This window comes from Brevundimonas diminuta, from assembly GCF_050310045.1.
GTDB classification, from domain to species: Bacteria; Pseudomonadota; Alphaproteobacteria; order Caulobacterales; family Caulobacteraceae; genus Brevundimonas; species Brevundimonas diminuta_F.
Genome location: NZ_CP190005.1, coordinates 2,487,612 through 2,596,280, shown reverse-complemented (window position 1 = coordinate 2,596,280; position 108,669 = coordinate 2,487,612). Strand labels below are relative to the sequence as shown.

The window sequence follows — 108,669 nt, the reverse complement described above, 5'->3', positions numbered from 1 at the left end:
CGGGCACCGTATCCTCGACCGCGCCGGTGGCGACGACCACCTGATCGGCGCTGACCACGCCCGATCCGTCCTGTGGATGCAGGATGACGCCGTGGGCGCGCAGCCAGTCGAACTTGTCGGGCGTGCGGCCCTGATCCAGCGCCCGGTCAGAACCGGCGATGCGGTTCCCCTGCGCCTGAACGATCATGGCCAGCGGCATCATGCCGGAGCCGCCGACGCCGCAGAAGAAATAGTCTTTGTTCATCGGCTTGATTTCAATGCGGGAAAGCGGGGAATGTCCGGCCTGACTAGCACGCGAGACGCTCAAGGCCACCCCGTCCATGCAGACCAGACCCTTCCGAATCGGCGTCGTCAACGCCAGCTCCCGTCTTGATCCGGCGCGGGGCGAGGCGATCCGGGCGTGGGCGGCGGCGAACTGGCCGGACGGGTCGGTCGAACTGGTCCTGCACCCGGCCCTGCATGAGGTCCACGGCCATTTCGGCGGTGACGACGCCACCCGCGCCCGCGCCTTTGTCGAGACGGCCAACGACCCCGACATCGACGCCGTCTGGTTCGCGCGCGGCGGCTACGGCGCCTGTCGCATCGCCGAGGCGGTGGTCCCCGAGCTGACCGCTCACGCCTACGCCAAGCGCTACCTCGGCTATTCCGACGCAGGCAGCCTGCTGGCGGCCCTGTATCGCGCGGGCTTTCCCCATGTGGCGCACGGGCCGATGGCCTCGGACGGATCGCGCAACGACGCCACGGGCCTGCGCGCCGTGAACTGGCTGCGGAGCGGCGACCCGGCCTCGCTGGAGCCGTCCTTGCTGAGCGACCCGCGCCCGGCGGCGGCCTTCAACCTGACCATCCTCAACGAACTGGTCGGCACGGCGATCGAGCCGGATCTGTCGGGCCACGTTCTGATGCTGGAAGAGGTGTCCGAGGCCCTCTATCGCGTCGACCGGATGATGTTCCACCTGACGGGGCAGGCCTCGATCCGCCGTGTCGCGGGCATCCGTCTGGGCCGGGTGTCGGACGTCACCGTCAACGACCCCGACTTCGGCATGACGGGCGAAGAGATCGCGCGCCACTGGTGCGTGCGCTCCGGCATTCCCTATCTGGGATCAGCGGACATCGGCCACGACCCGGCCAATAAGATCGTGCCCTTCGGCCCGCGCGGCTGAGACTCTATCAGCCCTTCAGGATCAGCCCGTCCGGCCGCGCCTCAAAGGCCGACAGCCGCCCCAGATAGCTCATGCCCAGCAGGGCGGCGGGCATATCGCGATCAATGACCAGGGCCTCGACCGAGGTCATCTCCACCCCCGCCACGGACACGGAGGTCAGCAGCACCCGTGCGGCGGGTATCTGGCCCGAGGCGGTGTTCAGCGTCTGGTTGAAGTCGTGCGGTTTCAGCCGCACGCCCAGCCGTTCGGCGTCGGCGCGGCTCAGCGTCACCACGCTGGCGCCGGTGTCGACCAGCATCCGCATCGGCCGCCCCTCGACGGTCGCTTCGGCCCAGTAATGGCCGTCGGCCGCGCGCGTCACCGACGGCGCCTCCTTCAGGGCCACGGCGGCATAGGCCTGCGCCGGGCCTTCCCACCACATCAGGGCGCCGATGCAGGCCGACGCCGACGCCAGGGCGGCGGCGAAAACAACAAGAGAGCGCGGGTCAAAGCGGATCATGCAGCGGACTATGGCGCCCTGATCTTCCCATGCGGTGAAGCGACGTGGCGAACGAAAGGTTGACGAAGCCCGACCTTGGCAAGGCGGCCTTCACTCACCCAGAAGGCGCGGATCGATCCGCCCCTTGCGCCCCGGCAGGTCGGTCATGACGGCGGCGCGGGCCTCGTCGGTCATCCGGCTCCAGGTCGCGATTTCCTGAAGCGTGCGGAAACAGCCCAGGCACAGGCCCGATGCGCCGTCGACGGTGCAGACCATGACGCAGGGACTGGCGACAGGTCTGGGCGGGCGAGGGGCGGGGGTTTCGGTCATGGTTTGTGATGGTATCGCTACATTGAGTCCGGGAACGGACTATAATTCTTGACTTTTTCCACAGGGCGACTATCTTCATCCTCGACGCGAAACGACTGACAGGGTGAGAGTCCCAAAAAGCACGACGTGTCTTCTTTCATCGTTCAGCGAAAGGAGACGCCAAAAATGAACGAAAACAAAGAGCGCAATCTCCAGCACGCCATGATGTCCTTCGCCCTTTTCGGCGGGATGCTGGTGAACACGAAACAGATGAACGGCGCCGGCGACCGCGTGGTCAGCCACCCGTCCAACTTCGTGCCCATAACGATCAAACGGCCGCGCGCGTAGTCGCGAGACTGGATGATCCAGCCAGAAGCCCCGGTCAAAACGACCGGGGTTTTTCAATTCCGCCCTTGCCATCTCGCCGCGCCCTGGCCGACACCCGAGTCTCCATTGGTGAAGAGGAAGCGCGACATGGGTCTGATCGTAGAAGAGCGCAAAGGCGCGGTCATGGTCTGGACCCTGGATCGGCCCGACCGTCTGAACGCCCTGCCGGATCTGGAGGACGGCGAGGCCTTCGCCGCCGCCTGCGCCGCGGTCAACGCCGACCCTTCGATCCGCTGCGTGGTGATGACGGGTGCCGGGCGCGCCTTCTCGGCGGGCGGGGACCTGAAGGCGATGAAGGACCGCCGCGACCTGTTCGAGGGCTCCGGCGCCGCCATCCGCGAACGCTATCGCCGCGTCGTCCATCGCATTGTGCGCGCCCTCTATGGGCTGGAGGTTCCGCTGGTGACGGCGGTCAACGGTCCGGCCATGGGGCTGGGCTGCGACATCGCCGGACTGGGCGACATCCGCATCGCCTCGGATCGCGCCAGCTTCGGCGTGCCCTTCATGAAGCTGGGCATCATTCCCGGCGACGGCGGCTCATGGCTGCTGCCGCGCAACATCGGCTACAACCGCGCCGCCGAACTGCTGTTCACGGCCCGCATCATCGACGCCGCCACGGCCGACCAGTGGGGTCTGGTCAACCGCGTCGTGCCGCATGAGACGCTGATGGACGAGGCGATGCAGACGGCGGACCAGATCGCCGCCCAGCCGCCGCAGGCCCTGCGTATGGCCAAGACCCTGCTGCGTCAGGGCCGCGACATGAACTTCGACCAGATGCTGGAACTGTCCGCCGCCATGCAGGCCCTGGCCCACCTGACCGACGACCACATCGAAGGCGTGACGGCGGTGCTGGAAAAGCGGCCGGGGGAATTTTCGGGACGCTAGGTTTCACAGCCCGCTCACCCCGGCGTCCGCCGGGATGAGCGGAAAAGCATGCGCATAAAAAAAGGGGCCCCTCGCGAGGCCCCTTTTCCATTCTCATCCCGATCCGCCTACGCCCGCGCAGGCGTCTTCATGGCGCGCGAGGCGGGGACGCCGGTGGTGGCGCTTTCACGCTTGGCGCCCGCCGTTTCGCCCGGCTTCATGAACTTGACCAGCACGCGCTGGCCGATCAGCAGGGGGGCGTCGTCGACGGCGACCACCACCTCGACCACGCGCTCGTCGGTGCGTTGCGACGGGTCGTCAGAGGCCAGCTTGCGGGCGCCGAAGACGGCGGCGCGGCGTAGCACCTTGCCGATATAGATCTTGGACGGATCGCCTTCGGGGGTGATCTCCACGGCCTGATCGACGGTGATGTTGGGGATGTCGGCCTCGACGATTTCGGCGCGGGCGATGCGCGGGGCGTCCGGCTCCAGATCGAACATATTCGATACGTTCAGGGTCGAGGCGCCTGCGCCGGGATTGGCGTAGCGGCGCACGATGCGACCGTCGGACGGGGCGCGGATGACCGTCAGCTCGACATTATAGGCGGCCTCGTCGCGACGCGCGCGGGCGCTCTGCACCGCTGACTGCTGCGAGCCGAGGCGGGCCTGGGCCTGGGCGATGGCGTCGCGGGCCTGATCCATGCGCTGGGCGGCGACGAAGTTGGTGGCGACCAGTTTGGCCAGGCGGTCATGCTCGCGCTGGGCCGTGGCGATGTCGACGTTGATCAGGCGCAGCTGGCTCTCGGCCTCGGCCAGATTGGCGGCGGCGGTCTGCAGGGCCAGACGCGGTTCGTCGTCTTCCTGACGGGCCAGAATCTGACCGGCGGTGACGCGGTCGCCTTCCTGCACCAGAACCTCGCGCACCACCCCGCCGCGACGGGCCGCGATCTGGATGATGCCGCCCTCGATGTCGATCTTGCCGTTGGCGATGGCGGCATAGGGGCTTTCGACCTTGTTGGCGGCGGCCTGCGCCAGTTCAGCCTTCTTGGCCGCGCCGGCGCTCTGGAACATGAAGAAGCCGACGATCAGCACGATCAGCAGCATCAGGCCGATCCAGAGCCATTTGTTTTTCAGGAATGCGGGCATGAGAGTCCTCAAAAAGGATCGGTGTCAGTGCGAGGCCAGGATGGCGTCGGGGTCAGGGATGCGGCGCTGGTCGTCGATGATGACGCCGTCTTCGATGTGGATGACCCGGTCGGCCCAGGCCTCGAGGCGCGGGTCGTGGGTCACGCAGATGACGGCGGCGCCGTATTCGGTGGCGGCCCGGCGCAGCAGGCGGATGACGACCTGCCCGTTTTCGCCGTCCAGCGCCGAGGTCGGCTCGTCCGCGAACAGGATCTGCGGGTCCTTGGCCAGGGCGCGGGCGATGGCGACCCGCTGTTTCTCGCCGCCGGACAGGGCCGCCGGGCGCTGGTGCAGGCGATGGCCGAGGCCGACCTCCTCCAGCGCCAGCGTCGCGCGCTTTCTGGCCTGTTCGGGCGTCAGACCCTGAAACTTCAGCACCGTCGTCACCTGTTGCAGAGCGCTGAGGGCCGGGAACAGGTTGAAGCCCTGGAAAATGAAGCCGCAGTGATCCAGCCGGAACCTGTCGATCCGGCCGGGCGACAGCTTCCACAGGTCATCGACGTCCAGCGCGTCGACCCGGCCCTCTTCGGGCTTCAGCAGGCCGGACAGGGCGGCGATCAGCGTCGACTTGCCCGAACCGGACGGCCCCATGACCATGGTCAGGTCGCCGTGGCGCGCGTCGAAATCCACGCCCTTCAGCACCTCGACGAAGTTCTTGCCGGACTTGAACCGCTTGATCAGCCCCCTGGCCTCGATGGCGAACTCGCCATGTTTGCCGTGAACCTTGGTGTGTCCAGAAGCCATGGTGTTCATCGCAGCAGGTCCGCAGGCTGGCTCTTCTTCAGGATGCCCATCGACAGGAAGCCGGACACCATGGCGATGGCGATCAGCCCGCCGCCGACGACCAGCAGCAACAGCGGGGGCAGGGCGATGATGACCGCCTTCGACAGGGCGAACAGCGACAGCAGCCACGTCAGGCCGATGGCGGCGGCCACCCCGACCACCCCGACCCAGAAGCTCAGTTCCATGACGATGCGGCGCAGCGATCCCATGCCGACGCCGAGCGCGCGCAGCGAGGCGAACTCCTTGATGTTGGCCATGATGGCCCCGCGCAGGGTCTGCCAGGTGATGGCCACGCCGATGATGACGCCCAGCACCACGCAGCCGCCGATGATGATGACCAGAATGCCTTCCTCGAACATGGCGCCGGCGTTGGCGTCGGCCAGTTCCTGACGGGTCCAGGCCTTCCACTGGCCGTTGCCCATGGCGTTCAGCTGGGCGGTGACGATTTCGACCCGGGCGGGATCCTTGATCTTGATCATCAGCGGGCCGACGCGCGGCCCGGTGTCGGCCTGACCCAGCATCCGCAGGGTGTCGCGCGACATGACCACGCCGGGCTGCATCATGTTGGGATAGCCGCGGGTGACGCCGACGACGGTGACGGTCTGGCCGTTATAGAGAGCCTTGTCGCCCAGCTTGACGCCCAGCGGCGTCAACGCCGTCTCATCGACCGCGACGGTGAAGGGCTGGCGCAGGGCGTCGACCAGTTCGCGCGAATAGTCGGTGGGAATGGTGACCGAGCCGGGCGTGGTGTCGATGATGCTGGACTGCACATATTTCAGACGCGGGGCGCCCTGTTTGGCGTTGTCGGCCTGACTGCGGGTGGGGTCGACTTCCTTGATCGACTGGAAGCTGCCCCCGGCGCCGTCCAGCGGCTGGACCTCGACCACCTCGGGGTGGTTGTAGGCCAGCGGAATGAAGCGGCGCGGCACGCCGGACGGCCCGCTGATCAGGCTCTTGGCCCCCGGTTGCAGGATCATGATGTCGGCGCTCGAACGCTCGATCTGGGCGGTGAAACCCTTGCCGATGCCGATGAAGACGCCGGTCATGGCCAGCACCAGCAACCCCGAAAGGGCCAGCGCCATGACGGCGGCCATATAGCGGCGCCACTCGAAGAGCAGCGTGGACAGCGCGAGCGACATGACGCGTTCATATTCCCCTGACTTGCAGGGCTATCTGACTGCGCCCCGGCCCGTGGCCAAGTTAAATCGGGGTAAGGCTTGGGCGGCGCGCCCGCCCGCTGAACACGTCCGGGGGTTGTGGCCCCTGTGCTTCCGGCGTTAGTGACCTGTCCAAAGAAAGACGAAGCAGGAGGCTTCGTCGCCGGAGAAAATCATGCTGCCTCGCCATTTTCCGTCCAATAAATTTTCCCGCGCGTTTTCTGAGCGCGTCTCCATGGCCGCTTCGATGGCGGCGATCGGCATGGTTGCAGCGCTCGCCAGCGCCCCGGCCTCCAGCGCCCGCGCCGATGAAGGCATGTGGACCTTCGACAGTTTCCCCATCCAGACGGTGAACCAGAAATACGGCACGCGCATCGACCAGCCGTGGCTGGATCGCGTCCGCAACGCAGCGGTGCGCCTGCAGGGCTGTTCGGCCTCCTTCGTGTCGGGCGAGGGTCTGATCCTGACCAACCACCACTGCGTCATCTCCTGCGTGCAGGACCTGTCGAGCGCTCAGAACGACTACGTCAAGAACGGCTGGATGCCCGCCACGCGCGAGGAAGAGAAGACCTGCCCCGGCCAGACGGCCGAAGTCCTGACCGACATCACCGACGTGACCGAGCGCGTACTGGGCGCCGGCTCCGGTCTTGAAGGCGCGGCCTTCGTCGCCGCCCGCTCGGCCGAGATCGACGCCATCCAGAAGGAAGCCTGCGGCGACGACCGCAAGCTGACCTGCCAGGTCATCAGCTTCTATCGCGGCGGCAAATACGCCCTGTACAAGTTCCGCAAATACGAAGACGTGCGTCTGGCCTTCGCGCCGGAGTTCCAGGCGGCCTTCTTCGGCGGCGACCCGGACAACTTCAACTTCCCGCGCTACGCCCTCGATGCCGCCTTCCTGCGCGCCTATGAGGACGGCAAGCCGGTCGCCTCGCCCAACCACCTGAAGTGGAACCCCAACGCCCCGACCGACGGCGAGCCCACCTTCGTGGCCGGCAACCCCGGCTCGACCTCGCGCCTGCTGACGATGAGCCAGCTGGAGCGGCTGCGCGACCAGCAGATCCCCATCACCCTGATCCAGGGCGCCGAACTGCGCGGCCGTCTGGTCGAATATTCGACCCTGGGCGAAGAAGAGAAGCGCGTCGCCCTCGATCCGATCTTCGGTCTGGAGAACAGCTTCAAGGTCTACTACGGCCAGCAGGGCGCCCTGACCGATCCGGCCTTCATGGCCAAGAAGCGCCAGGAAGAGGCCGAACTGCGCCAGCGCGTCGCCGCCGACCCGGCCGTGGCCGAGCGCATCGGCGACCCGTGGGCCGATCTGGAAAAGGTGCAGGCGACGGCCCGCGACCTTTATCTGCCCTATCGCCAGCTTGAGGCGAATGCGGGCGGCGGCTCGACCCTGTATTCCTACGCCCGCGCCATCGTCCGCGCGTCGAAGGAGCGCGCCAAGCCCGTCGCCGAACGCCGCGCCGGATACGCCGACAGCGACATCGCCGCCCTGGGCCGCCGTCTGGCCTCCGAGGCCCCGATTCCGGTCGGCGTCGAGGAGATCCAGCTGTCGCACTGGATGCTGAAGACCCGCGAATATCTGACGGTCGACAGCGCCGATGTGAAGGCCATGCTGGGTGCTGAAAGCCCCGAGACCATCGCCGCCCGTCTGGTGCAGAGCCGCCTGATCGATCCGGCCTTCCGCGCCCAGGCCCTGGCCATGACGCCGGAACAGCTGGCCGCCTCGGGCGACCCGATGATCGCCTTCGTCCTGGCCAATGACGACGCCGCTCAGGCCATCCGCACCCAGTGGGACGCCGGGGTCAACGCCCCGACTGCCCGCGCCGCCGAAAAGGTCGCCCAGGCCCGCTTCGCCATCTATGGCGAGAACCAGTATCCGGACGCCACCTTCTCGCTTCGCCTGTCCTATGGTCAGGTGAAGGGCTGGACCTATCGCGGCGTGACCGTGCCGTCCTTCACCCACATGGGCGGCCTGTGGGACCGCGCCACCGGCGCCGAGCCGTTCAACGCCGCCGACCGCTTCGTGGCGGCGAAGGAACGGATCAACAAGAACGTCGTCTATGACTTCGTCTCGACCAACGACATCATCGGCGGCAACTCCGGCTCGCCGGTGATCAACGCCAAGGGTGAAGTGATCGGCGCCGCCTTCGACGGTAACATCCACTCGCTGGGCGGCTCGTTCGGCTATGATGGAGAGCTGAACCGCACGGTGTCGGTCTCGACCGCCGCCGTCACCGAGGCCCTGCGCAACGTCTACAACCAGCCGCGCCTGCTGCGCGAACTGGGCGTGACGCGGTAAGGTCTGCGCGCGGCGTCCACGCCAGACGCCGCGCCTCTCCCTCCCCTTCATGGGGAGGGTGGTCGCGCAGCGACCGGGTGGGGTGGGCCAGGCGATCCTGAACTCCATTTCCGGCTTATGCCCTGTGCCCGAACAGTCGCGCTGCCCCCACCCGGTTTCGCCCTGTCGGGCTCAACCACCCTCCCCATGAAGGGGAGGGAGAAAAGATACGCCCCCGTCTGACGCATCGGCCTGCTAGCTTTCTGCCCGCCGATTTCAGACTATTCAGACGAATTGGACTCTGTTTTTCCTCGCCGGAGTCTGAACTCAGGAGCCTTCCATGCGTCACATGCTGTTCGCCTCGGCCGCTGTCCTGGCCTTCGCCGCCGCCTCTTTCGCCAAGGCAGAGGAGGGCATGTGGACCTATGACAACTTCCCCATCGCCCGCGCCAACCAAACGCTGGGCACGAACATCGATCAGGGCTGGCTGGACCGGGTGCGCCTGTCGTCGGTGAAGTTCGGCGGCTGTTCGGCGGGGGTCATCTCGGCCGAGGGGCTGGTGATGACCAACAACCACTGCGTCTCGTCCTGCGTCGCCAACCTGTCGACGCCCCAGCTTCAGTATAATGAGACCGGCTTCACGCCCCGCAGCCGCGAGGAAGAGCTGCAATGCCCCGGCGCCTCGGCGGAAATACTGACCGACATCACCGACGTCACCGAGCGGGTCCAGAAGGCGGGCGCCGGTCTGGACGGCCAGGCCTATACTCAGGCGCGCGAGGCCGAGGCCGGCCGCATCGAAACCGAAGCCTGCGGCGACGACGGCAAGATCCGCTGTCAGGTCGTCAGCCTGTATCGCGGCGGCCAGTTCAAGCTCTACAAGTTCCGCAAATACTCGGACGTGCGTCTGGCCTGGGCGCCGGAAGACCGCGCCGCGACCTTCGGCGGCGATCTGGACAACTTCTCCTTCCCGCGCTTCGCCATCGATGCCGCCTTCATCCGCCTGTATGAAGACGGCAAGCCCGCCGCGACGCCGACCCACTTCACCTGGAATCCGAATAAGCCGACCGAGGGCGAGCCCGTCTTCGTCACCGGCAACCCCGGCTCGACCCAGCGTCTGCTGACGCAGGCCCAGCTGATGACCATCCGCGACGTGGTCCTGCCGCTGGATCAGCTGATCGCGTCCGAGCTGCGCGGCCGTCTGATCCGCTATTCGGAAGAGGGCGAGGATCAGGCCTTCATCGCCATGGACCCGCTGTCGGGCGTCGAAAACACCTATAAGCGCGGGCGCGGCCGGATGGCCGCCCTGATCGACCCGGCCTTCATGGACCAGCTGGCCGGGCAGGAAACCGTCTTCCGTCGCGGCGTGGCCGAGAACGAGGCCCTGTCGGCCGAGGTCGGCGATCCCTGGGCCGTTCTGGCTGAGGTCCAGCCGATCGCGCGCGAGCTCTACGCCCCGATGGCCCTGCTGGAAGGCGGCACCGGCATGGGCACCACCTCGGTGGCGGGCGGCTCGTCCCTGTTCAGCTGGGCGCGGGCCATCGTGCGCGGGGCGCAGGAACGCGCCAAGCCGTCCGACCAGCGCCTGCCCGAGTTCGCCGACAGCCGCCTGTCCGGCGTGCAGGCCAGCCTGTTCGCGGCGCGTCCGACCTATCCGGAGCTGGAGCAGATCCGTCTGGAATGGTGGCTGTCCAAGACGCGCGAATGGCTGACCGTCGACAGCCCTTACGTCCGCACCCTGCTGGGCAAGGAGAGCCCCGAGGGCCTGTCGGCCCGTCTGGTCGAAGGCACCAAACTAGCCGATCCGACCGTGCGTCGCGCCCTGTGGGAAGGCGGTCTGCCCGCTGTTCAGGCCTCGACCGACCCGCTGATCCAGTATGTTCTGGCCATCGACGCCGACGCCCGCGCCGTGCGCGCCGACTGGGAGAACCGGGTGCAGGCGCCGACCGATCGCGCCTCGGAACAACTGGCCGCCGCCCGCTTCGCCGTCTTCGGCGACGCCGTCTATCCGGACGCCACCGGCACCCTGCGTCTGACCTACGGCCGGGTCGAAGGCACCGACGTGCCGGGCCAGCGCATCCCCGCCTTCACCACCTTCGCCGGGCTGTGGGACCGCGCGACCGGCGCCGAGCCGTTCAACGTCGCGCCCAAACTGCTGGCCGCCAAGGACCGAATCGACCCGAACGCGGTGATGAACATGGCCGTCTCGTCCGACACCATCGGCGGCTCGTCGGGCTCGCCTGCGGTGAATGCGAAGGGCGAGATCATCGGCGCCAACTTCGACTCCACCGTCCTGACCCAGCGCAACGCCTATGGCTATGACCGCAACGTCAACCGCAGCGTCATCGTCACCACCCAGGCCGTGACCACGGCCCTGCGCGACGTCTACGGCATGGATCACCTGATCGCCGAACTGGGCGTCAAATGAGCGACACGGCCTTTCGGCCCGCCGCGCCGGATGACATTCCGGCGTTGCACCGCCTGATCGAAAGCGCCTATCGCGGCGACGGCGCCAGGGCAGGCTGGACCCATGAGGCCGACCTGCTGGGCGGCCAGCGCACGGATGAAGCCGAACTGCGCAGCATTCTGACTGATGTCTCGCGGGTCATCCTGCTGGCCGATGTCGAGGGCGTTCTGACAGGCTGCGTGCAGGTGGCGGATCAGGGACAGGGGCTGGCCTATCTGGGCCTGCTGACCGTCGATCCGGCGCGTCAGGCGGGCGGTCTGGGCCGCCTGCTGATCGACGCCGCCGAGGCCGAAGCCGCCGCCCGCTTCGCCGCGTCGCGCATGGAGATGACGGTCATCCGCCAACGCGCCGAACTGATCGCCTGGTACGAACGGCGCGGCTATCGCCTGACCGGCGAGACCCGCCCCTTCCCGCTGGACGACGAACGCTTCGGCCTGCCCCGTACGCGCGAGCTGGAATTCGTTGTGCTGGAAAAAGTCATTGCGTCAAAAAGACAGGAATCTATTTGAACATGAAGTCCGCTGCCGCTTCGACCACGCCGGGCGCCAGCGGCAGGGCGGGGTCCGTATAGGTCGCGATGTTGGCGGCGCGCTCGGTGGGCGCGACCTTCAGGACATGGTTGACCCCGTCCCAGATCACCAGTTCGGCGCGGGGCTGGGCGGCCTTCAGAGCCTCGGCGTCGGCGACCGCCACCTCAATGTCCGTCGTCCCCTGACCGATGAAGATCGGACCGTCATAGGCCGCCGCCAGCTTCGCCGGATCCAGCGCCAGCCAAGAAATCAGATAGGGCTGGACCGACGGCCGGAACAGCGCGGCCAGAGATGCAGGCGGATCGGCGACGGTGCGGCCCGCCTCCAGTTCGTCGACGGCGGCGTAGGCCTCGGTATTCAACGGTTCGGGCAGGCCAGCCAGTTGTTCGCGCAGCACGACGCCCGCCGGACGCCCGGCGCCGGACAGCAGCACCAGACCGCACACCTTGTCTGCGCCTTGCGCCATGGCCGCCAGCGCGACTAGCGCTCCTTCGCTATGGCCGATCAGCCAGGCGCACGGGCGGCCCGTCTTCGCCGCCGCCTCGACCGCCCAGGCGCGGGCGTCGTCGGCATAGGCGGAAAAGCGCAGCTCAGCCTCAGCAGGCCCTGCGGCGGCGCTTGCAGCCACGCCGCGCTTATCGATGCGGATGGTGGCGATACCGCGCTCGGCCAAGCCTTCGGCCAGCAGGCGATAGGTCGCCGCCTGAATGCCGAACTGCGGACTGTTCCCGTCGCGATCAGTCGGCCCAGAGCCCGGCAGGATGACGGCGGCGGCGCGCGCCTGGCTCTCGGGCGTCAGCAATGTTCCGTGGAGCGGTGCAGGGCTGGACGGCAGTTCGACCGGGCTGGAAACGGGTAAGAGGAGCAGGGCGGCGGCGAGGGTCAGCATCGTCATCTCCATCGTCGGGTATTCAGGTTTAGAAGGGCTGGCGGTCGGGGTCGTTCCGCCACACGCGCCAGCTTTCGACCACCGACCAGGCGGTGGCGATCAGCACGCCGATGATCAGGGCGCTGAACCCCAGCGGCTGGGGCGCGAGCGGCGCGACGATCAGGCCGACCAGACCCAGACCGAACATCAGCCGTCCGGCCAGGCGGTTGGAGCGCTCCCACGCCAGTTTGCTCTTGTAGTTCCAGGGCGTGCGCACCCCGACAGCCACATTGGGGCCGACGCGGCCGAGAAAGGCGCCGACCGCCAGAAGCAGCAGGGCGGTTAGAGCCATGTTCGCCCCCTGGCTGGGCGGAGCGGCGCTGAACAGCGGAAAAGCGATCAGGCTGATGCAGCCCGTGAAGGCCAGCAGGCAGACCAGTTGCGCGCTCTTAAGGCTGCGTCGGCGCGCGGGATCCGCCTGCGCTCGCCGCGCGTAAAGGCTGCACCCGCCGACAGTCGCGGCGGCGACGACGCCGAGGCCGCCGATCATCCACGCGACCTGGCCGCGCGGAGCCCAGCCGTCAGCTTCTCCCGCCAGGTTGAAATGTATGGGGATCGGCGTCGTCGGACCTGCGGTTCCAACCCACATGGCCAGTTAGGCGACGGCGACGATCAGAACGATCGAGGCCAGGTCCAGGGCGTCCGGTTTCATTCTAGTCATGATGGTCCTCTTCCTCCTCCTTTTCTGCGCCTGCCCGGCTCAGATCCATCAGGAAGGCCAGAGCCTCCTCGACCGCCGAAATCTCCAGCCGATAGCGGATCGACTGGCCGTCGCGCTCGGGACTGACGAGACCAGCCTCCTTCAGCGCGTTGAGGTGGCCGGTAATGGTCGGCCAACTCATGTCGAAGGCGGCGGCGATATCGCCGGACGCCAGCGGCCCCTTGCGCAGCATGGCGATGATGCGCCGCCGAACCGGGTGGGACAGGGCCTTGAACAGGCTGTTCATGGAAAAAGCGTACTTAGGAAATTTCCTAAATACAACCCGTGTTCGTCGAGGCGTCGCTGGCCTTCACGGCAGGCGCGGCCTATGGCTGAGGCTGGTTTATTCTCTGCGAGTTGTTCTCATGGAAATCCGCGATCAGATCGTTCTCATCACCGGCGGCGCGCGGGGCGTGGGCGCGGCGGCGGCGCGGGCCTTTGCGGGGCAGGGCGCGCGGGTGGCGATCAACTGGCGCAACAGCGGCGAGCGGGCCGAGGCGCTGGCGGCGGAACTGGGCGAGCGCGCGCTGGCGGTTCAGGCCGATGTGACGGACCGCGCGGCCGTGGACGCCATGGTCGCCAAGGTCGAGGCGCATTTTGGCGGCGCGGTCAGCACTGTGGTCAACAATGCACTGGACTACAGCTTCAACGGCGACGCCCGCGCCCCGATGGCTGACATCCCGTGGGCGGACATGGAGCGCCAGTTCGCCACCGTGATCCGCGGCGCCCTGAACGTCATCCAGGCGACGGCGCCGGGCATGACGGCGCAAAAATTCGGCCGGGTGGTCAACATCGGCACCAACCTGTTCCAGAATCCGGTCGTGCCCTATCACGACTATACGGCCGCCAAGGCCGCCCTGCTCAGCCTGACGCGGACGGCGGCGGGCGATCTGGGGCCGTCGGGGATCACCGTCAACATGATCTCGGGCGGCCTGCTGCGCACGACCGACGCCAGCGCTGCGACGCCCGAGGCTGTGTTCGACCTGATCGCCAGCATGACGCCGCTGCGGTCGGTGACGACGCCGGAAGAGTTCGCCGATGCGGCGCTCTTCTTCGCCTCGCCGTGGAGCCGGGCGGTGACGGGGCAGAATCTGGTGGTCGACGGCGGGCTGGTGCGGGATTAAGTCGGCCCGACACTAAAGCCTCAAGGACACACATCATGAGCGGCGTCATTCTGATCACCGGAGCCACCTCGGGCATCGGCCGGGCGGCGGCGCGCCGTTTTGCGGGGGCGGGCTGGAAGGTGATCGCCACCGGCCGCCGTCAGGAGCGTCTGGACGAACTGGTCGCCGAACTGGGCGCGGATCGGGTTCACGCCGCCGCCTTCGACATGCGGGACGAGGCCGCCATCGACGCGGCGCTGGACGCGCTTCCCGAAGGCTTCCGCGACGTTGATGTGCTGATCAACAACGCCGGTCTGGCGCTGGGCACGGCGACGGCGCAGGAGGCTGATCTGGCCCAGTGGCGCCAGATGATCGACACCAACATCACCGGCCTGGTGACGCTGACTCACCGCCTGCTGCCGCGCCTGATCGCCTGCAAGGGGGCGATCCTGAACATCAGTTCGGTGGCCGCGACCTATCCTTACAAGGGCGGCAATGCTTACGGAGGGACCAAGGCCTTCGTGCGCCAGTTCTCGCTGGGGCTGCGGTCGGACCTGCACGGGACGGGGGTGCGCGTCACCTCCATCGAGCCGGGCATGGCCGAGACGGAGTTCACCCTAGTCCGCACCGGCGGCGATCAGGCGGTGTCCGACGCCCTCTATTGCGGCGCGGCCCCGATGACGGGCGAAGACATTGCAGATACTCTGTTCTGGATCGCTACCCTGCCGCCCCACCTGAACATTAACGCGCTGGAGCTGATGCCGGTCAGCCAGTCCTTCGCAGGCTTTCAGGTGGCGCGCGGCTGATCAATAGCGGCGGGCGATGACGACGCCGCGCCGAAGGTTCAACCGCGATGGCAGGTAGCGGATGTCCACCTTCTGGCCGAGCACGGCGTGGCCGCTGATGGTATCGCTGGCGCAGTGCTGACGCCCATCCTGGCCTGTAAAGCGAACGGTGACGCGGCTCATGGGTTCTTCGTTGACGCGAAAGCGGCTGAGCTGGACGATACGACCTTCGGTACGAATGCCGTCACGGATCACCTCATGCAGCATCAGGTCGATTCGCCTTTGCCGTCGGTGCAGCCCTTCGGCGACGAGCAGGCACAGGGCGGCCCCGTATAACGCGATCAGGGATTCGGAGCGGGCAGGGCCGTCATGGATCAGGGCATGAAGCAGGCCTCCCAGCCCCAGGCCAATGAAGAAGGCGGCCAGGGGAACAGGCAGGATACGGATCCTCCACCCACCGCCCGCTCCTGCGCCGCACGCCTGGAACAGGCCGCCGGTCAGGATCAGGCCTGCGCCGATGGTCAGGCTGACAGCCGATATCCATTGCGCTGACTGGCCTGCGATCTCGCCGGAAACGGCGCCATCAGCGCCGGTCCATCCAGACAGGAAGGCTGCCAGCGCCGCGAAACTCCAGCATATCCAGGCGGCCGGACGGCGCATGGCAGGAGGTATCCATCCGTCGGGCGCAGGATCGATCAGGCTCAACGCATTCATCTCCTGCAGCGTCGCGGGACCGTGCGGATCGGAATAGGCGGACGCGCCGGCGCCTCAAGGTTGCTGTCGCCTGAGTAGACTCTTCACGCGACAGTCGCGCGACAGCCGGGTGACGGCGATCGTCATGAAGAGGACGTTCATGGCGTTTGTGTTGGCGTTGGCGGCGACGATGAAGGACCAGGGCGCCGCGAGGTCGGGAGCGAGCCGCAACGGCGGCGGCTCTGGCCGAAGCCGGGGCTGGAGGAACGTCAGGCTCGACGTTTGCTTCCTCTGAACTTGCGGCAGGGTCGTCTTCTCCAAAGGCTCAACGCCCGCGCATGAAGAACTCGATCGGCACGGAGAGGCTGACGGGATCGCCGGCAACTTCGGGCGGCGCCGTGGTCTCGGGCGCGGGAACGGACTGCGACGCGACCACGACCTGCTGATCGGGCGGCGGCGCTGTCAGCGGCTCCACATCGGCGATGGCGCTGGTCTGGATACGCGGCTGAAGGCGCGGCTTCGGCGTCGGTTGGCGTGCAGGCGCCTCGTTCCTGAACGGGACCGGGCGGCTTTTCGGAAGGCGGTCGGGGCGGCGCCTGCAGTCGGACAAGCTCCACCTCGAACACGGTTTCAGGCGGGATGGGCCGCGCCTGCCGCGAGGCGAGAAAGCCGCCCATCATCACCAGAGGGGCGGCGTGCATCAGCACTGACGCCGCCACGCCCATCCCCCATTTCGTCGGCCTGCGCGCTCGCTCTGCGCCGTCCGCAGACGCTAACGCAGAGACAGGCGCGGCCAGAGCCTTATCGCAGGGCGGCATTGGCCAGGGCCTGCACCCGAGCAAAGGCGGCGTCGGCGCCCTCGATGACCCGCACGTCTTCCTCGGGCGTCAGGGCGATGGCGTCCAGAGCGCCCGTGAAGGCCCTCCAGAACGCAGCGGGACCTTCCGGCGGCGGCGCCAGATGGCGCGCGCCGTGATCGTCCGACAACCCCAGACCGGTGGCCTCCTTGCGTAACAAAGCCCCGCCCATGCGCGAGCCTTCCGCTACATAGAGCCAGCCCAGAGCCGTGGCGACGTCCGCCGCCCGACCTTGCGGGAAGACAGGCGGCGTCTCGATCAAGGGCGTCGGCTGGCCCAGATCCGACAGATCCGCCTCGATCAGCGACAGGCGCCGCCGCCCGGACAGCCCCGGCAACAGGGCCTCCAGCGCGGCATCCCCGTAAAGCGCGTCGATATCGCGGTGAAACACTCGCTGCATGGCGACGAAACGCGCATAGCCCTGAAGGCTGTCGAAGGACGACGCCTCCATGATCGACCGGTCCAGTTGATCATGGACGCCATGCGTCATGGTTTTCAGCCGCCGGGAACGCGGCAGATCGGGAACGTGGTCCATTCCTGTTTCTCCTGTGTCGTCTGACGGTTCAGAAACGATAGCTGAGGCCGATGCGGACCATGTGCAGGTCGGCGTCCGAGCGGACCTTGCGGCCCTCGACGATGTTCACCGTGCCCGGCCCCGACGAGGTGACGCGCACCCGTTCGCCGGTGATCGGGTCGCGCACGAAGCCTGAGAAATTATAGGCCAGACCCACGCCGGCGCGTGCGTCTTCATGCTCGAACGTCTCATGGCCGAAGCGGGCGTAGTTGTATTCGGCGCGCAGCGACCAGCGCTCGTCGATGGCGCGCTCTACGCCCGCGCCCAGAACGGCGCCGGTGCGGATATGGCGGTCCTGCTCGGTGAAATAGGGTTCAAGCGGGATGCTGCCCGGCGCATAGGGGCTGATGCCGAAATCGGCCCGGCTTGACGGCGGGACAGAACGGTACTAGCTGCGAGACTGCGTTTCACGCATCCACCCGACGCCCGCCGTACCGTACACCAGCGTGCGTCCCAGCGCATAGCCCAGCTTACCCTGCAGGGTGACGAGACGGTCCCATTTATAGCGCGTGTCCGACTCCAGGATATTGGCCGCGCGCAGGGATTTTATGCTGTTGCTTTCGCCCGAGGTCGACGACACCAGCACGCCCGACCAGGCCGCCAGATCGCCGGTCGTGACATCGCTTCCGACGCCGATGACGACATTGTTGGCGAACTGATAATTATAGCCCGCGCGTACGCCGCCGACGAGGTTGTGCAGGTTCTCGTCGATGCGGCTGCCGTTTTCGATGTCCGCCGCCTTTCCGGCGCTGTCGGTCACATCGCCCTGCGTGTTGCCTGAGCCATAGCCGAAGTCCATGCTGACATAAGGGCCGGTCCAGTCGACGGAGCCCGCGTCGTGATCGCCGCTGAACCAGTCACCCAGCCACATACCGCCGCCCGAGCCGAGCGTCTGGCTCAGACCGATGCGGAAGGTGCGCCCCGGCGCCGGGACGAAGCCCAGGCTCATAGGCTCGGTGTAATAGCGGTCCGTCAGGTTATCGACGCTCCAGTTGAACGACAGCGTGTCGTTCACCTTCACGCTGCCCATCACATCCACCAGCGTATAGGGGCGCCAGTCGATGGCGCTGATCAGCGGCAGGAAGCCGGTCGAGGGCTTTTCGGCGTCGATGGCGCGCTCGCCCATATAGGTCACGCGGGCGCCCAGGGTGGCCCGATCGTTCAGGAACTTCTGGCTGATCGACAGATTGGCCGACCACGTCGGCGGAATATAGTTGGTGGCGTAATCCGACGCGAGCGAGCTGGCGATGCAGTTCTCACTGGAACGGCAGAAGCGGATGCTGTCGTAATAGGTCGCCCCGGCGTCCACGCTCAGCCCGCCGTTGCGATAGCTGATGTTGCCTTCCAGACCGCTGAACTGCGCCCGGTCGATGTTGTACATCTGCATGGCGGCTTCCTTCAGCAGGTAGCGGCGCGAGATGTAGCCGTCGATGTCGTTGTCGAACCAGACCAGTTTCAGGCCCAGTTCGTCCTCGTCCGCCAGCAGGCCGTAGCGGATGTAGTTGGCGCCGACCTCCCAGTTACTGGCGGTTTCCTTGTGCAGGCCGGGATTGGCCACCATGAAGAAGTTGGTGGTCGCCTCCAGCAGCGACGGCAGGCGCGACGCCTTCTTGTAGGTCGCGAACAGCTGCAACCCGTCCAGCGGCATGACCGTCGCGCCCAGCGACCAGTTGAACGCATCCTCGCTGCGCTCAAGCCGTTGTTGGGCGGTCTGGTTCAGGCGCGTCTGCCGGTCCGTCAGGCTATAGTTCTGATAGCGCCCGCCCGCGGTCAGGCGCAGCCAGCCGGTCGGCTCCAGCGCCGTATCGGCGAACAGGCTGTATTCGCTGCGCGATCCCTCACGCCCCGGCGGGTTCGAGACGACGTTCGACCAATCTCCGACCGGCCCGGCCTTTTCGTGCAGGAAGGAGGCGCCATAGTCGGCGGAAAACAGGCCTGCGCCCGTCGACAGCCTTGAGCCGTTGCTGGCGTCGGCGCCCCAACTGTCGACATAACGGCGCGACGGGTCGGAGTTGTAGAAGGACGGCGCGGCTTCTTCGAGCCTGGAAAGCCAGCCGTTGATCTTCAGATCAAGAAGGTCGTTCTCGGGGTTCCAGCGATAGCGGCCCGTGATGCGATCCACAGTGGTCTCTGAAAAGGCGTTGTTCTGGAAGACCGCGCCTGTCGGGCTGACCAGTGTGCCGGGATAGTTCTCGCCGAAGGTGCTCCAATAGCCGCCATAGGCCAGCTCCAGAAGATGGTCGTCGGCCGGACGGATCACTGCCTTCAGCAGGACCGATTCACTCTCGTTGGAGGTGTTGTAGACCTGTTCGCCCGCAACGAAGGGCGTGGGTCCATGCGCGCCATAGAAGGCGACGGCGCGGTCGCACAGCTGCTGCAACACCGCCTCGTTCGAGCCGGCGGCGCAGAACGGCGACGGCGTCCCCGTCGGCTTGGGCGCCTGCTTTCCGCCCGTTCCCGCGAAATAGTTGCCGGTGTTGCGGTAGGAATAGCCCGCCAGCAGATCGATCCGCTCGCCCCGGCGCGCGAACACCACGCTGGCCGAGCCGCCGCCCGGCGTGAAGACGCCGGGCCGGTCGCGCTGGCGCGTCGCCGCCAGCGGATCGCCGTAGAAGCTGAGCGGCTCCAGAATATTGCGGGTCATGTTCGACCCCGGCGTCGTATTGTTGCCGGTCAGCGACGCCATCACCCGAACGGCCATGACATCATCCGCAGGCACGATGTCATCGACGCCGAGCGTCTTCATCGTCACCGAGCCGCCGATCCCGCCTGCAATGGCGTTGCCCATCGACGGGCCCTTCTCGATGGCGACATGGCTGATGAAATCAGGGTCGATGAAGCTGCGGTTGCTGGCACCCTGATAGCCGCGATAGACGGTCGTGCCGTTGATCGCGCCGTCGACCGTGACCGGCACCCGACCCTGGCCCTGCATCCCCCGGATGTTGACGTCCAGGCCGCCGCTGCTGCGCGCCTCGCCCGAGATGATGCCCGTCGTTCCCCGCAGCATGTCGGCGGGCGCCTGCGCCGGATAGGCTTCCAGTTTATCGCGGGTGATCACGCTGACCGAACCCGGTGTCACATAGACCGAGCCGCCCGAGCCGTCCCAGCCCGCGGCGCGTCCGTTGCCCGCGACCACGCCGCCGTTTCCGCCGTCGCCCTCGACCCGCACGGCGCCCAGCTGGATCGTCCCCGGCTGCGTCTCGGGCGCGCGCTCAAGCGTGACGATGTCGCCGCTGAGACGATAGGTCAGGCCCGTGCCCGCCAGCAGTCGACCCAGCGCCTGCCGGGGCGTCATCGTCCCCGACACGGCGGCGGAGGTCTGGCCACGCGCCAGATCGGCGGGCACGCTGACCTGCAGCGACGCCTGACGGCCGAACACGCCCAGCGCCGACGGCAGGGGCTGCGCCGGAATCTCGAAATTCCGCTGCGCATCGCGCGCCTGAGCCAACACGGGCTCAGCCCATACGGCGCCCGTGATCGTCGTCGTCGCCAGCAAGACGCTGACCCACACCGCGCGCCGCTTTGCCCGGTCTGCCCGGCCTCCGTCGCTCAGTCGTCCGACAGGATCAACAGCCAGGGCGTGATGCGGGTCACGCGGCCGCCATGGGCCTTGGTCAGGGCCGTCATGGCTCCCGCCGCATCGTGCAGATCATACAGGCCCGTGACGCGCCGCTGGGCCAACGCACCCGGCTGTACCAGGATCACGCCGCGATGCCAGGGGCGCAACGCCTCGACGACTTCACGCACCGGTTGATCCTGAACAGCAAGCCGGCCGTCGCGCCATACGCCGATCAGTTCGGGCGGAGCGTTCTCGCGCCGGACCTTTCCCGCCGCATCGATGGACGCCTTCTGCCCGGCGACGAGCCGCTCCGAAATGACGCCGCCTGTCCGCGCATCGTCAACGCGGACGACACCGTGCCCGACAGCAACCGTGACGGCGGAGTCGCTCATCCCAACCTCGAAGGCCGTGCCTATATCGGTCGTCTCGACATTGCGCGCCGCAACACGAAAGGGCCGCGCATCGTGCTGAACATCGAACCACGCCTGCCCGTGCAGCAGTTTGATGCGTCGCTCGTTCGCCGAATAGTCGATGCGGATGGCCGATCCGGGCCGAAGGCTGACATGACTGCCGTCCGCCAATGTCATGGCATGCAACTCGCCCGCGCCAGTGATCACATCCGCCTGCCAGCGCAGCGTCGCTTTCGGCACAGTAACAAGGGCGAGGACGACGGCGGCGGCGGCCAGGGCCGCCGTTACCCTCTTCCGGACGGGCCTCGCGCCGCGTGCAGCCCGATTCCTGCGTGCAGCGCACATCGCAACCGAAGGGCTGGATCGGCGGCATTCGTTCTGCCCTCTCCAACGCCTGGCATGAACCGGCGTCGTCTCGCCGATTGCTGCATAGACGCGGGCGCTTTCATCCCACGCCGCTGCGTTCGTCGCCGCGGCGGCGCGCCATCGGCGGAAGCGGCCGTGCAGGGCTTCATCGTCCGGCGCTTCCTGCAGGGCGATGATCCAGTCCAGAGCTTCGGCGTCCGCGCGTTCCCGGTCGGAGTCATAAACTTCGATCATTTCATGCCTCCTCTTTCCCGCGCGGACGGTTGGCGCCCGCTTGGGCGCTGAACAGCACGGTCGTCATGGAATAAAGACGCTCGGGCATGCGTTTTTTTCGGATATTTCCCCTGCGCCGCATGATGGTTCAGCGCAACCGGGACCGGCAATGCGCCACACCGGCCACGACCAGCTCGTGGGCGACCGTGACGGACACCTCCAGTTCTACAGCGATTTCACGCAGTTTCGCTCCCCCGAACCTGTGCATTTCGACGGCGATCCGCATCCGTTCGGGCAATTCGGAAAGGGCGGCTTCCAGCCGGGCGAACTCGTTGCGGGCCAGAACGACCTGCTCCGGCGTCGGCTGCCCAGCCGCCAGATCATCCAGCCGCGCCTGTCCGTCGGAGACGAAAACTTCGCCATCGCGGCGTGAGCGCCACAGCTGATCAATGGCCAGATTGCGGACTATCCGCGCAAGATACCCGCCCGGGCGGACCAGATCCTGCTTCCTGCCCATTTCGCTCAGACGCAGATAGGCTTCCTGCACCACATCTTCGGCATGGTCCCAGTCTCCCGTGATCCGTTTCGCATAGCGGATAAGGCTGCGGCGCTGTTCCGGGGACTGTTCGCATTGCAGTTTGGACTGCCCCACCCGGAGTGCCTTACGCATCAGCGCCCAAGGGCGACATGTGAAATGCTCATTCGACTATAATGCGAATGGCTCGCAACTGATATCTTATCGACCTGCGAGGCGCAATGGCGTTCGCGCCTTGCGCCGCCATCCTGGCTGGCTTGGTTTGGTCATTGCGCTTTTCTCGCGAGATTTTTCGGCCGCGACCCGAATGAATGTTTCATGAGGGACGGTCTGACGAGACTTTAACGAGGGCGCAGAGACCTTGCCGCGCTTGATCCGTCCCTCAGCTTCAGTCGCCCACCGGCGGGCGTCATCGCCTTTGAGGAAGGTCTCGCTTATATAGCGGCCTTTCCGTCTCACCTGGACCCTCCACGTTCATGACGGGAGTTTCGAGTACGTCGCCATTTCGTGTGCGTTCTGTGTGCGCTGAGGTGTCGAAAACCCGGAAAAAACGTCGCAACACGCCGCAATTCGAGTGCACACGCCGCCTTCCAACTTTTCGATCCTGCTGAAATGCCAATAAATCAATCTCATAGGCTGTCCGTGGCCCCGATGATGGACTGGACTGACCGCAATTGTCGGGCGTTTCATCGTGCGCTGAGCATGCGCGCCCTGCTCTATACGGAGATGGTGACGGCCCCGGCGGTGATCCACGGCGACCGGGATCGCCTGCTGGGCTTTGACGCGGTCGAGCATCCGGTGGCGTTGCAGCTGGGCGGGTCGGACCCGGCGCAACTGGCCGAGGCGGCGAAGATCGGCGAGGCCTATGGCTATGACGAGATCAATCTGAACGTCGGCTGCCCCTCGGACCGGGTGCAGTCGGGCCGATTCGGCGCCTGTCTGATGCGCGAGCCGGAACTGGTGGCCGACTGCATGGCGGCGATCAGGGAGGCGGTCAGCGTCCCCGCCACCGTCAAATGCCGCATTGGCGTCGACGATCAGGATCCCGAGGTCAGCCTGTTCGCCACGGTCGACGCCTCGGCGGCGGTAGGGATCGACAGTTTCATCGTCCATGCGCGCAAGGCGTGGCTGAAAGGCTTGTCGCCGAAGGAGAACCGTGACGTGCCGCCGCTGGACTATGCGCTGGTGCGCCGTCTGAAGCGCGAGCGGCCGCATCTCACCATCTGCATCAACGGCGGGATCGGCGATCTGGATCAGGCTGAGGCGCATCTGAGGGCCGATGACGGGGTGCAGTTGGACGGCGTCATGCTGGGCCGCGCCGCCTATCATGAGCCCGCCCTGATGGGGCAGGTGGACCGCCGGATTTTCGGCGAGGCGACGCCGGACGTGGACGTATTCGAGGCGCTGGAGCGTTACCGCCCCTATATGGCTGCGCGGCTGGAGGAAGGGGCCAATCTGGCCGGCATGACCCGGCACATGCTGGGCCTGATGCACGGCCGGGCGGGCGCGCGCGCCTTCCGACGCATCCTGACCGTCGAGGGCGTCAAGCCGGGCGCTGGGCTTGAGGTCGTGGATCGCGCGGTCGAGGCCGTGCGCGAGGCCGAGGCCCGCAAGGCGGCGTAGCGCTTCTCCTGTCCATGTCATGGGAGGAAAGGGCTGACGGAGGGCGGTAGGACGGTTAAGCCTGTGGGCATGACCCTGCCCCTGTCTGAACTCGCCCTGATGCTTGTCGCCCTTGCGGGGGCTGGGGCCATTGCCGGGGTGATCGGCGGCCTGTTCGGCGTCGGCGGCGGGACGGTGCTGGTGCCTGCGCTCTTCTATGCTTTTTCGGTGCTGGGCGTGGGTGGTGAAAGCAATCTGCACGTCGCCATCGGCACCTCTCTGCTGACCATTGTCGCCACTTCGCTCAGGTCGCTGGCCACGCACCGCGCGCATGGGGCGGTGGACGAAACGGTGCTGAAGACCTGGACGCCGTGGGTGGCGTTCGGCGGTGTGGTCGGGGCGGCGGTCGCGGGCTTTACCTCCATGGAGGGGCTGGCTGTGGTCTATGGCTTCTGCCTGTTGCTGGTGGCGGCGCAGATGGGGCTGATGCCTGAGCATTTCACCTTGCGCAAAGACCTGCCGACAGGCTGGGGGCGGCGCGGCGTCGGCACGGGGATCGGTCTGTTATCGGCCATGATGGGCGTGGGCGGCGGCAGTCTGGGCGGCATGACCATGACCCTGTGCGGGCGTCCGATCCATCAGGCGGTGGCGACGGCTTCGGGTTTCGGGCTGGCCATCGGCGCGGCGGCGGCGCTGGGCTTTGCGGTGTTCGGATGGGACGCGCCGGGGCGGCCGCCGCTGTCGCTGGGTTATGTCAATGTGCCGGCGGCGGTGATCATGGGCCTGCTGACGGCGCTGACGGCGCCCTATGGCGCGCGACTGGCGCACCGGCTGGATCGCAAGCTGCTGCGCCGGGCCTTCGCCGTCTATCTGCTGGTCACAGCCATGACGGTGGTGCTGAAGGCGCTGTGATCGCGAATAAATCGGCGCCATTGTTAAGGCGCTAACACTTTGGCGAAGAAGGCCGGCTTAAGAGGAGGTCGGACCCCCTCCCTGAGTCTTGACCATGCTGCAGAACCTGTCTGTCCCGAAGAAGCTGATCCTGTCCTTTCTGGCGGTGATCGCGGCGTGCGGGGCGGCGACGCTGATCGTGCTGTGGTGCGTGGCCTCGCTTCAGCGCGCCGATGCGGCGGACATGACCTCACGCGAAGTGATGAAGGCGTCCGACCGCCTTCTGGCCGCCGCCGTCGAACAGCAGAACGCCATGCGCGGCTATGTCGCCAGCCGCGACCCCGTCTTCATCGAGGCCTTCAATCAGGGCGGCGCCGACGTGAAGGCGCGCCTGGCCGATCTGGCCGCCTCGGACGCCGAGGGCGCCTATGCGGCCGAGCAGAAGGCGCTGATCGCCGCCTCGGCCGCCTATGAAAAGAGCGCCGACGACATCATGGCGCTGGCCCGCGATCCGGCGACGCATGAGGTCGCGCTGGCGCAACTGGCGTCGGCCGCGCGCCTGACGGATATCCGCGCTGCGGTCGGCTCGATCCGCGACAGGGAAGGGGCGCAGGCCTCGGCCCGTGCGGCGGCCAAGGCCTCGGCCTTCACGCAGGCCTATGTCGCCTTCGCCATTGGCGGAGTGCTGGCGCTTGGCATCGCCATGGCGGCGGCCCTGTGGCTGATCGGCGCCCTCAGCCGTCCGGTCGAAGCCATGACCCGCGCCATGGGCCGTCTGGCCGACGGTGATCTGAATATCGCCATCCCTGCGGTCGGCCGTCGCGACGAGATCGGCCGCATGGCCGACGCCGTCCTGACCTTCAAACAGAACGCCGAGGAGAAGGTGCGGCTGGAAGCCGACGCCGAAACCATCCGTCTGGCGGCCGAGGCCGACCGTCAGGCGCAGGCTGAACGCGACGCCGAGGCCGCCCGCCAGCAGGCCCGTGTGGTCGACGGCGTGGCCAAGGGCTTGGAGCGCCTGTCGGGCGGCCAGCTGGCCTTCCGGCTTAACGACCCGTTCGCGCCGGAATATGAAGCCCTGCGCACTGACTTCAACGCGGCGATGGACCGGCTGCAGGGCGTGATGCGGGTCATCGTCGAACGCGCGGCCGCCATCGGAGCCAGCGCGCGCGAGATCAGCCAAGCCTCCGACGACCTGTCGCGTCGCACCGAACAGCAGGCCGCCAGTCTGGAAGAGACGGCGGCGGCGCTGGAGCAGATCACCGCCACCGTGGCGCGTTCGGCAGAGGGCGCCATCGAGGCGGGCGGCGTGGTGCGCGGCGCCCGGTCCGAAGCGGTGGAGGGGCAGGCCGTGGTCGGCCGCGCCATCGCCGCCATGGGCGCCATCGAGCAGTCTTCCAACCAGATCGGCGCCATCATCGGCGTGATCGACGAGATCGCCTTCCAGACCAATCTGCTGGCGTTGAATGCAGGCGTCGAGGCGGCGCGCGCGGGCGACGCCGGGCGCGGCTTCGCCGTGGTGGCGTCCGAGGTGCGGGCGCTGGCCCAGCGCTCGGCCTCTGCGGCCAAGGAGATCAAGACCTTGATTTCGGAGTCTAGTCGTCAGGTCGGGGCGGGCGTGGCTCTGGTCGGGGACACCGGACAGGCGCTGGAGCGGATCGCTGGTCAGATCGAACGCCTGACCCTGATCGCCGAAGAGATCGCCGCGTCGTCGCAGGAGCAGTCAAGCGGCCTGCAACAGGTCAATATCGCCGTGAACCAGATGGATCAGGTCACGCAACAGAATGCGGCCATGGTCGAACAATCGACCGCCGCCAGCCATGCTCTGGCGTCCGATGCGGCGGAGATGGACCGGATGATGGGGCAGTTCGCGCTGGACGATGTGCGGGATCTGGACGCGCGCGGGCGGATGGAGGCCTTGGCGCGGGCGGTGGCCTAAGCGCGCCGACCTTCTCCCTCCCCGTCCCGGGGAGGGTGGTCGCGAAGCGACCGGGTGGGGAGGACGAGGTGATCCTGGGCGCCCTCAGACCGCACACCCGCCGCACCCCCGCCGTCATTCTCGGGCTTGACCCGAGAATCCAGCCCCGCCACGCTTGACCCGTCGTGAGGGCGGATGTGGCCCCGTCGTGTTTGCTGGATTCTCGGGTCAAGCCCGAGAATGACGGCGAGATGGAAGGCGCACGCATCATAGAAGACGCGCGCCATCGCCCAGCCGCCCCCACCCGGCTTCGCCTTGCAGGCTCAGCCACCCTCCCCGGGACGGGGAGGGAGAGGCGCGCGTCTGGATCAGGCCGCGGCCTTCAGCGTCACCGCATCCAGCGCCTGAATCAGTTCGGCCAGAATGTCGTCCTGATGCTCCAGACCGACCGACAGGCGCAGCAGGCCGTCGGTGATGCCTGCCGTCGCGCGGGCTTCGGGCGTCATGGCGGCGTGGGTCATGGTGGCCGGGTGGGCGATCAGGCTTTCGACGCCGCCCAGCGACTCGGCCAGCGTAAACAGCTCCAGACGTTCGATCACCTGACAGACCGCCTCGGTCCCGCCGTCCAGTTCAAAGCTGAGCATGGCGCCCGGACCCGACTGTTGGCGCGACGCCAGCACATGGCCGGGGTGGCTGGTCAGGCCCGGATAGTGAACGGCCTTGACTGCCGGGTGCTGTTCCAGCGCCGCGGCCACGGCGCCCGCCGTCGCCTGCTGCCGCTCGATGCGGGTGAACAGGGTCCGCAGGCCGCGCAGGGTCTGATAGGCGTCGAACGGCGAGCCGGTGACGCCCAGGCAGTTGGCCCACCAGGCCAGCTTTTCATGATCGGCCGGATCGGCCGCGACTACGGCGCCGCCGACCACGTCGGAATGGCCGTTGATGTATTTGGTGGTCGAGTGGACCACGATGTCCGCGCCCAGTTCCAGCGGTCGTTGCAGGGCCGGCGACAGGAAGGTGTTGTCGCACACCACCTTGGCCCCCACGGCATGGGCGCGGCGACAGACATCGGCGATGTCGGTGACGCGCAGCAGGGGGTTGGACGGCGTTTCGACCAGCACCAGCCTGCACCCGTCGGCCAGGGCGACGTCCAGCGCCGCGCTGTCGTTCTGATCGACGAAGGCGACGCGGAAATGGCCCTTTTTCGCGCGGGCGGTCAGCAGGCGATGGGTGCCGCCGTAACAGTCATGCGGCGCGATCAACAGGTCGCCGGGCTCCAGCAGCGACAGGGGCAGGTCGACCGCCGCCATGCCGGTGGCGGTGATGACGGCGCCCGCGCCGCCTTCCAGCTCGGCCAGCGTCTCGGCCAGCACGTCGCGGGTCGGATTGCCCGAGCGCGAATAGTCGTATCTGCGCGGCTGGCCGAAGGCGGCGAAGGAATAGTTGGACGACAGATACAGCGCCGGCATGACCGCGCCGTGAGCCGTATCCGTATCGACGCCCGAGCGGGCGGCGATGGTGCGGGGATCGGCGGGACGGGCGCGGCTCATTGGTCGATGTCCTTCAGTACGGAGGTCAGGATGTCGGCGACCAGTCTGTCTTCCTTCAGGAAGGCGTCGTGGCCGTAGACGGAGGCGTGTTGTTCAAAGCGCCAGAGGTTGGGCAGGCGGTCGGCCAGCTCTCTCATGTCTTCGATCGGGCACAGGCGGTCGGTGGTGAAACCGATCAGGGTGACGGGGGCGCTGATGGCCTCGGGCTCGACGCGGTGGCGGTCGATGGAGTCCGACAGACTGAGCCAGCGCGAAGGGGTGGTGCGGTCGCGATAGGCCCGGCCGCGCGCGGTCAGGTAGTCGCACACCGGATAGGCCTGGCCCGCATGGCTGGGGGCTTCGGAATCGAAGCGGTCGCCGAACTCTTCCTGAGTGCGATAGGTGGTCATGGCCAGCTCGCGCGCCAGACCGACGGCCTGATCGATGCGGCCGGTCTCAAGGCCCAGTTGCAGGATGCGGCGCTGGATGCCGCGCCATGCCGTGGCCAGCGGGTGCGGACGATGGGCGGCGGATACGACCACCAACTGCTCGGCCCAGTCGGGGAAGATCTCGCCGAAGGCCAGGGCGATCATGCCGCCGTAGGAACAGCCGATGAAGGCGGCGACCTTCTCGACGCCCAGATGGTCCAGCAGCAGGGCCAGCAGGCGGGCCTGATCCTGGGTGGTGATGGTCAGCGGGGCCTTGGGTTCGGTGACGCCGTCGCCGAATTCCGGTGCGAAATCAAAGGCCAGAACGCGGAAGCGGGTCAGGTCGATCGGCGCGCGCACGCCCACGGCGCCGGACCACCAGCCCAGCCCCTTCGTCTCGGTGCGGTGGACATAGCGGTCGGCGGAGATGCCGCCTGCGACCACGATCAGCGGGGCGTTGGCCTTGCCGTGCAGGCGGCCGATGACCTGTTTCTGGGTCAGGGTCCCGCCGAAATCCAGCTCGAAGTCGTCGGGGATCAGAACCGCGACGTCATGGGCGCCGTCGCGCTGCAGCAGTTCGGACGGACGGCGCGCCGCCTTGACGCCGCCCTTGGGCGCAGGTGCGGCGGCGGAGGCCTTACAGGAAGGCTCTTCGGGGGTGTCGGTGGGAATCAGGGCCAGGGTCATTCGCTTCACTCAAAGGTTCGGCTCACCGGCGAAACCCATGCAGTGACAGACCTGTGGCGCGTCGCCTTGTCGACGCTCCACCCATCTCTCGCGGTCCATTCAGGCAAGCCCGAAGAACCCCGCAGGAGTTGGCACCGTTTCGGGCGGAACCCGATGGTTGCCCCGGCGTCAAAGGGCCTAATCCCTCAGCCGGTCTTGATGAGTGAGCTTACGGTGCGGTTGCGAAAGGCGCCGGTCAAGCGAAAAATTTTACCCCGTTCGGCCAGGTGTGGCTGAAACGGATGGCTAAAACGGCGCTTCTGGGCGGTCGTGCGAAAAAATCTTTCGACCGGGCTTGACGCGGTGCGGGGCCTTGCCTCACCTTAAGGCACGATTTCAACCGGACGCCGCCTGTGCCTTACCGCCTCGCCAGCACGAAGATGACGACGATCGCCGCCTCGGCGACGGGTCTCTTCGCGTCCGTGATTACCACCACCGGTACCACCACCACCATGCCCTTGCGGGCGGGGACCGGATGATGCGCGCCGTCTAGGCGAGAAAACGCAGAAAACCGATCACCCGCCCGGACCCCCGGGCGGGTTTTTTATTGGCCCGAGCCCGACCGACCTTCTTTCAAATCCTCCCTGATCCCAGCCTTCGGAAAACCGCTCATGTCCGCCTCTCTCGCCCTCGTCGCCGATCAACAGAAACCCGCCGCCGCCGTTGCGCCCGGCGCCGATGTCGTGGTGCTGAAGTTCGGCTCTTCGGTCCTGCGCGACGCAGCCCAGGCGCCGGCGGTGGCCAGCGAAATCTACGGCCACGTCCGCGCCGGCCGTAAGGTTGTGGCGGTAGTTTCGGCCCTGGCCGGACAGACGGATCAACTGCTGGCGGACGCCCGCAGCCTGGGTCTGGATCACGAGAACGAATTGCTGCCCGCCTATGTCGTGCTGGGCGAGGAAAAGGCCGCGGCTCTGGTCGCCGTCGCCTGCGACCGGGTGGGGCTGGACGCCATCGGCCTGTCGGTGCGCGAACTGGGCATTGTGGCGGAAGGTCCGGCCCAGCACGCCCGTCCGGTCGGCGTGAAGGGCGAGCGTCTGCATCAGGCGCTGGCCGAGCATGAGGTGGTGGTGGTGCCGGGCTTCGGCGCTGTGCGCCCGAATGGCCGGGTGGCCCTGCTGGGACGAGGCGGATCGGACCTGACGGCGGTGGTGCTGGCCGCCGAACTGGGCCTGAACCGGGTGCGTCTGGTGAAGGACGTCGACGGCCTCTACGATCGCGATCCGGCCTCGGAAACGGGCACGCCGCTGCGCTATCGCCGCGCCAGCTGGGACACGGCGCGTCAGGTCGGCGGCGCGCTGGTCCAGCATGACGCGATTGATCTGGCCGAGGCGCGCGGCGTCGACATCGAAGTCGCCGCTCTGGGCCGCGCCGAGGGCACGATCGTCGGCGAACGCGGCGCCCCTCCCGGCCCGGTTCAGGCCGAGGCGCCGCTGAAGGTCGTTGTGGCCGGTTGCGGCGTCGTCGGCGGCGGTCTGCTCAGCCGTCTACTGCCGGACGGCCGCTTTGAAGTGGTCGGGGTGCTGGTGCGCAACCCGTTGAAAAAGCGTGATGTCCTGGCGCCTGCGGAACTGTTCACCAATGACGTCGAGGCCCTGCTGGCCAAGAAGCCCGATCTGGTGCTGGAGGCCCTGTCCGAGGGCGAGGCGGGCCATGCCCTGATCCGCCGCGCGCTGGAGACGGGCTGCGACGTGGTCAGCGCCAACAAACAGGCCGTGGCCCGCGATCCCAAGGGGCTGCAGGCCCTGGCCGACGCCAACGGCTGCCGCGTCGCTTGGTCGGCCTCGGTCGGCGGCGGCTCGCCGATGATCGAGACGCTGCGCGCCGCCCGCGCCGCTGGCCCGGTCGCCGGTTTCGAGGCGGTGCTGAACGGCACGGTCAACTTCATGCTGCAGCGTCTGGGCGAGGGGGCGACCTTCTCCGACGCCCTGGCCGACGCCCGCGCCGCAGGCTTCGCCGAGGAAGACCCCTCGTCCGATCTGGAAGGCTTCGACGCCGCCGCCAAGGTCAAGCTGTTGTCTTTCGAGGCGTTCGGCCGTTCGCCCGACGACCTGCCGCGCGATGTTCTGTCGGCGGAAACGGCGCTGGGCGACAAGCCGGTGCGCCAGATCGGCGCCTGTTTCGAGCGCGACGGCGAACTGGACCCTTACGTGCGTCTTGACGGCGAACTGGAAGACGCGCTCTTCCTGTCGCTGAACGGAGAGCGCAACGCCTTGAAGGTCTATGGTCAGGACGGCCGGGTGTGGACGTGCAAGGGGCGCGGCGCCGGGCGCTGGGCCACGACCGAGAGCGTGCTGGCCGATGTCGCCGATGTCATGCGCGCCCGACGCGCCGCTGCGGAGCTTGTCTAGTCTATGGCCGTCTTCACGCCCGTCACGCCGCAACAGGCCGACGATTACCTCATGCGCTACCCTCTCGGCGGGTTGGTCGAACTGACCCCGATAGCCGAGGGGGTCGAGAACACCAACTATCGTCTGGTGACAGAGCAGGGCGCCTATGTCCTGACCCTGTTCGAGGGGCGGACCGAGGCCTCGGCCCTGCCGTTCTGCCTCGGCCTGACCGGGCGGCTGGCGGCGCAGGGCTTTCCGACGCCCGCGCCGGTGGCGGATCGTGAAGGTCAGGTGATCGGTCGTCTGAACGACCGCGCCGCCGCCATCGTCGAGTGGACGCCCGGCGCCTGGAAGCGTCAGCCGACGGACAAGGATCAGTATCGCGCCGGTCAGGTGCTGGCCCTGCTGCATCTGGACGCCGCCGACTATGACGGCGTGCGCGAGAACCCGGTCGGGCCGCGCGCCTGGGCCGATCTGGCAGCGCGCTGCGATACGGTCGCCGCGGGCGAGGATCGCCGGATGCTGGAGCAGATGCAGCGCCTGCTGCCCGACCTGGCCCGGCCGTGGAGCGACCCGTCGTTGCCGCGCGGTCCGATCCACGCCGACTACTTCCCCGACAACGTCCTGTTCGCGACGAACGAGCATGGGGCGACGGATGTGGGCGGGGTGATCGACTTCTACTTCGCCTGCGTCGACGTGCTGGCCTATGATCTGGCCATCGCGCTCAGCGCCTGGGGCTTCGACGCCGAGGGGCGGCCCATGCCCTCGGCCCTGCGCGCCTTCCAGAAGGGCTATGAGTCGGTGCGCCCCCTGTCGGGCGCCGAGCGCAAGGCCCTGCCGGAACTGGGCGCGGCGGCGGCGGTGCGCTTCACCCTGACTCGCCTGCATGACCGGCTGTTCCACGACCCGGCCAATCTGGTCACGCCCAAGGACCCGGCGCCCTTCTTCCGGCGGCTGGACTACTGGAAGGCGGCGGAACCGGCCTGAGCAAGGTTGAACCCGGTTAAGATCAAGGCGGCTTCTTCACGCGAAGGAGCCGCCTTTTCCTTGCCCGGATAGGCGGACACGGCGTCGCAAGCGGGAACAAGCTTGGCGGCTCATGCGCTCCCTTAAGGTGCCAGAATGGAGGATGAGCATGACCGCAGCCGACAAGAACCGCGCTCTGGATCGTAACGAGGCGGAATGGGTCGAGATGAGCCGTTCGGCGTCCCACCTGACCGACGCCCAACTGACCGACCTGCTGCGGCGCCTGCGCGAGCGGCGCGATCGCGCCCAGCGCCTGATCCGCACCCGCACCCGCCAAGCCAATCGCGAGGGGCAGGCGAACGTTGACGCGGGCGCGCGTGAAAAGAAGGCGCAACTGGCCGAGGCGATCGAACGCGCGGTCGAGGAACAGAAGCGTCGTCGTGGATCGACCTCTGCGACCCGCAATCTGAAGGCCGCCGTCGCGCGCAAGGCCGAGGAAACCCACGACGGCATCCCGGAGAACCGGACCGCCAACACCGGCCCGGCGGACACGCCCAATGAAGGGATCGCCCCGTCGGGCGCATTGCACGCCGAGGGGATGCGGGCCGCCATCATGCGCTCGACCGGCGACCGCTGAGTTTAGGCAGGTGAGGGCGGGCGTCAGCCCGCCTTCGCAAACCCCTTCACCGCCGCCAGCGCCGCCTCGGGCGTGTTCTCGATCACCGTCAGTCTCTCGGGGCGGTCGCCCAGAGCGCGGATGACGGGGGCCGGTTCCGGCTCGACGCCGATGACGTCCGAGACGAAGGCGCCGAACTTGGACGGGTGGGCGGTGGACAGGGCGACGATCGGCGCCCCGTTGCGGTCCAGACGACGCGCGGCGGCCAGCGCCACGGCCGTGTGCGGGCAGACGATGCGGCCCCAGGCGGCGTGGGCGTGGGCGATCTCGGCCTTGGTGGTCGCCTCGTCGACCGAGACGGCCGACACCTCGGCGCGCAGGGCCGCCAGCAGGTCGGCAGGCAGGGTAACGGACCCTTCGCGCGCGAAGGTCTCGAAGACGGCGCGGGTCGCCTCGGCGTTGCGGCCGGAGGCCTCGAACACCAGACGTTCAAAGTTGGACGGCGCCTGCACGTCCATCGACACGCTGCCGCTCTCGACCGCCGGGCGACGGGCGTAGACGCCGTCGTTGATGGCGCGCGCCAGGGCGTCGTTCTGGTTGACGGCGGCGACGAAACCGGCGGCGGGCAGGCCCATCCTGCGGGCGGCGATGCCGGCGAAGGCGTCGCCGAAATTGCCGGTCGGCACCACGAAGGTCGCCGCCTGGCCCAACTGGGCCGTGGCCGAGACGTAATAGGGAATCTGGCCCGCCAGACGGCCCCAGTTGATCGAGTTGACCGAGGACAGGCGGCCCTGTTCACGCAGGGATTCTTCGGCCAGCAGCCCCTTCACCAGACGCTGGCAGTCGTCGAAGTCGCCGCGCACGGCCAGGTTCAGGACGTTGTCGGCCTCGACCGTCGTCATCTGCTTGCGCTGCACCGGCGAGACGCGGTCCAGCGGGTGCAGGACGATCAGCCTGATGCGTTCGGCGCCCGCAAAGGCGCGCACGGCGGCGGCGCCGGTGTCGCCGCTGGTGGCGGTCAGCAGAGTCAGGGTCTCGCCCGTCGCGGCCAGCGCCTCGTCCGACAGGGCGGCCACCAGCTGCATGGCCAGATCCTTGAACGCCGCCGTCGGACCGTGGAACAGTTCGAGCACGAACAGGCCCGGCTCCAGCTCGACCAGAGGCGTCACCAGCGGATGGTCGAAGCCCCTGGTCAGACGCTTCAGCGCGCGGTCAAGCGCGCCTGCAGGCAGGGCGTCGCCGATGAAGGGCGCCATCGCCGCCTTGGCCAGTTCGGCGTAGCTGCGGCCGGGGCGTGCGGCGTCGCCCGGCAGAGTCGGCCACGCCTGCGGCATATAGAGGCCGCCGTCGGGCGCAATGCCGCGCAGCAGGGCGTCGCTGAAGCGGGTCGGAGCGGCGTCGCCGCGCGTCGAGAGATATTGATCAGGTGAGGCTGGCATAGCGGGTCGTTTCTAGCCTCTGTCCTGTGTTTCGTCATGATTATTTTGCGTGTGCGAAGTCGAAACCGGCTTTTCACGCAAAAGCCTCGCCCGGATCGGCGACAATCCCGGCGACTGCGATGTCGCGGAGGCTGGCGCATCGTCGCGCGCCGGTTCATGGAGGAGGCGATGAATCGTCGTTCCTTTCTGATACGGGCCGCAGCCGCGGCGGCGGCTGTCGGCGGCGGTCTGTGGCTGAAGGACCATGTGCTGTGGCGCCGCCCGGCGCTGACGTTCGGCGCAGACGGAACCAGCGGCTGGCTGCCTTTTGCGGCGCCGCGCACCCTGTTGCCGACGGCGCAGGTGCGGCTGGCGGGGCGTGAGTTCACCGCCCTGATCGACAGCGGGGCGCAGTATTCGGTAATCGACCGGCGGCTGGTGGCCGAGCTGGGGCTGGACGACCTCTTCGACATGCCGCTGATCGCCTATGGGGTGGACGGCCGGGCGCAGGTCGGGCGCGGCGTGACGCTGGACCTGACTCTGGGCGAGGCGCGCATCGGGCGGCTGCGCGCAGGCATACTGGATCTGGGGCCTCTGTCGGATGACGAAGGTCTGGGCGCGCCGCTGATCCTGGGGCAGGACCTGTTGATGCAGGCGGCGCTGGAGATGGACCTGCGTCGGCGACGGTTGAGGCTGCTGTCAAAGGCGCAGCAGGGCCTTACGCCGGCCTATCGCGCCCTGCCGGTGCGGCGCTCGGGCACGGCCTTGATGGCGGATATGACGGTGGAGGGGACGTCCGTGCGGGCGCTGGTGGACACCGGCTCGTCCAGTCTTCTGGCCTTGAGCGAAGGCGTCGCGGGCGCGACGGGCCTGCTGGACGGGCGGCCTGAACAGGCGGGTTCCAGCATCGTTCTGGGCGGCGTGGCGCGGGCGCGGATGATCCGGGCGCAGAGCGTGGAACTGGGCGGCGAACGCTGGCGCAACGTCGTCACCGCCGTCTATGCCGACCGGACCTTGCCTAACTATCCGGACGCCCTTCTGGGCATGGAGGCTTTCGCGGGACGGGACGTTATTTTGGCCCTGAGCGACGGAGCTCTGCACCTGGCGCCGTTGATGGATGTGACCATTGTTTAGTCTTGATGACCGTTCAATGGGCGAATCCCTCTTGTCTGCGTCCTGAAGGACGATAAGCGGCCGAACATGCCCGTCATGCCACCCGGTAATATGTCCGTGCAGCCCGCCCGCCGTCTGGAGAGCCTTGATCTCCTGCGCGGGTTCGCCCTGTGCGGCATCCTGCTCGTCAACATCATCCTGATGGGCGGTCCGTGGGATCAGTTTCACCCGCAATTGCCGCCGACGACGGCCAACCCGAACTGGGTGGTGTGGATCGTCCAGCACCTGTTCGTGCAGGGGTCGATGCGGGGCATGTTCACCCTGCTGTTCGGGGCGGGGATGCTGTTGATCACCCTGCGCGGCGAGGACGGGCGCGGGACGATTCAGGCGGCGGACGTCTATTTCCGACGCTGTGTGGCCCTTCTGGTCCTGGGGGTGTTCAACGCCACCGTCCTGCTGTTTCCGGGCGACATCCTCTATGTCTACGGCCTGTCAGGTTTTCTGCTGTTCATTTTCCGAATGGCGCGGCCGCGCACCCTGATCGCCATCTCGGCGGCCATGCTGCTGATGCTGACGGCCGAGTCGGCCGTGGTCGGCGCCCATCAGGCGGTCGAGGCGCGTCGCGGCGCCGAACTGGCTGTTCAGGTGCAGGGCGGCGTTGTCCTGTCAGGCGACGACGCCGAGGCGCTCAAGGCCTATACGCGCGCCCGTGAAGCCCAGACCGTGTCGCCTGAGGTTCTGGCCGAGGAAACGGCCGCGCGCACGAACGGCCCGGTCAGCCTGTTGAAGTGGAGCGTGCGGACGTGGCTGGACTATGCCGCCTCAAGCTACACCATCACCCTGGTGATCGAGACGGTGGCCTTCATGCTGCTGGGCATGGCGCTGTTCAAGCTGGGGGTGCTGAGCGGCGCGCGCTCGCTGCGCTTTTATCTGGCGTTGGCGGCGGGCGGTTACGCCGTCGGCCTGGCGGTCAACGGCGCGCAGGCGGTCGTTCTGTGGAGCAGCCAGTTCTCGTCTGAAACCTTTGTGACGCAGGCCAGCTATGAGCTGGGGCGTTGCGCCATGACGCTGGGCCATGTCGGGCTGCTGCTGTCGCTGTGGAAGATGAACGCGCTCGGTTTCGTCGGGCGCGCCTTGCGGAATCTGGGGCGGATGGCCCTGACCAACTATCTGGGCCAGTCGGCGATCGCGGCCCTGCTGTTCTACGGATTCGGCCTGTGGGGCAGGCTGGAGTGGTGGGGCCTGTGGGCCGTGGCGGCGGGCGTCTGGGTGTTCCAGATGATCTTCAGCACCCTGTGGCTGAAGCGGTTCAACATGGGGCCGCTGGAATGGGCGCTGCGCTGGTTCGCCTATGGGCGGCCCTCGCCGCTCAAGCGCGAGAAGGCTGCCTGACGTCTGCGGCTTAAAGCTGGGAGAAGGTGTCGCAGGCGGCCGGATCGCCGGTCTGATAGCCGCGCTGCAGCCATTCGACCCGCTGGGCCGCGGAGCCGTGGGTGAAGCTTTCGGGCGAGACGCGTCCTCCGCCGCGCCGTTGCAGCGTATCGTCGCCGATGGCCTGGGCCGTCTTCATGCCCTCTTCCAGATCGCCCGGCTCCAGCGCCACCTCGCCGTTGGAGACGACGGCGGCGTTGCGCGCCCAGACCCCGGCGTAGCAGTCGGCCTGAAGCTCCAGCGCGACGGAATAGCGGTTGCCCTCGGCCTGTGACCGCGCCGCCTGCTGGGCGCGCTGCACCTGCTGGCTGGCGCCGGTCAGGGTCTGGACGTGGTGGCCGAACTCATGGGCGATGACATAGGCCTTGGCGAAGTCGGCGCCGGATGCGCCCAGCTTGCTCTCCATCTCGCGCCAGAAGCTGAGGTCCAGATAGACCTTCTGATCGGCCGGACAGTAGAACGGCCCCATAGCCGCCTGGCCGTAGCCGCAGCCGGTCTGGGTGCCCTGCGTATAAAGCACGGTGGTCGGCGGGGTGTAGCCCCTCAGCTTGGTCGCCCAGACGTCGTTGATGTTGGAGCCGATGACCTCGACGAACCTGCCGTCCTGATCCTCGGGCGAGGCCATCCGGCCCTGCTGTTCGCCCTGACCGGCGCCGCCGAACTGGCTGGCCAGTTGTTGCGTGGTGTTGGGGTCGATGCCGAAGACGAAATAGCCGATGGCCGCCAGCACCAGCACGCCGATGCCGCCGCCCGCGACCGCGCCGCCGCCCATGCCGCGCCGATCCTCGATCCCGCCGCCGCGCCGTCCGCCCTGCCAACGCATCTATCGTTCTCCGCTGTCGTCGTTCGACCTGAAGCTAGGCTGAAACGCAGGGGCAGGTGAATAGATGCAAATGTAACGCTGTCGCTCAGTGCGGCGCACGGTTCAGCCAGGCGTCGATCTCCGCCACGCCCGGCGCTGTCTGGTCGAGCGGCGGCGTCAGGGGTGCAGGCGTGGACGGGGCGGTCGGGTGCGGCGCCCACGCCGTTGCAGGCGGCGCAGAGGGAGCGGGCGATCGCGCGGCTTCCAACTGGCGCAAGGTCTGTTCGGTCTGAAGCCGCATCCGCGCGGCGTCGGCCTCGCGCTGGTCGGCCTGCAGGCGCAGGCGTTCCATGGCCTGACGATGCTGTTCGGCCTGTGCGACATGGGGATCGTAACCGGGCGGCGGCGGGCCGGGCCAGCCCGGCCATGTCTGGGCGCCCGCCATCAGGGGCGGGGCGCTGAACAGCAGCATCATGGCGGTCAGACGCTTCATGCCCTTACAGATGGGCGTCGCTCGTTTCGTCTCCAAGCGAGGCCGTTCGTAGCAGTCAGATCGAGAAGCTGACTCCGCAGCCGCAGCTGGAGGCGGCGTTGGGGTTGCGGATCACGAACTGGGCGCCGGCCAGTTCGTCCACGAAGGCGATCTCGGAATCCTTCAGGAAGGGGATGGAGACGGGGTCGATCACCACGGCCTGATTGTCGCGGCGCACCACCAGGTCGTCGGCCTCGGGGCCGTCCACCAGCTCGAACCGATACTGGAAGCCCGAGCAGCCGCCGCCGTCGACGGCGACGCGCAGCAGCACCGGCTTGCCCTCGGCCTCGGACAGCCTGGCCAGACGGCGCGCGCCGCTTTCGGCCAGGGTGATGCCCTCGGGCGACCGGGTTGCGACCGACAGCGACAGGTCGTGGACTGATTCTGTAGGTTGGACGGTGCTCACGGCCCTCTATATGAGGGTCTGACAGGCATTCGCAAAGGCCTGTCGCCATCACGAAGTGCTGCCGCCTTGAGCCTGCTCCGCGCCCCCTACGCTGAAAACCACGCCGCCAGCCGCGACCGCCATGTTTTCGAGCCCGCCAGCCGCACCCGCACCGCCTTCGCCCGCGACCGCGACCGCATCATCCACGCCACCGCCTTTCGCCGCCTGAAGGAGAAGACCCAGGTCTTCGTGGCGCATGAGGGCGACCACTATCGCACCCGGCTGACGCACAGCCTTGAGGTGGCGCAGATCGCCCGCTCGCTGGCCCACGCCCTGCGGCTGGACGACGATCTGGCCGAGACGGTGGCCCTGGCCCACGACCTGGGCCATCCGCCGTTCAGCCACGCGGGCGAGGACGAACTGCACGAACAGATGAAGGCCTTCGGCGGCTTTGATCACAACGTCCAGAGCTTCCGCGTCGTGACCGAGCTGGAGACCCGCTATCCCGGCTTCCCCGGCCTGAACCTGAGCTGGGAGACGGTCGAGGGCGTGGTCAAGCACAACGGCCCGGTGGCGCACCTGCTGTCGGACCCGGCGTGGAAGGCGGTCGCCGCCTATGCGCCGGGCGGGGCGGCCGACTGGGACTTGCGTCTGGGCACCTTCGCCTCGCTTGAGGCTCAGTGCGCGGCCATCGCCGACGACATCGCCTATAACAATCACGACGTGGATGACGGGGTGCAGGCGGGGCTGTTCAGCCTGTCCGATCTGGCCGATGTGCCGCTGATCGGGCGCTGTATCGCCAGCGCGCGCGCCGACTGGCCCGAGATCGACGAGCGGATGCTGCGGCTGGAGGCCGTGCGCCGCATGATCGGCGTCATGGTCGATGACGTTCTGGCCGAGACGGAAGCCCGTCTGGCCAAGCACCGCATCGAGACGGTCGAGGATGTCCGCATGGCGCCCGAGACTCTGGTGCAGTTCTCATCCGGCATGATGGCGGAACTGGCCGTTCTGCGCCGCTTCCTGTTCGAGCGGATGTATCGCCATTATCGCGTCAACCGCACCCGCAGTCAGGCGCGTCGAGTGCTGGCCCAGCTGTTCCAGCTGTTCATGGCCGAGCCGGAGGTGATGCCGCCCGAGTGGCAGGCCTCGGCCCTGACCGATGATCCGTATGCGCGGGCGCGGGCGGTGTGCGACTACATCGCCGGTATGACAGATCGTTACGCTATCGAGGTGCATCGCAAGCTGTTCAGCCTCGACCTCGCCCTCGATCTGTGATTCGAGAAGGGCTTCACGGCGCGTTAGACTGAGCGCCGACGCGCGCCGATTCGCGCGCGTGTCCCACGACCATCAAGGCGCGACCCATGTCCTACGACGACGATCACCGAGGCAATCCAAACGCTGGGCCTAACGCGGGCCGCGACCGGGGCGCCTATACGCCGCCGACCGACGACGACCTGCCCTTCACGCGCGGCGGCTATGACCCGCGCCGGGCGCCGTCGGCCAAGTCGCCGCCGATCACCCTGATCGTCAGCGCGGTGGTGCTGCTGCTGCTGATCGTGGCGGTGGTGGTCTTCTATCGCTCGGGCGTGCGGTCCTCGACGGATGCGCCGCCCGCCGTCGGCACGCCGGTCGAGAGCATGAAGGTCGAGGCCCCGCTGGACGCCCAGCCGGTCGACCCGGAAGCCGACATCCGCGTCTATCGCGACGGCGGCGCCCCGACGGACGCCGCCCCGACCTTCACCCCCGGCCCGGAAGAGGTGCTGCCGCGCCCCGCGCCGACGACCCCGGCCGCGCCGGTCGAATCCTCGACCCCGCCGCCCGCCGCGCCGGCTCCCGCGACCAAGGCTCCGGCCGCGCCTGCGCCCGCAACGCCCGCTCCGGCGACGAAGGCCCCAGCGCCTGCCCCAGCGCCTGCGCCCGCTCCGGCTGCAACCGGCGGAACGTCGGGCGTGCAGATCGGCGCCTTCTCTTCGACCGCCATCGCGGATCGTGAATACGCCGCTGTCGCCGCCCGCTTCGGTCAATACGCCTCGGGCGCCGAGAAACGCGTGCAGGAAGTCACCGCCGCCAACGGCTCGACCCTGTATCGCACCACCTTCACCGGCATGAGCCGTGATCGCGCCGTCGCCTTCTGCAATGCGCTGAAGGCTGCGGGCCGCGACTGCATCGTCCGCTAGGGATCGCACCAGCATGACCTCCGCCGCCATCTACGGCTGTTCCGGCCACAGGCTGACGGCGGAGGAGCGCGCCTTCTACGCCGAGGCCAAGCCCTGGGGTTTCATCCTGTTCCGCCGCAATGTGGACAGCCCCGAACAGGTCAAGGCGCTGGTGTCAGAACTGCGCGACAGCGTGGGCCGCGACGACGCCCCTGTCCTGATCGATCAGGAGGGCGGCCGGGTGCAGCGTCTCGGCCCGCCGCACTGGCCGAAATATCCGCCGGGCGCCGCCTATCTGAAGGCGACCAACGACCCGGCGGCGGCGCGCGAACTGGTGCGTCTGGGCGCGCGGCTGATCGCCCATGACCTGCGCGAACTGGGCATCACGGTCGACTGCGTGCCGGTGCTGGACGTGCCGGTGCCGGGCGCCCACGACATCATCGGCGACCGCGCCTACGCCCAGGCTCCGGCGACTGTGACCCAACTGGGCCGCGCCGCCGCGGAAGGGCTGCTGGCGGGCGGCGTCCTGCCGATCATCAAGCATATCCCCGGCCACGGCCGCGCCTTCTCGGATAGCCACCACGACCTGCCGGTGGTCGAGACGGCGATCGAGGAACTGGACGCCTGGGATTTCGCCCCCTTCAAGGCGCTGTCCGACATGCCGATGGCGATGACGGCCCACGTGGTCTTCACCGCTGTCGACGCCAAGCGCCCGGCCACGACGTCCAAGAAGGCCATCCGCCTGATGCGCGAGCGGCTGGGCTTCTCCGGCCTGATCCTGTCCGACGATCTGTCGATGCAGGCCCTGTCGGGCACGCTGACCGAGCGGGCGGAACAGTCGCTGAAAGCGGGCTGCGACGTGGTGCTCCACTGCAACGGCGACCTGAAGGAGATGGCCGAGGTCGCCAAGGCGACGAAGAAGCTGAAGGGCGAGGCCAGGCGCCGCGCGGAGGCTGCGCTGAACCGCATCGTCCGCGCGCCCGAGCCGTTGGACGTCGCCGAGGGCCGCGCCCGGCTGGAGGCGGCGCTGAACGGCCGCTTCGACGCCGCCAAGGGGCCGGACGTGGGCGAGGCGCAAGGGTGATCGCCGGGGAGGGCGCATGAGCGAGGCCTTCCAGCCGAATCTCGACTTCACCGCCGTCGAACAGGTCGAGGCGCAGGAGGCCTTCGTCGTCGATCTGGAGGGCTATGAAGGCCCGCTGCACGTCCTTCTGGCCCTGGCGCGGACGCAGAAGGTGGACCTGCTGAAGCTGTCCATCACCCGTCTGGCCGAACAGTATCTGGCCTTCGTGCATGAGGCGCGGCGGCGCAACTTCGCCCTGGCGGCCGACTATCTCGTGATGGCGTCGTGGCTGGCCTATCTGAAATCGCGCCTGCTGATCCCGCGCAACGAGAAGGACAAGCCGGAGGAGCCTCCGGCCGAAGAGATCGCCGCCGCCCTGGCCTTCCGCCTGCAGAAGCTGGAGGCCATGCGCACGGCGGTGGAGGCCATCACCAGCCGCCCGCAGCTGAAGCGCGACGTCTTTACGCGCGGCGACCCGCAGGCGACGGTCATCATCCCGTCCGACCGGGTGGACGCCAGCCTCTATGAACTGATGAGCGCCTATGTCGCCCAGCGCCGCCGCGAGGAGCGTCGCAAATACGCCCCCGGCCAGCGGGTCGAGGCTTTCCAGCTGGAGGCCGCCCGCGACTGGCTGCGCGAGATCATGCCGCGCCTGGCTGAATGGACGCCGCTGGAGCGCGTGGCGCCCCAGAAGCCCGAGGGGCAGGAAGGCCCCAGTCAGGCCAGCTATACCGCCTCCACCCTGTCGGCCAGTCTGGAGCTGGTGAAGGAGGGGGGCATGGACATTCGTCAGGAGCGGCCATTCGACGCGGTGTGGCTGAAGCGCAGAGGGCTGGGCCAGCCGCTGGAGCTGACGCCGTGACCCTCGACTTCTCCCCCGACCACCTCGAGATCGAACGCCGGGTCGAGGCCCTGCTGTTCGCCGCCGCCGCGCCGCTGTCGCTGGCCGAGATCGCGCGCCGCCTGCCGGAGGGCGCCGACGTCGGCGGGGCGTTGACCGCGCTTCAGAAACGCTATCAGGGGCGCGGGGTCGAACTGGACTGCGTGGCCGAGCGCTGGCGGTTCCGCACCGCGCCCGACCTCGGCTTCCTGATGACCGAGGAGCGCGAGGAGCTGCGCCGCCTGTCCAAGGCTGCGCTCGAGACCCTGGCCATCATCGCCTATCATCAGCCCTGCACCCGCGCTGAAGTCGAGAGTGTGCGCGGCGTCTCCCTGTCCAAGGGGACGCTGGACCTGCTGCTGGAGATGGACTTCGTGCGCCTGCGCGGACGGCGTCGCACGCCGGGACGGCCCGTCACCTACGCCACGACCGACCACTTCCTGGAGCATTTCAGCCTGGCCAGCCTCTATGACCTGCCGGGCGTACAGGAGATGAAGGCGGCAGGCCTGCTGGATCTGTCCATGCCGGTTGGTTTCGAGGTGCCGGACCCGTCGCGTGCAGGCGACGACGAAGGCGAGGATCTGCTGACCGGGCTGGATGACGGCGCGCCGGAATTCGCCCAGGATTTCGTCAGCGAGGACGAAGAGTCGCAACCTTAGCCGGGACGGAACGTCGCGCCTCCAAGAAATGTCGGAAAGTCATGGACTTAAGTCCAGGGCGCGCCGCCTTGACCTGAGGCCGTCTCGCCTATAGGTTCCGCGCCGAAATTCAGACCCGTTTCGGCCCTGTGCCGGACGCTGAGCGAACAGGCCATGTCCCCAACGAAGGAATCGCGCGAAGAGGCGATCAAACGCCTCCACGAAGGCGCATCCGCACTTGAGGCGAAGGTTCAGGCGGACAAGTCCGTCGATGTTGCTGCGCAGAAGGTCGTCGGCCAGGCCTATCGCATCATCGCCGAGCTTCTCGGCGGGGTGCTGATCGGTCTCGCAATCGGGTTTGGCGTCGACCGGCTGTTCGGGACGGCGCCGATGGGCGTTTTGGGCGGGGTCCTGCTGGGCTTCGCCTTATCGGTTTATATGGCGCGTCGCACAGCCCACCGGCTGATGGCGCAGGCCAAGGCGGCGGGTTTGCCTCAACAGGGCGAACCTATCGTCGAGGCTGACGAAGAAAACAGGGAACGATAGGCTTAATGGCCGGTCCGATTGAACAATTTGAGGTCAAGCCGCTCGTAGAGTTCGGCACGGTCAATGTTCCCATCCTGGGCGAACAGGTGATCGCGATCACGAACTCGCACGTGGCCATGACCATCGCCTTCGTCGGCGTGGTGGGCTTCCTGTCGCTGGCGACCTCGGGCGCCAAGGTGGTGCCGGGCCGGATGCAGGCCGCGGGCGAAAGCCTGTTCGGCATGGTCGACAACCTGGCCAACTCCATCATCGGGCATGAGGGCCGGAAGTATTTCCCCTTCGCCTTCACCATGTTTCTGATGGTTCTGTCGATGAACCTGCTGGGCATGTTCCTGACCTTCACCGCCACCTCGCAGCTGGCCGTGACTTTGACCCTTGGCCTGATCTCCTTCCTGACCGTGGTGGTGATCGGCATCGTCAAGAACGGCGTCGGCTTTCTGAGGCTCTTCTGGCCTGCGGGCGCGCCGCTGCTGCTGCGCCCGGTCGTCGGCCTGATCGAGTTCGTGTCCTTCCTGCTGCGTCCGGCCACCCTGGCCCTGCGTCTGTTCGGCAACATGCTGGGCGGTCACGTGGCGCTGAAGATCTTCGCCCAGTTCGTCGTTCAATTGGGTGCGGTGGCCATCGTCACCGGTGGTTTGGCCTATGCCCTTCTTCCCGTCGCGGCGCTGTCGCTGGGAATGGTCGTAGCGATGACGGCGCTCGAGTTCCTGGTGGCCTTCCTTCAGGCCTTCGTTTTCACCGTTCTGACCTGCATCTACCTCAACGATGTGGTCAACCTGGGCGATGGCCACTAAGGCTTGAGTTCAGTTCGTAACCCTACCCTCCAACGCTCCAAGAAATTAGGAAATCATCATGGACGCTGAAGCCGCTAAGTACATCGGCGCTGGTCTGGCCACCCTCGGCATGATCGGCTCGGCCCTGGCCGTCGGCAACATCTTCGGCAACTTCCTGGCCGGCGCCCTGCGCAACCCGGCTGCTGCCGCTTCGCAAGTCGGCAATCTGTTCGTCGGCGCGGCCCTGGCCGAAGCCCTGGGCATCCTGGCCTTCGTGCTGGGCGTCCTGATGATCTTCGGCTGATCCCAGCCCACGATCACTCAGAATTGGCGGCGCGCGGGTCTGTCCTGCGCGCCGCTGTCCTGATCTAGCGAAGACGGTTCATGGCCAGCACACCCACACTTGACGTACAGACCCCGGCGCCCGGCGATCTCCACGCGGAGACGCAGGCGGCGGCCGAGCATGGCTCGGGCGGTCTGCCCCAGTTCGAATTCCAGCACTGGGCGGGCCAGATCGGCTATCTGCTGATCCTGTTCGTCCTTCTGTACGTCCTGGTCGCCAAGGTCTTCACCCCGCGGCTGCGCAAGGTCATGGACGAGCGCGCGGACACGATCGACAGCGCCATCGCCGCCGCCCGTTCGGTCCAGACCGAAGCGGCTGCTCAGGCCGAGGCCGCCCGCGCCGAGGTCGAGAAGGCTCGCGCCGACGCCCGCGCGACCGCCGTAGCCGCCAAGCAGCGCGTCACCGAAGAATTCAACGCCCGCCTGGCTGCCGACGAAGCCGTGGTCAACGCGCGTATCGCCGAGGCCGAAGGCGCCATCGCCAAGACCCGCGACGCCGCCATGGCCAATGTCACGACCATTGCTTCGGACGCAGCGGCCGCCATGCTCGAGCGTCTGACCGGCAAGGCGGCTACCGATGCTGAAATGGCCGCCGCCATCAAGGGAGCCGCCTGATGCCCGCCTTCCTGACCGGTCATTTCTATGATTTCGCCAATCCTGAACTGTGGGTCGCCTTTGGCCTGCTGATCTTCATCGCCATCGTGGTGATGGCGGGCGTGCCCAAGCTGGTCGCCGCCAACCTGGACGCCAAGGCCGCCAAGATTCAGGGGGACCTTGACGAAGCCGCCCGCCTGCGCGCCGAAGCCGAAGCCATGCTGGCCCAGATCCGTCAGGAGAAGGCCGAGGCTGAAGCTCAGGCCGCCGACCTGCTGGCCACGGCCGAAGCGGACGCCAAGCGTCTGGAAGCCGACGCCAAGGCGCGCATCGAGGAATCGACCGCCCGCCGTCAGGCCCTGGCCGAGCGCCGCATCGCCCAGGCCGAGGCCGAGGCCACGCAAGAGGTCAAGGCTGCAGCCGCAGACCTGGCCGCCAAGGCTGCGCAGCAGATCCTGGCCGCCCGCATCGCCGGGGCCAAGACGGACGCCCTGATCGATCAAGCCATCGCCCAGATCGGCGACAAGCTGAACTGATCGTTCAGCAGCGCAAAAACATCAGGCCCCGCCGTCGCCGGCGGGGCCTTTTGTTTGTCCGCGATCCTGTTGTCGGGTTCGCAGAACCTTAGTGAGCCGGGGCGGCCCCGATCGGAGCGACGCCGCGCCGCTCACGCTCGACCAGTCGGGCATAGACATTGCCCATGACCGCGCCGAAGACCATGTGCAGCGCCAGCATCCATCCGAAGGTGCCGAAGCCGGACGAACCAGTGAAGGTCCGGTAATCGCCCGCCATGGTGATATAGAGCATCATCAGCACCCAGGCGCCGACGGCGAAGACGATGCCCTTGGTGACGGGCGTGGCGCTGGGCAGGCGCGGATAAAGCACGCCGAACAGCGACCCCAGGGCGAAGGTGCCGATTACTAGATGCAGACCCCACCCGGCCGCCATATTGCCCGGCATTCCGAACAGTCTGGCCACCACGCCGGGGAAGGGGTCGAACAGGTGATTGAGGAAGAGGTTGGCTACTTCAAGCACGGAAACCGCGACGGTCGCTGCGAAACCGGCGATGATTCCCTTTTTTACGCGTGACATCATGTGAACAGCGCCTCCCAACGCTTTCAACCTCGAGACTACGCAAGGGGGAGCATACGCCGTTCCACGCGAATCCGGTATGAAGGGCGTTCACATTCGTGTGTTGGCCTTAGCTTGGCCTTATTGTCTGGACCTGCGCCACAGCCCGCGCAGGCGGCGACGCAGTCGGGCCAGCGGGCGTCGACGGCGGCGCAGCACCATCTTCTCGGCGCGCAGGGTCTGCTGCCAGAAGACAGGGGCGATCTCGGGCTTTTTCCGCATCAGACGGCGGAAGGGATAGACCCATTTGGGGCGGGCGCGCTGGGCGCGGATGAATTGCCGCTTGGCCCACCATGAGTTGCGCAGGACGATCACCAGCCCCAGGGCGATGACCGGCACGCCGCCGGGGCCGGGCAGGGGGGCGATCACTATGCCCAGCAGGATGATGAAGAAGCCCACCGCCATCAGCGCCAGACGACGCAGACGCCGCGCCACGCCCGGACGGGGCGGCGGAGGCGGGCTCAGCGAAGGCAGGACCAGGGTCACGGGACGGCGTCTCGAGCAGGGGGCGGCCGGGAAGTCTGGCCGATACGCACTGAACGCATCAGACAAGGCTGAAAGGCGGCGCCGTCATGACGCTTTCGTAAGTCACCGCCGAAATGCAGAACGCCGTGTCCCGAAAGACACGGCGTTCGCTGAGGTCAGGCTTGCAGAGCCGATCAACCGGCGCGGTTGGAGCCTTCCGGCGCGGCCCAGCGCAGACGCGGCGAGCGCGCGGCGCGGGTTTCGTCCAGACGACGCAGGGGCGCGTGGAAGGGCGCACCCTTGAAACGTTCGACGTCTCCGGCCCCATTCTTCGTTTCCAGGGCTGCGCCCGCTAGCAGGCGCATGGCCTCGATGAAGCGATCCAGCTCGGCCTTGGATTCCGTCTCGGTCGGCTCGATCAGCATTGCGCCGTGGACGACCAGCGGGAAATACATGGTCATCGGGTGGAAGCCCTCGTCGATCATCGCCTTGGCGAAGTCGAGCGTGGTGACGTCCGTGCCCTTCAGCCACTCGTCGTCGAACAGGGCCTCGTGCATGCAGGGGCCGTCGGGGAAGGCCGGGCTCATCAGGTCTTCGAGGCGGACCTTGATGTAGTTGGCGTTCAGAACGGCGTCCTCGGCCACCTGACGTAGGCCGTCCGAGCCGTGGGACATCATGTAGCTGAGGGCGCGGACATACATGCCCATCTGCCCCTGGAAGGCGCACAGGCGGCCGAAGGCCTGTTCGGCCTCGTCTTCCTCGCGCTCGACCAGTTTGTAGCCGTCGCCGGTGTTCACGACCCACGGGGCAGGGGCGAAGGGGGCCAGGGCCTCGGACAGCACGACCGGACCGGCGCCCGGCCCGCCGCCGCCGTGCGGCGTCGAGAAGGTCTTGTGCAGGTTGATGTGCATGGCGTCGACGCCCAGGTCGCCGGGGCGCACCCGGCCGACGATGGCGTTGAAGTTGGCGCCGTCGCAGTAGAAGTAGGCGCCCGCCTCGTGGGTCAGGCGGCTGATCTCCAGGATGTCGCGCTCGAACAGGCCGCAGGTGTTCGGGTTCGTCACCATGATGGCCGCCACGTCCGGGCCCAGCTTGGACGCCAGATCGGCCACGTCGACGCGGCCATCGTCAGTCTGGGCCACTTCGACCACAGAATAGCCGACGAAGGCGGCGGTGGCCGGGTTGGTGCCGTGGGCCGAGGTCGGGACCAGCACCTTGCGGCGCTGTTCATGCTCGCCCTTGGCTTCATGGGCGGCGCGGATGGCCATCAGGCCGCACAGTTCGCCGTGCGCGCCCGCCTTGGGCGACAGGGCCACCGCAGGCATCCCCGTCAGCGTCGTCAGCCAGTGGGCCAGCTGATCCATCAGCTCCAGCGCGCCCTGCACCGTCGACTGCGGCTGCAGCGGGTGGATGTCCGAGAAGCCCGGCAGGCGCGCCATCTTTTCGTTCAGGCGCGGGTTGTGCTTCATCGTGCACGAGCCCAGCGGATACAGCGCCAGGTCGATGGCGTGGTTCTTCTGGCTCAGGCGCACATAGTGGCGCATGGCCTCGGGCTCGGACAGGCCGGGCAGACCGATCGGATCCTTGCGGACCAGATCGCCCAGGTCAGAACCGTTCGTGGCGGGTTTCGGCAGGTCGACGCCGGTCTTGCCCCAGCCTTCGCCTTCGAAGATCAGCGGCTCGTCCTGCAGCAGGCCGCGCCCGCCGGTCAGGGTGGCGGGCTTGTAGGACGCGTCCGAGGCGGCGTTCGGGGCGGTCGGGCGGCCGACAGTGTTCATCGTGCTCATGGTTCCAATCTCCCCTTAGGCGGCCAGGACCTTGGCGAGCGCACCCGCCAGGATCTTGATGTCGGCGTCCAGCGTCGTCTCGGTGGCGGCGACCAGCAGGACGTCGTCGAGACCTGCATCGGGCGCCAGACGGCTGTAGGGCACGCCGCACAGGACGCCGTTGTCGGCCATGGTCTGAACCACCTCGGCGGCGTTCTTCGGCAGCTTGACCGCGAACTCGTTGAAGAAGCGCGGGGTCAGGATCTCGACGCCCGGAATGGCGGCCAGGGCGTCGCGCGTGGCGACGGCCTTTTCGTGGTTCAGCAGGGCCAGCTGGCGCAGGCCCGTCTCGCCCAGTAGGCTCATGTGGATGCTGAACGCGAGGCAGCACAGCCCCGAGTTGGTGCAGATGTTCGAGGTCGCCTTGTCGCGGCGGATGTGCTGCTCGCGCGTCGACAGGGTCAGGACGAAGCCGCGTTTGCCCTCGGCGTCGACGGTCTCGCCGCAGTAGCGGCCGGGGGTCTGGCGCAGCAGCTTCTCGCGGGTGGCGAACAGGCCGATGTAGGGGCCGCCGAAGTTCAGGGCGTTGCCGATCGACTGACCTTCGGCCGCGACGATGTCGGCGCCCATTTCGCCGGGCGACTTTAGCAGGCCCATCGACACGGCTTCCGTCACCACGACGATCAGCAGGGCGCCGGCGGCGTGGGCGGCCTCGGCGATCCTGGTCACGTCGGTGGCGGTGCCGAAGACGTTGGGGGTCTGGACGACGACGCAGGCCGTGTCCTTGTCGATGGCGGCGATGACGGCGTCTTCGGCGTCGACGGCGGCGGTCAGGGCTTCGGTTTCGACGCCGACGGCGTGGACCACCGTCTCGGTCGCCTTGACGTAGTGGGGGTGGACCCCGCCCGAGATGACGGCCTTGTTGCGGCGGGTCACGCGGGTGGCCATCAGCACGCCCTCGGCCATGGCGGTCGAGCCGTCATAGAGGGAGGCGTTGGCGACTTCCATGCCGGTCAGGTTGGCGACCTGGGTTTGAAACTCATACAGATATTGCAGCGTGCCCTGCGCGATTTCCGGCTGATAGGGGGTGTAGCTGGTCAGAAACTCCGACCGCTGGATCACATGATCGACCGTGGCCGGGATGTGGTGCTTATAGGCCCCCGCGCCGCAGAAGAAGGGGACGGTTCCGGCCGTGGCGTTCTTGCCCGCCATGGCCGAGAGGGCGCGTTCGACCTCCAGTTCGCCCGCCACGCGGGGCAGGTCGACGAAGCCTTCGCGGCGCGCGGCCTGCGGCACGTCGATGAACAGGTCGTCGATGGATTTGGCGCCGATGGCGGCCAGCATGGCCTCACGGTCGTCGGGCGTCAGGGGGAGGTAGCGCATTCTATATTCCGCTCATCCCCGCGGAAGCGGGGACCCAGGTTTAAGCTTCAAACACCGCTGCTTGACCCCAAGGAACTGGGTCCCCGCTTCCGCGGGGATGAGCGGAGAGGGGAGACCTTTAGAGGGTGGTCAGGTAGGCGTCGTAGGCGGCCTGGTCCATCAGACCGTCCAGCACCGAGGCGTCGGACACCTTGATCTTGGCGAACCAGCCTTCGCCTTCCGGATCGGCGTTGACGGTTTCCGGGGCGTCGGCCAGGGCGGCGTTGCCCTCGATCACTTCGCCCGCGATGGGGGCGTAGACGTCCGAGGCGGCCTTGACCGATTCCACGACGGCGAAGCTGTCGCCGACCGAGACGGTCTTGCCCGCTTCCGGCGTTTCGACGAACACCACGTCGCCCAGGGCGTCAGCGGCGTGCTTGGAGATGCCGACCGTGGCGACGTCGCCGTCGAGGCGAACCCACTCGTGATCCTTGGTGAACTTCATCTTGGTCTTCCCTTTTTTCGTCATCCTCGGGCTTGACCCGAGGATCGAGCCCTGGAGCGGGCGGTTGGTCTAGAACTTCCAGCGTCGAGCGGCGGACCGCCCGGCCCTCGGGTCAAGCCCGAGGGTGGCGGTCTTATTTCGGCTTCCGGTAGTAGCGGGTCGCCACGAAAGGCGTGGCGACGACTTCGGCGGCGGCGGGGCGGCCGCGCACCAGAACCTTCAGTTCCGTGCCGACCTCAGCGAAGGCGGGCGGGACATAGCCCATGGCGATGTTGCGCCCCTGCGACGGCGAAGGGCCGCCCGAGGTGATCTTGCCGATCAGATTTCCGTCCATGTCGGCGATCTCGGCGCCTTCGCGGGCGGGGGCGCCTTCCTTGACGTGCAGGCCGATGCGGACGCGCGCCGGGCCGTCGGCCAGTTGTTTCAGGATGACGTCGGCCCCGGCGAAGTCGGCGCGCTCCTTGCGCGACTTGGACAGGGCGAAGGTCAGGGCCGCCTCGACCGGAGTGGTCTCTGCGTCGACGTCGTGGCCGTGCAGCGGCAGACCAGCTTCCAGACGCAAGCTGTCGCGCGCGCCCAGACCGACCGGCTTCACCCGCTCGTCCGACAGCAGCAGGTTCCACACCCGCTCGGCGGCGGCGCTGGGCAGCGAAATCTCATAGCCGTCTTCGCCGGTGTAGCCCGAGCGCGAGACGATGCAGTCTTCATCGAACAGACGGACGGTGCGGCAGTCCATGAAGCCCATGTCGGCCAGCTCAGCCGAATGGGCGGCCATGACGGCGGCCGCTTCCGGTCCCTGAATGGCCAGCAGGGCGCGGTCCAGCACCTCCAGCTTGGCGTCGCCCGACAGATTGGCGTTCAGGAAGGCGAAGTCGGCGTCCTTATTGCCCGCGTTGACGACGATATAGAGGCCGTCCTCGAACGGCTTGCCCGCCATCAGGTCGTCCATCACGCCGCCCTGTTCGTTCAGCAGCAGGGTGTATTTCTGCTTGCCGGGCTTCACGATCTCATAGTCGCCGGGGACGAAACGCTCGAACTGGCCGATGGCGTCGGCGCCGGTGATGCGCGCCTGACCCATGTGGGAGACGTCGAACAGGCCGACGTGCTCGCGGGTCCAGCGGTGCTCGGCCAGCACGCCTTCATACTGAACCGGCATGTCATAGCCGCCGAAGCCGACCATGCGGGCGCCAAGCGCGCGATGCGCGGCGTTGAGAGGGGTAGTCTTAAGGGCCTGATCGCTCATGGCGTCGCCTCCGGGTCGCAGGTTGCGGCGATAGCTTCGCCGTCGTTGCGCCCCCGCTGTCCTGAAGCCTGAGAGATTCCGACCGTTCCCTCGAAAGGGTTCGGCCTTGCTCCGTCGGCGCGCGTCGGGACCCTCCGTCCTTCGGCGACTTTCCAGCGTCCGTGCGCTTTCGCGGTCCTTTTGCCTGAGCGTTTCCGGGGCGGTTGCGCCTTCGGCTCCGGGCGCCGCGAACGGACCCGATCTCTCCCGCGAGAGCGTCCGACGTAAGGCCCCGACTCCGGCGCGAAGTCAAGCGGCGCCGCACTTGCCGCCGTCGATCCGAAGGGCCATGAGGGGGTGGAACCGCGCTTCGCCCACAGGATTTCAAGGACGTCATGACCGCCCGCACCGATCTCGCCGCCCACCTCGCCTCCCTCGACCTGCCGCAGGGACTGGTCGCGACGCTGACCACGGCGGCCGCCGCCTGCGTCGAGATCCGCCAGGTGGTGGCGGGCGGCGCCCTGGTCGGCGCCCTGGGCGCGTCGGGCGCCGTCAATGTGCAGGACGAGGAGCAGAAGAAGCTGGACGTCATCGCCGACGACCTGCTGACCGAGGCCCTGCTGGCCTGTCCGGCTGTGGCGGGCGTGGCGTCTGAGGAAAAGGACACGATGCAGCCGGCGACTAATCCTGCGGGCGAATATCTGGTGCTGTTCGACCCGCTGGACGGCTCGTCCAACATCGACATCAATGCGCCGGTCGGCACCATCGTCTCGGTGCTGAAGGCGCCGTCGGCCCAGCCGAGCGAAGCCGACTTCCTGCAATCGGGGCGTCATCAGGTCGCGGCGCTTTACGCCGTCTACGCCGGTCAAGCCATGCTGGTGCTGACCACGGGCAAGGGGGTGGCGGGCTTCACCCTGGCGCCGGACGGCCGCTGGCTGATGACGCATGAGAACGTGCGCATTCCGGCCGATACGAAGGAGTTCGCCATCAACATGTCGAACCAGCGCCACTGGGCTGAAAGCGTCCAGCGCTATGTCGACGGCTGCCTGAAGGGCGCCGAGGGGCCGCGCGGGAAGAACTTCAACATGCGCTGGGTCGCCGCCATGGTGGCCGACGTGCACCGCATCCTGATGCGCGGCGGCGTCTTCCTCTATCCGTGGGACAAGCGCGAGCCGAACAAGCCGGGCAAGCTGCGCCTGATGTATGAGGGCAACCCCATGTCCTTCCTGGTCGAACAGGCGGGCGGCAAGTCGACCACCGACGGCAAGCAGGCCATCATGGACGTGACTCCGACCGAACTGCACCAGCGGGTGCCGGTTGTCCTGGGTTCGGCCAACGAAGTCGATCAGATCGCGGCGGCCTGACGTCATGGAGATCGCCAGCCCCCAGATTGGATTGGGCGATGCGCTCCTGGTCATCGACGCCCAGAACGACTTCTGCGAGGGCGGCGCTCTGGCGGTTCAGGGCGGGGCGGCGATCATGCCCCTGATCAACCGGCTGGCCGAGCGGTTCGCGACTGTCATCGCCACTCAGGACTGGCACACGCCGGACCAGATCAGCTTCGCCTCCAACCATGCGGGCGCGGCGCCCTTCACGCAGATCGAGGTCGCCTACGGCCCCCAGATGCTGTGGCCGGATCACTGCGTGCAGGGGACGCCGGGGGCGGACTTTCACCCTGACGCGGCGCCTGCCGTGACCAAGGCGCTGGCCGTGGTTCGCAAGGGCTATAATCCCGCGGTCGACAGCTACTCCGGCTTCTATGAGAACGACCACAGGACGGCGACCGGTCTGGCGGGTCTGCTGCGCGATCTGGGCGTGAAGCGGCTGTTTCTGTGCGGTCTGGCCTATGACTACTGCGTCCGCTTCACCGCCGAGGACGCGGTGCGAGAAGGCTTCGAGGCCGTGGTCATCGAGGACGCCTGCCGCGCCATCGCTCCGGACACGGCGGCCGCCGCCAAGGCCAGCTTCAGCGCGCTGAAGATCGCCGAGATCGCGGCCTCAGACCTGATCTCTCACTCATAGAAGTCCGCCTCATCGGGAATGCGGGTGAAGGCGATCTTGGCGCCGATATAGTCGGGCAGGCCCGCCTTGGGGCCGATGCTGACCGTGTCCTTGCCATAGCGTTTGTTCAGCGCATCCAGCGCCTGCGACAGGCGTAAGGACGGCGCGTCGCCGCCCTGATCCGGGCCGATGTCGAACAGATCGGCCTCGAAGGCGTCGCGCGCCTTCAGGCCGTGAACGCCGACGCCGACATAGCTCAACCGCCCGGCCTCCAGTTCCGGCTCGACCCGGCGCCACAGCGCGTCCAGCGCGGCCAGCAGGGCGAAGGTGTCCTGCGTCGGGGCGACGGCGCGGGTCAGGCCCGTGGTGTCCCAGCCGCGCCTGGCGCCCTTCGGCCCCATGTCGAGATGCAGGCTGATCCCGGCGCCGGTCAGCCCCATCCGCCGCAGCCGCGCCCCGCATTTGACCATCAGGCGCCGCGCGACCGCCCGCGCCTTGTCCGGGTTGCGCATGGCCTGCGCCAGCACATGGCTGTGGCTGATGGAGGCAGGCGGCTTTTCCGGCGTCGGCTCGCTGTCGAGGCCGTGCAGGCCGCGCCAGATGCGCTCGCCCTCGATGCTGTTCCAGACCGCCCGCGCCTCCTTGGCGGTCATGTTCCACAGGCCCGCCGTGTCCGTGACGCCCGCCGCCGCCAGCCGCTCGCGCATCCGCGAGCCGACGCCCGGATACTGCGACAGCGGCAGGTGCAGGATGGCGCCGGGCAGTTCGTTGGCGCGCAGTATCGTCAGCCCGGCGGGCTTCTTCATGCCGCAGGCCGTCTTGGCCAGAAACCGCGAGGGCGCCAGTCCGATGGAGGACCGGAGACACCCGCCCACATTCTTCATGATCCCTGCCTGAATGCGCCGGGCCAGGGCGACGGCGTTGGCTTCCTGCCGCTTCGGCCCGATCAACTGGCACGAACATTCGTCGATGGAGCCGACCTTCCACACCGGGACGTGCTGGTCGATCTCGTGCATGATCTGCTTGTGGACCTGAACATAGAGGTCGGGCCGCGCCTCGGCGACGATCAGGTCGGGGCACAGGCGGCGGGCCTCGGCCACCTGCATCCCGGTGCGGACGCCGAAGGCCTTGCTCTCATAGCTGGCGGCGATGGCGCCGGTGTATTCGCTGATCGCCGGGCGGACGATGACGGGCTTGCCGCGCCAGTCAGGGTTCTGCTGCTGCTCGACGCTGGCGAAGAAGGCGTTCAGGTCGATGAACAGCCAGCGCAGCCCGGCGGCGTCTTCATCAGGCTGTCGACCGGGGCGTTCCATGATGTGAACATATCAGGAACGTTGTGCGCGTGGGAGTCGGATGTGGGGAAAGGCCATCCCCCAGTGCCGTCATCCTCGGGCTTGACCCGAGGATCCAGCCACGCCGACAGCCACGGCATGAACCACCGGCGCCTGCACGCATCCGGCCGAAAAGGTTCTGGATCCTCGGGTCAAGCCCGAGGATGACGGCGAAGAGAGGGAGGGCGGCTCAGTTCGCCGCCGCGTAGGCCTCCACCTCGGCGATCCGCTTCGCCTTGTCGGCGTCGTTCAGGAAGCTGCCCTCGAAGCTGTTCTTCGCCAGTTGCGTCACCTGTTCGCGCGTCAGGCCGACCGCCTCGGCCAGTTGGCTATAGTTGGCGTTCACATAGCCGCCGAAATAGGACGGGTCGTCCGAGTTCAGGGTGACGTGCAGGCCGCGGCGCAGCATCTCGGGGACCGGGTGGTCCTTCAGATTCCTGACCACGCACAGCTTCAGGTTCGACAGGGGGCAGACGGTCAGGGTCATCTGTTCGGCGGCCAGACGGGCGATCAGGGCCTCGTCCTCCATCGAGCGGTTGCCGTGGTCCATGCGGTCGATGTGCAGCAGGTCGAGCGCCTCGCGGACGTATTCGGGCGGGCCTTCCTCGCCCGCGTGGGCGCACAGCTTCAGCCCTAAGTCGCGGGCGGCGGCGAAGACGCGTTGGAACTTGGACGGCGGGTGGCCGACCTCGGACGAATCCAGTCCGACGCCGATGAAGTGATGAAGATAGGGCTTGGCGGCCTCCAGCGTGGCGAAGGCTTCGTCTTCGCTGAGGTGGCGCAGGAAGCTGAGGATCAGGCCCGACGTTACGCCCAGCTCCGCCTTGGCCCGGTCCATGCCCGCGATCAGGCCCTCGACCACGACGGCGAAGGGCACGCCCCGATCGGTGTGGGTCTGGGGGTCGAAGAAGATCTCGGCGTGGCGGACATTGTCGGCGGCGGCGCGCTGGAAATAGGCGAAGGCCAGATCCTCGAAGTCCTGACGGGTCAGCAGCACGGCCGCGCCCGCGTAGTAGATGTCGAGGAAGTCCTGCAGGTTCGAGAAGTCATAGGCCGCGCGCACGGCCTCGACGCTGTCATAGGGAATGGCGACGCCGTTGCGCTGCGCCAGCTCGAACATCAGTTCGGGCTCGAGCGAGCCTTCAATGTGCAGGTGTAGTTCGGCCTTGGGCAGGCCGGCGATGAAGGCGTCGAGGGACATGAGGGGCTCCGTAACTTGAGCGCAGCCTAGCACTTTTCCTCCCCATGCAATGGGGAGGGGGACCACGAAGTGGTGGAGGGGCTGGGGCGGAGGAATCCAGCGGCCCCTCCGTCACGTCGCCTGCGGCTCCGCGCCACCTCCCCATCGCGATGCGATAGGGAGGAAAGGCGGAATCCTACATCCGCTCGGGCGTCTCGATGCCCAGCAGGCGCAGGGCCGTCTCCAACTGGTGCAGGGTCGCGGCGGCCAGGGCCAGGCGCGAGCCCTTGGTCGCCTCGTCCGGCGCGACCAGGATCGGGCAGGCGGCGTAGAATTTGGAGAAGCTCTGCGCCAGCCGATAGGCGTGCTCGGCGATCAGATTGGGCGAGCGCTTGTCATAGGCGTCCGCCGTGGCCGCGTCGAAGGCGTCCAGCGTCAGGGCCAGATCGCGTTCGGCGGCTTCCTCGATGACGATGGGGGCCAGGGCCACGCCCTGTTCCGCCGCCTTGCGCAGCAGGGATTTCACCCGCACGGCCTGATACAGCAGATAGGGGCCGGTCTTGCCCTCGAAGCTCATGAAGCGGTCGAGGTCGAAGACGTAAGAGGTCGTGCGGTTGTTCGACAGGTCCGAGAATTTCAGCGCGGCGACCGCCACCTTGTGGGCGATGTCCTCAAACTCTTCGGCGGGCAGGTCGTCGCCCAGCTTGGCCTCGTGCAGACGCTCGCGCGCCTTTTCCGTCGCCATGTCGATCAGGTCGCGCAGCTTCAGGACGCCGCCCGCGCGGGTCTTGAACGGCTTGCCGTCGGCGCCGTTCATGGTGCCGAAGCCCAGATGCTCCAACGACTTCTCGGGCGCGTATCCGGCCAGATAGGCGGCGCGGAAGACCTGTTCGAAATGCTCGGCCTGACGCTCGTCGACGACGTAGAGGATCAGGTCGGGCGCAATCGACTTCTTGCGGTCCAGAATGGTGGCCAGGTCGGTCGTGCCGTACATGGCCGAGCCTTCGGAGCTGATGACCAGCAGGGGCGGGGGCGACGGCGCTTCGATCACCGAGCCGTCGGCCAGCTTCTTCTTGCGGGTTTCGCCTTCGCGGGCGACGTGGACCACCTGGGCGCCGTCGTCCTCGACCAGCAGGCCCTTGGCCTTCAGGTCGGCGATCATCTCGTCCATCAGGGGATCGGCGTCGCTCTCGCCGTTCCACAGGTCGAAGTCGACCGACAAGTCGTCATATTCGCGCTTCAGCGCCTCGCGGCTGACGGCGACGAAGTGTGACCACAGGGCGCGATAGCCGGGGCGGCCGCCCTGCAGTTCGGCGGTCGCCTTGCGGGCGCGATCGCGGAAGGCGGGATCTTCCTTGGCCTTGCCCGCCGCCAGCGGATAGAGGTGGTCGAGGTCGGCCAGCGTCACCGGCGTCTGCGCCGGGAAGGGACCTTCGCCGTCGGCCATGAAGGCGTCGGCCAGACCCTCGTCGCCGCAGGCGGTGATCAGCAGGCCCATCTGGAAGCCCCAGTCGCCGAAGTGGGCGTCGCCGGTGACGTCATCGCCGCGCAGGCGGAACAGCCGCTTCAGGCTCTCGCCGATGATGGCGCTGCGCAGGTGGCCGACGTGCATGGGCTTGGCCACGTTCGGGCCGCCGTAGTCGATCACCACCTTGCGCGGCTCGACGCGCGAGGCGCCGGCCAGTTCATCGTCCGCCGCGACCTCGGCCGCGCGCTGGGCCAGCGCCGCGTTCGACAGCTTCATGTTGATGAAGCCGGGACCGGCGACCTCGACCGAGGACAGGCGCGGATCGGCGGCCAGACGCTCGGCCACCTTTGCGGCCAGTTCGCGCGGGTTGGCCTTCAGCGCCTTGGCGGCGGCCAGGGCGCCGTTTGACTGGAAGTCGGCCAGGTCGGGACGGTCAGAGGCGGTGACGCGGGCCAGGGCCTTGTCCACGCCTTCGGCGGCGAAGGCGGCTCCGACCGCTTCGCTGAGAGAAGTCTTGAGGTCGGTCATGTCTTAGTTGTTCTGTTGGCCCGCAGTCGGGCGGAAACGGCTGCCGGATCGGTTGAACTCGGCCATCTGGGGCGTGACGTCGAAGCCGATCAGGACTTCGAAGTGGCCGCCGCTGGTGGTGGCTTCGGCGCGCGGGATGACGATGGTCTGGCTGGCCTCGGCCTGGGTGCGGTCGGCGCCGCCGAAGGTCACGGGCAGGTCGAAATATTCCTTGGCCAGAACGGCGGAGTTCCGCTCGGTCACGGCGATCCAGTAGCGGTAGGTGCGTGCGTCGCCCTCAGCCTGAGGCCCTTTGCCGAGGCTGAACAGCAGGTTCATGTCCAGACGGATCGGATCGGATTCGCGATAGGTGCAGTCCGAGCTGACGCCCTCGATCTCGCCGGTGTAGCCGATGCCGCTGGTCGAGGGCTGGGCGTAGTCGGCCATCTCGACGTAGCGGGCCGCGTCATAGAGAATCTTCACATAGGGGCAGGGGCCCGCGTTGGCGCGTCGGCTCAGCGGCGCGAACCGCATCGGGCGCGAGGGCGCCTCCTGGGCCTTCTTGCCGCCGCCCTGCGGACGCCCGCTCTGGGCTTCGGCGGCGTTGGGGATCAGCGCGGCCGCGATGGAAAAGGCGGCGAGGGCGGTCAGGACGCGACGCATCAGGAGCTTTCCGGCAGTCGATGAAGGCGGGCCGATCAGACGCCCGAACGGGCCACGCTGGGTGGTGATAGCGGCTAAAGCGAGGCGCGGCAAACGGCGCGCGGACTTCCGGTGGCGATCCGGCGCGCAAAGCCCTAAGTTCAGCGCCATGAACGCGCCTGTATCGCCCTCACAGTTTCAACGTCGCCCCCTGTCCGTCCGCATGGCGACGCCGCGCGGCTTCTGCGCCGGGGTCGACCGCGCCATCCAGATCGTCGAGCGCGCGATCGAGAAATACGGCGCCCCCGTCTATGTGCGCCATGAGATCGTCCACAACCGCCACGTCGTCGATCGGCTGAAGGGTCTGGGCGCCGTCTTCGTCAAGGAACTGGACGAGTGCCCGGACGACCGGCCGGTGGTCTTTTCGGCCCACGGCGTGCCCAAGTCGGTGCCCGCTACGGCCCGCTCGCGCGAGATGCTGTTTCTGGACGCGACCTGCCCGCTGGTGTCCAAGGTCCACGTCGAGGCCGAGCGGAATTTCGCCGCGGGGCGCCACGTCATCCTGATCGGCCATGCGGGCCACCCCGAGGTCGTCGGCACTATGGGCCAGCTGCCGCCTGACGCCATCAGTCTGGTCGAGACGGTCGAGGATGCGGAAGCCTTCCAGCGCCCCGGCGATCAGCCGCTGGCCTACGCCACCCAGACCACGCTGTCGGTGGATGACACGGCCGAAATTCTGGCGGCGCTGAAGCGGCGCTTCCCCGAACTGCCCGACCCGCACAAGGAAGACATCTGCTACGCCACCACCAACCGTCAGGAGGCGGTCAAGCGGCTGGGCGAGGGTTGCGGGCTGGTGCTGGTGGTGGGGTCCAAGAACTCGTCCAACTCGGCGCGACTGGTGGATGTGGCGCTGAAGGCCGGAGCTCTCGATGCGCGCCTGGTCGATGATGCGGGCGATCTGGACTGGGGCTGGTTCGACGGGGTCGAGACGGTCGGCCTGACCGCCGGGGCCTCGGCGCCGGAGCCGCTGGTGCAGGGGGTGATCGAGGCGCTTCGCACCCGCTTCGACGTGACCGTGACCGAGGACGACGGCGCCCGCGAGACCGTGACCTTCAAACTGCCCCGCGCCCTGACGGCCTGAGACGGCGGCGCACACGGCCGGGGAGGGCCGCGACATGAGCGCACTGGACGCCATCGACCGCCGCCTGCTGGCCATACTGCAGGAAGACGCCACCGTGCCTATCGCCGAACTGGCCGAGCGGGTGGGCCTGACGCAGACGCCGTGCTGGAAGCGGGTGAAGCGGCTTCAGGACAGTGGGATCATCGCGGCGCGCGTGGCCCTGCTGGACCGCGAGGCGCTGGACCTGCCGCTGGTGGTCTTCGTCTCGGTGAAGACGCGGCGGCACGACGCCGAATGGCTGGAGGCCTTCCGTCAGGCGGCGGCTCTGCCCGAGGTGGTCGAGTTCTACCGGATGAGCGGCGAGGTCGACTATCTGCTCAAGGTGCTGGTCAAGGACATCGCCGCCTATGACCGCTTCTATCGCCGCCTGATCGCCATCACGCCTCTGGACGACGTGTCGTCGAGCTTTGCGATGGAGCAGATCAAGTTCACCACGGCGTTGCCGCTGTAGGACGCGACTGCGGAGAATAATATTCTCCTCCAGCCTGAGCTTTGAAGGTCGAACAGCAATGATTCTTTCGCGCAATCGGAATATCATCCGCTTCCTGTAGCGGAGGTTTCATGCTCAAGCGTCTGTTTGTCGATCACCCGGCCTCGGTCGGAGAAACCTATACCGAGCACATGGGGGCGGCGGCCTCGTTCGGGGCGGCCATGTTCGTCGGTTCGATGGCCTGCTTCGTCCATGCGGTGTTTCCGGGACTGTGCGTCAAGACGGGCAGCGGCATCATCAACACCCTGCACCGCCGCATGGTGACGCACCGCGTCGATCCCGCCCGTGTTGATTTGGCCCGTGTTCCCGCCCATCCGGCGGTCTGCGATCAGGCCGTCGATCAGGCCTGATCGCGCCCCGTCAGCCTAACAGGTTCAGCCCAACAGGTTCAGGGCCACGGCGCTCTGATACAGCATATAGATCGCCACGACGAAGATCAGGCCCGCGAAGACGGTGTTCAGCAGGCCCTTGCGGCTGGACATCGACTTGGCCAGCCGCGCGCCCGCCAACCCGCCCAGAACGCCGCCGCCGATGAAGACCGCCGCCAGCGGCCAGTCGACCCAACCCGCCAGCGCATAGTTGAAGGCGGTGGTCAGGCCGAAGGCGGTCACGCCGACCAACGACGAGCCGACGGCGTAATAGATGGGCATTCCGGTCGAGCCCATCAGGCTGGGCACGATCAGGAAGCCGCCGCCGATACCGAAGAAGCCCGATAGCATCCCTGTCGCCGCTCCTGTGCCGACCAGCTTGGGCGCATTGCGCGCGGTCAGGGTCACGTCCGGGTCGCCCGCGGCCGAGCGGCCGCGCAGCATCAGGGCGCCGACGACCAACATCAGCACTGCGAACAGGGCCAGCAGTTTCTGGCCGTCCACCGCCTTCCCGAAGCTGGAGCCCAGCGCCGCCCCGACCACGCCCGCCGCCGCGAACAGCAGGGCGATCTTCCACTTCACCGCCCCATGCCGGGCGTGGTTCAGCAGATTGGCGAAGGCGTTGGCGGCCACGGCGAAGGCGCTGGTTCCGATGGCCAGGTGCGGGTCTTTCACCCCCACCAGATAGACGATCAGCGGCACGGCCAGGATCGAGCCGCCCCCGCCCACCAGGCCCAGGGTGAAGCCGACCAGCGACCCCGCCCCGGCGCCCAGTCCGTATTGCAGCAGGCTGAGCGGCTCGCCCATCAGGCGGCGCTCTTTTGTGCGCGGGGGGCGACGCCCGGCTCGACGCAGTCGGGGGCGCACAGCCACTCGCGGCCCTTCAGCATCCCGACCCAGTAGATTTCCGGCAGGGCCTGCGCCTTCAGGTGCCAGGCGCGGCGCGTCGGCTGGCGCCCGTCCAGCATCCATGACGGGAAGCTGGGCAGCAGTTTGCCGCCATAGCCGAACTCGGCCAGCACGATCTTGCCGCGCTCGACCGTCAGGGGGCAGGAGCCATAGCCGTCGTAAACGGCCTTCAGCGCCTTGCCGTCCAGCATGGAGAGGACGTTTTCGGCCACGACCGGCGCCTGTTTGCGGGCGGCGGCGGCGGTCTTGGCGTTGGGCGCCGAGCAGGCGTCGCCCAGGCCGAAGACGTTGTCGAGGCGGGTGTGGTGCAGCGTCGCCTGATCGACGTCGATCCAGCCGCTGTCGGCCGCCAGCGGGCTGTTGCGGATGAAATCGGGCGCGGTCTGCGGCGGGCAGACGTGGATCATGTCGAAGTCGCGGACGATTTCGCTGATGGCCCCATCGGCGTCGGTGACGGCGAAAGTCGCCTTGCGCGCCTCGCCGTCGATGGCGGTCAGGCGCGAGTTGAAACGCAGGTCGACGCCGTAACGCTCAATGTATTTCATCAGGGCGGGGACGTAATCCTTGACCCCGAACAGCACGGCCCCGGCGTTGTGGAACTCGATGTCCACGTTCTTGAGGGCGCCGGTGCGCTGCCAGTGGTCGGCCGACAGATACAGGGCCTTCTGCGGGGCGCCCGCGCATTTGATCGGCATCGGCGGCTGGGTGAACAGGGCGCGGCCGCCCTTCAGCTCCTGCACCAGCTTCCACGTATAGGGCGCCAGATCGAAGCGGTAGTTGGAGGTCACGCCGTTGCGGCCCAGCGTCTGGCTCAGGCCGGGGATGGCGTCCCAGTCCAGCTTGATGCCCGGCGCGGCGACCAGGGCGCGATAGCCGATGCGGCGGCCGTCCGACAGGCGCACCTGATCGGCCTCGGGCGCGAAGTCGACGACGCTGTCCTTGATCCAGCGGGCGCCGGTGGGGATCAGGCGGCAGGTCTCGCGCATGGTGCGCTCGGGCGTAAAGACGCCCGCGCCGACCAGCGTCCAGCCGGGCTGATAATAGTGGCGCTCGGACGGCTCGACGATCACCACGTCAAGGCCGGGGCGGCGGCGCAGCAGGCTGGCCGCCGTGGCGATCCCGGCGGCGCCGCCGCCGACGATCAGGACGTCACAGGTTTCGGATGCTTGCGGATGGGCCATGCCTCAGCCCTCCAGGCGCGGGCCGAGCGGCGAGACGTCGTAACCGGCGGCGGCGGCCAGGGCGACGATCTCTTCGGCCGGGCGCTCGCCCGCCTGCGACAGCGCCCACAGGAAGGTGGTGCGGGTGCCCGAGCGGCAGTAGCCGAGGATGGGCTGGGGCAGTTCTGCCAGCGCGGCCTTGAAGCGGGCGATGTCGTCGGGCGTCATGGCCCCTCCGCGCACCGGAATGTGGACGAAGGGCAGGCCCGCGGCCTCGGCGGCGGCGCGGATGTCCTCGGTCATCGGCTGGCCCGGCTCTTCGGCGTCGGGACGGTTGGAGATGATGGCGCGATAGCCCTGGGCGGCCGCCGTCGGGACCTCCTCGGGCAGGATCTGCGGCGAGACGTGCAGGCGGTCTTCCAGCGGGCGGATATCCATGGTGCGGTTCTCTGGCTTTGAGGAATCTGGCTTGAGGAAAAAGGGCGCGCGTCAGAGCGCGTTGATGGGCACTTTCAGGTAGCGGACGCCGTTGTCTTCCGGCTCGGGCATGCGGCCGCCGTTCATGTTGACCTGAACCGAAGGCAGGATCAGGCGCGGCATGGACAGGGTGGCGTCGCGGGCGGTGCGCATGGCGACGAACTCGTCCTCGCTGACGCCGTCGCGGACGTGGATGTTGCCCTCGCGCTGGGCGCCGATGGTCGTCTCCCACGCGAACTCGGTGCGGTCGGGCGGCGCCTTGTAGTCGTGGCACAGGAAGACGCGCGCCGCCGGGGGCAGGGACAGCAGCCGCTTGATCGAGCGATACAGCGTCCGCGCATCGCCGCCGGGGAAGTCGCAGCGCGCTGTGCCGTAGTCAGGCATGAACAGGGTGTCGCCGGGGAAGACGGCGTCGCCGATCACATAGGCCAGACATGCCGGGGTGTGGCCGGGAACGTGCAGGACGGTGGCCTGAAGCCCGCCGATGGCGAAGCGGTCGCCGTCGTCGAACAACTGGTCGAACTGGCTGCCGTCGCGGCGGAACGCTGTCCCCTCGTTGAAGACTTTGCCGAAGACGTCCTGCACCTTGATGATGTCGCGGCCGATGGCCAGCCGACCGCCGAGGCGCTCCTGCAGATAGGGCGCGGCCGACAGGTGATCGGCGTGGGCGTGCGTCTCCAGCAGCCACTGGACCTCGAGGTTTTCGGCCTCGACGTAGGCGATCAGGGCCTCGGCCGAGACGGTCGAGGTGCGGCCCGCCGCCTGATCGTAATCCAGCACGCTGTCGATGATGGCGCAGGCGTTTGAGCCGGGGTCGCGCACCACATGGCTGACAGTGAAGGTGGCGGGGTCGAAGAAGGATTTGACCACGGGCCGCTGGGCCGCGTTCGTCAGGGCGGCCTCGATCAATTCCCTGGCGTGATCACGGGCATAATCGCGGGCGGGGTCGATGGGGGCGTCGGTCACGGCGTCTCTCCGCATTGATCTGGATCAAGCAATTAGATACTTACATATTATATGCAAGTAATTGTTTTCAAGGTGCGCTGCGCCTCGGCGACGCGTAGCCCTATGGCATGGAAACCGACTCGATGACGGACACGCCTTTGCTGCGGCCTCTGCGGATCAATGAGGCGGCGCCGGATTTCGCCGCCCGCACGACGCGCGGCCAGCGTCGGCTGAGCGACTATCGCGGGCGCTGGCTGGCCTTCTTTTCGCACCCGGCAGACTTCACCCCGGTCTGCACCAGCGAGTTCATCGCCATGGCCCGGCGTCAGGCGGACTTCACGGCGATCGGCTGCGAGCTGCTGGGCCTGTCGGTCGACAGCCTCTATTCCCACCTGGCGTGGTTGAAGGACATCCGCGATCGCTTCGACGTGACGGTGGAGTTTCCCATCATCGAAGACCCCTCCATGGTCATCGCCCAGGCCTATGGGATGATCGACCCGGCGGCGCCCGACAGCGCCTCGGTGCGCGCCACCTTCGTCATCGACCCGAACGGCGTGGTGCGGGCCATCAGCTGGTATCCGATGAACGTCGGCCGTTCGGTCGAGGAACTGCTGCGTCTGATTACGGCCCTGCAGACGGCGGATCGGGAAGGGGCTTCGGCGCCCGAAGGCTGGACGCCGGGCGCGCCCCTGCTTCAAGCGGCGCCGACGGACTTCGGCGATGTGCTGGCGGGCGATGACGCCTGGTATTATCAGCCGGGGCCGCGATGAAACCCGCCGACGCCGATCTGGAGCGGTTGAAGGCCGCCGCGCCCGAGGCGGCCGAACTGCTGCGGCAACTGGCCAACGCCAACCGCCTGCTGATCCTGTGCCATATCGCGCAGCAAGAGCGTTCGGTCGGCCAGCTGGAACAGGAACTGGGTTTGCGCCAGCCGGGCCTGTCGCAACAACTGGCCGAACTGCGCCAGTCGGGGCTGGTGAAGACGCGGCGCGAGTCGCGCTCCATCTATTATTCGCTGGCCGACGCGCGAGCCGAGGCCGTCATGGCTATGCTGCATCGTATCTTCTGCGACGACCCCAGAGTTTTGACCGAGGCCGTGCGTCAGGAACAGACGGCGCCGGACCACGGTCGCCCCGCCGGAGACGCGGCGCGCTTCGCCCGGATCATTCCGTCGCGCTGATGCCGAGGCTTCGCGCCGTGCAGCAAATCAGTGATTGAAGCTGAAACTGATTATCATTAAGCGATGTGGCGAAGCGCCTCTGGCGCTGTTTCGTGAAGAGCGAGAAGCTATTCGATGGTCGAGTTGAAGCTGGGGCGTCGGGCCCTTCTGATGGGCGCTGCGGCCCTGATGGCGGCCGGGGCCGCCGGGTGCGCGCGGCGTGAGGAGGCGGGCGCCGCCTCCGGCCTTATGGACCTGCGCGACCGGCCGCTGGCCATCACCCCGCCGGTGACGAAGCTGTCGATCGACGACAGCCGTTTCCTGATCGCCCTGTCGCTGATCCATCCCGATCCGGTCAGCCTGCTGGCTGCATGGGCGGGGGATGTGAACCGTCTCAGCCCGGAAACCTACGCCGCCTATCTGGAGAAGTCCCCGGCGCTGGCGACCCTGCCCAAGACGCCCAGTTCGGCCGCCGCCTTCAACGTCGAGGCGGTGCTGGGCGCCCAGCCGAACGTGGCGCTGGTGTCGCTGGATTCCGGCCCGACCGACGCCCAGACGGCCCAGCTGGAGCAGGCGGGCGTGCGCGTCGCCTATATCGACTTCTTCCAGCACCCGTTTGAAAACCAGGCTCGCAGCCTGACCCTGCTGGGCGCCATGATCGGGCGGGGCGAACAGGCGGAACGCTACAACGCCTTCCGCGCGGCAAGGCTGAAGACCATCTCCGACCGCGTCGCCGGGCTGAAGGACGAGCAGAAGCCGACGGTCTTCCTGGAGGCCCACGCGGGCAACGGGCCGGACTGCTGCAACTCGGTCGGCGCCGGGAACATCGGCGACTATCTGACCTTCGTTGGCGCCCGCAACATCGGCGCCGAGGTGCTGAAACAGCCGTCGGGCAAGCTGAACCTGGAGTTCGTGGTCGAGCGCGACCCCGACATCTACATCGCCACCGGCGGCCCGCACCTTGAGAAGACCGGCGGCTTCGTCGTCGGCCCGAAATACGACGCTGAGACCTCGCGCGCCTCGCTGCGCCGCGTGGTCGGGCGGCGCGGCCTGTCGACCCTGAAGGCGGTGCGCGAGGGCAAGGTCCACGGCCTGTCGCACCAGCTGATCAACTCGCCCATCGACATTGTCGCCACCGAAGTCCTGGCCAAGTGGATCCAGCCCGAACTGTTCGCCGATCTGGACCCGCGCGCGACGCTGGACACGATCAACAAGGACTTCCTGGCCGTACCCTATCGCGGGGACTACTGGACCGATCTGGTCCCGGCCGCCTGATGTTCCGCCCCCTGATTCATCCCCGGAGAACCGCCATGACCATCCTGCGTAACGGCATTCTGACCGCCGCCGCCTTCGCCGTCCTGGCGATGGCCTCGACCGCCTCGGCCCAGACGATCGAAAAGACCGTCAAGGTCGCTCCCGGCGGCCTGTATGAGATCGTCTTCAACCCGGCTGACAACGACCTCTATGTCGCCGCCGTCGGCCCGCGCGGCGCTAATAATGCTCAGGTCGTGCGCCTGAACGGCCAGACGCTGGCGCCGGAATCCTCGGTCGATGTGTCGGCCAATCCGCTGTTCGGCCTGAACCTGAACACCCGCACCCAGGTCCTGTACGGCACGGACACCCGCGCAGGCGCGGTCACGGCCATCGACGCCCGCACCGGCCGTCTGATCGCCACCATCCGCAACGAGGGGCAGGAGGGCGCCCACGTTCGTCAGGTCGTGGTCGATGAGGCCCGCAACAAGGCCTATGTCACTCTGGTCGGCGGCGACGCAGGCGACGCGGCCCAGCCGAACATGGTCTGGGTCATCGACGGCGCCACGAACAAGGTTGAGCGCACCATCATGACGCCGGTGGGCAGCCTGACCGGCGCGGCGCTGGATGGCGCCAACAACCGCCTCTATGTCGTCGGCATGGGCAGCGACGACGTGGCCGCCATCGATCTGGCGACCGGCGAGGCCGTGGGCCAGTGGTCGACGCAGGGCGACACCCCCATCAACATCGCCGTCGATTCCGAAGGCCGCCGCCTGTTCATCGCCAATCAGAAGTCGGGCGAGCTGACGGTGCTGAACGCCGACACCGGCGCCCTGCTGGGCCGTGCGGCGACGGGCGAGGGCGCGCTCAGCGTCGCTTATAACGGCGCGGTCAAACAGATCTATGTCGCCAACCGCGTCGCCGGAACGGTGACGGTGCTGGATTCCGACACCTATGCGGTGAAGGCGAACCTGCAGACGGGCACCTTCCCCCAGACCATCGCCATCGATCGCGCGACCAACGCCGTCTACGTCTCGAACAAGGCGCGGGGCCTGCCGCGCAACGCCCCGGCCGGCACGCCGGTCCCGGTCGACCCGACCGGCGACGTGGTGACGCTGATCCGTCCCTGATCCCATCAGAACCGCATATGGAAAGGCCCGGCCGCAGATGCAGCCGGGCCTTTTTCTTGGCTCAGAGAGATTTGCGGTGGGGAGTTCAGCCCGCCAGAACGTCGTCGATCATCACCTGCAGCACGCCGCGGTCGCAGCGCTGGACGCGGGCCGAGACGCGATAGACCTCGGCCAGAATGTCCGGCGTGATCGCCTCGTCCGGCGCGCCGAAGGCGACCAGTTTCCCCTTGGCCATGACGGCGATCCGGTCGGATACACGCGCCGCCGCCTGCAGGTCGTGCAGGACGATCATCACCGTCATGCCCCGTTCAGCCGCCGCCTCGCGCGCCAGGTCCAGCACGCGCAGCTGATAGTGCAGGTCCAGCGCGCTGGTCGGCTCGTCCAGCAGCAGCAGGCGCGGCTCGCGCGCCAGGGCCTGAGCCAGCCCGGCCAGCTGTTTCTGTCCGCCCGACAGCCGGTCCAGCCGTTGCCCGGCCAGAGCCTCGGCGTTGATGCGTTGCAGCACCTCATAGGCGCGCTCGGCCGCCTGGGCGTCGGTATAGACGGCGCCGCGCAGGGGCGTGGCGCGGATCGAGGCGACCACCGTCTCCAGCACTGTCAGCGCCACGCCCTGCGGCAGGGTTTGCGGCATGTAGGTGACGCGCTTGGCACGGTCGGCCAGCGACAGCCGGGTCAGCTCCGCCTCGTCCAGCCGGATCGAGCCGTGCGCCGGGATCAGGCCCGCCAGACTGCGCAGCAGGGTGCTCTTGCCCGCGCCATTGGGGCCGACGACGGAGACGACCTCGCCTGCGGTCAGGGGCGGCAGGCTGAAGCCGCTGATGATGGGCTGGCCGCCGTATCCGGCGTCGAGGCCGCTGATCGTCAGTTCGCTCATGCCCGGCCTCCGTTGCGGAAGATCAGCAGCAGGAAGACGGGCACCCCGATCACGGCGGTGACGATGCCGACGGGCATCAGCACGCCCGGCACGATGATCTTGGACGCCGCCGAGGCCAGCGACATGATGACCGCTCCGGCCAGCACGCTGGCGGGCAGGAAGTAGCGGTGATCCTCGCCCACCAGCAGACGGGCGATGTGCGGCCCGACCAGTCCGATGAAGCCGATGGCGCCGACGAAAGCCACGGCCGTCGCCGACAGCAGGCTGACCCGCAGCAACGACAGGAAGCGCAGGCGCTTCACATCGACGCCGAAGCTCATGGCCCGGTCCTCGCCCAGACGCAGCGCCGTCAGCGCGCGCGAGGACAAAAGCGAGAAGGGCGTCACCACCACCAGCACAACCGCCAACGCCGCGACATTGCTCCACGTCGCGCGCGACAGCGATCCCATGGTCCAGAACACCAGCTGCTGCAGTGCCTCGGCCGAGGACAGGAACTGCACCAGCGCCGTCAGGGCGTTGAAGGCGAAAACGAGCGCGATGCCGAACAGGACGATGCTCTCGATGCCCGACCCCTTCATTCGCGCCAGCGCCTGAAGCGCCAGCACCGAGCCGAAGGCGAAGACGAAGGCGTTCAGCGGCACCAGCCAGTCGGCGCCGATGAAGGACGACCCCAGCCCCAGGACAATGGCCAGCGACGCCCCGAACGACGCCGCCGAGGAGACGCCCAGCGTAAAGGGGCTGGCCAGCGGATTGTTCAGCACCGTCTGCATCTCGGCGCCCGCCAGGGCCAGGGCCGCCCCGACCATCATCGCCATCAGGGCGTAGGGCAGGCGCACCTGCCAGACGATGGCCTGCTGGGCCGTGGTCAGGCTGGACGGATCGAACACGCCCTGCAGCACTGTCAGCGGCGACAGGGACGAGGGGCCGGTGGCGATGTCCAGCAGCAGGGCCGCCACAGCTATGACGGCCAGAACAGCGATGGCGAACAGCTTGGTCCGCACGCTTTTGGAATAGGCGACGACCGCCTCGGGCAGGGCGTTTTCAGCGTTCGCCAAAGCACGAACTCCACTCAGAGAATGCGTCGCAATACATGTCTGCGACGAGATGGGCTAGGGTGGGCGTATGACGTTGACCCCGAACGCCCTCTCCGACATGCGGAAGACCGACCAGAAACCCGGCCAGAAACCCGATCAGACCGCCGATATGACAAAGCCTTATGCCATCCGCCTGCCTGCTGTCGATGGCGCGCCCGCCATCGACGTGCGCGTGATGACGCCGCAGGGCGAGCGACCGGAAGGCGGATGGCCGGTGCTGGTGCTGCTGGAGGGCGAGGCCTTTTTCGACGCCGCCGCACAGGTGGCGGGGCGGCTGTTGCGGCGCTCGGCCAAGACGCGGGTGGATGCGATGATGGTGGCGGGCGTCACCCTGTCGGTCGTGACCGATCGCGTCGCCGCCTATGCCTTCACGCCGGGGCCTCAAGGCCAGACGCCCGAGCCGCGCGGCGCGGCCCTGCTGGCGCAACTGACGACGCAGGTGCTGCCGCGCCTTGCTGAACTGGGCGCCGATCCGGCGCAGTCGGTGCTGATGGGCCATTCCATGTCGGGCCTGTTCGTTCTGGAGGCGCGGGCGGCGCGAGCGCCCTTCGCCCGCCATGTCGCCGTCAGCCCGTCGATCTGGTGGAACCCGGCGGTCATCGCCGCCCAGCCGCAGACGCAGCCGGGGACGCAGGACGACCTGCTGATCGCCGTCGGCGCGCGCGAGGAAATGGACGGTCTGCCGCTCGCCCATCTGGGACGCCGCATGATCTCCAACGCTCGCGATCTGACGGCGCGCGGCGGCGTAAGTTTGCGGGTGTTTGAAGACGAAGATCACGGCTCGACCCCTTATGCGGCTTTGCCGTCCATCCTGCGCTTCGCTGCGCCTTACCGGGGCTGAGGCGCCGTTTCCTGCATTGGCGGCCTTCGCCCGCCCATGCCATCCTCCTTGCTTCAGTTAGGAGGCCCGCCCATGTCCGCCTTTCGTCCCATCGAGCGTCTCGACACCCATGAGGTGGCCAATCAGGTTCCGCCGCTGGAGGACATCGACCTGTTCACCGGCGACAAGGCTCTGCACGACGCCGTGCAGCGCTGGGGCGGCGGCGAGCATTCTGAACGGTTGACCGATCTGGGGCGCCGGTGCGGCTCGGCCGAGGTGATCGACTGGGGCGTGCAGGCCAATCGGGTGGCGCCGGTGCTGGATACGCATGACCGTTACGGCCGCCGTATCGATGAGGTGACGTTTCATCCGGCCTATCATCAGTTGATGGATCTGGGGCTGGGGTCGGGGTTGGCCGCCAGCGCCTGGGACGGGACGCCGAACGGGCATCTGCTGCATGCTGCGATCCTGTTTCTGACGGGGCAGGCGGATTCGGGGACCAGCTGTCCCATGACCATGACCTATGCCTCGGCAGCGGCGTTTCAGGCCGATCCGGCCGTGGGCGAGCCGTGGATACGGGGCGTGTTGTCCGGTCGCTATGATCCGGCCTCGCGTCCGGCGGTCGAGAAGGCGGGCGTGACGATCGGCATGGCCATGACCGAGAAGCAGGGCGGATCGGACGTGCGCGCCAACACCACCCGCGCCGAGCCGGTCGGAGAGGCCGGCTGGTATAGTCTGACTGGGCATAAATGGTTCTGTTCGGCGCCGATGTGCGACGCCTTCCTGACGCTGGCCTATGCGCCGGGCGGCCTGACCTGCTTCATCCTGCCGCGCTGGCTGCCGGACGGGACGCGCAATGCGGGCTTCCGCGTCATGCGGCTGAAGGACAAGATGGGCGACCGCTCCAACGCCTCGTCCGAGGTCGAGTATCACGGCGCGCTGGCCCAGCGGCTGGGCGAAGAGGGGCGGGGCGTCGCCACCATCATCCGTATGGTCCAGCACACGCGGCTGGACTGCGTGGTCGGCTCGGCGTTGCAGATGCGGGGCGCGCTGGCGCAGGCGGTGTGGCACGCCGCCCACCGCACCGCCTTCCAGAAGCGGCTGATCGACCAGCCGATGATGGCCGCCGTCCTGATCGATCTCGCGGTCGAGAGCGAGGCGGCGACGGCGCTGTCGATGCGGCTGGCGGCGACCTTCGACGCCGATGACCCCGTGGGGCGTCTGCTGACTCCTGTGGCCAAATACTGGGTCTGCAAGCGCGCGCCGAACATGGTCTATGAGGCGATGGAGGCGCTGGGCGGCGCCGGATACGTCGAGACCGGCCCGATGCCGCGCCTGTTCCGCCAGTCGCCGCTGAACGCCATCTGGGAAGGCTCGGGCAATGTCATCGCGCTGGACGTGCTGCGCGCGGCGGGACGAGAGCCTGAAGGCGTGGAGGCCTTGCGCGACTGGCTGGCGTCGCAGGCCGGGAAGTCGACTGACTATGACCGCTTTATCGCCGGGCTGGACCTGGGCGCGAACGAGGCGGGGGCGCGGCTGGCGGTCGAACGGCTGGCGCTGGCGGTCCAGGCGGCGGCCCTGCTGGAGATGGACAGCCCCTCGGCCGAGGCTTTCATCGCGCTGAGATTGCGCCCGCGCGGCATGGCCTACGGGGCCCATGAGGCGCAGGTGGATCAGCGAGCGGTGCTGGACCGGGCGATGCCTGCCTGAGTGTCAAGAAAAAGAGCGCCGGATAGGACGAAGGCCTCGCGGGGGTTCCGCGAGGCCTTCGGTGGTGGAGCTTAGCGGAGTCGAACCGCTGACCTCTTGCATGCCATGCAAGCGCTCTACCAACTGAGCTAAAGCCCCAGGCCGTATCGGCTTGGTCATGTCGTCGACCGGATCAGACTGAGGCGTCTGGAAAGGACGAAGGCCCCGCGGGCGTTCCGCGAGGCCTTCGATGGTGGAGCTTAGCGGAGTCGAACCGCTGACCTCTTGCATGCCATGCAAGCGCTCTACCAACTGAGCTAAAGCCCCGAACCTTTCGGTCGGTCCCGCCGGGGAGAGAAAGTCGCCCCCCGGCGAGGCGCGGAAACTAGGTCAGGCCGTTTTGAAGATCAAGCGGGTCTGACACATTTTTTTCCGCTTATTTTTCCGAACCTTGCTGCTTAGTCGTCGTCGCGCGACGGCTTGGCCAGCTCTTCTTCGAGATCGTCGTCGTCTTCGTCTTCGATGAAGGGCACGGAATCGTCGTCGTCATCGTCGAGGACGTCGTCGTCATCGTCGCCATCGGCCGAGCCCATGCCGGCGTCGTCCGCACCCGGTTCGCCGTCGTCATCGTCCGGCGTCAGGATCGGCTCATGGCCTTCCTGATCGATTTCGGGGGTGGAGCCTTCGGCGTCTTCTTCGTCTTCGTCGGCGTCAGCGGACTTGTCGGCGACCTGATCTTCGGCCTCCTCGTCGTCAGCGGCGAAGCCGGCGCCGCGACGTGCACGGCGGCTGCGGACGGCTTCTTCCATCGGGTCGAACTCGGTGTCGCACTTGGGGCAATGCGCCGGGCGACGGTTCAGATCGTAGAATTTGGCCTGGCAGTTCGGGCAGAGCTGCTTTTGGCCCAGTTCGGGATTGGCCACGGGCATAAACCTTCGGCGGGGGTGAATTGGAACGCGGGAAATCGGGCGGCTCCCTTGCCACCCGACGGGGCCGCTGTCAAAAGCCTTCTTTTCCGCGCCTTCGCGGCTTTCCTGACATCCGGAGCCTGCATCAGGGTGAGCACTCCCCAGACCTTCACCGCGTCCCGCGCTTCCAGCCTCCGTGGCGTGGTCCGTGCGCCGGGCGACAAGTCGATGTCGCATCGGGCTCTGATCTTCGGCGGAATGGCCGAGGGAACCACTGAAATCGAAGGCCTTCTGGAAGGCGACGACATCCTGGCCACCGGCCGCGCGATGCAGGCGCTGGGCGCTTCGGTCGAGCGGATCGGCGATGGGCGCTGGCGGGTCGAAGGGCGTGGTCCGCTGCGCTCGCCGGACGCGGTTATCGACTGCGGCAACGCCGGGACGGGCGTGCGGCTGCTGATGGGCGCGGTCGCGGGCTATGAACTGACGGCGACGTTCGACGGTGACTCTTCCCTGCGCAAACGCCCGATGAAGCGCGTCACCGGGCCGCTGGCCGACATGGGCGCGGGCTTTGACTGGAATGCGGCCGAGGATCGGGTGCCGCTGACGCTTCATGGCGGCGGCCTGAAGGGGCTGACGTTCGTTCAGAGCGTCGCCTCGGCCCAGATCAAGTCGGCCATCCTGCTGGCCGGGCTGAACGCGGACGGGGACACGGTCGTGGTCGAGCTGGAAAAGAGCCGCGACCATACCGAGCGTATGCTGCGCGCTTTCGGCGCCGAGGTCGAAGTGAGCGAGGAGGGCGAAGGCTGGCGCATCCGCCTGCCCGGCGGTCAGAAACTCAAGGGAACCCACGTCGTCGTGCCGGGCGATCCGTCCTCGGCGGCCTTCCCCCTGGCGGCGGCCCTGGTGGTTCCAGGCGCCGAGGTGACGGTTGAAGGGGTGATGCTCAATCCCCTGCGCACGGGCCTGTTCCAGACCTGGATCGACATGGGCGCGGACCTGACCATCGCCAACCGCCGCATGGCCGGGGGCGAAGAGGTCGGCGACATCACCGCCCGGGATTCGGCGCTGAAGGGGATTGTGGTCCCGGAGGATCGCGCGGCCTCCATGATCGACGAATACCCGATCCTGGCGGTGACGGCGGCCTTTGCGGACGGCGCGACCGTCATGCGCGGCATCGGCGAAATGCGCGTCAAGGAAAGCGACCGCATCGCCCTGATGGCGGCGGGTCTGTCGGCCTGCGGCGTTCGGGTGGAAGAGGAGCCGGAGGGCTTTATCGTCACCGGCGCGCCCGGTCCGGTGAAGGGCGGCGCGACCGTAGAGACCGGCCACGACCACCGCATCGCCATGAGTCATCTGGTGCTGGGTCTGGCGGCGGAGCAGCCTGTCTCGGTCCGCGACCCCGAGATGATCGCCACCAGCTTCCCCGGCTTCGTCGAGATGATGAACGGGCTGGGCGGGGCTGTTGCGGACGATCGTGCCTGAAACGGCCGAACTCGAGGCCGCCGAATCTGATGGGCGGTCGGGTTTCTGGACCGGCGTCCAGATGCTGGCGATTGCTATCGCTCTTGGCTGGGGCTGTTACAGGGGCGGGGCCGAGGTGTGGTGTGCGCTTCACACCGGCCTGCTGCGGCACGGCAAGGGGCCGGATGTCGCCCTGAGCGAGAGGCCGCTTGTGTTCTGGACGCTGAACGGCTTCTACGGCGTCGTCGTCCTTGTGACGACGGGGGTGGTGATCCTCTGCCTGTTGATCGCCATCCGGGAACTGACACAGGAGAGAAAAGCCTGACCCAAGCGCTCGTCATCGCCGTCGACGGTCCTGCCGCATCCGGCAAGGGCACCATCGCCGCGCGCCTGGCCGACCACTATGGCCTGCCGTATCTGGACACGGGGCTGCTGTATCGCGCCGTGGGGCTGGCGGTGCTGGATGCGGGCGGAGATCTGGGCGACGCCGAGGCGGCGACGCAGGCGGCGCAGGCGCTCGATCTGACCAGCTTGAGCGACAACGCGCGCCTGACCGATCGCGGCGCGGGCGAGGCCGCCAGCCGCGTGGCCAGCTATCCCGGCGTGCGCGCGGCCCTGTTGAAGCTGCAGCAGGACTTCGCCGCCCAGACGGGCGGTGCGGTGCTGGACGGGCGGGACATCGGCACGGTGATCGCGCCGGACGCTCCGGCCAAGCTCTATATCAAGGCCAGCCCCGAGGTGAGGGCCGATCGTCGCTGGAAGCAGCTGACCGCGCGCGGCGAGGTCATCGCCTTCGACGATATGCTGGAGGATATCCGCCGCCGCGACGCCCGTGACGCCGGTCGCGACGACGCCCCGATGGTCCAGGCGGACGACGCCGTCTTGCTGGACACGACCGATATGGGTATAGAGGCCGCCTTCGATGCGGCCCGCCGTATCGTCGAGGCGGCGCGAGCCAGGGCCGGGATCTGATCCCGCCGGGCGAATCCAACGCACCGATCTCCTCGACGGCCGCGGGCGTTCTGGCTTTTGTTTCGCGCTTTAATCGAGCGCGTGTCGCCTCGTTTCGTGACGACCTGACTTCTTCTTTTTACACCCCATTCGCACACGTCCGCTCGGTCGTGCGCGTTTCGCCTTTCATCAACCTCAAGAGTTTCCATGACTGAAACCCTCAACCCCACCCGCGACGATTTCGCCGCGCTCCTCGACGAACAACTGCAGGGCCGCGACCTTGGCGAAGGCCAGGTCGTTCACGGCCGCGTCGTCGGCATTGAAAAAGACATCGTCATCATCGACGTCGGTCTGAAGACCGAAGGCCGCATCGCCATGCGCGAGTTCGGCCAGGGCGAAGGCGCTGTCCTGCCCAAGGTCGGCGACAACGTCGAAGTCTACCTGGAGCGCGTCGAGAACGCGATGGGCGAGGCCGTCATCAGCCGCGACAAGGCTCGCCGCGAAGAAGCCTGGACCCGTCTGGAAGCCGTGTTCGCCGAAGGCCACCCGGTCAACGGCGCCATCGTCGGTCGCGTCAAGGGCGGCTTCACCGTCGACCTGGGCGGCGCCTCGGCCTTCCTGCCGGGCTCGCAGGTCGACATCCGCCCGGTGCGCGACGTCGGCCCGCTGATGGGCAAGGAACAGCCCTTCGCCATCCTGAAGATGGACCGTCCGCGCGGCAACATCGTCGTCTCGCGTCGCGCCATTCTGGAAGAAGCCCGCGCTGAACAGCGCACGGAGCTGGTCGGCCAGCTGCAGGAAGGCGAAATCCGCGAAGGCGTCGTCAAGAACATCACCGACTACGGTGCGTTCGTCGACCTGGGCGGCATCGACGGCCTGCTGCACGTCACGGACATGTCGTGGAAGCGCGTGTCGCATCCGTCGCAAGTCCTGGCCGTCGGCGACACCGTCAAGGTCCAGATCGTCAAGATCAACCCGGACACCCAGCGCATCAGCCTCGGCATGAAGCAGCTGCAGTCGGATCCGTGGGACGGCGTCGAAGCCAAATACCCGGTCAACGCCAAATACACCGGCCGCGTCACCAACATCACGGACTACGGCGCGTTTGTTGAGCTGGAAGCTGGCGTCGAAGGCCTGGTCCACGTGTCGGAAATGTCCTGGACCAAGAAGAACGTCCACCCGGGCAAGATCGTCTCCACCTCGCAGGAAGTGGACGTCATCGTCTTGGACGTCGACAGCGCCAAGCGTCGTATCTCGCTGGGCCTGAAGCAGGCTCAGAACAACCCGTGGGAGGCCTTCCTGGAGGCTCACCCGGTCGGTTCGACCGTCGAGGGCGAAGTCAAGAACGCCACCGAGTTCGGCCTGTTCGTCGGCCTGGACAACGACATCGACGGCATGGTCCACCTGTCGGACCTGGACTGGAACGTGTCGGGCGAAGAAGCCATCCAGCGTTACCGCAAGGGCGAGATGATCAAGGCCAAGGTCCTGGACGTCGACGTCGAGAAGGAACGCGTCTCCCTGGGCGTCAAGCAGCTCGGCGGCGACCCGATGGAAGGCGACACCTACAAGCGCGGTCAGCAGATCACCGTCACCGTGACGGCGATCGAGACCGGCGGCATCGAGGTGAAGTTCGGTGAAGACGACGCGCCGGTCACGGCCTTCGTCCGCAAGTCGGACCTGTCGCGCGACCGCAACGAGCAGCGCACCGAGCGCTTCGCCGTGGGCGACCGCGTCGACGCCATGATCACCGCCGTCGACAAGGCCACGCGCCGCGTCTCGGTCTCGATCAAGGCGCTCGAGATGAAGGACGAACAGGAAGCCATCGAACAGTTCGGGTCGTCGGACTCGGGCGCCTCGCTGGGCGACATCCTGGGCGCCGCGCTCAAGAACGCGTCGAAGGAATAGGTTTTCCTATCCCAAGGGAAAGGGGGCGGCCGGAGCGATCCGGCCGCCCTTTTTCTTTGGCTTAAGCCCGCCCATGCGGGGCGTGAGCGATGAGGCTGCTCTTTGAGTGAAGTCGTCTGCGATGACCCATTTCGGGAATCGCTCTCAATGCGGATCGTGTTTTTCTGCTGCCGGGAGGGCCGTGGGCGGCGAAACCTGTCCGCATCGAAAGCAAGAAACCTGCACGACGATACGTTTTGCCTCTTTCTTCCTGTGGCGACAGACGGTTAGGGTGTCGTCCCGGACGGTGAAACCATGGCGGGGGGCCTGAATGATCAAGTCTGAACTGATCGAGAAGCTGGCGGCTGAGAACCTGCACCTCACCCATGCGGAGGTGGAGCGGGTCGTGAATGTGATCCTTGACCGCATGACCGAGGCGCTTTCCGACGGCGGCCGTGTCGAGTTACGTGGGTTCGGCGCCTTTTCGGTGCGGAGCCGCCCGGCGCGGACTGGGCGCAATCCTCGCACCGGCGAAACGGTTGAGGTCCCGGCCAAGGCCGTGCCCTTCTTCAAGAGCGGCAAGGAATTGCGCGAACGCCTCAACGCATCAGGCGACGCCTGATCCCGAGAACGGATCTCTGAATATGACGAGGAAAGAGCCATCATGAGCTTGCTGACCGAATTTCGGGAATTCGCCGCGCGCGGCAATGTCGTCGACCTGGCGGTCGGCGTCATCATCGGCGCCTCGTTCGGCAAGATCGTCACCAGCCTGGTCGATCAGGTGGTGATGCCCCCGATCGGTCTGCTGTTGGGACAGGTGGACTTCTCGCAGCTGGAATGGGTGCTGAAGCCGGAAAACGCTGCTGAGGGCGTCGAGAAGGTCGCGATCCAGTACGGCGCCTTCATCAACACGGTGATCCAGTTTGTGATCGTGGCCTTTGTGGTCTTCATGATGGTCAAGATGATCAACAGGCTGCGTCGTGAGCAGGAGGCCGAGCCTGAGGCGCCCGCCGCCCCGACCCCGACTGAAACCCTGCTGGCCGAAATCCGCGACGAGTTGAAAGCGCGGGGCTGATTTGACGATTGGACGGAGGCCGCGTCAGGTCCTCGCCTCAATTTCCTGACGCCGGACAGGCCCCGCAGCCAGCCGTAGAGCCGCGCTGGCGCGATGGGGCAGCGGCCGCAGACAGAAGGAATAGTCGCCATCATAAGGCGTGGGGCTCCATCCGGCGTCCTGCATTCCGGCGTCAAAGGCGACATGACAGTGTCCCCAGCCGCCTTCCCTGTGCGCCTTGTCCGCCAGCGAGCCGAGCGATTTCAGTATCTGCGGAGAGACGGTCTGCAGGCGCAGCTTGGCGGCGCCAAACGTCGGGGCGAGCGCGCGCAGACCCTGAACCAGCGCGGGTATGGCGTCTGGACTGTCGCTGAGGCCGACAAGGTCGATGACCTCCAGAACGGGCGGATCCAGCGGGGTCTGCTTGTTCAACATGGCCAGTGCGAAACCCGTGATGCCGCCCTGGCTGCGGTGCGCGAGGGCCAGGGGCGGGACGGTCAGGTCAGGATCCGAAAGGCGCCAGCGGAGAATTTCGGGACTGCGGTCCGCGATCAGCCGACCTTCCCGGCGCAGGGCTTCCCAGAACCGGGCGTAATCGGGATCGCCGGCGGGGTCGCGGATGACCGACACATGCGGCGACATCCTGCTTTCGGCCCGGTGACGGCTCCAGGCGGGGGCGAGACGCGGGAAGGGAGAGAGTTGTTCTCCCAGAAGACTGGCCACGCGCGGTGCGTGGTCAACGACATGACGCAGGCCGCGTCCGTAAAGGCAGGCAAGAGGTGCGACCAGCCACGACAACTTGATGTCATGTGTCTCCGGAGGCCAGGCCGTCATCCTGAAGCGCTTGTAGAGCGGGCTGGAGCGTGCGTTCGCGTTAAACGTGTATTTTGCGAAGCAGCCCGGCTGGTCGACGAAGGCGCGGACGAGGTCACGGCTGCGCCCTCTTTGTGTCGGGGGAACCACGATGGAATAGCCCGTTGCGCCATAAAAAATCTGGTCGCCCTGCCAGAAGCGCTGGATGAAGTTTCCGGCGCAGGCCGCCGGGCCGTCACCGGCGTCGATAACCCAGCCATGGTCCGCCTTGTGATCCGCTGCGATCGGGTTGGACCAGAGCCATTTCCACCCCTCAGCCGACCGCTCCGGCCACCACACGCTGCGGTATAGGGCGTTTATGGCGTCCAGATCTGATGGCTGGACCGGGCGGATAGACATCCAGGGTTCTCCGGGCACGGAAGGTGCGTCAGCACTGTCTTGTCCCGAAAAGCGTATCATTTCGGCTAATGACACGCATAAGGTGAAGTTCACCGACCGAAACTGCGACATCATGAAGGCCGCATTTCGTTGTTAACGCTTGTTTGCAGTCCGTGAGCGTGCTGTTCCTGAGCGCTTCCGCGCCCGTCGGGGGCGCAAGAGATGGAGCTTGCCGTTGAGCACGACGGACGCAGGGGGCGCGCTCGAGGCGCCACGCAAGACCTTCCTGGGTCACCCGCGGGGGCTGGTGGTCCTGTTCTTCACCGAGATGTGGGAGCGTTTCTCCTACTATGGAATGCGGGCGCTGCTGGTCATGTACCTGACCCAGCATTTCCTGTTCGGACCGGCCGAGGCGCAGGGCATCTACGCCGCCTATGCCGCCCTGGTTTATCTGATGCCGGTGCTGGGCGGCATGATCGCCGACCGCTATCTGGGCGCGCGCAAGGCGGTGATTATCGGCGCGGTCCTGCTGGTGGCCGGTCACTTCACCATGGCGTTCGAGGGATCGGGCGGCAAGGAAAGCCTGACCATCGGCGAGCGCACCTATCAGATCGAGGTCGACGGCCGCGACCAGAACCGCACCATGTACGCCGTCGACGGCGACAATCGGGTCCAGATCACCATCAACCCGAAGGGCGTGTCGCGTGTCGGCGCTGAACCGGCGGCCGCGATGGCGGCGGACGCTGCGGCCGTCGCCGCTGTCAGCGAAGGCTTCCCCGCCTTCACTCCCGCAGGCGGCTATAAGGTCGAGACCAAGCGCGACACCGCCTTCGGCGAGCCGGTGCTGTTCCTGGCCCTGTCGCTGATCATCATGGGCGTGGGCTTCCTGAAGGCCAATATCTCGACCGTGGTGGGCGCCCTCTATGAAGAGAACGACCCGCGTCGCGACGGGGGCTTCACCATCTTCTACGTCGGCATCAACCTGGGCTCGCTGCTGTCGACGGCGGCCTGTTCCTATCTGGGCTTCACCTACGGCTGGGCCTACGGCTTCGGTCTGGCGGGCTTCGGCATGCTGTTGGGGCTGCTGACCTTCCTGCTGGGAACATCCTGGCTCGAGGGCCGGGGCGGGCCGCCGGTTCCGCTGAAGGGCCGCTCGATCGTCGGCGTGCCGGTCGAGGCCTTCTTCTGGATCGCGGGCATCGTCGCCGTCTTCCCGGTGTGGATGCTGATGCAGCGTCACGAGATCGTGCAGACCATCCTGATCCCGGTCGCCATGATCACCTTCGTCTCGGTGGTCGGCTACACCGTCTTCCGGCTGAGCGGGGCCGAGCGGTCGCGGATGCTGGTGGCCCAGGTGCTGATCTTCTTCTCGGTGCTGTTCTGGGCCCTGTTCGAACAGGCGGGTTCGTCCCTGACCCTGTTTGCGGACCAGTCGACCCAGATGCCGAGCTGGTTCAACGCCGGCTATACGCAGATGTTCAACCCCGGCGTCATCGTCATCGGCGGCCCGATCATGGCGGCCCTGTGGGTGTGGCTGGGCAAGCGCAACCGCGAACCGTCGACGCCGGTGAAGTTCTCGGTGGCCCTGATGCTGGTCGGCGCGGGCTTCCTGCTGCTGTCGTGGGCGGCGGCGAACAACTTCAACGAACAGTTCCGCGTACCGTTGATGATCCTGTTCCTGACCTACGCCTTCCATACCATCGGCGAGCTGTGCCTGTCGCCGGTCGGCCTGTCGATGATCACCAAACTGTCGGTGGCGCGCGTGGTCGGCCTGATGATGGGGGTGTGGTTCCTGTCGTCGTCGGTGGCCCACATCGTCGCCGGCTGGATCGCCGCCGCCACGGCCACGGATACGGTGGCGGGCGTCGTCACCAACCCGGAACTGGCGCTGCAGACCTATGGCTCCATCTTCGGCACCATCGGCATGACGGGCGTCGGCGTGGGCGTGGTCCTGCTGCTGCTGTCGCCGCTGCTCAAGAAGGGCATGGCGGGCGTTCACTGATCGCCTGATCGGTTGAAGGCATAAGGAAAGGGCGGCGTCTCGCAGGAGGCGCCGCCCTTTTCAGTTGGTCTGATCCGCCCGTTTGTCCAGGCTTCACGGTGGGGACCAAAGCCGGGATGCAGGGTTCTGTTCTGCTGGATCAGAAGGTCTTGCGCAGACGGATCTGATAGAAGGTGCGCGGATCCACGAAGCGGTTCTCGACATAGGCGATCGGCCGGGTGTCGCGATCGGCGAAGACGGTGCGCTCGACGTTGAAGTCGTCCCAGATGTTGACCTGGGCGCGGATGGCCAGGGTCGGCGTCGGCTTATACTCGCCCCACAGCTCGTAATAGTCGTGGCCGCGCCAGCCCGCGATCTGATCGGGTTCATAGCCTTTCTGGCCCAGCAGCGGGATCCAGGTCGCTCCCCACTGCATCTTCCAGCGCGTGATGTCCTGCTGGAAGGAGATGTTGGCCTGGCTGGCGCGGACGTTGGAGATGGGACGGATCTCGCCCGTGGTGGGGTCGGTGACCTCGGTATGGTTCCAGGTGTTCTTGAAGTTGAACTTGCCGCCCGCAAGTCCCAGTTTGTCGGTCGGGATGGTGACCGTCAGGGCCAGCTGGTCCCACGTTCCGTCGCCGATGTTGCCGACCGCGGCTAGGCCGCCATCCAGCGGGATGACGTCGATCACGTCCGAAATCTCGTCATGGCGCAGGCCGATGCTGACGATGCCCTCGCCCCAGAAGCGTTTTTCATAGGTCAGCTCGCCGACCCAGCGCGATTCGGGCTGCAGGTTCGCATTGCCGCCCAGCACCTTTTCATCGGCGAACTGTGCCGAGGCGGCGAAGTCGCCGAAGTCCAGTTGGCCCACCGTGCGCTCCAGCCGCAGGCGCAGCTGGTTGTTGGGCATCGGCGTCCAGGTCGCCAGCAGGCGTGGCTTGGCGAAGAAGAAGCTCTTTTCCTGCGCGGCGTCGCCGGACTGGCTGATGGTCGAGGATTCCAGCCGCAGCCCGCTTTCCAATGTCCATTTCGGATGGATGCGCCAGGTGGCCTTGCCGAACAGTTCGCCGCGCGTCTCCTCGACCTTGACCGAGGCCGAGGGCAGGGCCACGGGGGCGCCGCCCACCGAATAGGCCTGATCGACCTTCAGCGTATTAAAGGCGAACTCGCCGCCGCCCTCGAAGTCCAGCGAGGGAGAGCGCTGATAGCGGACCATGCCGCGCAGGATGGTCTCGGACGAGACGCCATCGGCGCTGAACCGCTGCTCGGGGTCGTTGACGCCCGCCAGTTGCGTGCGCGAGGTGGACACCGAGTCGAAATCCTTGAACTCATGGATGAAGCGCGTCTCGAGCTTCAGCTTTTCGGACAGAGGCCGGGTATAGACCGCGCCGAACTCGCCGCTGGTGCTGTCTTCGTCATAGAGGCTTTCACGCCGGACGCCCGTCGCCGTCTGGCGGTTGATGTTGTGCCAGTCGTTGATGCCGTAGCGCGCGGTCAGGTCGATCTTTCCCCCCATCAGCGGGCCTGCGTAAGTGCCCCGGATCGAGTTCCCGCCGCCATAGCCGTCGTTGTAGTAATCCTCGTTGCGCAGCGTCTCGCCGTTCGGGCCGACACGGACGACGGGGCCGGCGCCGTTGGAATCGCTGTTGGAGATGCCGTCGCTCAGGGTCACGCCCCAGGTGCGGTCGCCCCGGCGCTCGGTGAACTGATAGGAGCCGCCGAACAGATCCTGGCCGCCCTCGAACAGGAAGGCGTTGCCCGTCAGGATATGCTCGCGGCTGACCGTATTCTTCAGGATGACGTTGGCGACGACGGAATAGCCCTGCATCTCGATGCCCGGCGCGCCGCCCCGGATCAGTTCGATGCGCTCGACCTGTGCGGCCACGGTGCGGCCCAGCACATTGGAGCCGGTGTCGTTCTTGGACGCGGGGCGGGCGCCGTTGATCAGGACGTTGCCGACCGCGCCTTCAAAGCCCCGCGCGTCGCCGCCGTCGTTGACCGAGAAGCCGGGCACCCGGTTGACCATGTCCAGCGCCGTATTCGGACGCGCATGGGCGAAGAAGTCGGGCGTGAAGATCAATACCGCCTGATCGCCGGGGGCGGCCGTCTGGCGCGCGGGCGCAGGCGGCGCCTCGGCCGCGACGGCGACGGCCGGAGCCGCAATCAGCAACAGGACGGTGGTCGCCAGCAGGGCGCTCTTGGGGGTCATCTGGTCCTCTCCCTCGGTGTCGGCAGAGGTGTGACGGCGGGGGCGGCTGATCGCCAGTTACAAGCCGGACAGGTGGATTAAATCGCTGACAGCATTACGGAATGTTCATATCGGGCGTCTGTTGGGCGCTATAGACTAGGGACCATGAAAACCCGTCTTCTTCCCGTCGCCCTGTCGGCCCTGCTGCTTGCATCGACCGCTGCACCAGCCGCTTCTGTTGCTCAACAACAGGGAGACACGTCCGTCCGCGTGGACGAGGTCGTCGTCACCGCCCGCCGGGCGGGCGCCCCCATGTGGACGGTGCGGCGCGACGGCGAAGGGGTGATGATCCTGGTCGGCTCCATCGAGGAGGGGCCGCGCGGTTTTGAATGGCGGGCGCAGGCGCTGGAGGACGCGGCGGCCCGCGCCGACCGCATCCTGTTCCCTCAGCGTGGGCGCGCCTCGCCCGCCGATGTGCTGCGGCTGATGTGGCGTATCCGCACCATCGGCTGGCTGCCCGAAGGGACGACGACCGCCGACTATCTGAGCGTTCAGGATCAGGCGCGGCTGGAGGCGCTGATGGCCGATGCGAAGAACGACCGCTGGCGCCGTGAGAGCCTGCTGCTGCTGGCCATCGATCTGATTCAGGATCAGGCGGGCGAGAAGGGCTCGCGCCCCGTCGGCGCCACGGACGCCGTGCGCCGCGCCGCCCGCAAGGCGCGTGTGCCGATCAGTCCGGTCGGCGTGGTGCGCGGCGCTGATCTGGTGGACAGCCTGATCGCCGCCCCGCCGCAGAGCCATCGTGAATGCCTGCGCGCCGCGCTTTCAGCGGCTGAACTCGGACCGGAGGCCGTGCGCCTGCGCGCCGAGGCGTGGAGCGGGCTGAGGGTGGCCGAGGTGCTGGCCTCGCCGGTCGATCAGGCGGTGGACCGCTGCTGGCCGTGGGGCGATCCGCAGGTCGGGCCGCAACTGCGCGCAGAGTGGACCGACGCCATTGCGGACGCTCTGGCCCAGCCGGGTCTGACGCTGGCGGTGGCCCCCTTGCGCACCCTGGCCGAACCGGGCGGGGTTCTGGAGGGGCTGGAGGCGCAAGGCTATGAGGTCGACGGGCCGGACTGGCGGCCCGCCGCGCGCTAGAGGGCGTCTAGACCGCCGTGCCGCCCACGGTCAGGCCGCCCATTTTGAGGCTGGGCTGGCCGATGCCGACCGGAACGCCTTGCCCCGCCTTGCCGCAGGTGCCGACGCCGGGGTCGAAGGCGAAGTCGTCGCCGATCATCTGGATCTGGGTCAGGGCCGTGGCGCCGTCGCCGATCAGGGTGGCGCCGCGCACCGGCGCCGTGATCCTGCCGTCTTCGATCAGATAGGCCTCGGTGCACTGGAAAACGAACTTGCCGTTGGTGATGTCCACCTGGCCGCCGCCGAAGTTGGCGGCGTAGAGGCCGCGCTTGGTCGAGGCGATCATCTCGGCCTGCGAATCCCTGCCGCCTTCCATGAAGGTGTTGGTCATGCGCGGCATGGGCGTGTGGGCGAAGGACTGGCGGCGGCCGTTGCCGGTGGCCTTGGCGTTCAGCTGACGCGCCGACAGCCGGTCGTGCATCAGGCCCACCATGATGCCGTCTTCGATCAGCACGGTGCGCGAGGTCGGGGTGCCCTCGTCGTCGAACGACAGGGAGCCGCGACGACCGGCGATGGAGCCGTCGTCCACGACCGTGACGCCCGGCGCGGCCACGCGCTTGCCCATCATGCCGGTGAAGACCGACGAGCCCTTGCGGTGGAAGTCGCCCTCGAAGCCGTGGCCGACGGCTTCGTGCAGCAGGACGCCGGGCCAGCCCGCGCCCAGCACCACGTCCATCTCGCCCGCCGGGCAGTCGACAGCCTCCAGATTGACCAGGGCCTGACGCAGGGCCTCGTCCACCTGGGCCTGCCAGCGTTCGGGGGCGATCCATTCTTCAAAGCCCGCGCGGCCGCCCGCGCCGGACGAGGCGCTCTCGCGCTTGCCGTCCTTCTCGACGGTGACGGAGACGTTCAGCCGGACCAGCGGGCGCAGGTCGCTGAGCAGCCGCCCGTCGCCGCGCAGGATGTCGATGGCGCGGCGCTCGCCGACCAGAGAGGCCGAAACCTGCACCACGCGCGGGTCGCGGGTGCGGGCCCAGGCGTCGATCTCGGCCAGCAGGGCGATCTTGTCCGAGAAGGCCGGGGCCAGCAGCGGATCGACCGGATCATAGAGGCGCTGGTTGGTGTCGCGCGGCGCCTCGGCGGCGATTCCGTCATAGCCGCGCTTGGCCAGGGCGGCGCTGTCGGCGGCGCGGCGAATGGCGGCGGCGGAGATTTCATTGGCGTGGGCGTAACCGGCCGTCTCGCCAGCCACGACGCGCAGGCCAAAACCTTCAACAGCATCGTAGGAGGCGCCCTTCAGCCGCCCGTCGTCGAAGACCAGGGATTCGCTCTCGGTCTTTTCTAGGAACAGCTCCCCGTCGTCGGCGCCCGACAGCGCGGTCTGCAGGATAGACAGGGCCTCGTCCGGGGCTACGCCCGCGGCGTCGAGGATGGGGGAGGGGGAGGCGACGGTGCTCATGCACGCTAGATAGGGGCTGAGGAGCGCCGCGTCACGGGGGAAGCAAAAACCCTCTCCCATCAGGAGAGGGTTTGAGCGTTTGTCAGTCCTGCCTCACATCGCCCGAGCCGCTGACGGACTGGCGCAGTTCGGCGGGGCGGCGGGTCAGGCGCACCTCGCCGCTGCCCGAGACGTCCACGTCGGCCTTGCCGTTGGGACCGATGTGGACATCGCCCGAGCCGCTGACGCGCACCTTGGCGTCCTCGACGATCAGTTCATCAAGGCGGGCGTCGCTGGCGCCGGAAGCATCGACATTGACGGCGCCGGTGCGCCCCTGAACGCGCACGTCGGACGAGCCTGTCAGCGTCAGGTCCAGCGTCGGCTGGTCATAGCCGCGGATCTTCAGCTCGGTCGGGCCGGACAGGTCGAAGGTCTTCACCGAGGGCGCCTTGATGATGATCTTCAGGGCGTCGGTCTCGCTCCAGCCGCGAATGCCGGTGCGGGTCCAGCGGATATAGCTGCGGTCGCCGTGCTGGCCTTCGTCCAGTGTCAGGCGGCCGTTGGAGAAGCGCACCCGATCGACCACGCTCTGGGCGCCCGAGACGGTGATGCCCGGCGTCTCGGCCTGTTGGTCATAGACGACGTCGGCCGGGATGTTGATGGCCAGGCGGTCGTCGCCGGTCCATTCTATGGTGCGCGTGATGTCGGGCGCGACCTGGCCGCGTTCGACGCTGAAACCGTTGTTGGTGGCCTCGTCGTCGGTAATGACCCAGGTCCAGTCGTGGCGGGCCAGGTCGCGGCCCCCCACGGCGAAGGCGCCGCCGATGCCGACGATGGCCAGGATCAGGCCCGCGCCGGAGATGATGAACAGATTGCGGATCATGACTTTGTACTCCTCTCTGACGCTCAGGCCTGGGGTTCCAGGGCGGGTTTGATGACGCGGTAGTGCAGGCGGGCGTACCAGACGGTGGCGTCGATCAGCCATTTGGTCAGCAGGGCCATGGTTCCGACCATGAAGATGCCAAGCCCCATCAGGCCGACGCCCAGCAGCGCAGCGGCCAGCGCCCCGCCCGGCAGGCCCATGAAGGCGCCCGCCACCATGACGAAGCCGCCTGCGATGAAGACGCCGACCCCGCCCAGCAGCAGGGACAGCACCGTGCCGAAGACGGGCAGGGCGATGGGCAGCAGGATCAGGATGTCGATCGCGCCCAGACCCAGGATGCCGAATACGGCCGCGGCGCCCGATGCCGCCGACGGCTCCTGACGCCAGCGTTGCGCGCTGGCCTCGGCCTTCAGCTCGCGCGACAGGCGGTCGGGGTCGCCCAGGGCTTCGGCCACCTCGGCCTCGCTGCGACCGGCGGCGGCGCCGTCGGCGAAGTGGGCTTCATAGTCGGCCACGATCTCATTGGCGGTGGCGGCGGGCAGGCCCACCAGGCCGCGGCGCAGGCGCGCCAGGAATTCTGCGCGGTTCATTGGTCCTCTCCCCTGTCAGCTTGGGCGGTCGATTCGGTTTGCACGCTCTGATCGGCCAGGGCGGGCGTTGCAGCAGGCGCGCCCGCCGCGACGACGCTGTCGTCGTCACTGGCGATCAGGGCCTCGACGGCGCGGGCGAAGGCGCGCCATTCGCGGGTCTGGCCGTCAAGGGCGCGGCGGCCCGCATCGGTCAGGCGATAGTATTTGCGCGACGGGCCGCTGGATGATTCGACCAGATAGGTCTCGACCAGGCCGTCGGACTGCATCCGCCGCATCAGCGGATAGATGGTGCCTTCGCCCATGCCGATGGCGCCGGACAGGCGGCTGGCGATTTCATAGGCGTAGCTGTCGCGCCGGGCGAGCAGCGCCAGGACACACAGTCCCAGCACGCCTTTCTTCAGTTGGATGTCGATGGTTTCGGACATGGCGTCCCCTTACTTCGATGGGTAGGGGGTATCGCAAGGTATCTTGCCATGCAAGGTAGCTGTCGAAACATGACACCGATTTAATTGAGGGCTTTTTTGCGTCCAGCGCCGCTGGGGCCTCTTGATCGCTTGGCAAGCACGGTTCGAGCCGATAAGGACCGGCACTGAACACGCCGAGGTCCGACTGGGCCCGGCGACGCTTGCGAATTGCTCGCAAACGTCTGCTGTAGAACGGTTTATAAGGACTTCTCGAATGGGGATGGGCATGCGAGCTTTGGGAAGGTTGGGGGGCGCTTTCGCCGCGACCGCCCTTGCCGCCTTTGTCGCCGCACCGGCGATGGCGCAGGACGTCTTGGGTCAGCCGACGCCGGCAGGCATTGGTTTCCAGCAGGCCGGCGCGCCCCTGGCGCATGAGGCTCACTTCTTCCACAACATCGTGCTGATGCCGGTCATCACCCTGATCTGCATTCTGGTGGCGGTGCTGCTGGTGTGGATCGCGATCCGCTACAACAAGCGCGCCAACCCGGTTGCGGCCAAGTGGAGCCACAACACCCTGATCGAAGTGATCTGGACCGTGGTGCCGGTGCTGATCCTGGTCGGCATCTCCCTGTTCTCGTTCCGCCTGCTGTTCGCCTATCACGACTACCCGGACTCGGATGTGACGGTGAAGATCACCGGCAACCAGTGGAACTGGGCTTATGAATATCCGGATCAGGGCGTGGCCGAGTATATCTCGAACATGCTGCCGGAAGATAAGGCGCCCAAGCATCTGTACCGTCTGGCTGCCGACGAGCCGATGGTGGTGCCGGTCGGCGAGAACGTCCGTCTGTTGATTACGGCTTCGGACGTGATCCACGCCGTCGCCGTTCCGGCCTTCGCCATCAAGGTCGACGCTGTTCCGGGCCGTATGAACGAGACCTGGTTCCGCGCCGAGAAGGAAGGCGACTACTACGGTCAGTGCTCAGAACTGTGCGGCGTCGACCACGCCTTCATGCCGATCCACGTCAAGGTGGTGAGCAAACAGGCCTTCGCCGAGTGGGTCGCCTCCAAGGGCGGCTCGATGACCAAGGCCGCCGATGAGGCCGCCGCCGCAGCCGCGCCTGCCGCCGCCGAAGCGCCCGCCGCTCCGGCTGCCGACGCTGCCGCCCCGACCGACGCCGCGCCTGCGGCCCCCGCAACCGCCGCCGCGCCCGCCGCGCCGGCCGCTCAGTAAGAGAGACGCGAGAGCCCAGACCCATGGCCACCGCTGCTGTTCACGATCCGCACGACCACAAGCCGGGTTTCTTCACCCGCTGGTTCCTGTCGACCAACCATAAAGACATCGGGATTCTGTACCTGGTGTTCGCCATCTTCACCGGCCTTGTCGGCGGCGCCCTGTCGGGCCTGATCCGCTGGGAACTGGCCGAGCCGGGCATCCAGATCTTCAAGGAAGGCTCGGTCATCCAGTACCTGGGCCTCGTTGAAGCGTCCAAACACGGCTATAACGCCACAGTGACGGCGCACGCCCTCATCATGGTGTTCTTCGTCGTCATGCCCGCGACCATGGGCGGGTTCGGCAACTACTTTATCCCGATCATGATCGGGGCGCCGGACATGGCGTTTCCGCGCCTGAACAACATCTCGTTCTGGCTGATCTTCTTCGCCTTCGTCCTGCTGATCCTGTCGATGTTCGTCGACGGCGGTCCGGGGCGCGGCTTCGGCGGGGGGTGGACCTCCTATCCGCCGCTCTCGACCATGGGGCACGCGGGGCCGTCGTTCGACCTGGCGATCTTCTCACTGCACGTCGCGGGCGCCTCGTCGATCCTGGGCGCGATCAACTTCATCACCACCATCTTCAACATGCGTGCGCCGGGCATGACCCTGCACCGTATGCCGCTGTTCGCCTGGGGCGTGTTGCTGACCGCCTTCCTGCTGCTGCTGTCGCTGCCGGTTCTGGCGGGCGCCATCACCATGCTGCTGACGGACCGTAACTTCGGCACCTCGTTCTTCGATCCGGCCGGCGGCGGCGACCCGGTGATGTACCAGCACCTGTTCTGGTTCTTCGGTCACCCCGAAGTGTACATCATGATCCTGCCGGGCTTCGGCATGATCTCGCACATCGTCTCGACTTTCTCGAAGAAGCCGATCTTTGGCTACCTCGCGATGGCCTACGCCATGGTCGCCATCGGCTTCATCGGCTTCATCGTGTGGGCGCACCACATGTATACGGTCGGCATGAGCGTGAACCTGCGCGCCTATTTCGTGGCCGCGACCATGATCATCGCCGTGCCCACAGGGGTGAAGATCTTCAGCTGGATCGCCACCATGTGGGGCGGTTCGATCACCTTCAAGACGCCCATGCTGTGGGCGATGGGCTTCATCTTCCTGTTCACCGTCGGCGGCGTGACCGGTGTGGTCCTGTCGAACGCCGGCATCGACTACAGCCTGCACGACACCTACTACGTCGTGGCGCATTTCCACTACGTGCTGTCGCTGGGCGCAATCTTCTCGATCTTCGCCGCCTTCTACTACTGGTACGAGAAGATGTTCGGGGTGAAGTACAACGAGTTCCTGGGCCAGCTGCACTTCTGGATCATGTTCGTCGGTGTGAACCTGGTCTTCTTCCCGCAGCACTTCCTGGGCCTGCAGGGCATGCCGCGTCGTTACGTCGACTATCCGGAAGCCTTCACCTACTGGAACCACGTTTCGTCGGTGGGTTATGTCATCACCATCGTCGGCGTCGGCGTCTTCCTGGTGATGCTGCTGGAGTCGGCCATCCGTCGCCGCAAGGCCGAGGCCAACCCGTGGGGCGAAGGCGCCACGACCCTGGAGTGGACCCTGTCCTCGCCGCCGCCGCACCACCAGTTCAACGAACTGCCCGTGGTCAAGGCGGACAACCACTGATCCGTATCGGATAGACCGGAGAGGCCGCCCTTCTGCAACCGGAAGGGCGGCCTTTGCTCTTTATGACCATGACCCAGCGCGAAGTTCCTCTCATCACGACGGCCCAGCCGGAAGACTTCTTCCAGTTGCTGAAGCCGCGCGTCATGTCTCTGGTGGTGTTCACCGCCGTTACGGGGCTGGTTGTGGCGCCGGGCCGGCTGGACTGGATCAACGCCATTGTGGCGGTGCTGTGCATCGCCATGGGCGCGGGCGCCGCCGGTGCGCTGAACATGGCGGTGGAGGGCGAGACTGACGCCCTGATGCGCCGCACGCGCGGGCGGCCGGTCGCCGCCGGCCGGGTGCGCAAGAACGACGCCATGGCCTTTGGCGCTGTGCTGTCGATATTTTCGGTCATGCTGCTGGGCATGACGACCAACTGGCTGGCGGGCGGTCTGCTGGCGCTGACCATCGTCTATTACGCCTGGCTCTATACCCTGGTGCTGAAGCGCCGGACGCCTCAGAACATCGTCATTGGCGGCGCCGCGGGCGCCCTGCCGCCTGTGATCGGGTGGGCGGCCGTGACGGGGGATGCGCCGCTTCAGGCCTGGCTGCTGTTCCTGATCATTTTCATGTGGACGCCGCCGCACACCTGGGCGCTGACGCTCTATTCGGCGGGCGACTACGCCAAGGCGGGCATTCCGATGATGCCGGTGGCGCGCGGCGCCAAGTCCACGCGTCTGCAGATCCTGCTCTACAGCCTTGTGTTCGTGCCGGTGGCGATTGCTCCGTCCTTCACCGGCCTGGGCGGGCCGGTCTATCTGGTGGTGTCCACTGTGGGCGGACTTGCGTTCCTGGGGCTGGCGGCGCGTCTGTGGCGCTCACGCGCAGGCGACCAGCCGGACAAGGCCGAGGCCGTGGGGCGAGAGGCCGCATTGTATGATGTGCGCACCGAGGCCAAACCGGCCCGTAACCTGTTCGCCTTTTCAATTCTGTACCTGATGGCGTTGTTCTCGGCCCTGTTGGTCGAGCATCTGCCGGGCGTGGGAGTCTGATCCGTGTCCCAACTTCAATACATCAAGCTGAGCGATGAACAGGTTCGTGCGCGCAAACGCCGGAACATCGCGATCGCCCTGGGCCTGCTGGCCTTCATCGCCTTGGTCTATATGGTGACCGTGTCGCGCATGCACGCCAACAACCAGGCGCGTCAGGCTGCGGAAGAGGCGGCCTTGCTGACGCTGGAAAGGGCCGATCCGGCCCTGCCGGCGCCGGTCCAACCGGATGCGGGCGCGCCGCAGACGGAGAATATCCAACCGTGAAGAGCAAGAACAAGGTCGCCCTGCTGTGCGTGGCCCTGGTCGTAGGCATGACGGGGGCGGGCTTCGCCGCCGTGCCGCTGTACCGCATCTTCTGTCAGGTGACGGGTTTCGACGGCACGGTGAAGAAGGCGGAAGCTGCGCCCAATCAGGTGCTGGAGCAGGAAGTTCTGATCCGCTTCGACACCAACGTCCGCGACCTGCCGATGACGTTCAAGGCCGAGCAGTTGAGCCAGAAGGTTCATATCGGCGAGACGGGCATGGCCTATTTCACGGTCACCAACACCTCGGACAAGCCGATCCACGCCACGGCGGCCTACAACGTGGTGCCCGAGCGTGCAGGCCCGTATTTCCAGAAGCTGCAGTGCTTCTGCTTCGAGGGGCAGGAGATCGCGCCGGGCGCGACCGAATCCTTCCCGGTGCAGTATTTCGTGGCGCCCGAACTGGCGACCGATCAGGAGGTGAAGGGCGTGCGCCAGATCACGCTCAGCTACACCTTCTTCCCAACTAAAGGCTTCCAGCAGGCTGCGGCGAACGACTCCGCTGTTGGCAAAGCCGGATAGCCGGGGCTATAGCCCTCAACAACGACTCTCGCCTTAATTTCAGAGACCCTGGGAATGGCCGACGCACACGCGAAACCGCAACACGACTATCACCTCGTCGACCCGAGCCCCTGGCCGCTGTCCGGCGCCTTTTCCGCCGCCGTGATGTTTGTGGGCGCCGTGGTCTGGATGAAGGGCCTGTTCGGCATGGAAGCCGGCACCAAATGGCTGTTCTTCGCGGGCCTCGCCGGCGTGCTGTTCACCATGTACTCGTGGTGGTCGGACGTCGTTAAGGAAAGCCGCAAGGGCGACCACACGCCGGTCGTGGGCATCGGCTTGCGTTACGGCATGGTGCTGTTCATCGCGTCGGAGGTGATGTTCTTCGTCTCCTTCTTCTGGATGTTCTTCGACATGGCGATCTTCAATGAAGCCCGCGCCATCATCCCGGAAGTCGGCAACTGGACGGACACCGCCGCCGCCTGGAAGACCTGGCCGCCCACGGGCGTCGAGCTGCTGGACCCGTGGAGCCTGCCGCTGCTGAACACGGTCATCCTGCTGCTGTCGGGCACGACCCTGACCTGGGCGCACCACGCCCTGATCTCGGGCGACCGCAAGGGCGCCAAGCTGGGTCTGCTGATCACTGTTCTTCTGGGCGTGCTGTTCACCGGTGTTCAGGCCTATGAGTATCACCACATCCTGCACGGCCATCTGTTCTTCAGCGAGCAGGCCGCTCAGGCCAAGCTGTATGGTTCGATCTTCTTCATGACGACGGGCTTCCACGGCTTCCACGTCCTGATCGGCACCATCTTCCTGGCCGTCTGCCTGCTGCGTCTGCAAGCCGGCCAGATGACCCCGCAGAAGCACTACGGCCTCGAGTTCGCCGCCTGGTACTGGCACTTCGTGGACGTGGTCTGGCTGTTCCTGTTCGTCTTCATGTACGTCGTCTTCGGTTGATCGAACGCGACGGACAAGTTGAGCTGTCGTCGGCGCGGGGCCAGAAGCCCCGCGCCGATTTGCTTGTCTGGCCTACCATTCGCGCAGGGCTGACAGGGCGGTGCCCGGCCTGTGGACGCGGCGCCCTGTTCGAGGGGTTCCTGAAGCGCCGGGCGCGATGCGAAGCCTGCGGTTTCGACCTCGGCGCGGTGGAGACGGGCGACGGCGCCGCCACCTTCATCATGCAGATCGCGGGCTTTCTGGTCGGCTTTTCGGCGCTGGCGGTTGAAATCGCCTGGAGCCCGCCCATCTGGCTGCACCTGATCATCTGGCTGCCGTTGGTGGCCGTCCTGGCCGTGGCCTTGATGCGGCCGGGAAAGGGGTTGATGACCGCGCTTCAGATTCTGCGTCAGCGCGACGCCATTCCATCCGAGACTGCCGATGACTGACGCCGCCCGGCCGCGTTTCCCGATCGTTCTGACCCTCGCTGTGGTCGTGCTGCTGGGCGTGCTGCTGACGCTGGGCGTGTGGCAGTCGCAGCGGCTGCAGTGGAAGCTGGACCTGATCGACCGATCAGAAGCGGCGGCCCGTCAGGCGCCTGCGGCGTTGGCCGAGGTGCTGGCGCTGGAGAACCCGGAGTTCCGTCAGGCGCTGCTGACCTGCCGGGGGCTGAACACGGCGCCCTTCGTCGAGCTTCAAACCATTGAGGATGGCGATGCGGGCGTGCGGCTGGTCTCGGCTTGCGCGGTCGAGGGGCACGGGACGCTGCTGGTCGATCGCGGCTTCATCCCAGCCGAGAGCGACGAACGCCCGGCCGTGAACGCAGAGGCCGACATGCCGGTCGTGGTCGCCGCTGTCGTGCGCCGCGCGCCGCCGCCGAACGCCATGACGCCAGCGCCTGCGGGCCGTGTCTTCTATGGCCGCGACGGCGAGGCCATGGTCCGCGCGCTTGGCGTGACCGGGGCGGTGTCGCCCTATACCTTCTATGCCGTCACGGCGGCCAATCCCGAGATCAAGGCCCTGCGCCCCGTGGCGCCGCCCGCCGCCTTCAGCAACAACCACCTGGGCTACGCCTTGACCTGGTTCGGCCTGGCTGCCGTGCTGGTGGGCTTCTATGCGGCCATTCTGGTCCGCCGTTATCGTTCTTCCTGAGGATCATCGATCTGACTGCTCGCCTTCACACCCTGTCCAACGGCGTGCGCGTCGTGTGCGACCCCATGCCGGGCCTGCGCACCATTGCGGTGACCGTGGCCGTCAACGGCGGCGCCCGCATGGAGGACGAAGCCCGTTCGGGCTGGTCGCACCTGCTGGAGCATCTGGTCTTTAAGGGGGCGGGCGACATGGGCGCGCGCGATATCGTCGAGCGCATCGAGGCTGAGGGCGGCTCGATCAACGCCGCCACCGGCTATGAACGCACCAGCTTCGACATTCGCGCCCTGAAGGGCAGCCTGCCGCTGGCCATGCAGGTTCTGTCGGATCTGGTGTTCCGTCCGACCCTGTCGCCCGAGGAGATCGAGCGCGAAAAGGACGTGGTGGCTCAAGAGATCGCCGAGGCCTTCGACACTCCCGACGACCACGTCTTCGAAATGGCCCAGAGCCAGGCCTATGCCGGTCAGTCGCTGGGGCGGCACATCCTGGGCTCGGTCGCCAGCCTGGCTCCTGCGGACAAGGCGGCGGTGGGCGAGTGGCGCTCACAGCTCTATTCGCCGGACCGGATGGTGGTGGCGGTGTCCGGCGCGGTCGAGGAGGCCGAACTGCTGATGCTGGCGGAGACATGGTTCGGCCATGCGACGCCCGCTCCTGCCGCTGCGGCGACGCCCGCGGTATTCTCGGGCGGAGAGGCCCGGCTGGCGCGCAAGATCGAACAGGCCAATCTGGTGTTTCAACTGCCCAGTCTGGGGGCGCGTGATTCGCGCCTTCCGGCGCTTCGCCTGTTTACGGAAATCCTGGGCGGGGGCATGGCCTCGCGCCTGTTCCAGAGCGCGCGTGAGGATCGCGGCCTGGCCTATGCGGTCGACGCCTATCACGAGACCTATGACGATCAGGGCCTGCTGGGCGTCTATGCCGGGGCGGCGGCCGAGCGGTCGACCGAACTGGCCGAACTGTGCGCCGTCGAGATTCTGGATCTGGCCGAGAAAGGTCCGACCGAACAGGAGCTGGCCCGCGCCAAGGCCGTGCTGAACGCCAGCCTGTGGATGGCCGATGAGAGCCCGGCCAGCCGTTCGGGCCGACTGGCGGGGCAGACGCTGGTGTTCGGCGCCCCCGTCTCGTCCGAGAGCAGCGCGGCCCGCATCGACGCACAGACGGCGCAGGACCTGCGAGAGGTCGGGCAGGCCATGGCGGCGCCGGGCCTGTCGGCGACGGCGGTGCTGGGACCACGCGCGGCGGGAAGCGCCGGGCGCGCCTTCCGGCAGAGGATGGCGGCGGGATGAGCGGCGTCTGCTGACGCGGCGCTCGCATCGCGCTATTCTTGAGCCATGGCCCTGTTCGACTGGATGGCGGAGGCGACCGGACCGGTCCTGAGCGGACGGGGCGTCCTGCTGCGCGCGCCGCGCCCTTCCGACTATCTGGCGTGGGCGTCGCTGCGCGATGTGTCGCGCGACTATCTTCAGCCGTGGGAGCCGGCGTGGGGTGACGACGACCTGACGCGCGCCGCCTATCGCCGCCGTCTGGGCGTCTATGCGCGCGAGATGGAACTGGGCACGGCCTGGCCCCTGTTCGTGTTCGATCCGTCTGACGAGGCCTTGATGGGCGCCATCACCCTGTCCAACATCCGGCGCGGCGTGGCGGAGACGGGCACCCTCGGCTACTGGGTCGGTCGCCCGTATTCAGGGCGCGGCGTCGGCACTGCGGCGGTGCAGACCATGCTGGCCCATGCCTTTGGACCGCTGAAACTGCATCGGGTCGAGGCGGCCTGCGTGCCGACCAATCAGCCCTCGCGGCGCGTGCTGGAAAAGGCCGGTTTCCGTCAGGAGGGGCTGGCGCGGGCTTATTTGAAAATTAACGGTCGCTGGGCAGATCATCTGCTGTTCGGCGTTCTCGGGGAGGAGTTCGCTGCGACCCCCTCCCATCCTGTCAGAGTATCGGACACGCTTTGAGCACACGATCCAGAGCGCTGACGTGGGACCCGACGACGGCGATCGAGGCCCTGGCCGCGGCCGACGCGGCCCTGTGGATCTGGACCCCGTCCGAGGACCAGATCCGCTTTACCGGCGCGACCCGGCCGCTGGGGCTTGGCCCGCTGGCGCCGCAATGCTCGGGCGCGGCCTTCGCCGCCCTGACCCTGCCGCAGGACCGCGCCCTGGCCGACCGCCTGCTGAAGCCTCAGGCCGAGGGGACGGAGATCGCCGTGCGCCTGCGTATGCGCGGCTGCGAGACCTGTCTGTGGCGCGGCGTCTGGCTGGAGGACGGCTTGCGCGCGGCGGGCATCGTCGCGCTGGAGACCAAGTTCGCAGGTGCGGACCGCGATACGCTGACCGGCCTGCTGGACCGTCGCACCTTTCTGGTCCGCGTGGCTGAAGCGCTGGGGACGCCGGGCGACTATGAGATGGTGGTGGCCGATCTGGATCGGCTGCGTCGCCTGAACGAGGCGCTGGGGCATGAGCGCGCCGATCTGGTGCTGTCGGCGCTCGGCTCGCGCCTGTCGGCGGCCTTCCCCGAGGAATGCGCCCCCGCCCGCATCGGCGAGGACGAGTTCGCCATTCTGGTGCGGCGCGGCGGCAGCGGCGCCAGCGGCAGCGAACGCCTGCGTGAGGCGCTGGAGCAGCCTTTGCGGCTGGCGGGCTTCGATATCTATCCGACCCTGTCCATTGGCGCCGTGACGGCCGAGGGCGGGCCGGACGCGCCGGACGCCGCCGAACTGCTGCGCCGGGTCGAACTGGCGGTGGAGCAGGCCAAGCAGGCCGGGCGCGGCGGGGCCGCCGCCTACGGCCGCGCGCTGGAAAGCGACAGCCTGTCGCGTCTGGCGCTGGAGGCGGACCTGCGCAACGCCTTCGTGCGCGGCGAGATCGAGCCCTTCTTCCAGCCGATCGTCAATCTGAACAGCGGCGCCGTGGCGGGCTTCGAGGCGCTGGCGCGCTGGCGACATCCTCGGCGCGGTCTGGTGCCGCCGGATGAGTTCCTGACTCTGGCCGACGAAATGGGCCTGATGAACGAACTGGGCCTGCTGATGATGACCGAGGCGGCGCGCCAGCTGGCCGAGTGGCTGCACCGCCATCCCGGCGCCGGGCGGCTGTTCTGCAGCGTCAACCTGTCGGTAGGCGAGATCGAGCGCCCTCATCTGGTTGATGACGTCGCCCGCATCATCAAGGAGGCGGGCCTGCCGCGCGGCGCCCTGAAGCTGGAAGTCACCGAGGGCGACATCATGCGCGACACCACGCGCGCCGCCGAGGTGCTGAAGGCTCTGCGCGAGGCGGGGGCCAGTCTGGCGCTGGACGACTTCGGGACGGGCTTCTCGTCCCTGTCCTATCTGGCCAAGCTGCCGTTCGATACGCTGAAGATCGACCGCTATTTCGTGCTGACGATGGACAAGGACGAAGGCTCGGCCAAGATCGTCAGATCCGTCGTCAACCTGGGTCGCGACCTGGCGCTGGAGGTGGTGGCCGAGGGGGTCGAGAACGCCTCTCTGGCCCAGTTGCTGCTGGACGACGGCTGCCACTATGGTCAGGGTTTCGGCTATGCGCCTGCCCTGCCGGCGCAGGAAGCCGAGGTCTATCTGAACGAATCCCTCGCCGACGGCGCCGCGCCCATCAAGGCGCGTTCAATCTAAAGCAGACTTAGGCCCGCCCGCTCTGGCTCGACAAGCGGGCGGCGTCGACGCCCAGGGCGGCGAGTGCGCGGCTCCATTTGGTGTCGTAGTCGTCGTCGAAGATCAGGGCCGGATCGGCGTCCGCCGTCAGCCAGACGTTCTCGTTCAGCTCTTCTTCCAACTGACCTTCGCCCCATCCGGCATAGCCCAGCAGCAGGATGGCGCGGCTGGGGCCGTCCTCGATGTCGGCCATGGCGGCCAGGGCGTCGCGGGTGCCGGTCAGGGCCAGACCGTCGCCGAAGGTCAGGCTGGTCTCATCGCTGGTCCAGTCGGCGGTGTGCAGGACGAAGCCGCGCTCGCGCTCGACCGGGCCGCCGATCAGCACCGAGCGGTCACGCCCGGCGTCGCCGAGGGGCGTGTCCAGTTTCTCTAGGACTTCGGCCAGGGATACGCCCGGCGCGGGCTGGTCCAGGCGCAGGCCCAGGGCGTGTTCGTCGTCGTGGGCGCAGATCAGGATCACGGCGTGGCGGAATCGATCGTCGTCTATACCCGGCATCGCCACCAGAAGACGCCCGGTCAGGGAGGAGAAGGCGGTCATGGCCCTATCATCGGGGCGGACGCCGGCGGGCGCAAGCCATTCTCAAGGCCGCTCTCAGGCCAGGGCGCGCTTGGCCTTTGGGGCGCGCATCTCTATCTGAAAGCCATTGCCCCGGATCGTCCGGCGCGAACTCCCGGAGACCTCCCGACATGACCATCAAGATCGGCGACCGCATTCCCGACGCGACCCTGACGACCATGACGCCCGACGGCCCCAAGCCGGTCACGACGGCCGAGCTGTTCGGCGGCAAGACGGTCGCCCTGTTCGCCGTGCCGGGCGCCTTCACCCCGACCTGCTCGGCGCGCCACCTGCCGGGCTATGTCGACCATCGCGCCGATCTGGCGGGCAAGGGCGTGGACACGGTCGCCTGCGTTTCGGTCAACGACGCCTTCGTCATGGGCGCTTGGGCCAAGGCCAATGATCTGAACGGCGCCGACGACGTGGTCATGCTGGCCGACGGCAACGGCGACTTCACCCGCGCCGTGGGCCTGGCGCTGGACGCTAAGGGCTTCGGCATGGGCGAGCGCTCGCAGCGCTATTCCATGTTGGTCAAGGACGGCGTGATCGACCAGCTCAACATCGAGCAGGGCGGCGAGTTTAAGGTCTCTTCGGCCGAGCACCTGCTGGCCCAGCTGTGATGACCGGCGTCGCTTATTGAACCATGGGCGACGTCTTCACCCCGGAAAAACGCAGCGCCGTCATGCGCCGGGTGAAGGGGCGCGACACCGCGCCCGAGATGAAGGTCCGGCGCCTGCTGCGGGGCGTCGGGATCGGCTATCGGCTGGGCGGTTGCGGCCTGCCCGGTCGACCCGATGTGGTGATGAAGGGGCGGCGCATCGTCCTGTTCGTCCACGGCTGTTTCTGGCACGGCCATGACTGCCCGCGCGGGGCGCGCCAGCCCCGCTCCAACGCCGACTACTGGATCGCCAAGATCGAGCGCAACCGGGCGCGCGATGCTCGCGTCACGACTGAACTTGAGGCAGCGGGCTGGCGTGTGCTGACCGTGTGGGAATGCGCGATGAAGACGCCGGACTGGGGGACGGACCTGTTGGCCCGTGTGAGCCACGGACCGGACCCGGCCTAGGCGACGGATCGGGCGCTTGGCGCCGAAGCCTCAGCCGGAGCGTTCTCCAGCGCCTGCCCCAATGTGTTCAGCAGGACGGTCGGCGTCAGGGGTTTGGCCACGAAATGGTTCATGCCTGCGTCCAGACAGGCCTGAATATCTTCGGGCGAGGTGTCGGCGGTGACGGCGATGACCGGGGTGGCCGCGTTCGGGCCGCCGCCCGCGCGCAGGCGCCGCGTCGTCTCGCGCCCGTCCAGTTCGGGCATCCGCACATCCATGAAGATGACGTCGAAGGCGTCGCCCTCACAGGCCGTCAAGGCGGCCAGCCCGTTCTCGGCCATGGTCAGGCGGCAGTCGACGGCCTGCAGAATCACCTGAATGGCGCGGCGGTTGATGTCATGATCGTCGACCACCAGCACGCGCAGGGCTTCGCTCTCTTCGGATGAAGAGGGAGCAGCGGCGGCCTGTAGCGATGCAGCCGCCACCGGCGGCGTCTGGCGCCGCGCAGGGCGCGGGGCGGGCGCAGACATGGGCGCTGGCTCAGGCGCCGGGACGGCAGGCAAGGGCGCACGCACGGCATCGCTTTCGCCCAGCACCAGCGCCAGGGTGAAGGTCGAGCCGCGACTGGGGTCGCTGCGCACCGTCAGCCGCCCGCCCATCAGTTCGACCAGATCGCGGCTGATCGCCAGCCCCAGCCCCGATCCGCCATACCGGGCGGCGACGCCGTCGGCGGTCTGGTCGAATGGGGTGAACAGACGGGCCATCTGCATCGGCGTCATGCCCGGGCCGGTATCGGCGACATCGACCAGCAGTACATGATCCGACGCTTCGTCCCGCCATGAACACAGGCGCACGGTGATGCTGCCTTCGTCAGTGAACTTGACGGCGTTGGAGATCAGATTGTTCAGCACCTGACGCAGGCGCATGGCGTCGCCGCGCACCATCGTCGGCATATAGCGCGAGCCGTCGATACGCAGGCGCAGGCCCTTGGCTCTGACCGTGCCCTGCCACAGGCGCAGGGTGTGGTTCAGCAGGTCGCGCAGATCGAAATCCTGAATCTCGACCGTCATCCGCCCGGCGTCGAGACGGGCATGATCCAGCAGGTCGTCCAGCAGATCCTTCATCATCACCCCCGCGTCCTCGATCATGGCGACCTGCTGGCGGGCGGTGGAGGATCGGGCGACGGTGTGAAGCGTGTGGACGCCCGTCAGAATTGCGCCGATGGGCGTGCGAAGGTCGTGGGCGACGGCGGCCAGAAGGGCGCTGCGCCCCTCCATGACGGCCTCGGCCTGACGGCGTTTGTCCTCGGCTTCCTTCAGCGCTCTGGCCTCGGCGACGCCGGCGGCGTGAAGGCGGCTGCGGGTGGTCAGGCAGAAGAAGATGAAGGCCACGACGCCGATGGCCACGGGCAGCAGAAAGCGCCCTTCCACGCCCCATCGCGCCAGGAAAAACGGCGTCATGGCCAGCACGCTGACCTGCGGCAGCACGGTCCAGATGAAGACGCGCAGATTGCCGGATGAAGCGATCACCGAATTGATGGCCCCGGTCGCCAGCAGCAGGGTGGCGACCACCCCGCCCGGCACCCCGCCGATCAGCCACAGAGGCACGGCGATGAAGGCATAGGCGGCGGTGTTGGCCAGAAGCGCCATATCGCCCAGACCGCGCCGCCAGCCCTGCGGCGCAAAACCCTTGTTGCGGATGACGGGCCGGAAGACGGCGAACTCGACCGCCTGCATCAGCATATAAACTGTCAGCCATCTCAGGCAGATCGGCAGACCCAGAATGGTGCTGAACAGCAGGGCGCAGGCCGGGCCCACGACCAGTCGCTGCGGCAGCATCCTGTGCCGCTGACGGATGGCAGAGGCCCACCCCGTCCGGGATAATTCGGTCTGCAGCATCAGGCGATCCGAACGGGCGACGGCCGCCCCTCGTTCCGCATCATGGCGAGCGAGGCCTAATGCTCCGTCAATTTCGGGCGGCGGAGGCCTCGGCCATGCTGGAAAAGCCCTCGGCGCGCAGGCGCTCCGCCAGATCGCGCTTGATCCGGCCGATCATGCCGGGGCCTTCATAGATCAGGCCCGAATAGATCTGAACGGCGGATGCGCCCGCGCGGATGCGCGCCCAGGCGTCGGCGCCGTCGGCGATGCCCCCCACGGCGATCAGCGGAAGGCGCCCGCCCGCCGCCTCGGCCGCCGCCTCAAGCGCCTTCTGGGCGAAGGGTTTCAGCGGGGCGCCCGACAGGCCGCCGGCCTCGCCCTTCCAGCCGGAGCGCAACGCGGCGGGCCGCTCCAGCGTCGTGTTGGACACGATCAGGGCGTCGATGCCGTGGGCGATGGAGGCCTCGACGATCATGCCGATCTCTTCGCCGATCAGGTCGGGCGCGATCTTCAGGAAGACGGGCGCGCCGTCGGCAGGGCGGGCCTCATGGATACGGCCCAGCAGATCGTCCAGCGCCTCGCGTCCCTGCAGGGCGCGCAGGCCCGGCGTGTTGGGCGAGGAGATGTTGACGGTGAAATAGTCGGTCAGTCCCGCCAGCTTCCTCAGCCCGATCACATAGTCGGCGGCCCTGTCTTCGGTCTCCTTGTTGGCCCCCAGATTGGCGCCGATGACGGTGCGGGTCGGACGTCGGGCCAGACGGGCGCCGAAGGGCTTCAGCCCCTCGTTGTTGAAGCCCATGCGGTTGATGATCGCCCGGTCTTCCGACAGGCGGAACAGGCGCGGTTTCGGGTTGCCGGGTTGGGCGCGCGGCGTGACTGAGCCGCACTCCACCGCCCCGAAGCCGAGGCGCGACAGGCCCTCCAGCGCCTCGCCGTTCTTGTCCAGACCGGCGGCCAGACCCACAGGGTTGGACATCTCCAGCCCGGCGATGACGGTCTTCAGGATCGGGTCGTCGGCGCCGGGCGCGGGCAGGGGCGCCATCTGCAGGGCGCGGATAGCCAGACGGTGCGCGGCTTCCGGGTCGAGTTGGCGCAGCAGGACGGCGCCGAGGTCGGTCAGGCTCATGGTCAGGCGGTCTCTTCGACGATCATGCGGCCGTCGGCTGTGACCGACAAGGCGCGGACGGCGCGCGTCGCCGCGACGGGCAGGGGGCCGTAGATGTGGGGGAACAGGGCGCCGCCGCGCGACGGCTCCCAGATCAGGGCGTCGCCCAGAGCGGCCAGATCGACCTCGACCAGCATCAGATCATCCTGACCGGCGTAGTATTTGGCTGCCGTGATGGCCAGTTGGTCGGCGGCGGACAGGTGGATGTAGCCGTCGGCCAGATCCACGGCCGAGCCGTCATATCGACCCTCGGCCACGGCGGCGCGCCAGTCGGCGCGGCTCAGGATCTTGAAGGCGATGTCGGGACGATCCGTCACGCCACGGTCTCCGGCGTCAGCCAGCCTTCATAGGACGGGCGCCCGGCGACATCGACGGTGAAGACCGCCGCCGCCCCGGTCGGGAAGCCGCCGCTCATCCGGTCCAGCACGGAAGGCGAAGCGGCGCTTTCGATCAGATATTCGACCGCCAGCTGATGCACGCCGGGATTATGGGCGATCAGCAGCAGGCAGCCCGCCTGATCCTCGGCCGCCTCGACCGCGCGGCGCAGCACGTCGGCGGGGGCGTTATAAAGGGCGTCGGAGATGTGCAACTCGACATCGCCGAAATGCTCGCTGACGCCATCCCAGGTGTCGCGCGTGCGCTGGGCGCCGGAGACCAGCGCCATGTCGGGCTTCAGGCCCCGGGCGGCCAGGGCGTGACCCATGGCGGCGGCGTCGCGGCGGCCGCGCTCGCTCAGGGGGCGGGCCACGTCGCCGCCCGGCGCCGAGGCTTCGGCCTTGGCGTGACGCATCAGGATCAGTCTCTGCATGGCGAGGGCTTTACGGCTGTTTGCGCGCGGCGCCCATAGGGGGGCGGTCACGAAGGGAATGGCGGTCGCGGGCGGCGGGCGAGGGGGTCAGGGCCGGGCGCCCGGCCAGAACAGCCTGCGCCTTGCCGGTCGGCCGCACGCGGGCATAGGCGCGGCGCGAGGCCTCCAGCATGATCAGGCCCGCCGCGCCGGGAAACAGCTTGGGGCCCAGCTGCTCCAGCCCGTCGGCCAGCGGCAGCATCGGGCGCCACGGCGGGACATAGAGGGCCTGCGACCAGGCGGTCGGCTCCAGCCCGACCTCGCGCACCAGCCGCTCAAGCTGGCCGCGGGTGAAGGGGCGGCCGTGGCCGAAAGGGGTCGCCTCGGCCCGCGCCCACATGCCGCCGCGCGCCGCCGCCGCCAGAATGATGCGCCCGGCCGGAGCCATGACGCGCACCGCCTCGGCCAGCAGGGCCTGCGGGTCGTCGGCTTCTTCAAGGGCGTGGACCAGCAGGATGCGGTCGAACGTTCCGGCGCCAAAGGGCAGGCGCCGGTCGTCGACCAGAACGGTGCGGTTGCGCCCCGCCGCCGTCCACTGTTCGGCGCCCTGACCGCCCGGCATGGCGGCGACCGTGCGCCGCGCGCCGACGAAGCCGTCCAGCCAGGGCGTCGCATAGCCCAGACCCAGCACGTCATTGCCGTTGGCCGCGCCCCAGGCGTCTTCCAGCCTTCGCGCCAGCATGCGCCGCGCCAGCGCGCCGGTCGGCTCGCCGTAGAAGGTGCGGAGATCGTCGATGCTGCGGCGCATGGGGACAGTATGGCGGATTTCGCGGCGGATGTCGGCTTTTCAGCTTGAAGCCCGTCGGCATCAGCGGAGTTTGTCGCGGCGTACGGGTAGGCTAGGGTTTGGGCAGGAGGCCGCTTCATGACCCTGACCGTTCGCCAGTTCCCCTGCCTGTCCGACAACTACGGCTTTCTGATCCGCGACGAGGCGACCGGGCTGGTCGCCGCCGTGGACACGCCGGACGCCGAGGCGATCCTCGATGATCTGGTGGCGTCGGGCTGGGGGCGGCTGGACCTGATCCTGAACACCCACTGGCACCCGGACCACACCGGCGGCAATGAACGATTGAAGGCCGAGACGGGATGCGAGATCGCCGGGCCGGAAGAGGTGCGCCGCGCCGCGCCGCTGGATCATGTTCTGGTCGATGGCGAGGCGGTGCGGCTGGGCGAGACCGCCTTCGACGTGGTGCTGTCGCCCGGTCATACGCTGGGCCATGTCGTCTATCATGCGGCGGACGACGGTCTGGCCTTTGTCGGCGACGTCATCTTCGCGCTGGGCTGCGGGCGGCTGTTCGAGGGGACGCCGCAACAGATGTGGGACAGCCTGAACCGCATCGCTGTCTGGCCCGAGGCGACGACCCTCTACTGCGCCCACGAATACACGGCCTCGAACGCGCGTTTCGCCCTGTCGCTGCCAGGCGCGGACGACGCGCTGAAAGCCCATGCCGAAGCCATCTTCGCGGCCCGCGAGCGCGGTGAGCCGACCGTCCCGACCACAGTGGGGGTCGAGCGCCGTTTCAACCCCTTCCTGCGCGCGGCGGACGCCGAGGACTTCGCCCGGCGTCGCGCACTGAAGGACGCTTTCTAGCGCTGAACGGGCCGCCGTTGGTCGCCGCGCCACAGCCACAGGGCGCCGAAGAGCACCGCCAGACCGATCAGGATCAGGGCCTTGGGCGCGACCTCGCCCAGGCTGGCGCCCATGGCGTTCATCGGCACGAAGGTCTGCACGGCGGCGGTCGACGGCGACAGATGCGCCAGCCAGACCAGCAGCCTGGGCATCATGAAGTGCGGCCATGCCGCGCCCGCCAGAAAGAACAGCGGCGCCGACGTGCCGACCAGCACCTGCAACACGCGCTCATGCCGGTCGAACAGTCCGCCCAGCAACAGGCCCAGAGCTGATACGCCCGCTGCGAAAATGGGCGACAGCAGGACGATCCCGGCCATGTCGCCCGCGCGCGGATAATCCTGAAACCAGAAGACGAAGCCGAACCAGAACAGACAGGACGCCGTGCCGATGGTCGTCAGGGCCAGCCACAGGCCCAGCCGGGCGCTGCGGCGCATGGGCGGGGCGCACGTTTCACGGCGCAGGGCGGCGATGACGCCCGCGCCCAGCAGCAGGGTCTGCTGCAGGATGACCAGACTGACCGCCGGCACGGCGTAGTCGCCATAACCCTCGGTCGGATTGAACAGGGAGTTCTGCTTCAGCGTCGGCGACAGCTTCGCCGCCCGGGCGGCGTGGGGCAGGCCCTCCAGCCGGTTCGAGGCCACATGGACGGCGGCGGCCGCGACCGCCTTGCCGACCGAGGTCACGCGGACCAGATAGCCGCCGTTCAGCCAGACGGCGATGCCGTCCGACGCCCCGCGCAATATGTCCGACTGGAAATGGTCAGGCAGGATGATGACCCCGTCCACGACCCCGCGCCGCATCAGTTCGTCCGCCTCGGCGGTGGAGGGCAGGACGGCGGCGACCTCGACCGTATGAGAGGCGTTCAGGTCCTCGACAAGGGCGCGGGTCAGGGCGCTCTGCGTCGGCGTCACCACGGCGACCGGCAGCCCCGTCGCCGTCTGCCCGGAATAGGCGGCCGGATAGTAGAAGGCGTAGAGGACCGCCGCCAGCACCAGCAGGCTGCTGACCGGTCGGGCGCGCGGCAGGTTGCGGAAGGTGGCGATGAAGGCGGCGCCCACGCCCTGTTCCGGCAGGGGGAAGGCCAGATCGGCGGCCTTGGGCGCGCGACGGGCGCGCAGGCGGATCAGCACGGCGGCCAGGATCAGGGCGGCCAGCGTCGCGACGCTCAGGATCGTCAGGTCGCGCCAGGCGCCGTCCGGCGCCGCGCCGGTCACCATCTGACCCGTCTGAAGGCGCAGATAGTGGGTGTAGGGCAGGATGTCGCTCCAGACGCGGGCGAAGCGCGGCCCATGGTCCAGCGGCAGGGTGCCGTTGGAAAAGGCGATGGCGGCGCCCGAATAGATGGCTGTGGCCGAAAACGCCATGCCCACATCGCCCAGCAGCGCCACCAGCAGGGCCGACAGGGCGACGCTGACCGCCATCAGGGCGACGACGCCCAGCATCAGCAGAGGCAGCGACCCGGCGACGCCCCAGCCCCTGATCCCGCACAGCCAGCCGATCCACGCCAGCCCCCACAGGGTGAAGATGAGGAAATGCGGGATCAGCGTCCCGATCATGGCCGCGGTGGTGCGCCCGCCGGTCGCGGCCTTGAAGGTCTGAAACGACCGCCCCTGCATCAATCGCCCAACCCCCAGCACCGCCGAACAGGCCGCCAGCAGGTGCAGGACACCGGGCGCCAGAAGACCGCCGAGGAACAGCTCGAAACTCAGCTGCGGATTGCCGATGATCGATACCTGGACGGCGGGCGGTTCCAGCGCCGTGGAGGGCAGGCCCATCCGGCGGGCCTTGTCCTCCAGCCGGGGCGCGGCGACCGAGGCGATGGCCGCCGACTGGCCCAGCGCCGACAGGGCGCCGACGGACTGAAAGGCGCCGTTGAACGACACCGTCACCTGCGCCGGGC

112 protein-coding genes, 2 tRNA genes, 1 pseudogene and 2 riboswitches (2 of these 117 running past the window's edge) are annotated in these 108,669 nt (G+C 67.6%); of the genes and pseudogenes, 60 read left to right on the top strand and 55 right to left on the bottom strand.

All coding sequences use genetic code 11. From position 1 onward, the window contains the following. Nucleotides 1–244, bottom strand: partial view of a UDP-N-acetylmuramate--L-alanine ligase gene (locus tag ACORJG_RS12515; RefSeq protein ID WP_427789467.1) — the 5' portion only. The gene continues 1,145 nt to the left of window position 1, outside the view; only the first 244 of its 1,389 coding nucleotides appear in the window; its start codon is at nucleotides 242–244; its stop codon lies off the left edge, out of view. Nucleotides 245–320: 76 nt separating this feature from the next. Here ACORJG_RS12515 and ACORJG_RS12510 point away from each other — a divergent pair, with 76 nt between their 5' ends. Continuing rightward, a complete protein-coding gene (locus tag ACORJG_RS12510; RefSeq protein WP_427789465.1) occupies nucleotides 321–1,160 on the top strand; it encodes an LD-carboxypeptidase in 840 nt (279 codons plus the stop codon). A 7-nt stretch (nucleotides 1,161–1,167) separates the two neighbouring features. On the opposite strand, the gene ACORJG_RS12505 is transcribed toward ACORJG_RS12510, so the two are convergent. Both ACORJG_RS12505 and ACORJG_RS12500 read right to left on the bottom strand, forming a co-directional pair. Continuing rightward, nucleotides 1,168–1,659, bottom strand: a complete 492-nt coding sequence (locus ACORJG_RS12505; RefSeq protein ID WP_427789463.1) for a retropepsin-like aspartic protease family protein — start codon at nucleotides 1,657–1,659, stop codon at nucleotides 1,168–1,170. Nucleotides 1,660–1,749: 90 nt separating this feature from the next. Then, on the bottom strand, nucleotides 1,750–1,968 hold the full coding sequence (locus tag ACORJG_RS12500) for a DUF1289 domain-containing protein (RefSeq protein WP_427789461.1): 219 nt from the start codon (nucleotides 1,966–1,968) through the stop codon (nucleotides 1,750–1,752). Between the two features lie 165 nt (nucleotides 1,969–2,133). Between ACORJG_RS12500 and ACORJG_RS12495 the strand changes: the two genes are divergently transcribed. Further along, entirely contained in the window at nucleotides 2,134–2,295 is a 162-nt protein-coding gene (locus tag ACORJG_RS12495) for a hypothetical protein (protein ID WP_167309526.1), read from the top strand. 126 nt (nucleotides 2,296–2,421) lie between these two features. Then, on the top strand, nucleotides 2,422–3,219 hold the full coding sequence (locus ACORJG_RS12490) for a crotonase/enoyl-CoA hydratase family protein (protein ID WP_427789458.1): 798 nt from the start codon (nucleotides 2,422–2,424) through the stop codon (nucleotides 3,217–3,219). 107 nt (nucleotides 3,220–3,326) lie between these two features. On the opposite strand, the gene ACORJG_RS12485 is transcribed toward ACORJG_RS12490, so the two are convergent. The 3 genes from ACORJG_RS12485 to ACORJG_RS12475 are packed head-to-tail and all read right to left on the bottom strand — an operon-like array spanning nucleotide 3,327 to nucleotide 6,304. Continuing rightward, complete coding sequence (locus ACORJG_RS12485; RefSeq protein ID WP_427789456.1) at nucleotides 3,327–4,343, bottom strand: HlyD family secretion protein; 1,017 nt, start codon at nucleotides 4,341–4,343, stop codon at nucleotides 3,327–3,329. A gap of 24 nt (nucleotides 4,344–4,367) precedes the next feature. Next, complete coding sequence (locus tag ACORJG_RS12480; RefSeq protein ID WP_427789455.1) at nucleotides 4,368–5,126, bottom strand: ABC transporter ATP-binding protein; 759 nt, start codon at nucleotides 5,124–5,126, stop codon at nucleotides 4,368–4,370. Between the two features lie 5 nt (nucleotides 5,127–5,131). After that, on the bottom strand, nucleotides 5,132–6,304 hold the full coding sequence (locus ACORJG_RS12475) for an ABC transporter permease (protein WP_427789452.1): 1,173 nt from the start codon (nucleotides 6,302–6,304) through the stop codon (nucleotides 5,132–5,134). Between the two features lie 253 nt (nucleotides 6,305–6,557). On the opposite strand from ACORJG_RS12475, the gene ACORJG_RS12470 reads away from it, so the two are divergent. From ACORJG_RS12470 to ACORJG_RS12460, 3 genes are all read left to right on the top strand, one after another. After that, entirely contained in the window at nucleotides 6,558–8,627 is a 2,070-nt protein-coding gene (locus ACORJG_RS12470; protein ID WP_427789450.1) for a S46 family peptidase, read from the top strand. Between the two features lie 319 nt (nucleotides 8,628–8,946). Further along, nucleotides 8,947–11,031 (top strand): S46 family peptidase, encoded by a 2,085-nt coding sequence (locus ACORJG_RS12465; RefSeq protein ID WP_427789448.1) that lies wholly within the window; start codon nucleotides 8,947–8,949, stop codon nucleotides 11,029–11,031. Next, complete coding sequence (locus ACORJG_RS12460; RefSeq protein ID WP_427789446.1) at nucleotides 11,028–11,579, top strand: GNAT family N-acetyltransferase; 552 nt, start codon at nucleotides 11,028–11,030, stop codon at nucleotides 11,577–11,579. The genes ACORJG_RS12465 and ACORJG_RS12460 overlap by 4 nt, the downstream gene beginning before the upstream one ends. On the opposite strand, the gene ACORJG_RS12455 is transcribed toward ACORJG_RS12460, so the two are convergent. The 3 genes from ACORJG_RS12455 to ACORJG_RS12445 form a co-directional block, all read right to left on the bottom strand. After that, nucleotides 11,572–12,489 carry an alpha/beta hydrolase gene (locus ACORJG_RS12455; protein ID WP_427789444.1) on the bottom strand — a complete coding sequence of 306 codons (918 nt, stop codon included), beginning with the start codon at nucleotides 12,487–12,489 and terminating at the stop codon, nucleotides 11,572–11,574. The two genes, ACORJG_RS12460 and ACORJG_RS12455, sit on opposite strands and share 8 nt — an antisense overlap. Nucleotides 12,490–12,517: 28 nt before the next feature. Continuing rightward, on the bottom strand, nucleotides 12,518–13,117 hold the full coding sequence (locus ACORJG_RS12450; RefSeq protein WP_427789443.1) for an SdpI family protein: 600 nt from the start codon (nucleotides 13,115–13,117) through the stop codon (nucleotides 12,518–12,520). Nucleotides 13,118–13,181: 64 nt separating this feature from the next. Continuing rightward, on the bottom strand, nucleotides 13,182–13,475 hold the full coding sequence (locus tag ACORJG_RS12445; RefSeq protein WP_427789441.1) for a metalloregulator ArsR/SmtB family transcription factor: 294 nt from the start codon (nucleotides 13,473–13,475) through the stop codon (nucleotides 13,182–13,184). Between the two features lie 118 nt (nucleotides 13,476–13,593). Between ACORJG_RS12445 and ACORJG_RS12440 the strand changes: the two genes are divergently transcribed. Together ACORJG_RS12440 and ACORJG_RS12435 are read left to right on the top strand one after the other, a co-directional pair. Further along, nucleotides 13,594–14,352, top strand: coding sequence for a 3-oxoacyl-ACP reductase (locus ACORJG_RS12440; RefSeq protein WP_427789439.1), 759 nt, complete (start codon nucleotides 13,594–13,596; stop codon nucleotides 14,350–14,352). Nucleotides 14,353–14,387: 35 nt separating this feature from the next. Then, a complete protein-coding gene (locus ACORJG_RS12435; RefSeq protein WP_427789437.1) occupies nucleotides 14,388–15,137 on the top strand; it encodes an SDR family NAD(P)-dependent oxidoreductase in 750 nt (249 codons plus the stop codon). Here the strand turns inward: ACORJG_RS12435 and ACORJG_RS12430 are convergent, their stop codons facing one another. The 5 genes from ACORJG_RS12430 to ACORJG_RS12410 form a co-directional block, all read right to left on the bottom strand. Then, nucleotides 15,138–15,821 carry a hypothetical protein gene (locus ACORJG_RS12430; protein WP_427789435.1) on the bottom strand — a complete coding sequence of 228 codons (684 nt, stop codon included), beginning with the start codon at nucleotides 15,819–15,821 and terminating at the stop codon, nucleotides 15,138–15,140. 63 nt (nucleotides 15,822–15,884) lie between these two features. Then, nucleotides 15,885–16,130, bottom strand: a complete 246-nt coding sequence (locus ACORJG_RS12425) for a hypothetical protein (protein WP_427789433.1) — start codon at nucleotides 16,128–16,130, stop codon at nucleotides 15,885–15,887. Nucleotides 16,131–16,134: 4 nt separating this feature from the next. Further along, nucleotides 16,135–16,419 carry a hypothetical protein gene (locus ACORJG_RS12420; protein WP_427789431.1) on the bottom strand — a complete coding sequence of 95 codons (285 nt, stop codon included), beginning with the start codon at nucleotides 16,417–16,419 and terminating at the stop codon, nucleotides 16,135–16,137. A 191-nt stretch (nucleotides 16,420–16,610) separates the two neighbouring features. Then, on the bottom strand, nucleotides 16,611–17,201 hold the full coding sequence (locus ACORJG_RS12415; protein WP_427789429.1) for a biliverdin-producing heme oxygenase: 591 nt from the start codon (nucleotides 17,199–17,201) through the stop codon (nucleotides 16,611–16,613). Between the two features lie 28 nt (nucleotides 17,202–17,229). Continuing rightward, nucleotides 17,230–17,484 carry a hypothetical protein gene (locus ACORJG_RS12410; RefSeq protein WP_427792953.1) on the bottom strand — a complete coding sequence of 85 codons (255 nt, stop codon included), beginning with the start codon at nucleotides 17,482–17,484 and terminating at the stop codon, nucleotides 17,230–17,232. Between ACORJG_RS12410 and ACORJG_RS12405 the strand changes: the two genes are divergently transcribed. Next, nucleotides 17,416–17,610, top strand: a complete 195-nt coding sequence (locus ACORJG_RS12405; protein WP_427789427.1) for a hypothetical protein — start codon at nucleotides 17,416–17,418, stop codon at nucleotides 17,608–17,610. The genes ACORJG_RS12410 and ACORJG_RS12405 overlap by 69 nt on opposite strands. Before the next feature lie 18 nt (nucleotides 17,611–17,628). Here ACORJG_RS12405 and ACORJG_RS12400 read toward each other — a convergent pair whose 3' ends face one another. The 3 genes from ACORJG_RS12400 to ACORJG_RS12390 form a co-directional block, all read right to left on the bottom strand. Then, a complete protein-coding gene (locus ACORJG_RS12400; RefSeq protein ID WP_427789425.1) occupies nucleotides 17,629–20,751 on the bottom strand; it encodes a TonB-dependent receptor domain-containing protein in 3,123 nt (1,040 codons plus the stop codon). 38 nt (nucleotides 20,752–20,789) lie between these two features. Continuing rightward, nucleotides 20,790–21,809 (bottom strand): FecR family protein, encoded by a 1,020-nt coding sequence (locus tag ACORJG_RS12395; protein ID WP_427789423.1) that lies wholly within the window; start codon nucleotides 21,807–21,809, stop codon nucleotides 20,790–20,792. 127 nt (nucleotides 21,810–21,936) lie between these two features. Then, nucleotides 21,937–22,458: a sigma-70 family RNA polymerase sigma factor gene (locus ACORJG_RS12390; protein ID WP_427789421.1), complete on the bottom strand. Its 522-nt coding sequence runs from the start codon at nucleotides 22,456–22,458 to the stop codon at nucleotides 21,937–21,939. A gap of 477 nt (nucleotides 22,459–22,935) precedes the next feature. Here ACORJG_RS12390 and dusA point away from each other — a divergent pair, with 477 nt between their 5' ends. The 3 genes from dusA to ACORJG_RS12375 all read left to right on the top strand — a co-directional run bounded on the left by dusA (nucleotide 22,936) and on the right by ACORJG_RS12375 (nucleotide 26,755). Next, entirely contained in the window at nucleotides 22,936–23,946 is a 1,011-nt protein-coding gene (dusA, locus tag ACORJG_RS12385; RefSeq protein ID WP_427789419.1) for a tRNA dihydrouridine(20/20a) synthase DusA, read from the top strand. 69 nt (nucleotides 23,947–24,015) lie between these two features. Next, nucleotides 24,016–24,837 (top strand): sulfite exporter TauE/SafE family protein, encoded by an 822-nt coding sequence (locus tag ACORJG_RS12380; RefSeq protein ID WP_427789417.1) that lies wholly within the window; start codon nucleotides 24,016–24,018, stop codon nucleotides 24,835–24,837. Nucleotides 24,838–24,931: 94 nt separating this feature from the next. Beyond that, a complete protein-coding gene (locus tag ACORJG_RS12375; protein WP_427789415.1) occupies nucleotides 24,932–26,755 on the top strand; it encodes a methyl-accepting chemotaxis protein in 1,824 nt (607 codons plus the stop codon). 347 nt (nucleotides 26,756–27,102) lie between these two features. Here the strand turns inward: ACORJG_RS12375 and metB are convergent, their stop codons facing one another. Continuing rightward, nucleotides 27,103–28,281 (bottom strand): cystathionine gamma-synthase, encoded by a 1,179-nt coding sequence (gene metB / locus ACORJG_RS12370; RefSeq protein ID WP_427789413.1) that lies wholly within the window; start codon nucleotides 28,279–28,281, stop codon nucleotides 27,103–27,105. Next, a complete protein-coding gene (metX, locus tag ACORJG_RS12365) occupies nucleotides 28,278–29,375 on the bottom strand; it encodes a homoserine O-succinyltransferase MetX (RefSeq protein WP_427789411.1) in 1,098 nt (365 codons plus the stop codon). Before metX ends, metB begins: the two co-directional genes overlap by 4 nt. Nucleotides 29,376–29,453: 78 nt before the next feature. Continuing rightward, nucleotides 29,454–29,580: riboswitch (SAM riboswitch) on the bottom strand. 445 nt (nucleotides 29,581–30,025) lie between these two features. Between metX and ACORJG_RS12360 the strand changes: the two genes are divergently transcribed. From ACORJG_RS12360 to ACORJG_RS12350, 3 genes are all read left to right on the top strand, one after another. Continuing rightward, nucleotides 30,026–31,762, top strand: a complete 1,737-nt coding sequence (locus ACORJG_RS12360) for a homoserine dehydrogenase (protein WP_427789409.1) — start codon at nucleotides 30,026–30,028, stop codon at nucleotides 31,760–31,762. Between the two features lie 3 nt (nucleotides 31,763–31,765). After that, on the top strand, nucleotides 31,766–32,728 hold the full coding sequence (locus tag ACORJG_RS12355; RefSeq protein ID WP_427789407.1) for a homoserine kinase: 963 nt from the start codon (nucleotides 31,766–31,768) through the stop codon (nucleotides 32,726–32,728). 148 nt (nucleotides 32,729–32,876) lie between these two features. Further along, on the top strand, nucleotides 32,877–33,344 hold the full coding sequence (locus ACORJG_RS12350; protein WP_427789405.1) for a hypothetical protein: 468 nt from the start codon (nucleotides 32,877–32,879) through the stop codon (nucleotides 33,342–33,344). A gap of 23 nt (nucleotides 33,345–33,367) precedes the next feature. Here ACORJG_RS12350 and thrC read toward each other — a convergent pair whose 3' ends face one another. Then, nucleotides 33,368–34,762: a threonine synthase gene (thrC, locus tag ACORJG_RS12345; RefSeq protein ID WP_427789403.1), complete on the bottom strand. Its 1,395-nt coding sequence runs from the start codon at nucleotides 34,760–34,762 to the stop codon at nucleotides 33,368–33,370. 168 nt (nucleotides 34,763–34,930) lie between these two features. On the opposite strand from thrC, the gene ACORJG_RS12340 reads away from it, so the two are divergent. Further along, nucleotides 34,931–35,875, top strand: a complete 945-nt coding sequence (locus ACORJG_RS12340; protein ID WP_427789401.1) for an aspartyl protease family protein — start codon at nucleotides 34,931–34,933, stop codon at nucleotides 35,873–35,875. Nucleotides 35,876–35,965: 90 nt separating this feature from the next. Beyond that, a complete protein-coding gene (locus ACORJG_RS12335; protein WP_427793047.1) occupies nucleotides 35,966–37,246 on the top strand; it encodes a DUF418 domain-containing protein in 1,281 nt (426 codons plus the stop codon). A gap of 10 nt (nucleotides 37,247–37,256) precedes the next feature. On the opposite strand, the gene ypfJ is transcribed toward ACORJG_RS12335, so the two are convergent. The 3 genes from ypfJ to ACORJG_RS12320 form a co-directional block, all read right to left on the bottom strand. Further along, nucleotides 37,257–38,108 (bottom strand): KPN_02809 family neutral zinc metallopeptidase, encoded by an 852-nt coding sequence (gene ypfJ, locus ACORJG_RS12330; protein WP_427789400.1) that lies wholly within the window; start codon nucleotides 38,106–38,108, stop codon nucleotides 37,257–37,259. A gap of 85 nt (nucleotides 38,109–38,193) precedes the next feature. Further along, nucleotides 38,194–38,580 (bottom strand): hypothetical protein, encoded by a 387-nt coding sequence (locus ACORJG_RS12325; protein WP_427789398.1) that lies wholly within the window; start codon nucleotides 38,578–38,580, stop codon nucleotides 38,194–38,196. 55 nt (nucleotides 38,581–38,635) lie between these two features. Beyond that, nucleotides 38,636–38,983 (bottom strand): HesB/IscA family protein, encoded by a 348-nt coding sequence (locus ACORJG_RS12320; RefSeq protein ID WP_427793045.1) that lies wholly within the window; start codon nucleotides 38,981–38,983, stop codon nucleotides 38,636–38,638. 81 nt (nucleotides 38,984–39,064) lie between these two features. On the opposite strand from ACORJG_RS12320, the gene ACORJG_RS12315 reads away from it, so the two are divergent. The 10 genes from ACORJG_RS12315 to ACORJG_RS12270 all read left to right on the top strand — a co-directional run bounded on the left by ACORJG_RS12315 (nucleotide 39,065) and on the right by ACORJG_RS12270 (nucleotide 46,532). Then, nucleotides 39,065–40,279 carry a deoxyguanosinetriphosphate triphosphohydrolase gene (locus ACORJG_RS12315; RefSeq protein ID WP_427793043.1) on the top strand — a complete coding sequence of 405 codons (1,215 nt, stop codon included), beginning with the start codon at nucleotides 39,065–39,067 and terminating at the stop codon, nucleotides 40,277–40,279. Nucleotides 40,280–40,365: 86 nt separating this feature from the next. Then, nucleotides 40,366–41,181, top strand: coding sequence for an SPOR domain-containing protein (locus ACORJG_RS12310; protein WP_427789396.1), 816 nt, complete (start codon nucleotides 40,366–40,368; stop codon nucleotides 41,179–41,181). Nucleotides 41,182–41,194: 13 nt separating this feature from the next. Then, complete coding sequence (gene nagZ / locus ACORJG_RS12305) at nucleotides 41,195–42,244, top strand: beta-N-acetylhexosaminidase (protein ID WP_427789394.1); 1,050 nt, start codon at nucleotides 41,195–41,197, stop codon at nucleotides 42,242–42,244. A gap of 16 nt (nucleotides 42,245–42,260) precedes the next feature. Continuing rightward, nucleotides 42,261–43,085 carry a segregation and condensation protein A gene (locus ACORJG_RS12300; protein WP_024353401.1) on the top strand — a complete coding sequence of 275 codons (825 nt, stop codon included), beginning with the start codon at nucleotides 42,261–42,263 and terminating at the stop codon, nucleotides 43,083–43,085. After that, nucleotides 43,082–43,762, top strand: coding sequence for an SMC-Scp complex subunit ScpB (gene scpB / locus ACORJG_RS12295; protein ID WP_427789391.1), 681 nt, complete (start codon nucleotides 43,082–43,084; stop codon nucleotides 43,760–43,762). Before ACORJG_RS12300 ends, scpB begins: the two co-directional genes overlap by 4 nt. 153 nt (nucleotides 43,763–43,915) lie before the next feature. Further along, a complete protein-coding gene (locus ACORJG_RS12290; protein WP_427789389.1) occupies nucleotides 43,916–44,287 on the top strand; it encodes an AtpZ/AtpI family protein in 372 nt (123 codons plus the stop codon). A gap of 5 nt (nucleotides 44,288–44,292) precedes the next feature. Further along, complete coding sequence (locus ACORJG_RS12285; RefSeq protein ID WP_427789388.1) at nucleotides 44,293–45,081, top strand: F0F1 ATP synthase subunit A; 789 nt, start codon at nucleotides 44,293–44,295, stop codon at nucleotides 45,079–45,081. A 58-nt stretch (nucleotides 45,082–45,139) separates the two neighbouring features. After that, the gene (locus ACORJG_RS12280; protein WP_003168985.1) at nucleotides 45,140–45,364 is read left to right on the top strand and encodes a F0F1 ATP synthase subunit C; all 225 of its coding nucleotides are present in this window, start codon (nucleotides 45,140–45,142) and stop codon (nucleotides 45,362–45,364) included. 80 nt (nucleotides 45,365–45,444) lie between these two features. Next, nucleotides 45,445–46,017, top strand: a complete 573-nt coding sequence (locus ACORJG_RS12275) for a hypothetical protein (RefSeq protein ID WP_427789385.1) — start codon at nucleotides 45,445–45,447, stop codon at nucleotides 46,015–46,017. After that, the gene (locus ACORJG_RS12270; protein WP_427789383.1) at nucleotides 46,017–46,532 is read left to right on the top strand and encodes a F0F1 ATP synthase subunit B; all 516 of its coding nucleotides are present in this window, start codon (nucleotides 46,017–46,019) and stop codon (nucleotides 46,530–46,532) included. Before ACORJG_RS12275 ends, ACORJG_RS12270 begins: the two co-directional genes overlap by 1 nt. An 88-nt stretch (nucleotides 46,533–46,620) precedes the next feature. On the opposite strand, the gene ACORJG_RS12265 is transcribed toward ACORJG_RS12270, so the two are convergent. The 6 genes from ACORJG_RS12265 to gcvT all read right to left on the bottom strand — a co-directional run bounded on the left by ACORJG_RS12265 (nucleotide 46,621) and on the right by gcvT (nucleotide 52,468). Further along, nucleotides 46,621–47,088: a DUF6789 family protein gene (locus tag ACORJG_RS12265; protein WP_427793041.1), complete on the bottom strand. Its 468-nt coding sequence runs from the start codon at nucleotides 47,086–47,088 to the stop codon at nucleotides 46,621–46,623. 120 nt (nucleotides 47,089–47,208) lie between these two features. Continuing rightward, entirely contained in the window at nucleotides 47,209–47,613 is a 405-nt protein-coding gene (locus tag ACORJG_RS12260; RefSeq protein ID WP_427789381.1) for a PGPGW domain-containing protein, read from the bottom strand. A 173-nt stretch (nucleotides 47,614–47,786) separates the two neighbouring features. Continuing rightward, entirely contained in the window at nucleotides 47,787–49,379 is a 1,593-nt protein-coding gene (gene gcvPB / locus ACORJG_RS12255) for an aminomethyl-transferring glycine dehydrogenase subunit GcvPB (RefSeq protein WP_427789380.1), read from the bottom strand. Nucleotides 49,380–49,394: 15 nt separating this feature from the next. Next, nucleotides 49,395–50,741, bottom strand: a complete 1,347-nt coding sequence (gcvPA, locus tag ACORJG_RS12250; RefSeq protein ID WP_427789378.1) for an aminomethyl-transferring glycine dehydrogenase subunit GcvPA — start codon at nucleotides 50,739–50,741, stop codon at nucleotides 49,395–49,397. A 118-nt stretch (nucleotides 50,742–50,859) separates the two neighbouring features. Then, on the bottom strand, nucleotides 50,860–51,225 hold the full coding sequence (gene gcvH / locus ACORJG_RS12245) for a glycine cleavage system protein GcvH (RefSeq protein ID WP_123155206.1): 366 nt from the start codon (nucleotides 51,223–51,225) through the stop codon (nucleotides 50,860–50,862). 133 nt (nucleotides 51,226–51,358) lie between these two features. Then, on the bottom strand, nucleotides 51,359–52,468 hold the full coding sequence (gene gcvT / locus ACORJG_RS12240) for a glycine cleavage system aminomethyltransferase GcvT (RefSeq protein WP_427789376.1): 1,110 nt from the start codon (nucleotides 52,466–52,468) through the stop codon (nucleotides 51,359–51,361). 162 nt (nucleotides 52,469–52,630) lie between these two features. Continuing rightward, nucleotides 52,631–52,727, bottom strand: a riboswitch (glycine riboswitch). A gap of 115 nt (nucleotides 52,728–52,842) precedes the next feature. Between gcvT and ACORJG_RS12235 the strand changes: the two genes are divergently transcribed. Together ACORJG_RS12235 and pncA are read left to right on the top strand one after the other, a co-directional pair. Next, a complete protein-coding gene (locus tag ACORJG_RS12235; protein ID WP_427789374.1) occupies nucleotides 52,843–53,811 on the top strand; it encodes a class 1 fructose-bisphosphatase in 969 nt (322 codons plus the stop codon). Between the two features lie 4 nt (nucleotides 53,812–53,815). Beyond that, on the top strand, nucleotides 53,816–54,469 hold the full coding sequence (gene pncA / locus ACORJG_RS12230) for a bifunctional nicotinamidase/pyrazinamidase (protein ID WP_427789372.1): 654 nt from the start codon (nucleotides 53,816–53,818) through the stop codon (nucleotides 54,467–54,469). Here pncA and ACORJG_RS12225 read toward each other — a convergent pair. The 4 genes from ACORJG_RS12225 to ACORJG_RS12210 form a co-directional block, all read right to left on the bottom strand. After that, a complete protein-coding gene (locus tag ACORJG_RS12225; protein WP_427789370.1) occupies nucleotides 54,460–55,761 on the bottom strand; it encodes a type VI secretion protein ImpB in 1,302 nt (433 codons plus the stop codon). The genes pncA and ACORJG_RS12225 overlap by 10 nt on opposite strands. 208 nt (nucleotides 55,762–55,969) lie before the next feature. Continuing rightward, nucleotides 55,970–56,980, bottom strand: coding sequence for an adenosine deaminase (locus ACORJG_RS12220; RefSeq protein WP_427789368.1), 1,011 nt, complete (start codon nucleotides 56,978–56,980; stop codon nucleotides 55,970–55,972). A gap of 175 nt (nucleotides 56,981–57,155) precedes the next feature. Further along, complete coding sequence (gene argS / locus ACORJG_RS12215) at nucleotides 57,156–58,955, bottom strand: arginine--tRNA ligase (protein ID WP_427789366.1); 1,800 nt, start codon at nucleotides 58,953–58,955, stop codon at nucleotides 57,156–57,158. Between the two features lie 3 nt (nucleotides 58,956–58,958). Further along, nucleotides 58,959–59,597, bottom strand: a complete 639-nt coding sequence (locus ACORJG_RS12210) for a Tat pathway signal sequence domain protein (protein WP_427789365.1) — start codon at nucleotides 59,595–59,597, stop codon at nucleotides 58,959–58,961. 148 nt (nucleotides 59,598–59,745) lie between these two features. On the opposite strand from ACORJG_RS12210, the gene ispH reads away from it, so the two are divergent. From ispH to ACORJG_RS12195, 3 genes are all read left to right on the top strand, one after another. Continuing rightward, on the top strand, nucleotides 59,746–60,717 hold the full coding sequence (gene ispH / locus ACORJG_RS12205; RefSeq protein WP_427789363.1) for a 4-hydroxy-3-methylbut-2-enyl diphosphate reductase: 972 nt from the start codon (nucleotides 59,746–59,748) through the stop codon (nucleotides 60,715–60,717). 34 nt (nucleotides 60,718–60,751) lie between these two features. Continuing rightward, a complete protein-coding gene (locus ACORJG_RS12200; protein WP_427789361.1) occupies nucleotides 60,752–61,207 on the top strand; it encodes an Lrp/AsnC family transcriptional regulator in 456 nt (151 codons plus the stop codon). Nucleotides 61,208–61,317: 110 nt separating this feature from the next. After that, complete coding sequence (locus tag ACORJG_RS12195; protein WP_427789359.1) at nucleotides 61,318–61,596, top strand: DUF6356 family protein; 279 nt, start codon at nucleotides 61,318–61,320, stop codon at nucleotides 61,594–61,596. A gap of 24 nt (nucleotides 61,597–61,620) precedes the next feature. Here the strand turns inward: ACORJG_RS12195 and ACORJG_RS12190 are convergent, their stop codons facing one another. Genes ACORJG_RS12190 through ACORJG_RS12175 form a run of 4 tightly spaced genes read right to left on the bottom strand, consistent with a single transcriptional unit; the run spans nucleotide 61,621 to nucleotide 65,141 of the window. After that, nucleotides 61,621–62,421: a sulfite exporter TauE/SafE family protein gene (locus ACORJG_RS12190; RefSeq protein WP_427789357.1), complete on the bottom strand. Its 801-nt coding sequence runs from the start codon at nucleotides 62,419–62,421 to the stop codon at nucleotides 61,621–61,623. After that, nucleotides 62,421–63,704 (bottom strand): NAD(P)/FAD-dependent oxidoreductase, encoded by a 1,284-nt coding sequence (locus tag ACORJG_RS12185; RefSeq protein WP_427789355.1) that lies wholly within the window; start codon nucleotides 63,702–63,704, stop codon nucleotides 62,421–62,423. Before ACORJG_RS12185 ends, ACORJG_RS12190 begins: the two co-directional genes overlap by 1 nt. Before the next feature lie 3 nt (nucleotides 63,705–63,707). After that, on the bottom strand, nucleotides 63,708–64,121 hold the full coding sequence (locus ACORJG_RS12180; protein ID WP_303697779.1) for a TIGR01244 family sulfur transferase: 414 nt from the start codon (nucleotides 64,119–64,121) through the stop codon (nucleotides 63,708–63,710). Nucleotides 64,122–64,172: 51 nt separating this feature from the next. Then, the gene (locus ACORJG_RS12175; protein ID WP_427789353.1) at nucleotides 64,173–65,141 is read right to left on the bottom strand and encodes an MBL fold metallo-hydrolase; all 969 of its coding nucleotides are present in this window, start codon (nucleotides 65,139–65,141) and stop codon (nucleotides 64,173–64,175) included. A 92-nt stretch (nucleotides 65,142–65,233) separates the two neighbouring features. Between ACORJG_RS12175 and ACORJG_RS12170 the strand changes: the two genes are divergently transcribed. The 4 genes from ACORJG_RS12170 (at nucleotide 65,234) to ACORJG_RS12155 (ending at nucleotide 68,645) form a co-directional block, all read left to right on the top strand. Next, complete coding sequence (locus tag ACORJG_RS12170) at nucleotides 65,234–65,875, top strand: peroxiredoxin (RefSeq protein WP_427789351.1); 642 nt, start codon at nucleotides 65,234–65,236, stop codon at nucleotides 65,873–65,875. After that, a complete protein-coding gene (locus tag ACORJG_RS12165) occupies nucleotides 65,872–66,285 on the top strand; it encodes an ArsR/SmtB family transcription factor (protein WP_427789349.1) in 414 nt (137 codons plus the stop codon). The genes ACORJG_RS12170 and ACORJG_RS12165 overlap by 4 nt, the downstream gene beginning before the upstream one ends. A 114-nt stretch (nucleotides 66,286–66,399) precedes the next feature. Next, nucleotides 66,400–67,539 carry an ABC transporter substrate-binding protein gene (locus ACORJG_RS12160; RefSeq protein ID WP_427789347.1) on the top strand — a complete coding sequence of 380 codons (1,140 nt, stop codon included), beginning with the start codon at nucleotides 66,400–66,402 and terminating at the stop codon, nucleotides 67,537–67,539. Nucleotides 67,540–67,574: 35 nt separating this feature from the next. Then, on the top strand, nucleotides 67,575–68,645 hold the full coding sequence (locus ACORJG_RS12155) for a YncE family protein (protein ID WP_427789345.1): 1,071 nt from the start codon (nucleotides 67,575–67,577) through the stop codon (nucleotides 68,643–68,645). An 85-nt stretch (nucleotides 68,646–68,730) separates the two neighbouring features. On the opposite strand, the gene ACORJG_RS12150 is transcribed toward ACORJG_RS12155, so the two are convergent. Together ACORJG_RS12150 and ACORJG_RS12145 are read right to left on the bottom strand one after the other, a co-directional pair. Next, complete coding sequence (locus ACORJG_RS12150) at nucleotides 68,731–69,519, bottom strand: ABC transporter ATP-binding protein (RefSeq protein ID WP_427789343.1); 789 nt, start codon at nucleotides 69,517–69,519, stop codon at nucleotides 68,731–68,733. Continuing rightward, nucleotides 69,516–70,574: a FecCD family ABC transporter permease gene (locus tag ACORJG_RS12145; protein ID WP_427789341.1), complete on the bottom strand. Its 1,059-nt coding sequence runs from the start codon at nucleotides 70,572–70,574 to the stop codon at nucleotides 69,516–69,518. Before ACORJG_RS12145 ends, ACORJG_RS12150 begins: the two co-directional genes overlap by 4 nt. Before the next feature lie 148 nt (nucleotides 70,575–70,722). Between ACORJG_RS12145 and ACORJG_RS12140 the strand changes: the two genes are divergently transcribed. Beyond that, nucleotides 70,723–71,454: an alpha/beta hydrolase gene (locus ACORJG_RS12140; RefSeq protein ID WP_427789339.1), complete on the top strand. Its 732-nt coding sequence runs from the start codon at nucleotides 70,723–70,725 to the stop codon at nucleotides 71,452–71,454. Between the two features lie 72 nt (nucleotides 71,455–71,526). Then, the gene (locus ACORJG_RS12135; RefSeq protein WP_427789337.1) at nucleotides 71,527–73,143 is read left to right on the top strand and encodes an acyl-CoA dehydrogenase family protein; all 1,617 of its coding nucleotides are present in this window, start codon (nucleotides 71,527–71,529) and stop codon (nucleotides 73,141–73,143) included. A 62-nt stretch (nucleotides 73,144–73,205) separates the two neighbouring features. Here the strand turns inward: ACORJG_RS12135 and ACORJG_RS12130 are convergent. From ACORJG_RS12130 to ACORJG_RS12120, 3 genes are all read right to left on the bottom strand, one after another. Beyond that, a tRNA-Ala gene (locus ACORJG_RS12130) sits at nucleotides 73,206–73,281 on the bottom strand. 92 nt (nucleotides 73,282–73,373) lie between these two features. Then, nucleotides 73,374–73,449, bottom strand: a tRNA-Ala gene (locus ACORJG_RS12125). 131 nt (nucleotides 73,450–73,580) lie between these two features. Next, on the bottom strand, nucleotides 73,581–74,045 hold the full coding sequence (locus ACORJG_RS12120; protein WP_427789335.1) for a TIGR02300 family protein: 465 nt from the start codon (nucleotides 74,043–74,045) through the stop codon (nucleotides 73,581–73,583). Nucleotides 74,046–74,180: 135 nt separating this feature from the next. On the opposite strand from ACORJG_RS12120, the gene aroA reads away from it, so the two are divergent. From aroA to mscL, 6 genes are all read left to right on the top strand, one after another. After that, nucleotides 74,181–75,512 carry a 3-phosphoshikimate 1-carboxyvinyltransferase gene (aroA, locus tag ACORJG_RS12115; RefSeq protein ID WP_427789333.1) on the top strand — a complete coding sequence of 444 codons (1,332 nt, stop codon included), beginning with the start codon at nucleotides 74,181–74,183 and terminating at the stop codon, nucleotides 75,510–75,512. Next, nucleotides 75,493–75,816, top strand: coding sequence for a hypothetical protein (locus ACORJG_RS12110; protein WP_427793091.1), 324 nt, complete (start codon nucleotides 75,493–75,495; stop codon nucleotides 75,814–75,816). The genes aroA and ACORJG_RS12110 overlap by 20 nt, the downstream gene beginning before the upstream one ends. Beyond that, nucleotides 75,813–76,463 carry a (d)CMP kinase gene (cmk, locus tag ACORJG_RS12105; RefSeq protein WP_427793040.1) on the top strand — a complete coding sequence of 217 codons (651 nt, stop codon included), beginning with the start codon at nucleotides 75,813–75,815 and terminating at the stop codon, nucleotides 76,461–76,463. The genes ACORJG_RS12110 and cmk overlap by 4 nt, the downstream gene beginning before the upstream one ends. A 186-nt stretch (nucleotides 76,464–76,649) precedes the next feature. Then, nucleotides 76,650–78,347: a 30S ribosomal protein S1 gene (gene rpsA / locus ACORJG_RS12100; protein ID WP_346528664.1), complete on the top strand. Its 1,698-nt coding sequence runs from the start codon at nucleotides 76,650–76,652 to the stop codon at nucleotides 78,345–78,347. 310 nt (nucleotides 78,348–78,657) lie between these two features. Continuing rightward, nucleotides 78,658–78,948 (top strand): integration host factor subunit beta, encoded by a 291-nt coding sequence (locus tag ACORJG_RS12095; RefSeq protein ID WP_427789331.1) that lies wholly within the window; start codon nucleotides 78,658–78,660, stop codon nucleotides 78,946–78,948. Nucleotides 78,949–78,990: 42 nt separating this feature from the next. Continuing rightward, nucleotides 78,991–79,401 carry a large-conductance mechanosensitive channel protein MscL gene (gene mscL, locus ACORJG_RS12090; RefSeq protein ID WP_427789329.1) on the top strand — a complete coding sequence of 137 codons (411 nt, stop codon included), beginning with the start codon at nucleotides 78,991–78,993 and terminating at the stop codon, nucleotides 79,399–79,401. Between the two features lie 24 nt (nucleotides 79,402–79,425). Here the strand turns inward: mscL and ACORJG_RS12085 are convergent, their stop codons facing one another. Next, the gene (locus tag ACORJG_RS12085) at nucleotides 79,426–80,706 is read right to left on the bottom strand and encodes an N-acetyltransferase (RefSeq protein ID WP_427789327.1); all 1,281 of its coding nucleotides are present in this window, start codon (nucleotides 80,704–80,706) and stop codon (nucleotides 79,426–79,428) included. A 100-nt stretch (nucleotides 80,707–80,806) separates the two neighbouring features. Between ACORJG_RS12085 and ACORJG_RS12080 the strand changes: the two genes are divergently transcribed. Then, nucleotides 80,807–82,573, top strand: a complete 1,767-nt coding sequence (locus ACORJG_RS12080) for a peptide MFS transporter (protein ID WP_427789325.1) — start codon at nucleotides 80,807–80,809, stop codon at nucleotides 82,571–82,573. A 139-nt stretch (nucleotides 82,574–82,712) separates the two neighbouring features. On the opposite strand, the gene ACORJG_RS12075 is transcribed toward ACORJG_RS12080, so the two are convergent. After that, on the bottom strand, nucleotides 82,713–84,761 hold the full coding sequence (locus ACORJG_RS12075) for a TonB-dependent receptor plug domain-containing protein (protein ID WP_427789323.1): 2,049 nt from the start codon (nucleotides 84,759–84,761) through the stop codon (nucleotides 82,713–82,715). A 144-nt stretch (nucleotides 84,762–84,905) separates the two neighbouring features. On the opposite strand from ACORJG_RS12075, the gene ACORJG_RS12070 reads away from it, so the two are divergent. Further along, nucleotides 84,906–85,877 carry a TraB/GumN family protein gene (locus ACORJG_RS12070; RefSeq protein WP_427789321.1) on the top strand — a complete coding sequence of 324 codons (972 nt, stop codon included), beginning with the start codon at nucleotides 84,906–84,908 and terminating at the stop codon, nucleotides 85,875–85,877. A gap of 7 nt (nucleotides 85,878–85,884) precedes the next feature. Here the strand turns inward: ACORJG_RS12070 and tldD are convergent, their stop codons facing one another. From tldD to ACORJG_RS12050, 4 genes and pseudogenes are all read right to left on the bottom strand, one after another. After that, nucleotides 85,885–87,315 carry a metalloprotease TldD gene (gene tldD / locus ACORJG_RS12065; protein ID WP_427789319.1) on the bottom strand — a complete coding sequence of 477 codons (1,431 nt, stop codon included), beginning with the start codon at nucleotides 87,313–87,315 and terminating at the stop codon, nucleotides 85,885–85,887. 82 nt (nucleotides 87,316–87,397) lie between these two features. Next, nucleotides 87,398–88,177 (bottom strand): GIN domain-containing protein, encoded by a 780-nt coding sequence (locus ACORJG_RS12060; protein ID WP_427789317.1) that lies wholly within the window; start codon nucleotides 88,175–88,177, stop codon nucleotides 87,398–87,400. Between the two features lie 23 nt (nucleotides 88,178–88,200). Further along, nucleotides 88,201–88,767 (bottom strand): DUF1700 domain-containing protein, encoded by a 567-nt coding sequence (locus ACORJG_RS12055; protein ID WP_427789316.1) that lies wholly within the window; start codon nucleotides 88,765–88,767, stop codon nucleotides 88,201–88,203. Between the two features lie 107 nt (nucleotides 88,768–88,874). Beyond that, nucleotides 88,875–89,192: pseudogene (locus tag ACORJG_RS12050) on the bottom strand (PadR family transcriptional regulator); the annotation flags it as partial. 259 nt (nucleotides 89,193–89,451) lie between these two features. Between ACORJG_RS12050 and coxB the strand changes: the two are divergent. The 11 genes from coxB to ACORJG_RS11995 all read left to right on the top strand — a co-directional run bounded on the left by coxB (nucleotide 89,452) and on the right by ACORJG_RS11995 (nucleotide 99,610). After that, entirely contained in the window at nucleotides 89,452–90,405 is a 954-nt protein-coding gene (gene coxB, locus ACORJG_RS12045) for a cytochrome c oxidase subunit II (RefSeq protein WP_427793038.1), read from the top strand. 23 nt (nucleotides 90,406–90,428) lie between these two features. After that, nucleotides 90,429–92,075: a cytochrome c oxidase subunit I gene (ctaD, locus tag ACORJG_RS12040; protein ID WP_427789314.1), complete on the top strand. Its 1,647-nt coding sequence runs from the start codon at nucleotides 90,429–90,431 to the stop codon at nucleotides 92,073–92,075. A gap of 62 nt (nucleotides 92,076–92,137) precedes the next feature. Continuing rightward, nucleotides 92,138–93,106: a heme o synthase gene (gene cyoE, locus ACORJG_RS12035; RefSeq protein WP_427789312.1), complete on the top strand. Its 969-nt coding sequence runs from the start codon at nucleotides 92,138–92,140 to the stop codon at nucleotides 93,104–93,106. Between the two features lie 3 nt (nucleotides 93,107–93,109). Beyond that, entirely contained in the window at nucleotides 93,110–93,370 is a 261-nt protein-coding gene (locus ACORJG_RS12030; protein WP_427789310.1) for a hypothetical protein, read from the top strand. Beyond that, nucleotides 93,367–93,930 carry a cytochrome c oxidase assembly protein gene (locus tag ACORJG_RS12025; RefSeq protein ID WP_427789308.1) on the top strand — a complete coding sequence of 188 codons (564 nt, stop codon included), beginning with the start codon at nucleotides 93,367–93,369 and terminating at the stop codon, nucleotides 93,928–93,930. The genes ACORJG_RS12030 and ACORJG_RS12025 overlap by 4 nt, the downstream gene beginning before the upstream one ends. A 54-nt stretch (nucleotides 93,931–93,984) precedes the next feature. Continuing rightward, on the top strand, nucleotides 93,985–94,863 hold the full coding sequence (locus ACORJG_RS12020; RefSeq protein WP_427789306.1) for a cytochrome c oxidase subunit 3: 879 nt from the start codon (nucleotides 93,985–93,987) through the stop codon (nucleotides 94,861–94,863). Nucleotides 94,864–94,922: 59 nt separating this feature from the next. Next, on the top strand, nucleotides 94,923–95,291 hold the full coding sequence (locus ACORJG_RS12015; protein ID WP_427789304.1) for a DUF983 domain-containing protein: 369 nt from the start codon (nucleotides 94,923–94,925) through the stop codon (nucleotides 95,289–95,291). Then, nucleotides 95,284–95,994: an SURF1 family protein gene (locus ACORJG_RS12010; protein ID WP_427789302.1), complete on the top strand. Its 711-nt coding sequence runs from the start codon at nucleotides 95,284–95,286 to the stop codon at nucleotides 95,992–95,994. The genes ACORJG_RS12015 and ACORJG_RS12010 overlap by 8 nt, the downstream gene beginning before the upstream one ends. Nucleotides 95,995–96,059: 65 nt before the next feature. After that, a complete protein-coding gene (locus ACORJG_RS12005) occupies nucleotides 96,060–97,274 on the top strand; it encodes a M16 family metallopeptidase (protein ID WP_427793037.1) in 1,215 nt (404 codons plus the stop codon). A gap of 45 nt (nucleotides 97,275–97,319) precedes the next feature. After that, entirely contained in the window at nucleotides 97,320–97,940 is a 621-nt protein-coding gene (locus ACORJG_RS12000; protein WP_427789300.1) for a GNAT family N-acetyltransferase, read from the top strand. Beyond that, nucleotides 97,937–99,610, top strand: coding sequence for a putative bifunctional diguanylate cyclase/phosphodiesterase (locus ACORJG_RS11995; RefSeq protein ID WP_427789298.1), 1,674 nt, complete (start codon nucleotides 97,937–97,939; stop codon nucleotides 99,608–99,610). The genes ACORJG_RS12000 and ACORJG_RS11995 overlap by 4 nt, the downstream gene beginning before the upstream one ends. Before the next feature lie 7 nt (nucleotides 99,611–99,617). Here the strand turns inward: ACORJG_RS11995 and ACORJG_RS11990 are convergent, their stop codons facing one another. Beyond that, nucleotides 99,618–100,187: a YqgE/AlgH family protein gene (locus ACORJG_RS11990; RefSeq protein WP_427789296.1), complete on the bottom strand. Its 570-nt coding sequence runs from the start codon at nucleotides 100,185–100,187 to the stop codon at nucleotides 99,618–99,620. A 149-nt stretch (nucleotides 100,188–100,336) separates the two neighbouring features. Here ACORJG_RS11990 and ACORJG_RS11985 point away from each other — a divergent pair, with 149 nt between their 5' ends. Both ACORJG_RS11985 and ACORJG_RS11980 read left to right on the top strand, forming a co-directional pair. Further along, the gene (locus ACORJG_RS11985) at nucleotides 100,337–100,825 is read left to right on the top strand and encodes a peroxiredoxin (protein WP_346528700.1); all 489 of its coding nucleotides are present in this window, start codon (nucleotides 100,337–100,339) and stop codon (nucleotides 100,823–100,825) included. A gap of 23 nt (nucleotides 100,826–100,848) precedes the next feature. Next, on the top strand, nucleotides 100,849–101,271 hold the full coding sequence (locus tag ACORJG_RS11980; protein WP_427789295.1) for a very short patch repair endonuclease: 423 nt from the start codon (nucleotides 100,849–100,851) through the stop codon (nucleotides 101,269–101,271). On the opposite strand, the gene ACORJG_RS11975 is transcribed toward ACORJG_RS11980, so the two are convergent. The 5 genes from ACORJG_RS11975 to ACORJG_RS11955 form a co-directional block, all read right to left on the bottom strand. Continuing rightward, nucleotides 101,268–103,148 carry an ATP-binding protein gene (locus ACORJG_RS11975; protein ID WP_427789293.1) on the bottom strand — a complete coding sequence of 627 codons (1,881 nt, stop codon included), beginning with the start codon at nucleotides 103,146–103,148 and terminating at the stop codon, nucleotides 101,268–101,270. The genes ACORJG_RS11980 and ACORJG_RS11975 overlap by 4 nt on opposite strands. 67 nt (nucleotides 103,149–103,215) lie before the next feature. Next, nucleotides 103,216–104,253: a quinone-dependent dihydroorotate dehydrogenase gene (locus ACORJG_RS11970; protein WP_427789291.1), complete on the bottom strand. Its 1,038-nt coding sequence runs from the start codon at nucleotides 104,251–104,253 to the stop codon at nucleotides 103,216–103,218. 2 nt (nucleotides 104,254–104,255) lie between these two features. Further along, nucleotides 104,256–104,609 (bottom strand): DUF952 domain-containing protein, encoded by a 354-nt coding sequence (locus ACORJG_RS11965; RefSeq protein ID WP_427789290.1) that lies wholly within the window; start codon nucleotides 104,607–104,609, stop codon nucleotides 104,256–104,258. Further along, nucleotides 104,606–105,100, bottom strand: coding sequence for a SixA phosphatase family protein (locus ACORJG_RS11960; RefSeq protein WP_427789288.1), 495 nt, complete (start codon nucleotides 105,098–105,100; stop codon nucleotides 104,606–104,608). The genes ACORJG_RS11965 and ACORJG_RS11960 overlap by 4 nt, the downstream gene beginning before the upstream one ends. Nucleotides 105,101–105,110: 10 nt before the next feature. Next, nucleotides 105,111–105,887, bottom strand: a complete 777-nt coding sequence (locus ACORJG_RS11955; protein ID WP_427789286.1) for a class I SAM-dependent methyltransferase — start codon at nucleotides 105,885–105,887, stop codon at nucleotides 105,111–105,113. 117 nt (nucleotides 105,888–106,004) lie between these two features. On the opposite strand from ACORJG_RS11955, the gene gloB reads away from it, so the two are divergent. Next, the gene (gene gloB, locus ACORJG_RS11950) at nucleotides 106,005–106,730 is read left to right on the top strand and encodes a hydroxyacylglutathione hydrolase (protein ID WP_427789284.1); all 726 of its coding nucleotides are present in this window, start codon (nucleotides 106,005–106,007) and stop codon (nucleotides 106,728–106,730) included. Here gloB and ACORJG_RS11945 read toward each other — a convergent pair. Next, on the bottom strand, nucleotides 106,727–108,669 hold the 3' portion of the coding sequence (locus ACORJG_RS11945) for an ABC transporter permease (RefSeq protein ID WP_427789282.1). Its footprint extends 361 nt past the window's final position; 1,943 of the gene's 2,304 nt are visible here — the last part of the coding sequence; its start codon lies off the right edge, out of view — the gene reads right to left on this strand; its stop codon occupies nucleotides 106,727–106,729. The two genes, gloB and ACORJG_RS11945, sit on opposite strands and share 4 nt — an antisense overlap.

Excerpts from the sequence above, each read along its gene's own strand:
- ACORJG_RS12510 (WP_427789465.1), top strand. The coding sequence starts at position 321 with ATGCAGACCAGACCCTTCCGAATCGGCGTCGTCAACGCCAGCTCCCGT.
- ACORJG_RS12505 (WP_427789463.1), bottom strand. The coding sequence starts at position 1,659 with ATGATCCGCTTTGACCCGCGCTCTCTTGTTGTTTTCGCCGCCGCCCTG.
- ACORJG_RS12500 (WP_427789461.1), bottom strand. The coding sequence starts at position 1,968 with ATGACCGAAACCCCCGCCCCTCGCCCGCCCAGACCTGTCGCCAGTCCC.
- ACORJG_RS12495 (WP_167309526.1), top strand. The coding sequence starts at position 2,134 with ATGAACGAAAACAAAGAGCGCAATCTCCAGCACGCCATGATGTCCTTC.
- ACORJG_RS12490 (WP_427789458.1), top strand. The coding sequence starts at position 2,422 with ATGGGTCTGATCGTAGAAGAGCGCAAAGGCGCGGTCATGGTCTGGACC.
- ACORJG_RS12485 (WP_427789456.1), bottom strand. The coding sequence starts at position 4,343 with ATGCCCGCATTCCTGAAAAACAAATGGCTCTGGATCGGCCTGATGCTG.
- ACORJG_RS12480 (WP_427789455.1), bottom strand. The coding sequence starts at position 5,126 with ATGGCTTCTGGACACACCAAGGTTCACGGCAAACATGGCGAGTTCGCC.
- ACORJG_RS12475 (WP_427789452.1), bottom strand. The coding sequence starts at position 6,304 with ATGTCGCTCGCGCTGTCCACGCTGCTCTTCGAGTGGCGCCGCTATATG.
- ACORJG_RS12470 (WP_427789450.1), top strand. The coding sequence starts at position 6,558 with ATGGCCGCTTCGATGGCGGCGATCGGCATGGTTGCAGCGCTCGCCAGC.
- ACORJG_RS12465 (WP_427789448.1), top strand. The coding sequence starts at position 8,947 with ATGCGTCACATGCTGTTCGCCTCGGCCGCTGTCCTGGCCTTCGCCGCC.
- ACORJG_RS12460 (WP_427789446.1), top strand. The coding sequence starts at position 11,028 with ATGAGCGACACGGCCTTTCGGCCCGCCGCGCCGGATGACATTCCGGCG.
- ACORJG_RS12455 (WP_427789444.1), bottom strand. The coding sequence starts at position 12,489 with ATGCTGACCCTCGCCGCCGCCCTGCTCCTCTTACCCGTTTCCAGCCCG.
- ACORJG_RS12450 (WP_427789443.1), bottom strand. The coding sequence starts at position 13,117 with ATGTGGGTTGGAACCGCAGGTCCGACGACGCCGATCCCCATACATTTC.
- ACORJG_RS12445 (WP_427789441.1), bottom strand. The coding sequence starts at position 13,475 with ATGAACAGCCTGTTCAAGGCCCTGTCCCACCCGGTTCGGCGGCGCATC.
- ACORJG_RS12440 (WP_427789439.1), top strand. The coding sequence starts at position 13,594 with ATGGAAATCCGCGATCAGATCGTTCTCATCACCGGCGGCGCGCGGGGC.
- ACORJG_RS12435 (WP_427789437.1), top strand. The coding sequence starts at position 14,388 with ATGAGCGGCGTCATTCTGATCACCGGAGCCACCTCGGGCATCGGCCGG.
- ACORJG_RS12415 (WP_427789429.1), bottom strand. The coding sequence starts at position 17,201 with ATGGACCACGTTCCCGATCTGCCGCGTTCCCGGCGGCTGAAAACCATG.
- ACORJG_RS12405 (WP_427789427.1), top strand. The coding sequence starts at position 17,416 with ATGCTCGAACGTCTCATGGCCGAAGCGGGCGTAGTTGTATTCGGCGCG.
- ACORJG_RS12395 (WP_427789423.1), bottom strand. The coding sequence starts at position 21,809 with ATGATCGAAGTTTATGACTCCGACCGGGAACGCGCGGACGCCGAAGCT.
- ACORJG_RS12390 (WP_427789421.1), bottom strand. The coding sequence starts at position 22,458 with ATGCGTAAGGCACTCCGGGTGGGGCAGTCCAAACTGCAATGCGAACAG.
- dusA (WP_427789419.1), top strand. The coding sequence starts at position 22,936 with ATGCCAATAAATCAATCTCATAGGCTGTCCGTGGCCCCGATGATGGAC.
- ACORJG_RS12380 (WP_427789417.1), top strand. The coding sequence starts at position 24,016 with ATGACCCTGCCCCTGTCTGAACTCGCCCTGATGCTTGTCGCCCTTGCG.
- ACORJG_RS12375 (WP_427789415.1), top strand. The coding sequence starts at position 24,932 with ATGCTGCAGAACCTGTCTGTCCCGAAGAAGCTGATCCTGTCCTTTCTG.
- metB (WP_427789413.1), bottom strand. The coding sequence starts at position 28,281 with ATGAGCCGCGCCCGTCCCGCCGATCCCCGCACCATCGCCGCCCGCTCG.
- metX (WP_427789411.1), bottom strand. The coding sequence starts at position 29,375 with ATGACCCTGGCCCTGATTCCCACCGACACCCCCGAAGAGCCTTCCTGT.
- ACORJG_RS12360 (WP_427789409.1), top strand. The coding sequence starts at position 30,026 with ATGTCCGCCTCTCTCGCCCTCGTCGCCGATCAACAGAAACCCGCCGCC.
- ACORJG_RS12355 (WP_427789407.1), top strand. The coding sequence starts at position 31,766 with ATGGCCGTCTTCACGCCCGTCACGCCGCAACAGGCCGACGATTACCTC.
- ACORJG_RS12350 (WP_427789405.1), top strand. The coding sequence starts at position 32,877 with ATGACCGCAGCCGACAAGAACCGCGCTCTGGATCGTAACGAGGCGGAA.
- thrC (WP_427789403.1), bottom strand. The coding sequence starts at position 34,762 with ATGCCAGCCTCACCTGATCAATATCTCTCGACGCGCGGCGACGCCGCT.
- ACORJG_RS12340 (WP_427789401.1), top strand. The coding sequence starts at position 34,931 with ATGAATCGTCGTTCCTTTCTGATACGGGCCGCAGCCGCGGCGGCGGCT.
- ACORJG_RS12335 (WP_427793047.1), top strand. The coding sequence starts at position 35,966 with ATGTCCGTGCAGCCCGCCCGCCGTCTGGAGAGCCTTGATCTCCTGCGC.
- ypfJ (WP_427789400.1), bottom strand. The coding sequence starts at position 38,108 with ATGCGTTGGCAGGGCGGACGGCGCGGCGGCGGGATCGAGGATCGGCGC.
- ACORJG_RS12325 (WP_427789398.1), bottom strand. The coding sequence starts at position 38,580 with ATGAAGCGTCTGACCGCCATGATGCTGCTGTTCAGCGCCCCGCCCCTG.
- ACORJG_RS12310 (WP_427789396.1), top strand. The coding sequence starts at position 40,366 with ATGTCCTACGACGACGATCACCGAGGCAATCCAAACGCTGGGCCTAAC.
- nagZ (WP_427789394.1), top strand. The coding sequence starts at position 41,195 with ATGACCTCCGCCGCCATCTACGGCTGTTCCGGCCACAGGCTGACGGCG.
- ACORJG_RS12300 (WP_024353401.1), top strand. The coding sequence starts at position 42,261 with ATGAGCGAGGCCTTCCAGCCGAATCTCGACTTCACCGCCGTCGAACAG.
- ACORJG_RS12290 (WP_427789389.1), top strand. The coding sequence starts at position 43,916 with ATGTCCCCAACGAAGGAATCGCGCGAAGAGGCGATCAAACGCCTCCAC.
- ACORJG_RS12285 (WP_427789388.1), top strand. The coding sequence starts at position 44,293 with ATGGCCGGTCCGATTGAACAATTTGAGGTCAAGCCGCTCGTAGAGTTC.
- ACORJG_RS12280 (WP_003168985.1), top strand. The coding sequence starts at position 45,140 with ATGGACGCTGAAGCCGCTAAGTACATCGGCGCTGGTCTGGCCACCCTC.
- ACORJG_RS12275 (WP_427789385.1), top strand. The coding sequence starts at position 45,445 with ATGGCCAGCACACCCACACTTGACGTACAGACCCCGGCGCCCGGCGAT.
- ACORJG_RS12270 (WP_427789383.1), top strand. The coding sequence starts at position 46,017 with ATGCCCGCCTTCCTGACCGGTCATTTCTATGATTTCGCCAATCCTGAA.
- ACORJG_RS12265 (WP_427793041.1), bottom strand. The coding sequence starts at position 47,088 with ATGTCACGCGTAAAAAAGGGAATCATCGCCGGTTTCGCAGCGACCGTC.
- gcvPB (WP_427789380.1), bottom strand. The coding sequence starts at position 49,379 with ATGAGCACGATGAACACTGTCGGCCGCCCGACCGCCCCGAACGCCGCC.
- gcvPA (WP_427789378.1), bottom strand. The coding sequence starts at position 50,741 with ATGCGCTACCTCCCCCTGACGCCCGACGACCGTGAGGCCATGCTGGCC.
- gcvH (WP_123155206.1), bottom strand. The coding sequence starts at position 51,225 with ATGAAGTTCACCAAGGATCACGAGTGGGTTCGCCTCGACGGCGACGTC.
- gcvT (WP_427789376.1), bottom strand. The coding sequence starts at position 52,468 with ATGAGCGATCAGGCCCTTAAGACTACCCCTCTCAACGCCGCGCATCGC.
- ACORJG_RS12235 (WP_427789374.1), top strand. The coding sequence starts at position 52,843 with ATGACCGCCCGCACCGATCTCGCCGCCCACCTCGCCTCCCTCGACCTG.
- pncA (WP_427789372.1), top strand. The coding sequence starts at position 53,816 with ATGGAGATCGCCAGCCCCCAGATTGGATTGGGCGATGCGCTCCTGGTC.
- ACORJG_RS12225 (WP_427789370.1), bottom strand. The coding sequence starts at position 55,761 with ATGGAACGCCCCGGTCGACAGCCTGATGAAGACGCCGCCGGGCTGCGC.
- ACORJG_RS12220 (WP_427789368.1), bottom strand. The coding sequence starts at position 56,980 with ATGTCCCTCGACGCCTTCATCGCCGGCCTGCCCAAGGCCGAACTACAC.
- argS (WP_427789366.1), bottom strand. The coding sequence starts at position 58,955 with ATGACCGACCTCAAGACTTCTCTCAGCGAAGCGGTCGGAGCCGCCTTC.
- ACORJG_RS12210 (WP_427789365.1), bottom strand. The coding sequence starts at position 59,597 with ATGCGTCGCGTCCTGACCGCCCTCGCCGCCTTTTCCATCGCGGCCGCG.
- ispH (WP_427789363.1), top strand. The coding sequence starts at position 59,746 with ATGAACGCGCCTGTATCGCCCTCACAGTTTCAACGTCGCCCCCTGTCC.
- ACORJG_RS12200 (WP_427789361.1), top strand. The coding sequence starts at position 60,752 with ATGAGCGCACTGGACGCCATCGACCGCCGCCTGCTGGCCATACTGCAG.
- ACORJG_RS12195 (WP_427789359.1), top strand. The coding sequence starts at position 61,318 with ATGCTCAAGCGTCTGTTTGTCGATCACCCGGCCTCGGTCGGAGAAACC.
- ACORJG_RS12190 (WP_427789357.1), bottom strand. The coding sequence starts at position 62,421 with ATGGGCGAGCCGCTCAGCCTGCTGCAATACGGACTGGGCGCCGGGGCG.
- ACORJG_RS12185 (WP_427789355.1), bottom strand. The coding sequence starts at position 63,704 with ATGGCCCATCCGCAAGCATCCGAAACCTGTGACGTCCTGATCGTCGGC.
- ACORJG_RS12180 (WP_303697779.1), bottom strand. The coding sequence starts at position 64,121 with ATGGATATCCGCCCGCTGGAAGACCGCCTGCACGTCTCGCCGCAGATC.
- ACORJG_RS12175 (WP_427789353.1), bottom strand. The coding sequence starts at position 65,141 with ATGCGGAGAGACGCCGTGACCGACGCCCCCATCGACCCCGCCCGCGAT.
- ACORJG_RS12170 (WP_427789351.1), top strand. The coding sequence starts at position 65,234 with ATGGAAACCGACTCGATGACGGACACGCCTTTGCTGCGGCCTCTGCGG.
- ACORJG_RS12165 (WP_427789349.1), top strand. The coding sequence starts at position 65,872 with ATGAAACCCGCCGACGCCGATCTGGAGCGGTTGAAGGCCGCCGCGCCC.
- ACORJG_RS12160 (WP_427789347.1), top strand. The coding sequence starts at position 66,400 with ATGGTCGAGTTGAAGCTGGGGCGTCGGGCCCTTCTGATGGGCGCTGCG.
- ACORJG_RS12155 (WP_427789345.1), top strand. The coding sequence starts at position 67,575 with ATGACCATCCTGCGTAACGGCATTCTGACCGCCGCCGCCTTCGCCGTC.
- ACORJG_RS12150 (WP_427789343.1), bottom strand. The coding sequence starts at position 69,519 with ATGAGCGAACTGACGATCAGCGGCCTCGACGCCGGATACGGCGGCCAG.
- ACORJG_RS12140 (WP_427789339.1), top strand. The coding sequence starts at position 70,723 with ATGACAAAGCCTTATGCCATCCGCCTGCCTGCTGTCGATGGCGCGCCC.
- ACORJG_RS12135 (WP_427789337.1), top strand. The coding sequence starts at position 71,527 with ATGTCCGCCTTTCGTCCCATCGAGCGTCTCGACACCCATGAGGTGGCC.
- rpsA (WP_346528664.1), top strand. The coding sequence starts at position 76,650 with ATGACTGAAACCCTCAACCCCACCCGCGACGATTTCGCCGCGCTCCTC.
- ACORJG_RS12095 (WP_427789331.1), top strand. The coding sequence starts at position 78,658 with ATGATCAAGTCTGAACTGATCGAGAAGCTGGCGGCTGAGAACCTGCAC.
- mscL (WP_427789329.1), top strand. The coding sequence starts at position 78,991 with ATGAGCTTGCTGACCGAATTTCGGGAATTCGCCGCGCGCGGCAATGTC.
- ACORJG_RS12085 (WP_427789327.1), bottom strand. The coding sequence starts at position 80,706 with ATGATGTCGCAGTTTCGGTCGGTGAACTTCACCTTATGCGTGTCATTA.
- ACORJG_RS12075 (WP_427789323.1), bottom strand. The coding sequence starts at position 84,761 with ATGACCCCCAAGAGCGCCCTGCTGGCGACCACCGTCCTGTTGCTGATT.
- ACORJG_RS12070 (WP_427789321.1), top strand. The coding sequence starts at position 84,906 with ATGAAAACCCGTCTTCTTCCCGTCGCCCTGTCGGCCCTGCTGCTTGCA.
- tldD (WP_427789319.1), bottom strand. The coding sequence starts at position 87,315 with ATGAGCACCGTCGCCTCCCCCTCCCCCATCCTCGACGCCGCGGGCGTA.
- ACORJG_RS12060 (WP_427789317.1), bottom strand. The coding sequence starts at position 88,177 with ATGATCCGCAATCTGTTCATCATCTCCGGCGCGGGCCTGATCCTGGCC.
- ACORJG_RS12055 (WP_427789316.1), bottom strand. The coding sequence starts at position 88,767 with ATGAACCGCGCAGAATTCCTGGCGCGCCTGCGCCGCGGCCTGGTGGGC.
- coxB (WP_427793038.1), top strand. The coding sequence starts at position 89,452 with ATGGGCATGCGAGCTTTGGGAAGGTTGGGGGGCGCTTTCGCCGCGACC.
- ctaD (WP_427789314.1), top strand. The coding sequence starts at position 90,429 with ATGGCCACCGCTGCTGTTCACGATCCGCACGACCACAAGCCGGGTTTC.
- cyoE (WP_427789312.1), top strand. The coding sequence starts at position 92,138 with ATGACCATGACCCAGCGCGAAGTTCCTCTCATCACGACGGCCCAGCCG.
- ACORJG_RS12020 (WP_427789306.1), top strand. The coding sequence starts at position 93,985 with ATGGCCGACGCACACGCGAAACCGCAACACGACTATCACCTCGTCGAC.
- ACORJG_RS12010 (WP_427789302.1), top strand. The coding sequence starts at position 95,284 with ATGACTGACGCCGCCCGGCCGCGTTTCCCGATCGTTCTGACCCTCGCT.
- ACORJG_RS12005 (WP_427793037.1), top strand. The coding sequence starts at position 96,060 with ATGCCGGGCCTGCGCACCATTGCGGTGACCGTGGCCGTCAACGGCGGC.
- ACORJG_RS12000 (WP_427789300.1), top strand. The coding sequence starts at position 97,320 with ATGGCCCTGTTCGACTGGATGGCGGAGGCGACCGGACCGGTCCTGAGC.
- ACORJG_RS11990 (WP_427789296.1), bottom strand. The coding sequence starts at position 100,187 with ATGACCGCCTTCTCCTCCCTGACCGGGCGTCTTCTGGTGGCGATGCCG.
- ACORJG_RS11985 (WP_346528700.1), top strand. The coding sequence starts at position 100,337 with ATGACCATCAAGATCGGCGACCGCATTCCCGACGCGACCCTGACGACC.
- ACORJG_RS11980 (WP_427789295.1), top strand. The coding sequence starts at position 100,849 with ATGGGCGACGTCTTCACCCCGGAAAAACGCAGCGCCGTCATGCGCCGG.
- ACORJG_RS11975 (WP_427789293.1), bottom strand. The coding sequence starts at position 103,148 with ATGCTGCAGACCGAATTATCCCGGACGGGGTGGGCCTCTGCCATCCGT.
- ACORJG_RS11970 (WP_427789291.1), bottom strand. The coding sequence starts at position 104,253 with ATGAGCCTGACCGACCTCGGCGCCGTCCTGCTGCGCCAACTCGACCCG.
- ACORJG_RS11960 (WP_427789288.1), bottom strand. The coding sequence starts at position 105,100 with ATGCAGAGACTGATCCTGATGCGTCACGCCAAGGCCGAAGCCTCGGCG.
- ACORJG_RS11955 (WP_427789286.1), bottom strand. The coding sequence starts at position 105,887 with ATGCGCCGCAGCATCGACGATCTCCGCACCTTCTACGGCGAGCCGACC.
- gloB (WP_427789284.1), top strand. The coding sequence starts at position 106,005 with ATGACCCTGACCGTTCGCCAGTTCCCCTGCCTGTCCGACAACTACGGC.